At 62.4% G+C, this 112,585-nt stretch carries 109 protein-coding genes, 2 tRNA genes, 1 pseudogene and 2 riboswitches (1 of these 114 cut by a window edge); of the genes and pseudogenes, 72 read left to right on the forward strand and 40 right to left on the reverse strand.

What is annotated here, in order from left to right; genetic code table 11:
• Positions 1 to 134 precede the first annotated feature (134 nt).
• From hflC to AC0L16_RS03275, 3 genes are all read left to right on the forward strand, one after another.
• Positions 135 to 1,100, forward strand: coding sequence for a protease modulator HflC (gene hflC / locus AC0L16_RS03265; RefSeq protein ID WP_473618960.1), 966 nt, complete (start codon positions 135 to 137; stop codon positions 1,098 to 1,100).
• Positions 1,101 to 1,106: 6 nt separating this feature from the next.
• On the forward strand, positions 1,107 to 1,295 hold the full coding sequence (locus AC0L16_RS03270) for a DUF2065 domain-containing protein (RefSeq protein ID WP_473618961.1): 189 nt from the start codon (positions 1,107 to 1,109) through the stop codon (positions 1,293 to 1,295).
• A 139-nt stretch (positions 1,296 to 1,434) separates the two neighbouring features.
• A complete protein-coding gene (locus tag AC0L16_RS03275) occupies positions 1,435 to 2,949 on the forward strand; it encodes a DegQ family serine endoprotease (protein ID WP_473618962.1) in 1,515 nt (504 codons plus the stop codon).
• A gap of 44 nt (positions 2,950 to 2,993) precedes the next feature.
• Here AC0L16_RS03275 and AC0L16_RS03280 read toward each other — a convergent pair whose 3' ends face one another.
• On the reverse strand, positions 2,994 to 3,566 hold the full coding sequence (locus tag AC0L16_RS03280) for a GNAT family N-acetyltransferase (RefSeq protein WP_473618964.1): 573 nt from the start codon (positions 3,564 to 3,566) through the stop codon (positions 2,994 to 2,996).
• On the reverse strand, positions 3,563 to 4,450 hold the full coding sequence (serB, locus tag AC0L16_RS03285) for a phosphoserine phosphatase SerB (RefSeq protein WP_473618965.1): 888 nt from the start codon (positions 4,448 to 4,450) through the stop codon (positions 3,563 to 3,565). The genes AC0L16_RS03280 and serB overlap by 4 nt, the downstream gene beginning before the upstream one ends.
• Here serB and miaA point away from each other — a divergent pair.
• From miaA to AC0L16_RS03305, 4 genes and pseudogenes are all read left to right on the forward strand, one after another.
• Entirely contained in the window at positions 4,440 to 5,408 is a 969-nt protein-coding gene (gene miaA, locus AC0L16_RS03290) for a tRNA (adenosine(37)-N6)-dimethylallyltransferase MiaA (RefSeq protein WP_473619144.1), read from the forward strand. The two genes, serB and miaA, sit on opposite strands and share 11 nt — an antisense overlap.
• Before the next feature lie 104 nt (positions 5,409 to 5,512).
• Entirely contained in the window at positions 5,513 to 6,304 is a 792-nt protein-coding gene (locus tag AC0L16_RS03295; protein WP_473618967.1) for a GGDEF domain-containing protein, read from the forward strand.
• A gap of 109 nt (positions 6,305 to 6,413) precedes the next feature.
• A complete protein-coding gene (locus AC0L16_RS03300; protein WP_473618968.1) occupies positions 6,414 to 6,680 on the forward strand; it encodes a type II toxin-antitoxin system ParD family antitoxin in 267 nt (88 codons plus the stop codon).
• A gap of 3 nt (positions 6,681 to 6,683) precedes the next feature.
• Positions 6,684 to 6,994, forward strand: a pseudogene (locus tag AC0L16_RS03305) (type II toxin-antitoxin system RelE/ParE family toxin).
• 52 nt (positions 6,995 to 7,046) lie between these two features.
• Here AC0L16_RS03305 and AC0L16_RS03310 read toward each other — a convergent pair.
• Together AC0L16_RS03310 and AC0L16_RS03315 are read right to left on the reverse strand one after the other, a co-directional pair.
• Positions 7,047 to 8,876, reverse strand: a complete 1,830-nt coding sequence (locus AC0L16_RS03310; RefSeq protein WP_473619145.1) for an ATP-binding protein — start codon at positions 8,874 to 8,876, stop codon at positions 7,047 to 7,049.
• Positions 8,877 to 9,039: 163 nt separating this feature from the next.
• Positions 9,040 to 10,842, reverse strand: a complete 1,803-nt coding sequence (locus AC0L16_RS03315; protein ID WP_473618969.1) for an NAD(P)-binding domain-containing protein — start codon at positions 10,840 to 10,842, stop codon at positions 9,040 to 9,042.
• 516 nt (positions 10,843 to 11,358) lie between these two features.
• Here AC0L16_RS03315 and AC0L16_RS03320 point away from each other — a divergent pair.
• From AC0L16_RS03320 to AC0L16_RS03350, 7 genes are all read left to right on the forward strand, one after another.
• On the forward strand, positions 11,359 to 13,110 hold the full coding sequence (locus AC0L16_RS03320; protein WP_473619147.1) for an acetolactate synthase 3 large subunit: 1,752 nt from the start codon (positions 11,359 to 11,361) through the stop codon (positions 13,108 to 13,110).
• 88 nt (positions 13,111 to 13,198) lie between these two features.
• Complete coding sequence (ilvN, locus tag AC0L16_RS03325; RefSeq protein ID WP_127316885.1) at positions 13,199 to 13,771, forward strand: acetolactate synthase small subunit; 573 nt, start codon at positions 13,199 to 13,201, stop codon at positions 13,769 to 13,771.
• 91 nt (positions 13,772 to 13,862) lie between these two features.
• Positions 13,863 to 14,459, forward strand: a complete 597-nt coding sequence (locus AC0L16_RS03330) for a LysE family translocator (RefSeq protein ID WP_473618971.1) — start codon at positions 13,863 to 13,865, stop codon at positions 14,457 to 14,459.
• Between the two features lie 274 nt (positions 14,460 to 14,733).
• On the forward strand, positions 14,734 to 15,333 hold the full coding sequence (nthA, locus tag AC0L16_RS03335) for a nitrile hydratase subunit alpha (protein WP_473618972.1): 600 nt from the start codon (positions 14,734 to 14,736) through the stop codon (positions 15,331 to 15,333).
• Complete coding sequence (gene nthB, locus AC0L16_RS03340; RefSeq protein WP_473618974.1) at positions 15,330 to 15,989, forward strand: nitrile hydratase subunit beta; 660 nt, start codon at positions 15,330 to 15,332, stop codon at positions 15,987 to 15,989. Before nthA ends, nthB begins: the two co-directional genes overlap by 4 nt.
• Positions 15,976 to 16,341 carry a nitrile hydratase accessory protein gene (locus AC0L16_RS03345; RefSeq protein WP_473618975.1) on the forward strand — a complete coding sequence of 122 codons (366 nt, stop codon included), beginning with the start codon at positions 15,976 to 15,978 and terminating at the stop codon, positions 16,339 to 16,341. Before nthB ends, AC0L16_RS03345 begins: the two co-directional genes overlap by 14 nt.
• 179 nt (positions 16,342 to 16,520) lie before the next feature.
• Positions 16,521 to 17,648: an ATP-dependent DNA helicase gene (locus tag AC0L16_RS03350; RefSeq protein ID WP_473618976.1), complete on the forward strand. Its 1,128-nt coding sequence runs from the start codon at positions 16,521 to 16,523 to the stop codon at positions 17,646 to 17,648.
• Between the two features lie 57 nt (positions 17,649 to 17,705).
• Here AC0L16_RS03350 and AC0L16_RS03355 read toward each other — a convergent pair whose 3' ends face one another.
• Positions 17,706 to 18,110: a SpoIIAA family protein gene (locus AC0L16_RS03355; RefSeq protein ID WP_473618978.1), complete on the reverse strand. Its 405-nt coding sequence runs from the start codon at positions 18,108 to 18,110 to the stop codon at positions 17,706 to 17,708.
• 111 nt (positions 18,111 to 18,221) lie between these two features.
• On the opposite strand from AC0L16_RS03355, the gene AC0L16_RS03360 reads away from it, so the two are divergent.
• Positions 18,222 to 18,962, forward strand: coding sequence for a pyridoxine 5'-phosphate synthase (locus tag AC0L16_RS03360; RefSeq protein ID WP_473618979.1), 741 nt, complete (start codon positions 18,222 to 18,224; stop codon positions 18,960 to 18,962).
• 103 nt (positions 18,963 to 19,065) lie between these two features.
• Entirely contained in the window at positions 19,066 to 20,979 is a 1,914-nt protein-coding gene (locus AC0L16_RS03365; protein WP_473618980.1) for a potassium transporter Kup, read from the forward strand.
• A 125-nt stretch (positions 20,980 to 21,104) separates the two neighbouring features.
• Here AC0L16_RS03365 and AC0L16_RS03370 read toward each other — a convergent pair whose 3' ends face one another.
• Positions 21,105 to 21,995, reverse strand: a complete 891-nt coding sequence (locus tag AC0L16_RS03370) for an SDR family oxidoreductase (RefSeq protein WP_473618981.1) — start codon at positions 21,993 to 21,995, stop codon at positions 21,105 to 21,107.
• Between the two features lie 136 nt (positions 21,996 to 22,131).
• Between AC0L16_RS03370 and AC0L16_RS03375 the strand changes: the two genes are divergently transcribed.
• Complete coding sequence (locus AC0L16_RS03375) at positions 22,132 to 22,542, forward strand: winged helix-turn-helix transcriptional regulator (RefSeq protein WP_473618982.1); 411 nt, start codon at positions 22,132 to 22,134, stop codon at positions 22,540 to 22,542.
• A gap of 54 nt (positions 22,543 to 22,596) precedes the next feature.
• On the opposite strand, the gene AC0L16_RS03380 is transcribed toward AC0L16_RS03375, so the two are convergent.
• Positions 22,597 to 23,307 (reverse strand): glutathione S-transferase family protein, encoded by a 711-nt coding sequence (locus AC0L16_RS03380; protein WP_473618984.1) that lies wholly within the window; start codon positions 23,305 to 23,307, stop codon positions 22,597 to 22,599.
• A gap of 1 nt (position 23,308) precedes the next feature.
• Entirely contained in the window at positions 23,309 to 23,614 is a 306-nt protein-coding gene (locus AC0L16_RS03385) for a Rieske (2Fe-2S) protein (RefSeq protein WP_473618985.1), read from the reverse strand.
• Positions 23,615 to 23,711: 97 nt separating this feature from the next.
• On the opposite strand from AC0L16_RS03385, the gene AC0L16_RS03390 reads away from it, so the two are divergent.
• The 4 genes from AC0L16_RS03390 to AC0L16_RS03405 all read left to right on the forward strand — a co-directional run bounded on the left by AC0L16_RS03390 (position 23,712) and on the right by AC0L16_RS03405 (position 27,485).
• Entirely contained in the window at positions 23,712 to 24,167 is a 456-nt protein-coding gene (locus AC0L16_RS03390) for a MarR family winged helix-turn-helix transcriptional regulator (RefSeq protein WP_473618986.1), read from the forward strand.
• Positions 24,168 to 24,442: 275 nt separating this feature from the next.
• Entirely contained in the window at positions 24,443 to 25,111 is a 669-nt protein-coding gene (locus AC0L16_RS03395) for a TetR/AcrR family transcriptional regulator (RefSeq protein WP_473619148.1), read from the forward strand.
• A 138-nt stretch (positions 25,112 to 25,249) separates the two neighbouring features.
• A complete protein-coding gene (gene ilvC, locus AC0L16_RS03400; RefSeq protein ID WP_287121627.1) occupies positions 25,250 to 26,269 on the forward strand; it encodes a ketol-acid reductoisomerase in 1,020 nt (339 codons plus the stop codon).
• A gap of 910 nt (positions 26,270 to 27,179) precedes the next feature.
• A complete protein-coding gene (locus AC0L16_RS03405; RefSeq protein WP_473618987.1) occupies positions 27,180 to 27,485 on the forward strand; it encodes a hypothetical protein in 306 nt (101 codons plus the stop codon).
• A gap of 577 nt (positions 27,486 to 28,062) precedes the next feature.
• Here the strand turns inward: AC0L16_RS03405 and AC0L16_RS03410 are convergent.
• Positions 28,063 to 28,365, reverse strand: a complete 303-nt coding sequence (locus tag AC0L16_RS03410) for a hypothetical protein (protein ID WP_143744785.1) — start codon at positions 28,363 to 28,365, stop codon at positions 28,063 to 28,065.
• 228 nt (positions 28,366 to 28,593) lie between these two features.
• Between AC0L16_RS03410 and AC0L16_RS03415 the strand changes: the two genes are divergently transcribed.
• The 11 genes from AC0L16_RS03415 (at position 28,594) to AC0L16_RS03465 (ending at position 41,084) form a co-directional block, all read left to right on the forward strand.
• The gene (locus tag AC0L16_RS03415; RefSeq protein WP_473618989.1) at positions 28,594 to 29,736 is read left to right on the forward strand and encodes a helix-turn-helix domain-containing protein; all 1,143 of its coding nucleotides are present in this window, start codon (positions 28,594 to 28,596) and stop codon (positions 29,734 to 29,736) included.
• A gap of 220 nt (positions 29,737 to 29,956) precedes the next feature.
• Entirely contained in the window at positions 29,957 to 31,774 is a 1,818-nt protein-coding gene (locus AC0L16_RS03420; RefSeq protein ID WP_473618990.1) for a putative bifunctional diguanylate cyclase/phosphodiesterase, read from the forward strand.
• Between the two features lie 154 nt (positions 31,775 to 31,928).
• Complete coding sequence (locus AC0L16_RS03425) at positions 31,929 to 32,471, forward strand: ubiquinone biosynthesis methyltransferase UbiE (protein WP_473618991.1); 543 nt, start codon at positions 31,929 to 31,931, stop codon at positions 32,469 to 32,471.
• A complete protein-coding gene (locus tag AC0L16_RS03430) occupies positions 32,468 to 33,646 on the forward strand; it encodes a methyltransferase domain-containing protein (protein WP_473618992.1) in 1,179 nt (392 codons plus the stop codon). The genes AC0L16_RS03425 and AC0L16_RS03430 overlap by 4 nt, the downstream gene beginning before the upstream one ends.
• Positions 33,643 to 36,027: a SpoIIE family protein phosphatase gene (locus AC0L16_RS03435; protein WP_473618994.1), complete on the forward strand. Its 2,385-nt coding sequence runs from the start codon at positions 33,643 to 33,645 to the stop codon at positions 36,025 to 36,027. The genes AC0L16_RS03430 and AC0L16_RS03435 overlap by 4 nt, the downstream gene beginning before the upstream one ends.
• Before the next feature lie 2 nt (positions 36,028 to 36,029).
• On the forward strand, positions 36,030 to 36,590 hold the full coding sequence (locus tag AC0L16_RS03440; protein ID WP_292548292.1) for a slr1658 superfamily regulator: 561 nt from the start codon (positions 36,030 to 36,032) through the stop codon (positions 36,588 to 36,590).
• 18 nt (positions 36,591 to 36,608) lie between these two features.
• Complete coding sequence (locus AC0L16_RS03445) at positions 36,609 to 36,947, forward strand: slr1659 superfamily regulator (RefSeq protein ID WP_077383364.1); 339 nt, start codon at positions 36,609 to 36,611, stop codon at positions 36,945 to 36,947.
• Between the two features lie 414 nt (positions 36,948 to 37,361).
• Positions 37,362 to 37,949, forward strand: a complete 588-nt coding sequence (locus AC0L16_RS03450) for an ATP-dependent DNA ligase (RefSeq protein WP_473618995.1) — start codon at positions 37,362 to 37,364, stop codon at positions 37,947 to 37,949.
• Between the two features lie 266 nt (positions 37,950 to 38,215).
• Positions 38,216 to 38,434 carry a DUF3072 domain-containing protein gene (locus AC0L16_RS03455; RefSeq protein WP_091591041.1) on the forward strand — a complete coding sequence of 73 codons (219 nt, stop codon included), beginning with the start codon at positions 38,216 to 38,218 and terminating at the stop codon, positions 38,432 to 38,434.
• 235 nt (positions 38,435 to 38,669) lie between these two features.
• Positions 38,670 to 40,130, forward strand: a complete 1,461-nt coding sequence (locus AC0L16_RS03460; protein ID WP_473618997.1) for a phospholipase D-like domain-containing protein — start codon at positions 38,670 to 38,672, stop codon at positions 40,128 to 40,130.
• Between the two features lie 153 nt (positions 40,131 to 40,283).
• Positions 40,284 to 41,084: an endonuclease/exonuclease/phosphatase family protein gene (locus AC0L16_RS03465; protein ID WP_473618998.1), complete on the forward strand. Its 801-nt coding sequence runs from the start codon at positions 40,284 to 40,286 to the stop codon at positions 41,082 to 41,084.
• 1,172 nt (positions 41,085 to 42,256) lie between these two features.
• On the opposite strand, the gene AC0L16_RS03470 is transcribed toward AC0L16_RS03465, so the two are convergent.
• Together AC0L16_RS03470 and AC0L16_RS03475 are read right to left on the reverse strand one after the other, a co-directional pair.
• Positions 42,257 to 42,541: a PilZ domain-containing protein gene (locus AC0L16_RS03470; RefSeq protein ID WP_123151893.1), complete on the reverse strand. Its 285-nt coding sequence runs from the start codon at positions 42,539 to 42,541 to the stop codon at positions 42,257 to 42,259.
• 196 nt (positions 42,542 to 42,737) lie between these two features.
• Entirely contained in the window at positions 42,738 to 43,292 is a 555-nt protein-coding gene (locus AC0L16_RS03475) for a BA14K family protein (protein ID WP_473618999.1), read from the reverse strand.
• Positions 43,293 to 43,526: 234 nt separating this feature from the next.
• Between AC0L16_RS03475 and AC0L16_RS03480 the strand changes: the two genes are divergently transcribed.
• Together AC0L16_RS03480 and AC0L16_RS03485 are read left to right on the forward strand one after the other, a co-directional pair.
• Positions 43,527 to 44,639 (forward strand): endonuclease/exonuclease/phosphatase family protein, encoded by a 1,113-nt coding sequence (locus AC0L16_RS03480; protein WP_473619000.1) that lies wholly within the window; start codon positions 43,527 to 43,529, stop codon positions 44,637 to 44,639.
• A gap of 12 nt (positions 44,640 to 44,651) precedes the next feature.
• Positions 44,652 to 45,368: a hypothetical protein gene (locus AC0L16_RS03485; RefSeq protein ID WP_473619001.1), complete on the forward strand. Its 717-nt coding sequence runs from the start codon at positions 44,652 to 44,654 to the stop codon at positions 45,366 to 45,368.
• A gap of 409 nt (positions 45,369 to 45,777) precedes the next feature.
• Here the strand turns inward: AC0L16_RS03485 and AC0L16_RS03490 are convergent, their stop codons facing one another.
• Genes AC0L16_RS03490 through AC0L16_RS03500 form a run of 3 tightly spaced genes read right to left on the reverse strand, consistent with a single transcriptional unit; the run spans position 45,778 to position 48,999 of the window.
• Entirely contained in the window at positions 45,778 to 46,995 is a 1,218-nt protein-coding gene (locus tag AC0L16_RS03490; RefSeq protein WP_473619003.1) for an ABC transporter permease, read from the reverse strand.
• A gap of 2 nt (positions 46,996 to 46,997) precedes the next feature.
• Complete coding sequence (locus AC0L16_RS03495) at positions 46,998 to 47,702, reverse strand: ABC transporter ATP-binding protein (protein ID WP_473619004.1); 705 nt, start codon at positions 47,700 to 47,702, stop codon at positions 46,998 to 47,000.
• Between the two features lie 4 nt (positions 47,703 to 47,706).
• Positions 47,707 to 48,999, reverse strand: a complete 1,293-nt coding sequence (locus AC0L16_RS03500) for an efflux RND transporter periplasmic adaptor subunit (RefSeq protein ID WP_473619005.1) — start codon at positions 48,997 to 48,999, stop codon at positions 47,707 to 47,709.
• A 127-nt stretch (positions 49,000 to 49,126) separates the two neighbouring features.
• On the opposite strand from AC0L16_RS03500, the gene AC0L16_RS03505 reads away from it, so the two are divergent.
• Positions 49,127 to 50,038: a PhzF family phenazine biosynthesis protein gene (locus AC0L16_RS03505; RefSeq protein ID WP_473619007.1), complete on the forward strand. Its 912-nt coding sequence runs from the start codon at positions 49,127 to 49,129 to the stop codon at positions 50,036 to 50,038.
• A gap of 105 nt (positions 50,039 to 50,143) precedes the next feature.
• Positions 50,144 to 50,219, forward strand: a tRNA-Lys gene (locus AC0L16_RS03510).
• A gap of 113 nt (positions 50,220 to 50,332) precedes the next feature.
• Here AC0L16_RS03510 and AC0L16_RS03515 read toward each other — a convergent pair.
• From AC0L16_RS03515 to cbiE, 8 genes are all read right to left on the reverse strand, one after another.
• Entirely contained in the window at positions 50,333 to 50,863 is a 531-nt protein-coding gene (locus AC0L16_RS03515) for an MgtC/SapB family protein (protein WP_473619009.1), read from the reverse strand.
• A gap of 105 nt (positions 50,864 to 50,968) precedes the next feature.
• Positions 50,969 to 51,979: a nicotinate-nucleotide--dimethylbenzimidazole phosphoribosyltransferase gene (gene cobT, locus AC0L16_RS03520; RefSeq protein WP_473619010.1), complete on the reverse strand. Its 1,011-nt coding sequence runs from the start codon at positions 51,977 to 51,979 to the stop codon at positions 50,969 to 50,971.
• A 24-nt stretch (positions 51,980 to 52,003) separates the two neighbouring features.
• Positions 52,004 to 52,783, reverse strand: a complete 780-nt coding sequence (cobS, locus tag AC0L16_RS03525) for an adenosylcobinamide-GDP ribazoletransferase (RefSeq protein ID WP_473619011.1) — start codon at positions 52,781 to 52,783, stop codon at positions 52,004 to 52,006.
• 41 nt (positions 52,784 to 52,824) lie between these two features.
• A complete protein-coding gene (locus tag AC0L16_RS03530; protein WP_473619013.1) occupies positions 52,825 to 54,135 on the reverse strand; it encodes a cobyrinate a,c-diamide synthase in 1,311 nt (436 codons plus the stop codon).
• Positions 54,132 to 54,950, reverse strand: a complete 819-nt coding sequence (cobA, locus tag AC0L16_RS03535) for a uroporphyrinogen-III C-methyltransferase (protein WP_473619014.1) — start codon at positions 54,948 to 54,950, stop codon at positions 54,132 to 54,134. The genes AC0L16_RS03530 and cobA overlap by 4 nt, the downstream gene beginning before the upstream one ends.
• Complete coding sequence (gene cobM, locus AC0L16_RS03540) at positions 54,947 to 55,711, reverse strand: precorrin-4 C(11)-methyltransferase (RefSeq protein WP_473619016.1); 765 nt, start codon at positions 55,709 to 55,711, stop codon at positions 54,947 to 54,949. Before cobM ends, cobA begins: the two co-directional genes overlap by 4 nt.
• Positions 55,708 to 56,217 (reverse strand): cobalamin biosynthesis protein, encoded by a 510-nt coding sequence (locus tag AC0L16_RS03545; protein ID WP_473619017.1) that lies wholly within the window; start codon positions 56,215 to 56,217, stop codon positions 55,708 to 55,710. The genes cobM and AC0L16_RS03545 overlap by 4 nt, the downstream gene beginning before the upstream one ends.
• The gene (gene cbiE, locus AC0L16_RS03550) at positions 56,214 to 57,443 is read right to left on the reverse strand and encodes a precorrin-6y C5,15-methyltransferase (decarboxylating) subunit CbiE (protein WP_473619018.1); all 1,230 of its coding nucleotides are present in this window, start codon (positions 57,441 to 57,443) and stop codon (positions 56,214 to 56,216) included. The genes AC0L16_RS03545 and cbiE overlap by 4 nt, the downstream gene beginning before the upstream one ends.
• Before the next feature lie 103 nt (positions 57,444 to 57,546).
• Here cbiE and AC0L16_RS03555 point away from each other — a divergent pair, with 103 nt between their 5' ends.
• Entirely contained in the window at positions 57,547 to 58,326 is a 780-nt protein-coding gene (locus AC0L16_RS03555) for a cobalt-precorrin-6A reductase (protein ID WP_473619020.1), read from the forward strand.
• On the opposite strand, the gene AC0L16_RS03560 is transcribed toward AC0L16_RS03555, so the two are convergent.
• From AC0L16_RS03560 to AC0L16_RS03595, 8 genes are all read right to left on the reverse strand, one after another.
• Positions 58,290 to 59,054 carry a precorrin-3B C(17)-methyltransferase gene (locus AC0L16_RS03560; protein ID WP_473619021.1) on the reverse strand — a complete coding sequence of 255 codons (765 nt, stop codon included), beginning with the start codon at positions 59,052 to 59,054 and terminating at the stop codon, positions 58,290 to 58,292. The genes AC0L16_RS03555 and AC0L16_RS03560 overlap by 37 nt on opposite strands.
• On the reverse strand, positions 59,051 to 59,809 hold the full coding sequence (locus AC0L16_RS03565) for a precorrin-2 C(20)-methyltransferase (protein WP_473619023.1): 759 nt from the start codon (positions 59,807 to 59,809) through the stop codon (positions 59,051 to 59,053). Before AC0L16_RS03565 ends, AC0L16_RS03560 begins: the two co-directional genes overlap by 4 nt.
• Positions 59,806 to 60,447: a precorrin-8X methylmutase gene (locus tag AC0L16_RS03570; RefSeq protein ID WP_473619024.1), complete on the reverse strand. Its 642-nt coding sequence runs from the start codon at positions 60,445 to 60,447 to the stop codon at positions 59,806 to 59,808. Before AC0L16_RS03570 ends, AC0L16_RS03565 begins: the two co-directional genes overlap by 4 nt.
• Positions 60,444 to 61,928: a precorrin-3B synthase gene (gene cobG, locus AC0L16_RS03575; protein ID WP_473619026.1), complete on the reverse strand. Its 1,485-nt coding sequence runs from the start codon at positions 61,926 to 61,928 to the stop codon at positions 60,444 to 60,446. The genes AC0L16_RS03570 and cobG overlap by 4 nt, the downstream gene beginning before the upstream one ends.
• Positions 61,925 to 65,563: a cobaltochelatase subunit CobN gene (locus tag AC0L16_RS03580; protein ID WP_473619027.1), complete on the reverse strand. Its 3,639-nt coding sequence runs from the start codon at positions 65,561 to 65,563 to the stop codon at positions 61,925 to 61,927. Before AC0L16_RS03580 ends, cobG begins: the two co-directional genes overlap by 4 nt.
• An 18-nt stretch (positions 65,564 to 65,581) precedes the next feature.
• Positions 65,582 to 66,634 carry a cobalamin biosynthesis protein CobW gene (gene cobW, locus AC0L16_RS03585; RefSeq protein WP_473619028.1) on the reverse strand — a complete coding sequence of 351 codons (1,053 nt, stop codon included), beginning with the start codon at positions 66,632 to 66,634 and terminating at the stop codon, positions 65,582 to 65,584.
• 2 nt (positions 66,635 to 66,636) lie between these two features.
• Positions 66,637 to 67,065, reverse strand: a complete 429-nt coding sequence (locus tag AC0L16_RS03590) for a DUF1636 family protein (RefSeq protein ID WP_473619030.1) — start codon at positions 67,063 to 67,065, stop codon at positions 66,637 to 66,639.
• 38 nt (positions 67,066 to 67,103) lie between these two features.
• A riboswitch (cobalamin riboswitch) is annotated at positions 67,104 to 67,307 on the reverse strand.
• Between the two features lie 29 nt (positions 67,308 to 67,336).
• Positions 67,337 to 68,548, reverse strand: a complete 1,212-nt coding sequence (locus tag AC0L16_RS03595; protein ID WP_473619031.1) for a winged helix-turn-helix domain-containing protein — start codon at positions 68,546 to 68,548, stop codon at positions 67,337 to 67,339.
• Positions 68,549 to 68,884: 336 nt separating this feature from the next.
• Between AC0L16_RS03595 and AC0L16_RS03600 the strand changes: the two genes are divergently transcribed.
• From AC0L16_RS03600 to AC0L16_RS03710, 23 genes are all read left to right on the forward strand, one after another.
• Positions 68,885 to 69,250 carry an NADH-quinone oxidoreductase subunit A gene (locus AC0L16_RS03600; RefSeq protein ID WP_128166995.1) on the forward strand — a complete coding sequence of 122 codons (366 nt, stop codon included), beginning with the start codon at positions 68,885 to 68,887 and terminating at the stop codon, positions 69,248 to 69,250.
• Complete coding sequence (locus AC0L16_RS03605; protein WP_027156092.1) at positions 69,241 to 69,822, forward strand: NuoB/complex I 20 kDa subunit family protein; 582 nt, start codon at positions 69,241 to 69,243, stop codon at positions 69,820 to 69,822. The genes AC0L16_RS03600 and AC0L16_RS03605 overlap by 10 nt, the downstream gene beginning before the upstream one ends.
• Before the next feature lie 8 nt (positions 69,823 to 69,830).
• A complete protein-coding gene (locus tag AC0L16_RS03610) occupies positions 69,831 to 70,430 on the forward strand; it encodes an NADH-quinone oxidoreductase subunit C (RefSeq protein WP_473619032.1) in 600 nt (199 codons plus the stop codon).
• Between the two features lie 9 nt (positions 70,431 to 70,439).
• A complete protein-coding gene (locus AC0L16_RS03615) occupies positions 70,440 to 71,630 on the forward strand; it encodes an NADH-quinone oxidoreductase subunit D (RefSeq protein ID WP_287247333.1) in 1,191 nt (396 codons plus the stop codon).
• A complete protein-coding gene (locus AC0L16_RS03620; RefSeq protein ID WP_473619034.1) occupies positions 71,631 to 72,947 on the forward strand; it encodes an NADH-quinone oxidoreductase subunit E in 1,317 nt (438 codons plus the stop codon).
• Between the two features lie 10 nt (positions 72,948 to 72,957).
• Positions 72,958 to 74,262: an NADH-quinone oxidoreductase subunit NuoF gene (gene nuoF, locus AC0L16_RS03625; protein WP_473619035.1), complete on the forward strand. Its 1,305-nt coding sequence runs from the start codon at positions 72,958 to 72,960 to the stop codon at positions 74,260 to 74,262.
• Between the two features lie 103 nt (positions 74,263 to 74,365).
• On the forward strand, positions 74,366 to 75,055 hold the full coding sequence (locus tag AC0L16_RS03630; RefSeq protein WP_473619037.1) for an NADH-ubiquinone dehydrogenase: 690 nt from the start codon (positions 74,366 to 74,368) through the stop codon (positions 75,053 to 75,055).
• 74 nt (positions 75,056 to 75,129) lie between these two features.
• Positions 75,130 to 77,211, forward strand: a complete 2,082-nt coding sequence (nuoG, locus tag AC0L16_RS03635) for an NADH-quinone oxidoreductase subunit NuoG (protein ID WP_473619038.1) — start codon at positions 75,130 to 75,132, stop codon at positions 77,209 to 77,211.
• 2 nt (positions 77,212 to 77,213) lie between these two features.
• Positions 77,214 to 78,257 (forward strand): NADH-quinone oxidoreductase subunit NuoH, encoded by a 1,044-nt coding sequence (nuoH, locus tag AC0L16_RS03640; protein ID WP_473619039.1) that lies wholly within the window; start codon positions 77,214 to 77,216, stop codon positions 78,255 to 78,257.
• Positions 78,257 to 78,508 (forward strand): hypothetical protein, encoded by a 252-nt coding sequence (locus AC0L16_RS03645; protein ID WP_473619040.1) that lies wholly within the window; start codon positions 78,257 to 78,259, stop codon positions 78,506 to 78,508. Before nuoH ends, AC0L16_RS03645 begins: the two co-directional genes overlap by 1 nt.
• Positions 78,509 to 79,000, forward strand: a complete 492-nt coding sequence (gene nuoI, locus AC0L16_RS03650; protein WP_287198832.1) for an NADH-quinone oxidoreductase subunit NuoI — start codon at positions 78,509 to 78,511, stop codon at positions 78,998 to 79,000.
• Positions 79,001 to 79,126: 126 nt separating this feature from the next.
• Positions 79,127 to 79,747 (forward strand): NADH-quinone oxidoreductase subunit J, encoded by a 621-nt coding sequence (locus tag AC0L16_RS03655; RefSeq protein WP_473619042.1) that lies wholly within the window; start codon positions 79,127 to 79,129, stop codon positions 79,745 to 79,747.
• A 1-nt stretch (position 79,748) separates the two neighbouring features.
• Positions 79,749 to 80,057, forward strand: coding sequence for an NADH-quinone oxidoreductase subunit NuoK (gene nuoK / locus AC0L16_RS03660; RefSeq protein WP_023798863.1), 309 nt, complete (start codon positions 79,749 to 79,751; stop codon positions 80,055 to 80,057).
• Between the two features lie 11 nt (positions 80,058 to 80,068).
• The gene (gene nuoL / locus AC0L16_RS03665) at positions 80,069 to 82,042 is read left to right on the forward strand and encodes an NADH-quinone oxidoreductase subunit L (RefSeq protein ID WP_473619043.1); all 1,974 of its coding nucleotides are present in this window, start codon (positions 80,069 to 80,071) and stop codon (positions 82,040 to 82,042) included.
• Complete coding sequence (locus AC0L16_RS03670) at positions 82,042 to 83,547, forward strand: NADH-quinone oxidoreductase subunit M (RefSeq protein WP_473619044.1); 1,506 nt, start codon at positions 82,042 to 82,044, stop codon at positions 83,545 to 83,547. Before nuoL ends, AC0L16_RS03670 begins: the two co-directional genes overlap by 1 nt.
• A gap of 19 nt (positions 83,548 to 83,566) precedes the next feature.
• Complete coding sequence (gene nuoN, locus AC0L16_RS03675; RefSeq protein WP_473619046.1) at positions 83,567 to 85,003, forward strand: NADH-quinone oxidoreductase subunit NuoN; 1,437 nt, start codon at positions 83,567 to 83,569, stop codon at positions 85,001 to 85,003.
• A gap of 4 nt (positions 85,004 to 85,007) precedes the next feature.
• On the forward strand, positions 85,008 to 85,847 hold the full coding sequence (locus AC0L16_RS03680; RefSeq protein WP_473619047.1) for a biotin--[acetyl-CoA-carboxylase] ligase: 840 nt from the start codon (positions 85,008 to 85,010) through the stop codon (positions 85,845 to 85,847).
• Positions 85,848 to 85,948: 101 nt separating this feature from the next.
• Positions 85,949 to 87,619, forward strand: coding sequence for a ribonuclease J (locus tag AC0L16_RS03685; RefSeq protein WP_473619048.1), 1,671 nt, complete (start codon positions 85,949 to 85,951; stop codon positions 87,617 to 87,619).
• Between the two features lie 89 nt (positions 87,620 to 87,708).
• On the forward strand, positions 87,709 to 88,113 hold the full coding sequence (gene mce / locus AC0L16_RS03690) for a methylmalonyl-CoA epimerase (protein ID WP_473619050.1): 405 nt from the start codon (positions 87,709 to 87,711) through the stop codon (positions 88,111 to 88,113).
• Entirely contained in the window at positions 88,110 to 88,394 is a 285-nt protein-coding gene (locus AC0L16_RS03695) for a DUF1467 family protein (protein WP_473619051.1), read from the forward strand. The genes mce and AC0L16_RS03695 overlap by 4 nt, the downstream gene beginning before the upstream one ends.
• Before the next feature lie 552 nt (positions 88,395 to 88,946).
• Positions 88,947 to 90,275 (forward strand): proline--tRNA ligase, encoded by a 1,329-nt coding sequence (gene proS / locus AC0L16_RS03700; protein ID WP_473619052.1) that lies wholly within the window; start codon positions 88,947 to 88,949, stop codon positions 90,273 to 90,275.
• A complete protein-coding gene (locus AC0L16_RS03705) occupies positions 90,272 to 91,555 on the forward strand; it encodes a lipoprotein-releasing ABC transporter permease subunit (protein WP_473619053.1) in 1,284 nt (427 codons plus the stop codon). The genes proS and AC0L16_RS03705 overlap by 4 nt, the downstream gene beginning before the upstream one ends.
• The gene (locus AC0L16_RS03710; RefSeq protein WP_174654574.1) at positions 91,552 to 92,235 is read left to right on the forward strand and encodes an ABC transporter ATP-binding protein; all 684 of its coding nucleotides are present in this window, start codon (positions 91,552 to 91,554) and stop codon (positions 92,233 to 92,235) included. Before AC0L16_RS03705 ends, AC0L16_RS03710 begins: the two co-directional genes overlap by 4 nt.
• A 381-nt stretch (positions 92,236 to 92,616) precedes the next feature.
• On the opposite strand, the gene lipB is transcribed toward AC0L16_RS03710, so the two are convergent.
• Entirely contained in the window at positions 92,617 to 93,453 is an 837-nt protein-coding gene (gene lipB, locus AC0L16_RS03715) for a lipoyl(octanoyl) transferase LipB (protein WP_473619054.1), read from the reverse strand.
• A gap of 305 nt (positions 93,454 to 93,758) precedes the next feature.
• Here lipB and AC0L16_RS03720 point away from each other — a divergent pair.
• Positions 93,759 to 93,843 (forward strand) — tRNA-Leu (locus AC0L16_RS03720).
• Positions 93,844 to 94,121: 278 nt separating this feature from the next.
• On the opposite strand, the gene AC0L16_RS03725 is transcribed toward AC0L16_RS03720, so the two are convergent.
• Together AC0L16_RS03725 and AC0L16_RS03730 are read right to left on the reverse strand one after the other, a co-directional pair.
• Positions 94,122 to 95,051, reverse strand: a complete 930-nt coding sequence (locus tag AC0L16_RS03725) for a dihydrodipicolinate synthase family protein (protein WP_473619055.1) — start codon at positions 95,049 to 95,051, stop codon at positions 94,122 to 94,124.
• Positions 95,052 to 95,073: 22 nt separating this feature from the next.
• A complete protein-coding gene (locus tag AC0L16_RS03730) occupies positions 95,074 to 95,427 on the reverse strand; it encodes a cupin domain-containing protein (RefSeq protein WP_473619056.1) in 354 nt (117 codons plus the stop codon).
• On the opposite strand from AC0L16_RS03730, the gene AC0L16_RS03735 reads away from it, so the two are divergent.
• On the forward strand, positions 95,426 to 96,445 hold the full coding sequence (locus AC0L16_RS03735) for a phosphatase PAP2 family protein (protein ID WP_473619058.1): 1,020 nt from the start codon (positions 95,426 to 95,428) through the stop codon (positions 96,443 to 96,445). The genes AC0L16_RS03730 and AC0L16_RS03735 overlap by 2 nt on opposite strands.
• A 332-nt stretch (positions 96,446 to 96,777) precedes the next feature.
• Entirely contained in the window at positions 96,778 to 98,490 is a 1,713-nt protein-coding gene (locus tag AC0L16_RS03740) for a GH32 C-terminal domain-containing protein (protein ID WP_473619059.1), read from the forward strand.
• A gap of 22 nt (positions 98,491 to 98,512) precedes the next feature.
• Here AC0L16_RS03740 and AC0L16_RS03745 read toward each other — a convergent pair whose 3' ends face one another.
• Both AC0L16_RS03745 and AC0L16_RS03750 read right to left on the reverse strand, forming a co-directional pair.
• Positions 98,513 to 99,286: an HAD-IIB family hydrolase gene (locus AC0L16_RS03745; RefSeq protein WP_473619060.1), complete on the reverse strand. Its 774-nt coding sequence runs from the start codon at positions 99,284 to 99,286 to the stop codon at positions 98,513 to 98,515.
• Positions 99,283 to 100,614 (reverse strand): glycosyltransferase, encoded by a 1,332-nt coding sequence (locus tag AC0L16_RS03750; RefSeq protein WP_473619062.1) that lies wholly within the window; start codon positions 100,612 to 100,614, stop codon positions 99,283 to 99,285. The genes AC0L16_RS03745 and AC0L16_RS03750 overlap by 4 nt, the downstream gene beginning before the upstream one ends.
• A 539-nt stretch (positions 100,615 to 101,153) precedes the next feature.
• Between AC0L16_RS03750 and mgtE the strand changes: the two genes are divergently transcribed.
• Positions 101,154 to 102,569 (forward strand): magnesium transporter, encoded by a 1,416-nt coding sequence (mgtE, locus tag AC0L16_RS03755; protein ID WP_473619063.1) that lies wholly within the window; start codon positions 101,154 to 101,156, stop codon positions 102,567 to 102,569.
• A 144-nt stretch (positions 102,570 to 102,713) separates the two neighbouring features.
• The gene (locus AC0L16_RS03760; RefSeq protein WP_023685221.1) at positions 102,714 to 103,100 is read left to right on the forward strand and encodes a MerR family transcriptional regulator; all 387 of its coding nucleotides are present in this window, start codon (positions 102,714 to 102,716) and stop codon (positions 103,098 to 103,100) included.
• A gap of 73 nt (positions 103,101 to 103,173) precedes the next feature.
• Here AC0L16_RS03760 and AC0L16_RS03765 read toward each other — a convergent pair whose 3' ends face one another.
• Both AC0L16_RS03765 and AC0L16_RS03770 read right to left on the reverse strand, forming a co-directional pair.
• Entirely contained in the window at positions 103,174 to 103,680 is a 507-nt protein-coding gene (locus AC0L16_RS03765; RefSeq protein ID WP_473619065.1) for a methyltransferase family protein, read from the reverse strand.
• The gene (locus AC0L16_RS03770) at positions 103,677 to 104,669 is read right to left on the reverse strand and encodes an acetyltransferase domain-containing protein (protein ID WP_473619066.1); all 993 of its coding nucleotides are present in this window, start codon (positions 104,667 to 104,669) and stop codon (positions 103,677 to 103,679) included. The genes AC0L16_RS03765 and AC0L16_RS03770 overlap by 4 nt, the downstream gene beginning before the upstream one ends.
• 143 nt (positions 104,670 to 104,812) lie before the next feature.
• A riboswitch (cobalamin riboswitch) is annotated at positions 104,813 to 105,008 on the forward strand.
• 37 nt (positions 105,009 to 105,045) lie between these two features.
• On the opposite strand from AC0L16_RS03770, the gene AC0L16_RS03775 reads away from it, so the two are divergent.
• Genes AC0L16_RS03775 through cobO form a run of 4 tightly spaced genes read left to right on the forward strand, consistent with a single transcriptional unit; the run spans position 105,046 to position 107,141 of the window.
• A complete protein-coding gene (locus AC0L16_RS03775; protein WP_023798882.1) occupies positions 105,046 to 105,225 on the forward strand; it encodes a CbtB domain-containing protein in 180 nt (59 codons plus the stop codon).
• 15 nt (positions 105,226 to 105,240) lie between these two features.
• Positions 105,241 to 106,005 carry a CbtA family protein gene (locus tag AC0L16_RS03780; protein ID WP_473619067.1) on the forward strand — a complete coding sequence of 255 codons (765 nt, stop codon included), beginning with the start codon at positions 105,241 to 105,243 and terminating at the stop codon, positions 106,003 to 106,005.
• A 22-nt stretch (positions 106,006 to 106,027) separates the two neighbouring features.
• Complete coding sequence (cobU, locus tag AC0L16_RS03785) at positions 106,028 to 106,525, forward strand: bifunctional adenosylcobinamide kinase/adenosylcobinamide-phosphate guanylyltransferase (RefSeq protein WP_473619150.1); 498 nt, start codon at positions 106,028 to 106,030, stop codon at positions 106,523 to 106,525.
• 1 nt (position 106,526) lies between these two features.
• Positions 106,527 to 107,141 (forward strand): cob(I)yrinic acid a,c-diamide adenosyltransferase, encoded by a 615-nt coding sequence (gene cobO, locus AC0L16_RS03790; protein WP_292401850.1) that lies wholly within the window; start codon positions 106,527 to 106,529, stop codon positions 107,139 to 107,141.
• 167 nt (positions 107,142 to 107,308) lie between these two features.
• Here cobO and cbiB read toward each other — a convergent pair whose 3' ends face one another.
• A complete protein-coding gene (gene cbiB, locus AC0L16_RS03795) occupies positions 107,309 to 108,277 on the reverse strand; it encodes an adenosylcobinamide-phosphate synthase CbiB (RefSeq protein ID WP_473619069.1) in 969 nt (322 codons plus the stop codon).
• Between cbiB and cobD the strand changes: the two genes are divergently transcribed.
• On the forward strand, positions 108,276 to 109,316 hold the full coding sequence (cobD, locus tag AC0L16_RS03800; RefSeq protein WP_473619070.1) for a threonine-phosphate decarboxylase CobD: 1,041 nt from the start codon (positions 108,276 to 108,278) through the stop codon (positions 109,314 to 109,316). The genes cbiB and cobD overlap by 2 nt on opposite strands.
• Positions 109,317 to 109,431: 115 nt before the next feature.
• The gene (locus AC0L16_RS03805) at positions 109,432 to 109,938 is read left to right on the forward strand and encodes a tyrosine phosphatase family protein (protein WP_473619071.1); all 507 of its coding nucleotides are present in this window, start codon (positions 109,432 to 109,434) and stop codon (positions 109,936 to 109,938) included.
• Between the two features lie 178 nt (positions 109,939 to 110,116).
• Here AC0L16_RS03805 and AC0L16_RS03810 read toward each other — a convergent pair whose 3' ends face one another.
• Together AC0L16_RS03810 and AC0L16_RS03815 are read right to left on the reverse strand one after the other, a co-directional pair.
• Entirely contained in the window at positions 110,117 to 110,920 is an 804-nt protein-coding gene (locus AC0L16_RS03810; protein ID WP_473619072.1) for a creatininase family protein, read from the reverse strand.
• Between the two features lie 213 nt (positions 110,921 to 111,133).
• Complete coding sequence (locus AC0L16_RS03815) at positions 111,134 to 111,517, reverse strand: RidA family protein (protein ID WP_254021900.1); 384 nt, start codon at positions 111,515 to 111,517, stop codon at positions 111,134 to 111,136.
• Positions 111,518 to 111,771: 254 nt separating this feature from the next.
• On the opposite strand from AC0L16_RS03815, the gene AC0L16_RS03820 reads away from it, so the two are divergent.
• Positions 111,772 to 112,585, forward strand: the 5' portion of a protein-coding gene (locus AC0L16_RS03820) for an ABC transporter substrate-binding protein (protein ID WP_473619073.1). It continues 191 nt past the right edge of the window; the window shows 814 of its 1,005 coding nt (coding positions 1-814); the start codon lies at positions 111,772 to 111,774; the stop codon falls past the right edge of the window.

Below are 112,585 nucleotides of genomic sequence, written 5' to 3' on the forward strand. Positions count from 1 at the left end.
TTTTTTTGGTTTTCCTGAATGTTATTTATCCCCAACGCCGGGGCCCCTGGGGGGGCCCCATTTCGGCCGGTGCGGGATTTGCTGCCGCCGGCGCGGGGGCGGGGGCGGGCGCCGGTGCTGGGAGGAAACCAGTGATGGCCAACCGTCTTCCCATCATCGCGGTCATCGCCGCGGTCGTCCTGTTCCTGCTCTATTCATCGGTCTTCGTTGTCAATGCGCGCCAGCAGGCACTGGTGCTCAGGTTCGGCGAGATCGTCGACGTCAAGAGCCAGCCGGGCATCTATTTCAAGGCGCCGTTCGCCTTCTTCGATGCCGACAGCGTGCAGTTGATCGAAAACAGGGTGCTGCGCTTCGACCTCGACAACATCCGGGTCCAGGTTTCGGGCGGCAAGTTCTATGAGGTCGACGCCTTCATCGCTTATCGGATTTCGGATCCGCGCGTGTTCCGCTCCGCGGTGTCCGGCCAGATCGAGCTGGCCGAGGCACGCTTGAGGACGCGTCTCGACGCCGCCTTGCGCCGTGTCTACGGTCTGCGCGACTTCGAGGCGGCGCTCTCGGAAGAGCGAGCCGTGATGATGCGCGAAGTGCGCGATCAGCTGAGGCCCGACGCCACGTCGCTCGGCCTGCAGATCGAGGATGTCCGCATTCGCCGGACCGATTTGACGGCGGAAGTCTCGCAACAGACATATGACCGCATGAAGGCTGAGCGTCTGGCCGAAGCCGAGCGGCTGCGGGCGCGCGGCAACGAGGCGGCGCAGCGCATCAGGGCGCGCGCCGACCGCGAAGTGGTGGAGATCGTCGCCGAGGCACGGAGAGAGTCTGAAATCCTGCGCGGTGAGGGCGAAGCTCAACGCAGCGCCACTTTCGCGAACGCCTACCAGCGCGATCCAGCCTTCTTCGACTTTTACCGGTCGATGAATGCCTACGGCACGGCGCTGGACAATACCGGGACGACGATGGTGCTGTCGCCGAATTCGGAGTTCTTCCGTTTCTTCCGCAATCCCGCCGGCGCGGAAACCCCGGCAGCAGCAGCGCCTGGTGCAGCAGCGGCGCCCCGTGCACCCGGTGCACCGACAGCGCAGCCAGGCACCGGCCAGTAACGGCCGGTGCAGGACTTTCTGGCGGCAATAGGCCTGGTTCTCGTCGTCGAGGGCCTGGTCTATGGCGGCTTTCCCGGCCTGGCCAAAAAACTTGCCGGCGAGGTTCTGTCGATGCCGGAGAATACGGTGCGGATCGCCGGGCTGATTGCAATCGCGGTTGGTGTCGGCGTGGTCTGGCTGGTGCGTGGTGGATGACGATGATTTCGGGATAACGGAGGATTTATCCTCCGCCGATAGCCATAGCCGCAAACGTGCCGTATTTCTTGCCAACATGGGCGCGACGCAGCGTCTTCGGCGAGCGCTTTTCTTCTCAGAGACACCGGGAGACTTCTCGATGACATCCAACAGCTTTTTGCGCGAGGCGAGGCGGACGTTCACCGCGGGTGCTGCAGCACTTCTTATCGGCGCCGCTAGCGTCCCGTCGCTGGTGACGCCCGCGGCCGCCGACGACGGCCCGGCTTCGGTCGCCGATCTTGCGCAGGGCCTGCTCGGCGCCGTGGTCAATATATCGACCTCACAGAGGGTGAAGGGCACGGAAGGCCCGGGCGCGGTGCCGATGCCGCAGCTTCCGGAGGGCTCGCCCTTCCAGGACTTCTTCGACGATTTCTTCAAGAACCGTCCCGGCGAACAGGGCAACCCCTCGCAAAAGGTGCAGTCGCTGGGCTCAGGCTTCGTGGTCGACGCGGAGCAAGGCATCGTGGTGACGAATAACCACGTGATCGCCGATGCCGACGACATCGAGGTGAATTTCTCCGACGGCGTGACGCTGAAGGCGACGCTGGTCGGCACCGACACGAAGACCGACGTGGCGGTGCTGAAGGTCGATCCGAAAGGGCACAAGCTGACGGCGGTGAAATTCGGCGATTCCAGCAAAATGCGCGTCGGTGACTGGGTGATGGCGATCGGCAATCCGTTCGGCCTCGGCGGCACCGTGACGGTCGGCATCGTCTCGGCCCGCAACCGCGACATCAATTCCGGCCCTTATGACGATTTCATCCAGACCGATGCCGCGATCAACCGCGGCAATTCCGGCGGGCCGCTGTTCAACAGCGCCGGCGAGGTGATCGGCATCAACACGGCGATCATATCGCCGTCCGGCGGCTCGATCGGCATCGGCTTTTCCATCCCCTCGCAGCTGGCGTTGGGAGTCGTCGACCAGCTCCGTCAGTTCGGCGAGACGCGGCGCGGCTGGCTCGGCGTGCGCATCCAGCCGGTGACGGACGACATTGCCGAGAGCCTCGGCATGGCGACCGCCAAGGGCGCGCTGGTCGCCGGCGTCATCAAGGGCGGGCCTGTCGACAACGGCACCATCCTGGCGGGCGACGTCATCATCAAGTTCGACGGCAGGGACGTCAATGAAATGCGCGACCTGCCGCGCGTCGTCGCGGAGAGCACGGTCGGCAAGGCTGTCGACGTGGTCATCGTGCGCAAGGGCGTCGAGCAGACCGTGAAGGTGACGCTTGGCCGGCTCGAAGATGGCGAAAAGCTTGCCAGCGGCGAGAATGGCAATACCGACAAGGACACTGGCGACGAGGCGCCTGCCGTTTCGACGGTGTCCGTGCTCGGCATGACCGTTGGCGACCTCAACGACGAGACGCGGACGAAATTTGGCATTGCCGCCGAAGTCTCCGGCGTCGTCATCACCGACGTCGCCAAGGATTCGGCCGCTGCCGAACGCGGCATCCAGGCCGGCGAGGTGATCACCGAGATCGCGCAGGAATCGGTCGCCACGCCCAAGGATGTCATGGACCGGATTGCTGCGTTGAAGGAGCAGGGACGCAAGAATGCCCTGCTAATGCTGGCGTCGAAGAGCGGCGAATTGCGGTTTGTGACGATCCGGATGGATTGAGTCCGGTAAAGGCGCAACACTTTGATTTTGAGGGAAAAGGGCGGCTAGCGAGCCGCCTTTTTTCTTGCTTGCCAATCCTTGCCTGTCAGCCGGTAGAAAACATGCCGCTTGAGCATGGCGTGGCTGTCCGGAATGCCGGGGTGGTCGAAATCGCTGGCCGGGTCGGCGGTCATGCCCAGGCGTTCCATGACGGCGGTGGACCGGCTATTGTCCTTCACGGCAAAGGATACGATTTCCTCGAGACCAAGGGTTTCGAAACCATAGGCGAGCCAGGCTTCGGCTGCCTCGGTGACATAGCCATGGCCCCAGAATTCGGGCGCCAGGCGCCAGCCGATCTCGACGGTGCCGGCCGGCAGGAAGGGCAAATGATCGGTGTCGAGGAGGCCGACGAAGCCGATGCATTGGCGCGTTTCAATTATCTCGGCGGCCGCGAAACCGTAGCCATCCTCGGCAATCCGGGCGCGGAACTCGTCCATCTTGGCGTCGGCCTGCGCGCGGTCGCGGCGAAACGGAAAGAATTCCATGACGCGCTCGTCGGAGTTGATGCGGTAGAAGAGGTCGCGGTCGCCATCCTCCCAGTTGCGCAGGATCAGGCGCTCGGTGCGGATCGGCGTCACTCCACGAACTCCTCCCGCCGGTAGCCCTGCAGATAGAGAAGCGCGGTCAGGTCGCCATGGTCGATGCGGAATTTTGCCTCCGCCGCCACGACCTGCTTGGCATGAAGCGCCACACCGGTTCCGGCAAGACGGATCATGTCGAGGTCGTTGGCGCCATCGCCGACAGCAATGGCGTCGGCGGTCGTCAGCCCGAGGCGCGCCGAAATCTCGAGCAGCGCATCGGCCTTGGCGGCACGCCCCAGGATCGGCTCGGCGACCAGCCCGGTGAAGCGGCCATCCTGCTCGATCAGGCGGTTGGCGCGGTTCTCCTGAAAGCCGAGCATGGCGGCGATGCGTGAGGTGAAGACGTTGAAGCCACCCGACACGAGTGCAGTCCACGCTCCATTGGCCCGCATGGTCTGGACAAGCGCGCGGCCACCGGAAGCCAGCGTCAGGCGATTGGCGATGATGCGGTCGACCACGGCAGTGTCGAGGCCTTTCAGCAGCGCGACCCGCTCGCGCAAGGCCGGCTCGAAAGCGATCTCGCCATTCATCGATCGCGCCGTGATGGCGGCGACGTAATCCTTGACGCCGATCTCGTCGGCGAGTTCGTCGATGCACTCCTGGTCGATAACAGTCGAATCCATATCGGCGATAAGGATTTTCTTCCGCCTTCCCTCGGGCCGCTGAACGATCACGTCAACCGGTTCGGGTGCAAGCACGGTGCGCAGGCTGGCGGTCGTTTCAGCGGCTCCGGCCGTCTCGGGCAGAGCGAATTCGCAGGCGATGCCTTCGGCCAGCCAGCGAACAGTGCTTGCGCCGACCGACCGTGACGCCATATTCGCAAGCGCCGGCGACAATGCGCGGCCGGCGGGATGGGATACAAGCGTGGCGATCAGCGGCATAAAAAATTCCGGCGGGCAGGCGGGCGAGGGCCGCGTTAAAAACGCGATCCTGATAGCCGGGCCGACCGCCAGCGGCAAGTCCGCCCTTGCGCTCGAACTCGCCGAGCGCAACGGCGGCGTCATCGTCAACACCGATTCCATGCAAGTCTATTCGGTGCTCGGCGTGCTGACGGCGCGGCCGACTGCTGCCGAACTCGCTCGCGTCCCGCATTTCCTCTACGGGCATGTCCATCCCTCCACCGCCTATTCCACCGGCGCCTGGCTGCGCGACGTGATGAAACTCATCGACGACGGTGCGTTCCTCGAAGGGCCGGTGATTTTCGTCGGCGGTACCGGGCTTTATTTCCGGGCGCTTGCGGAAGGCATTTCGGAAATGCCCGACATTCCGCAGTCGATCCGTGATCGCTGGCGCTACGAACTCCAGGAACTGGGCGCAGCCGAGCTGCACCGCATCCTGCTGCGTGAGGATTCTGCAGCCGGCATGATGCTGAAGCCGACCGACGGCCAGCGCATCGTGCGGGCGCTGGAGGTGCTCGACGCATCGGGCCGTTCCGTCCTGGAATGGCAGGCGGCGCGCGGCCGTCCTTTGATCGACAGGGCCAGCCCGCGCTTCTTTGTGATCGAGCCCGACCGAGCGGAACTGGTGAAGCGGATCGAGGCGCGGTTCGACCGCATGCTGGAGAACGGCGCTCTCGACGAGGTCAGGCGGCTGGCAGAGCTTGGCCTCGATCCCGACTTGCCGGCGATGAAAGCCATCGGCGTTCGCGACCTCCAGGCCGCAATGGCCGGCGAGTTGAGTTTTCCCGAAGCGATCGAGCGCGCGAAGATCGCGACGCGACAATATGCCAAGCGCCAGGCGACCTGGTTCAGGCATCAATTGGGTCCGGAATGGCTGAGATTGCGCCCTGGTGATCGTTTGGAATCCACGATCCTGGATACCTTTTCTAGTGCAACCTGAAAAGTTGACTTTAAGGGAAGACTTCCCGTTGAAGTTGTCCTAATTAACCCTCCGTAAGGCCGTCGATGCCATAAACGTCTTTGGGGTTTTGCAACGGCGAGCAGATGCGTTTTCACAAGGCGGAATCAGCCTTTTTCGTCTTCATCTTCGTGATCCTGGCCGCCGGCCTGGTGACGCTTCACGCCTATGGGCTTCTGCAGGCGCTCGCGGCGGAGATCACTACGCCTGCCGGGATTGAGAAGGTCGTTTATCTCAACAAGCTGTTGTTTGGGACCGGCGTTCTTTTGGCGACTGCCCTGTTCTTCGGTATTTTCTTCATCTACCCGCTGATCCGCAAGCAGGCGACGGAAGAAGGCAAGCTGCGCGCCATGACGGTTTCGCTCAGCGCCCGTTCGGAAACGCTGGAGCATGCGGCGCTGACCGACGGCCTGACCGGCATGCAGAACCGGCGCTATTTCGACGATGCACTGAAGGAATATCTCGAGGAATTTCGTCGCATCGACAAGCCGGTCGGGCTGATGATCCTTGATCTCGACCATTTCAAGCAGGTCAACGACACCCACGGTCATGACGTCGGTGACGAGGTGTTGCGGGCGGTCGCCAATTGTCTCAAGGACATCACGCGTTATCACGACGTGGTGGCGCGTCTAGGTGGTGAGGAGTTCGCGGTGGTCACCCCCAACATGGATGCCGAACTGCTGTCCAGGTTCGCTGAGCGCATCCGCAAGGCGATCGCCAACATGTCGATACTATCGGGCAATGTCCGGCTGAAGATCACCACCAGCGTCGGTCTTGCCATCTGGGATCGCAAGGAAACCGCCGAAGAATTCTATCGCCGCGCCGACCGCCAGCTCTACGAGGCCAAGAGGCAAGGCCGCAACCGCGTCTGCGCCTGAAATCCCAAAATTCCTCAGATGCCCCTTGGCGAAATCTCGAGCATTGTCAATAGTTGACATCTATTGCTATATTGTGCTGTCAACCTATTTATCTCGATAGGATGCCGCCATGCCAAATTACGCTCTGAATGATCACTACGAGAATTTCATCAGGAAGCAGCTCGAATCCGGCCGCTACAACAATGCCAGCGAGGTTGTGCGTGCGGGCCTGCGCATGCTCGAGGATTTCGAGGCGGAGCGCGAGAAGTGGCTCCGTGAGGAAATACCTTCCCGCTTGGCCGAGTTCCAGCAAGATCGGACGAAGGGCATCCCGGCCGACACGGTCTTTTCCAGATTGGAAGCGCGTCACCGCGCAAACCTGGCGAAATCCAAATAGGGGATGGACTATCAAATTGTCTTTCATCCCAGCGCGGAGGCAGAGCTACAAGGGCTCTATGACGATATCGCGGAACGAGCCTCGCCCACCATCGCCTGGAATTTCGTTGCCGGTGTCCGCGACCATTGCCTCGGGCTCTCGACGTTCCCGCAACGGGGCACCGAGCGGTTGGATTTCATGCCTGGTCTGCCCTTATCGGCTACCGGCGCACCGTCAGCATCGCTTTCGCCGTCGACGGCGAGCGGGTGCTGATTTTGGGCATTTTTTATCGCGGCCGGAACATTACACCGGAATTTTTCGAAGAACGTCTTTAGACGCCTGGCGCCGGCTTCCGAGCCCTTCTCGCCCTTTTTTGGACTGGCCGCTTCAATCGTTCTGCGGGCGCAGGCCGAAGGTTGTCGGCCTGAGGCCATAGCGCATGTCGAAATCGTCGTCGGGTTGGACGCGCGGGAGGGGCGGCTTGCGATAGTCGGGATCGCCGGCCTGCCGGCTCGAATCCACGACTTCGGCGAAGGCCATCGCCTGCTGCGGTTTTGGCACGTTACGCAGCCTTTCGACGATCGCCGCCAGATCGACATCATTGCCAAGCTCGGACGGCAAGGCTTCCTCGCGCTTGGCGGTGCCCGGGATCAGACCCTCGGACATTTTTTCGAATTTCATTCGCATGGTCGTCGCCACGCCTTCACCAAAGGCGATGGCTTCGCGCTGGCCCATCGAAGACAGGAATGCCAGTGTCGAGGCCGAGGAATCGGCGATCGCCGAGCGGATAATCGCCTGGTCCTGCTCGTTGGCGAGCCGCATCGCAAAAAAGGTCGAGCACTGCGACAGGATGGTGGGGTCGAGTTCGCCCGGGCGCTGGGTGACGATGCCGAGATAACAACCATATTTGCGGCCTTCCTTGGCGATGCGCGACAGCGCGTGCCGGGTCGGCGCGAAACCCAGGCGCGGATCGGCCGGCATGTAGCGGTGCGCTTCCTCGCACAGCAAAAGCAGCCGCAGCCGGCCTTCGCTCCACAGCGCCAGATCGAAGGCCAGACGCGCCAGCACCGAGCAGACGGAATTGACCACTTCCGAAGGCATGCCTGCCATCTCGAAGCAGGTCACCGGGCGGCCGTGATGCGGCACGCGGAAAATATTGCCGATCGTCTCGTGGATGGTGTCCTCGATCAGCCGCGAGTTGAACATGAAGCGGTAGCGCGGATCCGAGGCTGCCGATTCGATGCGCGTCTTCAGCGATTTGAGGGTGGGACGGTCGTTCTTGCTTTCCAGAAGTCCCATGCGCTCATCGATCTGCTTGATGAGATCGACAATGCGATAGGGCACCGGCGTGTCCGCGGTCAGCGCATCGCTGCCGCGCCTGAGATAAGTGCCCGAATTCGGGTTGCGATAAAGATTTTTGGCCGCGGGAATGAGATCGCGCAAGGCGTCCACCTCTTCCGGCACGGTCTCTCGACCGCGAAACAGCACTTCAGCAAACTCCTCGAGCCTGAACATCCAGAAAGGCAGGTCCAGGGTCGCCGAATTGACCCTGACGCAGTGCTCTGGCAAGGACGCGGCGAACTCGTTGTGCGGATCGAGGATGAGAACGCGCAGGTCGGGTCGAGCGGCGATCGACTTGCGCAAAAGCAGCGAGACGGCGGTGGATTTGCCGACGCCGGTGGTGCCGACAATGGCGAAATGGCGCGCCAGCGTGTCGTCGATAGCTATGTTGGCGTCGATCGCCTCATCCTGTGACAATGTGCCGATGGTGATCGAGTGACGCCCGGCGAGGTCATAGACCGCCTGCAGGTCGCGGCTGCGGATGCGGTGGGCGATGGCGCCGATATGCGGATAGGTGGTGATGCCGCGGTCGAAAATCGGTTTGGCGCCGGGCTCGGCGCCGTCGCGCACCTCGCCGATGAGCTCGATACTGACCTCGATCGGGTTCTGGCCCTCATCGTGCCAGGCGCGATCCGACTTGCCGACCGCGTAGACCAGCCCGACGGTCCGCGTGTTGCCAAGGTTGATGGAGATCATCTTGCCGACGCTCCAATGGCCGGTGACCGTGCCTACGATATCGGCGGCATGGGCGCTGATGGTGGCGCGCGCGCCGTCGCACTGGACGACATTGCCCAGAACGCGCTTGTCGCTCTGCTCCGCCTTGCGGCGCTCCTGCAATGTCGGCTCTCCAACGGAGGCGTCGCGGTCGACGAACATGGACAGGCTGTTCCCCATTTCCCTTTCCCATTTTCCCCAAGGCGATCGACCTTACGGCGACTGGGTTAAGGTGGGGTGAGGTCGGATGGTGTAGGGACCATTAAGCTGGTCGCGAAAATTGAACCGATCGGCATCGGCCAGTCCCGGTGACAGCCTCGAATCTCTATCCCGCGTGATGCACCTCCTGCAGCCCATAGACCGGCGTCGCGATGCCCTCGTGCCGGGCTTTCAACTGCAGCGACAGGAATTGTGAATAGTGGCGTGACTGGTGCAGATTGCCGCCATGGAACCAGAGCGCTTCCTGTTGAGTCGGCTTCCACATGTTGCGCTGCTCGCCTTCCCAGGGACCGGGATCCTTGGTGGTGTTCGAGCCGAGGCCCCAGCACTTGCCGACATTGTCGGCGACCTCTTTCGAGATCAGCTCCGCCGCCCAGCCGTTCATCGAACCGTAGCCGGTGGCATAGACGACGACGTCGGCCGGCAGCTCGGTGCCGTCGCTGAGCAGGATCGAATGTTCCTTGATCTCGGTCACGTCGACGCCGCTCTTCAGCTTGATGGCGCCGTCGATGATCAGCTGGGAGGCGCCGATATCGATATAGTAGCCGGAACCGCGCCTGAGGTACTTCATGAACAGGCCCGAGCCGTCGTCACCCCAGTCGAGCATGAAGCCAGCTCTTTCCAGGCCCTCGTAGAAGGCGGCATCACGCTCCTTCATCTTCTCGTAAAGCGGAATCTGGAATTCGTGCAGGATCTTGTAGGGCAGCGAGGCGAAGATGAGATCGGCCTTGGCCGTGGTCATGCCGTTTTGCACGGCCTGCTCCGAATAGAGCGCGCCGAGCCCGATATCCATCAGCGTGTCGGATTTGACGATGTGCGTGGTCGAGCGCTGCACCATGGTGACGTCGACGCCGGCTTCCCAGAGTGCGGCGCAGATATCATGCGCGGAATTGTTCGACCCGATGACGACGACTTTCTTGCCAACGTAGCTGTCTGGACCGGGATGTTTCGAGGAATGGTGCTGATCGCCCTTGAAATTCTCCATGCCTTTGAACTGCGGGATGTTGGGGCGGCCCGACATGCCGGTGGCCAGTACCAGCTGCTTCGGCTTCAGCGTGATGTCCTTGCCGTCGCGATGGACGACGACCGTCCATTCCTTCTTCGGATCGTCATAGGTGGCGCTCTTGGCCTCAGTGGAGGACCAATAGTTCAGCTCCATGACCTTGGTGTACATTTCCAGCCAGTCGCCGATCTTGTCCTTGGGCGAGAACACCGGCCAGTTCCGAGGAAAGTCGATATAGGGTAGATGGTCGTACCAGACCGGATCATGCAGGCAGAGCGACTTGTAACGCTTGCGCCATGAATCGCCGGCACGCTGGTTCTTCTCGACGATGATGGTCGGCACGCCGAGCTGCCGCAGCCGGGCACCGAGCGCGATGCCGCCCTGGCCGCCGCCGATGATCAGCGTGTTGGGCTGACTGACAAAGCCGAGGTCGGCGGCTTCTTTTTCACGCTCCTCCTTCCAGGTCGGCCGGTTTTTGCCGTGACCGTGCTTGGCGCCCAACGGCCGGGCGAAGCCGGCGGGTTCCTCATGACCCTTCAGCTCGACCATGGTGGTGAGCAGCGTCCAGATCTTGCTGTTCTTCAGCCTGATATGGCCGAAGCCGCGCGCAACCTCGGTTTCGAAACTGATCCAACCTTCGAGCAGCCCGTCGCTCTCTGTGGCGTCTTCGCCCTTCGCAAGCGCCCAATTCGATGGCTTTATCTTCGCCAACTGGCTCATCAGCATATCGCGCACCTGGTCGCGACCTTCCATGGTCTTGATGTTCCAGGTGAAGGTCACCAGATCGCGCCAGTAGCAGTCTTCCTGAAAGCACCCGACCGCCTTGCCGACGTCGCCGGCGGCGAGCGCTGCACTGAATTGGTCGAGCACGTCGGATAGTTTCTTGGCTGGGGCCTTGTCGAGCATCAAATTCCTCCCGTGAAGTGCTGGTCGTCCTCGCGGCTTGCCGGACCCTCCCAGGCCGGTCGACCGGAGTATCGCGGCAAACTGTGTGCCGCGTCACGTCGTCAAATAGTTTGGCGCGGTTTCAATGGCTTATCGGGATCACTGCGGAAACTGATCCGGCTGGTGGTCATACGGAACGGTGGTTCAACGCGATGGGTGGCAACCGAGCTGCCTGGCCCCGTCAACTGGCCCGAACCGTCCGGCGTCTTTCATATTCGCCGTTGACAGCGGCGCAAAACCAATTCTATTGTCCGCCACCATGAAAACGGCACTCATTCTCGTAGTAGGAAAGCGTGTGGGCAAGGCGGTGTAACCGCCGGGCGAAAACCCCCCATGCGCAGACACAGGCTCCCTCGGGGGCCTTTTTTATTGCCCGAACAACGACTAAACGATCAGCAATCGCCCGATGGCGGACAGTACGGGACCAGACCGATGAGCAGTGGACAAAACGAGCGGCGCGAGATGCCAAGAGCCGAAATGACCGGCGCCGAAATGGTGGTGCAGGCGCTGAAGGACAACGGCGTCAAGCATGTTTTCGGCTATCCGGGCGGCGCGGTTCTCCCGATCTATGATGAAATCTTCCAACAGGTCGAGGTCGAGCACATTCTCGTCCGTCACGAGCAAGGCGCCGGTCATGCGGCGGAGGGCTATGCGCGCTCGACCGGCAAGGCCGGCGTCATGCTGGTGACATCGGGGCCGGGCGCCACCAACGCGGTCACGCCGCTGCAGGATGCGCTGATGGATTCGATCCCGCTGGTCTGCCTGACCGGTCAGGTGCCGACCTCGCTGATCGGCTCGGATGCGTTCCAGGAGTGCGACACGATCGGCATCACGCGGCCCTGCACCAAGCACAATTGGCTGGTGAAGGATGTCAACGAGCTCGCGGCGATCATCCATGAGGCTTTTCACGTCGCGACGACAGGACGCCCCGGTCCGGTCGTCGTCGATATCCCGAAGGACGTGCAGTTCGCCAAGGGCATCTATGTGCCGCCACAGACGGCGCCGCGCACGAGCTATCAGCCTAAGGTCCAGGGCGACCTGGACAAGATCAAGGCGGCGGTCGAGCTGATGGCCAACGCGAAAAGGCCGATCCTCTATACCGGCGGCGGTGTCATCAATTCCGGCCCGGAAGCCAGCCACTTGCTGCGCGAACTGGTCGATCTGACCGGCTTTCCCATTACGTCGACGCTGATGGGCCTTGGCGCCTATCCGGCTTCGGGCAAGAACTGGATGGGCATGCTCGGCATGCACGGCACCTATGAAGCCAACATGGCGATGCATGATTGCGACGTCATGGTCTGCATCGGCGCGCGCTTCGACGACCGCATCACCGGCCGGCTCACCGCATTCTCGCCGAACTCGAAAAAAATCCATATCGACATCGATCCGTCATCGATCAACAAGAACGTCCACACCGATGTGCCCATTATCGGCGATGTCGGCCGGGTGCTGGAGGATCTGGTGCGGCTGTGGCGGGCGACCGCCAGGGCCGACAAGAAGGCGCTGCACCCGTGGTGGGAGCAAATCGCGAAATGGCGGGCTCGGGATTCGCTCGCCTACAAGATGAACCACGACGTCATCATGCCGCAATATGCCGTGCAGCGGCTCTATGCGCTGACCAAGGACATGGACACCTACATCACCACCGAGGTCGGCCAGCACCAGATGTGGGCGGCGCAGCACTATCATTTCGAGAAGCCGAACCGCTGGATGACCTCCGGCGGGCTCGGCACGATGGGCTACGGCCTGCCGGCGGCGTTCGGCGTGCAGATTGCGCACCCGGATGCGCTGGTCATCGACATTGCCGGCGACGCCTCGGTGCAGATGACGATGCAGGAGATGAGCGCCGCGGTGCAACACGAGGCGCCAATCAAGATCTTCATCCTCAACAATCAGTACATGGGCATGGTGCGGCAGTGGCAGCAGCTTCTGCACGGCAACCGGCTGTCGCATTCCTACACCGAGGCGATGCCGGATTTCGTCAAGCTTGCCGAAGCCTATGGCGGCCATGGCATCCGCTGCGAGAAGCCGGACGAGCTGGACGACGCCATCAAGGAGATGATCTCGGTGAAAAAGCCGGTGATCTTCGACTGTCGGGTCGCCACACTTGCCAACTGCTTCCCGATGATCCCGTCGGGCAAGGCGCATAACGAGATGCTGCTGCCGGACGAGGCGACCGACGAGGCGGTGGCCAACGCCATCGACGCCAAGGGCAGGGAACTGGTGTAGGCCTAACGCCCGAGCCGAGGCAGGGCTGTCGGAAGAAGCCGTGCGGAAACAGAAAAACAGCTCAAAGTTTGAAATCGAGAACCATGTCATGAACGCGCAGCTTCAACCGACCGGCTCGGCCTACTTCATCGCCAAGGAAACTGAAAAGCCGGAGACTCACACGCTGTCCGTGCTGGTCGACAATGAACCGGGCGTGCTTGCCCGGGTCATCGGCCTGTTTTCCGGACGCGGCTACAATATCGAGAGCCTGACCGTTTCCGAAACCGAGCATGAGAAGCATCTGTCACGCATCACCATCGTGACGCGCGGCACGCCGCATGTGCTGGAGCAGATCAAGCACCAGCTCGAGCGCATCGTGCCGGTGCACCGTGTCGTCGACCTCACCGTGCGCTCGCATGAACTCGGCCAGGAACGGCCGCTGGAGCGGGAACTCGCGCTGGTGAAAGTGGCCGGCACCGGCGAGGGCCGCGTCGAGGCGCTGAGGCTGGCCGATGCCTTCCGCGCCAGCGTTATCGACGCCAACACCGAGCATTTCATTTTCGAGATCACCGGCAAGGGCTCCAAGATCGACCAGTTCATCGCCATCATGAAGCCGCTCGGCCTGGTCGAGATATGCCGCACCGGCGTGGCGGCGATGAATCGCGGCCCGCAAGGAATGTAAGCAGCGTCAAACGTGTCGCATATGTGTTGCTGGCGATCCTGATCGTCAGCACCTCATGCCGGAACGTGTTGCGTCGACTGGAAGGAAGCCAATGTCTTTCGATGCATTCCTTGCCCTGCTGGTCTATGCCTTCGTGACTTCGATCACGCCGGGTCCGAACAACTTCATGCTTCTGGCTTCCGGCGTGAATTTCGGTTTTGCCAAAACCATTCCGCACATGCTGGGCATCAGCATCGGCTTCCTCGTGCTGTTGCTAGCCGTCGGCTTCGGCCTTGGCGCGGTGCTGACTGCGTTTCCGGTTCTCCACACCGCATTGAAGATCGCTGGCGGCGTCTATCTGCTCTATCTCGCCTGGAAGATCACCATGTCGCGTTCGCTCAGCAGCAAGGGCGAGACCAAGGCGCGACCGATGCGCTTCATCGATGCGGCAGCGTTCCAGTGGGTCAATCCCAAGGCGTGGGTGATGGCGATCTCCGCCATGGCAGTCTATGCCGTTCCGGAGCATCCGTTTCTGTCGGTGGCGCTGGTTTCGATAGCCTTTACCGTCGTCAACCTGCCGAGCGTTTCGGTGTGGGCAGGTTTCGGCACGGCGCTGCGCGGTTTTCTGTCGGACCCGGTGCGGCTGAAATGGTTCAACATCGCAATGGGCGTGCTGCTGGCAGCGACACTGTGGCCGATGCTGCGGTAGGTTTATTGATGTTCAGGTCATGCCGGCCTGCAAATGCGCTTCCGGTAGCCAACTATTCGCTCCGTTCCGTTTCTCGGAAACCATCATTTTGGTCGCTTGCCGCCTGTCTTCGACTCCGACTCGGCCTGACCTGCAGCTCAACACACCTTAAGGAAAAATTGCTGGACGAACCACAGAAGGCGGCCGCGGAATAAGCCGCCGCGAGGTCGTCGGTTTCGCCTATGCTCAAGCCGTCGCGCTTGCGGCCGGAGCGGTGCGGTCGTAATCTGACGCCATGTCCCACGACCACGACAACGAGCTTAATCCTTTTGCCGCCCGGGTGCGCGCGCTGGAGACGATCCTCACCCAGAAAGGGCTGATCGATCCGGCCGCGATCGACGTGATTGTCGACACCTATGAGACAAAGATCGGCCCGCGCAACGGCGCCAAGGTGGTGGCGAAGGCGTGGGTCGAGCCGGACTTCGCCGTTTTGCTGAAACGCGACGCGACGGCGGCGATCGGTTCGCTCGGCTACACCGGCCGGCAGGGCGAGCACATGCAGGCCGTCTTCAACACGGCGGACAAGCACAACCTCATCGTCTGCACGCTGTGCTCCTGCTACCCGTGGTCGGTGCTCGGCCTGCCGCCGGTCTGGTACAAGGCGCCGCCCTATCGTTCGCGCGTGGTCGTCGACCCGCGCGGCGTGCTCGAGGAATTCGGGCTGACCTTGCCGGCAACGACAGAGATCCGGGTATGGGATTCGACCGCCGAGCTGCGCTACCTGGTCGTGCCGATGCGGCCGAAGGGCACCGATGGCTGGAGCGAGGAGCGGCTGGCGGATCTGGTGACGCGCGACGCGATGATCGGCACCGGACTGGCGCGGGAGCCGGCATGAACGGGCCGCAGGATCTCGGCGGGCAGATGGGGTTCGGGCCGGTCGCGCCCGAAAAGGACGAGCCCTATTTCCATGCCGACTGGGAAAGGCGGGCGCTTGGCGTGACCTTGTGCGCCGGCGCCATGGGCGCCTGGACCATCGACGAGAGCCGGCATGCGCGGGAATCGCTGCATCCCGCCGACTATTATGGCTCGAGCTATTATGAGATCTGGATCAAGGCGCTCGAAACCTTGCTGAAGCGGCACGGCTTCGTCAGCGACCGCGATCTGGCCGCGGGCAAGGCGGTCGACCCTGCCGCGATGCCAAAGCGGGTGCTGAAGGCCGAAAACGTGCCTGATGTGTTGGCCAAGGGCGGCCCTTGCGACCGGGCGATCGCCACGCCGGCGCGGTTCAAGGCGGGCGATCTGGTGCGCACGAAGAATTTCCATCCGACCGGCCACACAAGGCTGCCACGCTACGCACGCGGCAAGCAAGGCGCCGTCGAGGCGGTGCGCGCTGGTTTTGTCTTCCCCGACACCAATGCACATGGCCAAGGCGAAAACCCGCAATGGGTCTATACGGTGGTCTTTGACGGCGCGGAGATCTGGGGCGAGGGCGCCGACCCGACGCTGACCGTGTCGATTGATGCCTGGGAGAGCTATCTTGAGCCGGCGTGAGGCGAAGTCAGCCACCGCCGTGCTGCCGGCCGGCGTCGAGGCGCCGGTATTTGCCGAGCCATGGCAAGCAGAAGCCTTCGCCATGACGGTCGCGCTGCACGACAACGGCCTGTTCTCCTGGAGCGAATGGGCGGACGCCTTGTCCGCCGAGGTCAAGCAGCCTGGTGCCGCAAGCGATGGCCACGATTATTACGAGCACTGGCTGGCGGCGCTGGAGAATTTGCTGTCGACAAAAGGGGTCGCCGGCAAGGGCGAAATCCATGCGCTCGCTGCCGCCTGGAAACGCGCCGCGCATGCAACGCCGCACGGCATGCCGATCCTGCTCGAGAACGATCCCGGCCCGACCAGCTAGGTCGTGGCCAGCCCGACCGAAGGTCGTGGCGCCCCGGCCGGCTAGACCGTCTCGAACCATGCTCGTTCTCTTTACGTTCTGATTTCTGCCTGATAAATTGCGTTATTGGAGGCGGTGCGGCCCGCCGCCGATGATCGGTGCTCCTTGTCTTTCCCTCGCGAATCCGGTCTCTCGCGCTGATGGAATTCTCTCCTCAACAGGACGATGCGCTGAAGGCGGTCGCCACCTGGCTCAAGTCCGGAAAGCCGCAGCTGTTCCGGCTGTTCGGCTATGCCGGCACCGGCAAGACGACGCTGGCGCGCTATTTCGCCGAACATGTCGACGGCCAGGTGCAGTTCGCAGCCTTCACCGGCAAGGCGGCGCAGGTGCTGCGTTCCAAGGGCGCGGTCAATGCCCGCACCATCCATTCGCTGATCTACCGGCCGAAGGGCGAGGAATCGGTAGCAGACGAGGTGACCGGCAAGACTTCGATGTCGCCGACCTTTTCGCTCAACCGGCAAAGCCCGATCTCGCGGGCCAAGCTCGTCGTCATCGACGAATGTTCGATGGTCGACGAGCAGCTTGGCCGCGACCTCTTGAGTTTCGGCACGCCAATCCTGGTTCTCGGCGACCCCGGCCAGTTGCCGCCGATCTCGGGCGGCGGCTTCTTCACCGAGCATGAACCGGATATTCTGCTCACCGAGATCCACCGGCAGGCGCGCGACAACCCGATCATCCGGCTGGCGCTCGACGTGCGCGAGGGCCGCGAATTCATGCGCGGCGACTATGGCGCGGCGCAGGTGATCGGCAAGGAAGACGTTACCCAGGAACTGGTGCTGAAGGCGGACCAGGTGCTGGTCGGCACCAACAGGACGCGGCGTCGCTATAATCAGCGGCTGCGCGAGCTGAAGGGGTTCAATGCCGACTATCCACAGGCCGGCGACAAGCTCGTCTGCCTGCGCAACGACCCAGCCAAGGGACTGCTCAACGGCTCGCTGTGGAAGGTGATGACCTCGTCGCGCGAGACGGTGAAACCCGGCATCAATCTGCTGGTCTCCCCGGAAGAGGACGATCCGGACCGCGGCGTCGCCAAGATCAAGCTGCTCAAGGCGGCGTTCGAGGACCCGGACGCCGACATTCCCTGGCAGCAGAAAAAACGCTTCGACGATTTCGACTATGGCTACGCGCTGACCGTGCACAAGGCGCAAGGCTCGCAGTGGAACGAGATCGTGCTTTTCGACGAAAGCTGGGCGTTCAAGGAAACCCGCCAGCGCTGGCTCTACACGGCAATCACGCGCGCGGCGGAACGGCTGACGATTGTCAGATAGGCCGGTCGAGCAGCCCCCTGGAGCTCGGAACCTGGGACTGCACGGGGTCGACCTGCGTCAGCGTGGGGCCAGCGGTCTGGCGTCGAGCCATTCCCAGGCGGATGCTTCGTCCTTTGCCTCGAAATGCCTGAGCTCGACAGGCGAGGAAGCAGGCAGCACGCTCTGTGCGTTGGGTACCCAGTTCGGCTCGCCGACCGCAGCGCAGCGGCCGACATGCTCCACGGCATGGGCCGTGCCCTGTTCAAGCGTTTCGTCCGACAGATCGGCCCAATCGACGCCTTCATGGTCGATCAGGCGCACCAGCACATCGATTTTCGGGTGCAGCGCGTAGGCCGCCTCCAGCAATCCGAACAGGTTTTCCGCGTCGGCAGCCGTGACATGGCCGACGACGTCGATGGCGAACAGGTCGTCGCGGTCGGTGTCGATGCGGCGAACCGCCGGCACGTCTTCAAGATAATTCACGGGTCTTCCTCTTGCTGGATATTATACCTCCCCCTGGAACACCGGAAACCCCCTGTCTGTTCCCGCCAAAGGCGGTATAGATGCCGCGATTATATCCGGACCCGAGAAGCCATGCCTGCAAAACTCTCCGTCAATCTCAATGCCATCGCCATGCTGCGCAACCGGCGCGACCTGCCGTGGCCAAGCCTCATCGGGCTCGGGCGCCTGGCGCTGGCCGCGGGCGCGCATGGCCTGACCGTCCACCCGCGGCCCGACGAGCGGCACACCAGGCTTTCCGACCTGCCGGAGATCAGGGCGCTGATCGACGACGAATTCCCCAAGGCAGAGTTCAACATCGAGGGCTATCCGAGCGAGGATTTCCTGGCGCTTGTGGAAAGGCACCAGCCGGAGCAGGTGACGCTGGTGCCCGACGACCCAGCCCAGGCCACCTCCGACCATGGCTGGAACTTCGCCGCCGAGGCGGCGTTCCTGACACCGATCGTCAAACGCCTGAAAAAGGCGGGCTTTCGCGTGTCGTTGTTTTCCGACCCGGATCCGGCAGGCATGAAGGCCGCGCGCGATACCGGCGCCGACAGGATCGAGCTCTATACGGGTCCATATGGCAGCTATCATTCCGATTCGGAAAAAGCGGCAAAGGAGCTGGATAGATTGGGAAAAACCGCGGATGCCGCGCTTGCCGCCGGGCTTGAGGTCAATGCCGGGCACGACCTGGTGGTGAACAACCTGCCGGCATTGGCAAAGCGCATCCCGGCATTGGCTGAAGTGTCGATCGGACATGGGTTGACAGCCGATGCGTTGGAGTATGGCATGGCCGGCACGGTCAAAAGATTCCTGAAGGCCTGTGGGTGGTAGAGATGGAAGCCTCGCTTTGCGGACATGGCAGCCATCACGTTGGGGCACTTGATATTGCATCGCAGCAAGCGTAGAGCACCGCGCGCTTATCGGAGTGTCGTCCATGGCCCTTACCAACAGTGGTAGTGAGGCAGAACCAGTCGAACAATCCAGCCATCCTGAGGTCGAAAAGCACAGCACCAAGGTTTTGATGCTGGGCGCTCTCGGCGTGGTCTATGGCGATATCGGCACCAGTCCTATCTATGCGCTTCGTGAAGCACTGCATGCTTCGTCCGGCGCCGATCCGCGCAGTGCCGTTCTGGGCATTCTGTCGCTGATCGTCTGGGCACTGACGATTATCGTGACCATAAAGTATGTCGCCTTCGTGCTTCGGGCGGATAACAAGGGTGAAGGCGGTACCCTGTCGCTTATGGCGCTGGCCCGGAAAGCCTATCCGGCTGGTTCCGGCATCATTCTTGTCATCGGTCTCTGCGGAGCCGCGCTGTTTTTCGGCGACGCGATCATAACGCCGGCCATTTCGGTGCTTTCGGCGGTGGAAGGGCTGAGCGTCGTGACCCCGGCGTTCGATCCATACGTGGTTCCCATTACATTGGTGATTCTTGCCGTCTTGTTTGCCGTGCAGCGCTTCGGGACCGGCAGAGTGGCCTCCGTTTTCGGGCCGGTGACGGCGCTCTGGTTTCTGGCGATCGGCAGTGCCGGATTGGTGCATATCCTCGACGATGTCTCCGTCCTTCTGGCAATCAATCCCTATTATGCGGTGGCCTACCTTGCCGAGGCCAAAGCGGGCGCGTTTCTCACCGTCGGCGCGGTTTTTCTGGCGGTTACCGGTGCCGAAGCGCTTTACGTCGATCTCGGACATTTCGGTCGCCGTCCAATCGTGCTGGCCTGGTTCTGGATCGTCTTCCCCTGCTTGCTGCTCAGCTATTTTGGGCAAGGCGCTTTCGTTCTTGCTCATGGGGGCGTGCCCGACAATCCGTTCTTCCAGATGCTGCCGGATTGGGCCCTGATACCGATGGTCGGACTCGCAACAGCAGCGACCGTCATCGCCAGTCAAGCCGTTATCTCCGGGGCGTTTTCGCTGACCAGGCAAGCGGTGCAGCTCAATCTTCTGCCCAGAATCGAAGTTCAGCATACTTCCGAGATGCAGCTCGGCCAGATTTACATGCCACGCGTGAACCTCATTCTCGCGCTCGGCGTGATGCTGCTGGTCGTCGGCTTTGGCAGTTCGAGTTCGCTCGCTTCCGCCTATGGGATTTCGGTGACAGGCGAGATGCTGATGACGACGATTTTGCTGTTTGTGGTGATGCGGTGGCAATGGAAATGGCAGACCGCGCTCGCTGCGGCGCTGGCGCTGCTGTTTGGCACGATAGACACCGGCTTCTTCCTGGCGAATATCGTGAAATTCGTGGAAGGCGGATGGGTTTCAATCGCCGTGGCCTGCATCATGGGGCTGATCATGGGGACCTGGATACGCGGCAGTCGCTATCTGTTCGACAAGACGCGCAGGAACGAGATTCCGCTCGATTTCCTTGCCGCCAATCTGTTGAAGAAGAAACCGCAGCTGGTGTCCGGCACGGCCGTGTTCCTGACCAGCGATCCGGTCAGCGCGCCGACCGCGCTGATGCACAGCCTGAAGCACTACAAGGTGCTGCACGAACAGAACGTCATCCTCTCGGTGGTGACGGCGCAGCAGCCTGTCGTGCCCGACAGTGACCGGGTCAAGATGGAAACGATCAACGATCTATTCATGCGGGTGACACTGACCTTCGGCTACATGGAACAGCCCAACATTCCGCGTGCGCTGGCGATCTGCCGCAAGCAGGGCTGGAAGTTCGACATCATGACGACCTCCTTCTTCCTGTCGCGGCGCTCGCTCAAGGCGTCACCCAATTCCGGCATGCCGGTGTGGCAGGACAAGCTGTTCATCGGCTTGGCGCGCACGGCAGCCGATGCGACCGAGTATTTCCAGATCCCGACCGGACGTGTGGTTGAGATCGGAACGCAGGTGGCTATCTAGGGCATGCCGATATTCAGGTGAGGCGGGCTCACGTACCCGAAAGTACGCTCCGCTCCGGTTCTCGGAACCCACCATTCTCGACTCGACCTGACCCGAATCTCGACATGCCCTGACCACGGCCGACTTCAGCCGGCTAGAGCTGCCTTGTTCGCTTCAAGAAACTGCTTCAGCGATTGCGGCTTCCTGCCTGAAAGCGTCTCGATCGCGTCGGTCACCATGCCGATGCGGCCGGTGCGCGTGTTGGTGTCGAAGGAAGTGACGATTGGGGCAAAGCCCTCGGGAACGCCGGCAGCCTTCAGGCCCTCGGTCAACGCCTCGTCCGAAAGCTGGACGACCTCGATCGGCTTGCCGGTGACGTCGGTCACCAGGGCCGCGATCTCGGCGACGGTATGGGCCTGCGGACCGGTCAGCGTGTATGTCGTGCTTTCGGTGGCGCCCGAGGCAAGGCCGGCAGCGATCGCCGCGGCCATGTCGTCGCGAGCGCCATGGGCGATGCGGCCGTCGGCCGCGGATGTATACCAGTGCCCCGAGGCAATGGCGTGCGGCAGCGACAAGAACAGGTTCTCCTGATACCAGCCGTTGCGGAATATCGTGTAGGGGATGCCGCTCGCCTTGATCGCCTGCTCGGTCCCGTAGTGATCGCCCGCAAACAGCACCGGCGATCCCGGCTCAGGATTGGGCATCGAGGTGTAGAGCAGATGCGAAACGCCGGCCTGCCTGGCGGCTGCGACGGCATTCTCATGCTGCTTGAGCCGCTTGCCCCGAAGATCGATCTCGCCGGTTGAGACGATCAGGATCCTGTCGGCGCCCTTGAACGCTTCGACCAGCGACGCGGTGTCGTCGAAATCGGCTTGCCTGATGATGACGCCGCGCGCCCCCAAGTCGGCGAGGTTTTCCGGATTGCGCGTGGTGGCGATGATGTGTGCTGGCGGCACCTTGAGCGTTTCCAGCAGATGATCGACGACTCCGCGGCCGAGCTGGCCGGAGGCGCCGGTGACGAGAAGGGTATTGGTCATGGGAAGTCCTGTCGTTGCGCCGGAGCGGCGGGTGCTTATATAAGTCTCAAAAAGAGACCAGCACTAAAATAGGAATTGACCGACCCTCGTAAAGAAGGCAGTTTTGCGGGAGGTAGGCAGGCGCAGGGAACCAGCGATGGACAGCAAAGTCGTCAGTCTGAAGTCGAAGCTCGAGATTTACAAAGCGTGCAGCGGCGGGGGCAACATTGCCGACTGTCCGGTGCGCGACGTGATCCAGGGCATCAGCAACAAATGGAGTTCGCTGCTGATGATGGCGCTGGCCGAAAAGCCGTATCGGTTCGGCGAATTGCGGCGGCTGGTGCCCGACATTTCACAGCGCATGCTGACCCAGACGCTGCACGATTTGCAGCGCGACGGTTATGTCCATCGCGAGGTCTTCCCGACCAAGCCGCCGAGCGTCGAATACAGTCTGACCGATCTCGGACGCTCGATGTTCGGGCCCCTGCATCAGCTGCTCCAATGGGCCGAGCTCAATCATGGCGCGGTGCGCGCCGCGCGCACCGCTTTTGACGCTGCCGACGCTTAACCAACTCCCAGAAGGATGGACGGTGGCTGGAACCGTGGTCGATCCGCTCAGGTGTCAAGGAAGCGCAGTGGCCGCCTCGTTGCAGCGGATGAGTTTCGAAAGGTGCGAACCCTTCGCTTGCAGGAATGCATGAAGGCGCTGTGGATAGTCCGGGGTGACAGCCTCCTTCACCGACTTGCGTTCGTGCAATCGCTTTCGCCACGCCTCGACATGCGGCCTTCCGCTCAGGATGCCGAAAGCGCCGATCCGATCGAAGGCGTCGAAATAGCGGAAGACTGGCCCATAGACAGCATCGACCAGTGAAAAGCGCTCGCCGGCAAACCAAGGCCCAGCTCGCCGAGCCGCCAGTTCCGCTTCGAGACGATCGAACATTGCCACCAGAGCTTCGCTTTCGGCAAGAAAGGCGGCCTCGGTGGGTGCGGAATAGAATCGACCAATGGCGTTGAGGATGGCCGAGCCGAACTCGATCCAGGCGCGATGCCGGGCGCGAGCCAGCGGGTCGGCAGGATGGAGTGGGTTGGCCAGCGTTTCCTCAAGAAATTCGAGGATGACCGCCGATTCGAAGATCACCGTTGCCTCGCCATTCTGCGGCACGCGCAGCAGCGGCACCTTGCCGAGCGGCGATATCGCTTTGAACCAACCCGGTTTTTTGGCGAGATCGACGGTGAGGCGTTCGAACGGCGCGCCCTTTTCGGCGAGCGAGATCGCCGCGCGCTGCACATAGGGACAAAGGTGGTGGCTGACGAGAACGAGCTTGTCGGTCATTTCATTCTCCCCAGACGTAATTCAACGCGCCGTCCTCGATGCGGGTGGAGAGGAACATGAGACGTGAGCCTTTGGACGCCGGGCCTTCGATCCGCTCCCCGCTCGCCATGTCGAACGAGGCGCCATGCCACTGGCAGACGAGCTTGCCGTCCTTGCAGTCGAGGGGCCCACCGAAATGCAGGCAGACATTGGCGGCGGCGCGGATACGCTCGCCGCTGCGGTAGACATGGACTTCGCGGCCGAAGAATGGAGCGATCAGGCTGCCCGTCTCCGGGATGTCGGCGATCTTGCAGATTTCATGTTTCATGGCAATGCTCCGATATCAATGCAATTGCATTTATATAGATGCATTTGCATCGACGGTCAAGCTTGATGCAATTGCATCTATCGCTTATGCTGCAATCATGACGAAGAAAGCCGACCCTTCGCCGGCGGCCATCAAGGCCTGGGCGCGCCTGATGCGCGTTTCGCGCCAGCTGCTGGAAAGAGCCGAAGACGTGCTGAAGGACGCTGGCTTGCCGCCGCTTGCCTGGTACGACGTGCTGCATGAGCTTGCCGAAGCCGGCGAGGGCGGCTTGCGGCCGTTCCAGCTGATCGAGCGCACGCTGTTTGCGCAGTACAACGTCTCGCGGCTGCTGGCGCGGCTCGAAGCGGACGGGCTGGTCGAGAAGCTCAGGGTTGCCGATGACGGTCGCGGACAGACCATCCGCATTACTGAGAAAGGGCGTGAGACGCGCCGCAGGATGTGGGCCGTCTACGGACGATCGATCGCCGAGCTGGTCGGCGCCAGGCTCTCCAATGATGACCTGGAAACCTTGTCGGCTCTGCTCGGGCGGCTGCGTCATCCCATGCCGGAGTGATGTGGTCCGGCTGGCGCTGAAGGTCGATTGCAGCCGTCAGGCCCAGAGGAATGCCAGTGCCGCCAGCACGCCAAGCAGGACGCGAACCAGATGCAGATTGCCCCATTTGATAATCAACGCCCGGGCCTGCGGATTGGTGGCCGGCCATTCCGGCCTGGGAGCGTCAAAAAGCGGAGATAGGGCTTGCACCGGGTCCGACAATACGGCATAGACACCGCCGAACCGTAACGTACGGTACTGCCTTGGCCACCGCCATTATCGAGCAGGAAAAGAGTGTGTTGCAGGCAAGCGTCGACAACGACACCAGCGAAGCGCTGACCGAGCGGCAGAAAGCCGTGCTCGACGCCGCGCTTCGCCTGCTGGTCGAGGAGGGCGATCAGTTGACCATGACCGCCGTGGCGCGGCGGGCGAGCTGTTCCAAGGAAACGCTCTACAAATGGTTCGGCGATCGCGACGGGCTGTTGACGGCAATTGTGCAATGGCAGGCCTCCAAGGTGCGGGTGGTGCCGGTCGACGGCAAGGGGCTTACCCTGGCTTCGCTGACGGTGAGCCTCGCACGCTTCGCTTCGGACTGGCTCAAGGTGATTTCGAGCGACACCTCGCTCGCGCTGAACCGCGTCGCCATTGGCCGTGCTGGCCCAATCCGGCGCAAGGACGGGAATGACGATCTCGGCGCCATCGTGCTGGAGAACGGCCGCTTCGCGCTGGCCCGGCGCCTGAAGCCGGTGCTGGAGGCCGGTCGGCAGGCCGGGCTTCTCGAGTTCTCGGATGCCGAAGCGGCGTTCCGCACCTTTTTCGGGCTGGTCGCCCGCGACGTGCAGATCCGCCTGCTGCTCGGCGACCGGCTAAAATTGACTGATGCGGCGATTGGCGGCGATGCCGTCCGGGCGACGCAACAGTTTCTCGCTCTTTACGGAGCAAAAACCGGGCCGCAAGGCCTCTAGAGCCGGATGATTTCAGGTCAAGTCGACCTGAAATCCGAATCCGGCTCCAAATCAAAGAGATAGAGCATGATGTCGTCCGAAAACCGCTTCACACTTGTCGGCATCATGCTCTGAATTCAAAAACGGGAAGGAAGAAAAATGCGTGTCTATTACGATCGCGACGCCGATCTCAACCTGATCAAGGGCAAGAAGGTCGCCATCATCGGCTATGGCAGCCAGGGCCGGGCGCATGCGCTCAACCTCAAGGATTCCGGCGTTAGGGAAATCGCCATCGGCCTCAAGGCCGGATCGGCGACCGCCCAGAAAGTCGAGGCCGACGGGCTCAAGGTGATGAGCGTGGCGGACGCCGCCAAATGGGCCGACCTGATGATGATGGCGACGCCGGACGAGCTGCAGGCCGACATCTACAAATCCGAAATCGCGCCGAACATCCGCGATGGCGCGGCGATCGCCTTTGCCCACGGCCTCAACGTGCATTTCGGCCTGATCGAGCCGAAGGCCTCGGTCGACGTCGTCATGATCGCGCCGAAGGGACCCGGCCACACGGTGCGCGGCGAATACCAGAAGGGCGGCGGCGTGCCCTGCCTGGTCGCGGTCAACCAGGACGCTTCGGGCAATGCGCTTGATCTTGCTCTGTCCTATGCCTGCGGCGTCGGCGGTGGCCGTTCGGGCATCATCGAGACCAATTTCCGCGAGGAATGCGAGACCGACCTGTTCGGTGAGCAGGTGGTGCTGTGCGGCGGTCTGGTCGAGCTGATCCGCGCTGGCTTCGAGACGCTGGTGGAAGCCGGCTACGCGCCGGAAATGGCCTATTTCGAGTGCCTCCACGAGGTCAAGCTGATCGTCGACCTGATCTATGAAGGCGGCATCGCCAACATGAACTACTCGATCTCGAACACCGCCGAATGGGGCGAATATGTTTCGGGCCCGCGCATCATCACCGCCGAGACCAAGGCCGAGATGAAGCGCGTGCTGAAGGATATCCAGACCGGCAAGTTCACCTCGGAATGGATGCAGGAATACCGCGCCGGCATGTCGCGCTTCAAGGGCATCCGCCGCAACAATGACAGCCATCAGATCGAGGAAGTCGGCGCCAAGCTGCGCGCGATGATGCCGTGGATTTCGAAGAACAAATTGGTCGACAAGGCCAAGAATTAATTCACGATTTTATCAATGCCGAGAAAAACCGGCGGAGCGCTCCGCCGGTTTTTTCACATCAATGGCCGTGTGATTTCGCCGGTGTTTGAACAGACGCGGTATTCTCGCTGTCGTGGCAGCATGCGCAGGCATGCGTTGCCGATGGGCAGATTTGGATCTCAAACTTCTGTTGGTCGGGTTCGCCTGCGTGATCGACGGCATGCTGAGCGTTGCTACGCTGTTGAAGTGGAGAGAGGTGAGGCGGTCAGCCGGTGGTTTCCGACCCCTGGAAAGATCGTCTCGTCACGAGTGGAGGCTCGCGAGGTGACCAGTTCGGGATCCGGCTCGCAACGCAGAGGTTCAACCGAGACGCGAAGCTTCCCGGCGATCACCTTCGAGTACAAGGTCGGCGGGGAACATTCCGCAGTAGCCGCTAGAGCGTGCAGGAGAATGTCGCTTGCGACCGGCGTCTGGTTCTCTGGAGATCTCTTAGAAAAGCGATGTCAGGCACGCGGGCGCAGAAGCGTCCGAGCCCGACGGGCTCAGCGTTCGCGGATGACCCGTCCGATGCGGTACGACGCGCGAAGCACGGCAGCGAAACCAGCGAGGCCCCATCGCGGCCTTGTCGCGTTTTCGAAAATGCTCATGGTCCATTTCTTCGTGTAGGTTGCGATTGTTGGCCGGATCGGGGACCGGATGTCATCCAAATCCATCCATGCGAGTCCGGTCGCCACCAGGTGCCGCAGATCCGCGGATCAGAGCCGCGCCTCGAGGATCAAGTTGAACGGCGTCGCGAAAACGCGGCGGAAGCGGCTGAAGCCGGCTTTTCCTTTGCCCAGAAAACGCCATACAAGGGGAAGGCCGGCGCCGCTTGGGGGGCGTTGGGGTAGAATGCCTGCAGGGCGCCGGCCTCGCGGATTGGGGTCCGCCATTGGATAGTATCAAATTTGGCGATTCGAGTAATTGCGTGATCGCGGAATGTGAGGAGGCGGTCGACGACGTACAGTCCTTGCATCATCACCGTCTTGCACAGAGCCATCGTTTTTATCTGCCGGGCTTTCTAACCGGCCAGTTGCCGGTCGGCCATTTCTTTAGCGAGGCTCACCAGGGCATCGACCCTTTTGCATCTGGTCCGCGTCACCGCTATTGGCAACGCGTTTCCGGATCGTCTTATCGCAATGTCCCTTGGGCGGCTAATAGCCTGTACTTTTCGAAGATCGCCAGCTTCTGCGGATAGGTGATCCGTACCTTGGCGTTGCACCCGTCGCATCTGAAATGCGCGATCGTTCTTAGCGCAGAGCCCTTCCTTACCGCCGGATGCAAGCAATTCGGACAATCGAATGTGAGCGCAACATCAGACAAATCTTGGGCTAGACCCATTTCCATCTCCTTCGCAAGCGCTGTGGCTACAACTCTGGCGGGCCTCAATGGGGCAATGCAGACGCCAATCCGGCTGCGCCAACGCGGGACAATTCGCCTCGGAACGCCGCCAAGCTAGTGCGCCTTCTCTGCGCCCCTCGAAAGACGAAGAGACCTAACTTCATCCAGCAGTTCGCGCTCCTTGGTAGTAATGTTTCGGAAGATTGCGACAATCGCCACCGCTAAGGCCTCGGCATCCCGGCTTGAAGAGTCGATGTGTTCATCTGCGCAAACCTGATCGAACACGCGTTCGCAAAGAGCCAGATCATGAGGGCTGAGGCAGGTGCGATTGGAACGCCGACGCAGCATCTGTGCGAACCTTTCAGGGCCCGTTGCCCATGTTTGCGGCGGGCTTTTTTTGCCGATGAACCGCTGAGGCGTGTATTGGAATAGGTTTACTCGCTGACCGACGATGGGCCTTTCAATAGTCCCAAAATCAGCGCGCACTCGCGAGCTCTATACTGTCCAGCAATCATAAGTTGTCGGTAATCTCGCAGTTTTTGTTCTGGGACATGAAATCCTCGCCGAAATTCCGCCGCCTCTTTCGGAGTTCGAGTGCAACCGAGTTTACTGGCGGTGACTTTCAAACTCGCCAGTGAGCATCCGACCTTGGCTGCAATATCTTTCAAAGGTTCGTTATTAAAATATCCATCAAGAATTATCTTGCGACGAGCTTCAGATTTGAGCTTTGCGTTCATTCGTTGTCTCCTCAACTACGCTTTCACCGTGCCAGACTCTATACGCGCCAGGTTGAAGAGTGTCGTTATCGTCGCATCCAGAAACTTATCTCGGAATGCATTTCTTGCTGTAACCCAGCGTGATGGCGCTCTGTGGACTCGCGTTCCGCTGGTCTTGCCAGATGCCTGTGATACACCACATGATTGAGGTGGAGATGGGCATACCGGAATCGGATACGGCACTACACGATGGACGCTAAGAGGCAGGACAAGGCGCTTGCGAGGCAGGCGACTGAGCGCGATCGACGTCGTTGGCCGCGCGAAGCTCAACCTTACAATGAGGCTGCCCCGTCACTTGCGCCGGCGCTCGAACCTTTGCACTTTTCGACGCTCGAACTGGCGCCAGAGGATCAATTTGTCGCCTGGCAGGCGCATATGGCTCCGCTTGTCGAGATCAAGTTGCCGGATGACAAATCGCTCGACGATGGCTTTCCCGCCGACCACACGGCTTGGAACCTCGGCGGCATGCTGATCGTTCAACAGCGCGCACCGGCACATAGTTATATGCGTTCTGCTGCGAAGCTTCGATCCAGCTCGATCGATCACTGGTATATCGCTGTGCCGTATACTGGCCGGTCGTGGACGGAGGTCGATCGTCGCGTAGCGGAAAACCAGCCGGGCAAATTGGAGATTAGATCGCTTGGCTACCCGTTTCGCGGGAGGGCAACGGAATCCCAAAGTCTCTTTCTCTATTTGCCGCGTGATTTGTTCGCCGATGCGGCGGCGACCCTGGACGCAAAGAATAATTCAATTCTGTCCGGCAACTTTGCCGACCTTTTGCTCGACTACCTCAACAACATCGAAGCAAGACTGCGCAGTCTCACGGCTGACGATCTGCCCCGCATCGTGCACGCAACACGCAGCATGATCATTGCCTGCCTCTCGCCCCCGGCAGAACATGCCGCGGCCACTGAACAATTGGTGAGTGTCGCGCTGATGGAGCGAGCCCGTCGATATGTCCACAACAATCTGGATGCGGCTCATCTGACGCCGGATTCAATGTGCCGGGCGCTCGGCGTCTCGCGCACTCGTCTTTATCAGTTGTTCGAACCGAGCGGTGGTGTTCTCCACTACATACAAAGTCGCCGACTTCTGGCAGCCCATGTTGCGCTTAGCGATCCGGCGGACAGCCGGCGCATTGTCAATATTGCCGAAGCCGTCGGGTTTAGTTCAGCGGCTAATTTCAGCCGAGCTTTTAGCAAGGAATTCGGCTACAGCCCCCGCGAAGTCCGAAGCTCCGTGGTGTTGCCGCGCCCCGCCCACTCTGTTTCGCATGCCGGACACGAAGAGGCCTCTTCCTTTGAACATTGGCTCAAAGCGCTCGGAAGCTGAGTACAAGATCGGGGATGGTTGAAGTGGGGCGGGCTTAAAACAGGGCGGGGAAGATCAGCCGCCTCATGGACCAGAATATTTTCGTGTCGCGTTCACCGCGCCATCAATTATAGCCAATCCCCGATTTATTAACCGACTGTTCATCGATGTCGCCGCCCATCACAGCGGAGCATACATTGCAACTACGCAGCATAAGACACTTGTTGAGACTGCGAGTCGTATGTTTGCCAAGCTTGGCGGTTATGCTATTTCTGGGCTGGGGGACGTGGATTCTCACCGGCTATGGAGGTGGCTATTGCACCCGGAGGCATCAGCCGTCGGCACGGAGAGTGAGGGGCCTTCCTCAAGCGATGCACCACATCCCGGCGAAGCGCTGCTCGCTGACCTTTTGGCGAACACGACCGAACTTTTGTCGTTCTATGATCGCGACTTCTGTCTGACGCACTACGCAACCAAGCTCAAAGCCGTATATGGAGGCGCGGTGGTGCCAGGTGCCGCCGTTTGGGAGATCTACCCGAGCTTCCTCGATGCGAGGTATCGCGACGAATTTCTTCGTGTGTTCCACGGCGGCTCACCGGCAAGCATCGATTTGCCGCGATCATCGGGCGAAGCGCCGCGGTCCGCTTTCGTTTTCGCGACCTCAAATGGTGTGGGAATCATTGAATCACGGGGGCGCGATGGCCGGAGCGTAGTGGAGGAGCAAGAGCATGTAATTCTGCTCCATCAGGCGACGCACGACGTGCTGACCGGACTGCAGAATCGGCGGCGATTCGGCGAGCGGCTGCAGCAAGCAATGGCGGCCCTCGGCGGATCAAAGCCGAAAGCCGCCCTTCTGCAAATCGACCTTGACGATTTCAAAGCGGTCAACGACACGCTCGGCCATGGAGCAGGCGACACTCTTCTTCAACTCGCGGCGGGTCGTATTCGCGACGCGCTGCAGGACGGCGAATCCGCATACCGGTATGCCGGCGATGAGTTCGCTGTCATCCAATTGGGAAAGGAGCAGCCGGCAGAGGCTGAGCGCCTCGCCGGATCGCTGGTCGACGCGTTCAAGAAACCGTTCGTCATTAACGGCATTCCCGTCTTCGTCGGCTCGAGTATCGGAATTGCTTTCGGGCCGGAGCACGGGACCGATGGCGAACAGTTGATGAAAGCCGCTGACATTGCACTTTATGCGGCCAAGACAGATGGACGCGGCTGCGCTCGAACATTCAACCGTTCGATGCTGCTTTTGCTCGAGCAACGCGAGAATCTGAGGCGCAGCCTTCGAACCGCGCTGGAGCGGGGCGAGCTTTATCTGGAGTATCAGCCGCTCATCCGGCCTCCCTCGTCGGTGATGGGTTTCGAAGCGCTGCTGCGGTGGCGGCACCCCGAGGTTGGAACCATTCCACCCAACGTGTTCATACCGATCGCCGAAGCCGACGGTCTGATGGACGAGATTGGGCGATGGGTGCTCGAGGAAGCCTGTCGCCAGGCATTGACCTGGCCTTCCTCGCTGACAGTCGCAGTGAACCTGTCGCCGGCTCAGTTCCTTAGCGGTTCGCTGACGGACACGGTCGCTCAGATCATCGACGCAGTTGGAATCGAAGCCGACAGACTTGAACTCGAAATAACCGAGACGGTCCTGCTTGAAAAGACGATCGACAATATCGACACGTTGAACACTCTGAACGTTTTGGGAATACGAATCTCGCTCGACGATTTTGGGACGTACTATTCATCGCTAAGCTACCTTAAAAACTTTCCTTTCGATACTTTGAAGATAGATCGGTACTTTATTGCGGACCTGGAGACCGATCTCAAAAGCCAAACGATCGTGCGATCGATCATGGCTCTGGCGCACGGCCTGGGGATAAATGTCACTGCCGAGGGGGTCGAGACGTCGGCACAGGCACGGTGGCTGATCAAGGAGAATTGCGATTGCCTGCAAGGCAACTTCCTGGGAAAGCCGCTTGGAGCCGAGGCGATCAGCGATTTCATCAGGCGGTCCCCGCTGAGGGTGGTACGGGCGATGGAGCAATCAAATCGGGCGCACTAGCGCCTTTCACCCTTTGTTAACGATAAAGTGGAGATTTGTAGAACGATCGAGGCAGATACCGCGCAATTCTTCGAGTCGGTGCGAGACTGACTCATCACGGGCGCGGTGAAATTTTTCGTCGCGGAGGCCATCACCCCGCGAGGGCTCAATACTGATGGAACAAGTGAGGATGCCGATGGGAACTGTTCATCATGACCTGGCTGGCGAGCCGACTTTTGAGCCGATGATTCAGATCGACATAGAAATCAAAGCTTTTGTCTCCGCTTGGAAACATTGCGATTATATCTCGACATACATGGCCCGGATGATCAGTCAAAACAGGTCAGACTCGGTCCATCATTCAAATCTCTTTTCCTCTGCCTTCAACGAATTGCTGGAAGTCGCCTTTCGTACGCGCCATGCCGACGGCGAACTGGCATGCAGGGTGTCACGCCATGGCGCGACGGATAGGATCGAGTTGACACTTCCTTGCGTGCCGGAGGAGCGCCAATTCTACGAAGAAGCCGTGGCGCAAGTCGCAGGAACAGAAACCAGAGAGCGATACCTCAATTCGGTGTCTGGGGATCTCGCGCCCAGCCGCGAGGTCGTACTCCTGGAACTGGCTGTCGACTACAACGCGACACTCCGGATCGAGGAAGCCGACGGCGATGCAATCAAGCTTGTCGTCGATCTTCCGCTCGAGGGTTTGCAAAATTGAGCCCTTACGACCTTCTCCCGCGCTTCAGGGCGCAATACGACGCCAACAGCCAGGAGTTCTCCTTATCGGGAGTGGTCCGCCCTCAGGCGATCGATGAGCTTGGGCCCAGCATAGCATTGCTTCGTGATGCGATCGGCCGTGTGCGCGGCGTTCTCTACGTCAATGTCAGGCGCCTGACGCAGATGAACAATGCTGCGTTTCACAGCTTTTCGAGGATTATCATTGACGCTTGTCGCGCTCGACCCGATCTCAAATTCGTCGTCATCACGTCAAGCGTCGTCGGATGGACCTCGCGAAAATTCGGTCGCCTGAGCGGAATCGAACCGAACATCATCGTCGAGGAGTATGACAGCGAATTCTATCCGGGGCAGGGCTTCCTCGAGGAAGGCGGATTCGTACCGATCCTGCGCACTCAGACAAAGATGACATGGCGCCATGAGCGCGCAATCCTGCCGCGGCACGGCATGAGGCCTGGGATCGTCATGGCCGACATCTGCTGCGGCATAGGTGATTTCGCCGTACTCGTGCAGAAGGAGTTCCAGCCATCGCGGATCGTCGCCCTCGACCACTCCAGGTCGAGCCTCGCCTATGCGCGAAACGTGGCTGCGGAGTTCGATATCAAGGGCATCGAGTACACTTATGGCGATGCATCAGAAATGCTGCTCGAGGAAAATCAGTTCGACCTCGTCACGTGCCGCCATTCGCTGCAGGTGTTCAACAAGCCCGAACTGATCCTCAGGGAACTGTTTCGCATCTGCAAGCCGGGCGGACGTGTCTACATCACCAATGAAAAAAATTCGCACTGCCTGGGCGAACCACGCGCCGACAGCATCCAATGGACCTATAACGAGGTCGCCAAGCTGTGGGCGCACTTCCAGATGGATATTGAGCTCGGCCCGAAGAGCAAACGCTACCTGACCGAAGCGGGGCTCGAAGACATTCGGGTCGAGTCCTTCATGGTCACCAACCACGACGGCGATCCACAGGACTTCGCGGACGTCATAGCGGCATGGGAGAATGTTTATGCAGGCGAGATGGCTACCAAGCGAGGTGACACACCGGCGTTTATCAGGCGGTTCCGACAGGGCTTCCAGGACCACATCTTCGCTGCGCTCCACCCCAAGGGTTATGCCGGCTGGCCGATCTGGGTTGCATCGGGACGCAAGCCGCTATGACCGATTTGGATGCAACACCGTCCAGACCCTGGCCTGTCCTCCGGCTTAACAGCTTCCGCGCTAAATTCTTGATCGTTGTGGGTGGGGCGGTGCTGTTCGACCTCCTCGTCGGCGGCGGCGTCGCGCTGTGGAATGTGAACCGGCTTTCTCGGGACGCCACGCACCAGATCGAGAGCGGCCTCACCAAGGCAAGCCAGGAATACCTCCAGAACTATATCGAGACGACGGCGCTGCGCGCCGATCTCCTGTTCGGCAGCATGCACTCCGAGGTGACCGCGCTTGCAGCCTCCATGCAGAGACTAATAGATTATCCAGCAGCAAAAGATGCGATCGGCAAGGCGTTGGCGAACAACCCCTATTTCAATGCGCCGCTTGCATATGACGCCACGGGAAACTGGTTACAGACCCGGCAAGGGTCAACTTCTGTCATGAGTGTCTGGGGATACCTCCTCGCCGCTGATCATCAACCGAAGCCCGAAATTCTCCGCGACATTCAGGAGAGTGCGATCTTCGATATTTTTGGCACAAGCCAGATGTCAACTGGCACCAAGAAGCTGCAGGTCTACTACGTAGGGCCGAAGTCAGGGCCGATCATGCGCACAATTCCTTATTCCGATCAGGCGCAGACCTTCGACAAGCTTTATCCAGGCCACGACAAAGCGAATTTCTGGGATTTCTTCTTTCCTGGCGTCTATGAAGGCTGGGAAGGCTGGCTCAGGGAGCCCGATTCGCGCCCCGTAAAGGGCGATGACATCACTGCGACTGCTCCTTATATCGACGCGATTACCGGCAAGCTCATAGTGAGCTTCTTCCACCCACTCTGGACGAAAGACCGCAGCAATGTCGCCGGCATGGTCGCTGCCGACGTTACGCTCGATCAACTCGCTGACATCGTCGAAAGCGTGAAGGTCGCCGATACGGGCTTCGGTTTTCTCACCATGTCGAACGGCAATGTGCTTGCGATCAAGCCTGAAGGCGAGAAAATGCTCGGGCTCAAGATCGCAAGTGGTGCGGCAGGTCAAGGCGTTACCGGCCTCGATCGCTCGCTCAAAAAGAGTACGCACGCGACTGTCGCAGCGCTCGAACTTCCCGCCGACGACAAGACAGTCATCAAGCACATTTCAATTGAGGAAAACCGCAAAGCCGAACCGTACATCGTCGCACTTCGCCGACTAGACCCAGTCAATCTCTGGAATAGCACGGGGTCCATCACGGCCGAAACTCTGATGCTTGGCTTCGTCGTCCCCGAACGGGAAATTTATGCTTCCCTCCTTGCAGCGCAGCAGAGCATTTCCAGCGCAACCAACCGGATCCTGATCACCCAGGTCATCGCAGTTATCGTTTCGCTCCTGATCGTCTTTGCGGCTGTCTTCGGAATTTCAAAGCGGATCACTGCAGGCCTCAGTGCGCTTGCCGGGGCCGCCAAGCGGTTGCAGGCGAAAGACTATTCAGTCCGGGTAAGCATTCCGACGCGCGACGAGGTTGGAGCGGTGGGGGTCGCTTTCAACCGGATGGCTGAGCAGATCAGCTTTCACACGGAAAACCTCGAGCAGCTCGTCGACGAACGAACCAGGGAGCTCGGGGACGCCAACCAGGAGATTTCGGCGCTCAACGAAAAGCTGCGAGACGAGAACGTACGCCTCGGTGCCGAGCTCGCGGTTGCCAGGCAGATCCAGATGATGGTCCTGCCGAAACAATTCGAACTCGAAGCGATTCCTGGGCTGGAGATCGCAGCCTACATGCGTCCGGCTGACGAGGTTGGCGGCGACTACTATGACGTCCTGCAGAACGGGTCAAGGGTCAAGATCGGCATCGGCGACGTGACCGGTCATGGTCTTGAGAGCGGCGTGCTGATGCTGATGGTCCAATCCGTTGCACGCGCGCTGCAGGAGACCGACGAAGCGAATCCGCACCAGTTTCTGGATCGGCTGAACAGAGCGATCTACAAGAACATCGAGCGGACGAACACCGACAAGCATCTCTCGCTGGCCTTTCTTGACTTCGAAGATGAGCGGGTAACGCTATCCGGCCAGCATGAGGACGTTCTTGTCGTGCGTGCGGATGGGGAAGTCGAACGTATCGATACGATTGATCTGGGTCTGCCGGTTGGCCTGGAGAATGACATCTCGAAGTTCATTGCCACGCGTGACATCCTGTTTGGAAGCGGCGACGTGATCGTGCTGCACACCGACGGTGTGACCGAGGCGGAAAACCACGAAAGAAAGTTGTTCGGGTTCGAGCGCCTCAGCCAGAGCGTACAAAGACGTCACGGCAGCAGCGCCGAGGACATCAAGACTGGGATCATCGACGATCTGATGGCCCATATCGGGATCCAGAAGATCCACGATGACATCACCCTCGTGATCATAAGGCACACATAGCAATGACAACGCTGTTCGGTACGCCTGACATTGCAATCGGGATCAAGGAGAGCGTCAGTCGCGTACGACTGTTCGACGGACCTCTCGATTTGAGTTGGCGTCATTGTGCCACGACCTCGGACTTCATCGCCGATGTTTTCGCGTTGCGCTTCCGGTCGTCCCGCAATGATTACATGGAAGTGCGGCACAGCATCGGATATCTGGTCAACGAACTCATCGAAAATGCCGTCAAGTTTCGTGCACCGGGCGAGATCCTGATCGAGGCGTCGATGGATTCGGAGTGCTTCAAGCTCAAGGTGTCGAATGACGTCGACGGTAAAATTGCGTCTGGGTTCCAAAACCTCCTGGCGGACATCACGGCTGGCGACCCAGTGGACCTGCTGATACAGCGAATTGAGCTGAATGCCGCGAACCCCGAGGTGACAGGCTCCGGACTCGGATTGCTGACGTTGATGAGCGACTACGGCGCACGCCTGGCTTGGATATTCAGCGCCGCCGACGAAAGCGATCGGATTTGCGTGGAGACATATGCCTCTATTCCGATCTCGCAAATTCACAACTAAATGAAGCGAAGCCAGGCTATGGAAATCAAGACAGACGACTACCGCGTGTGGACTGAAGGAAGCGAAATTTTCTTCGACGGTGCAATGCGGCTTGCCAGTTCCGACGCCGGTGCGCCTATCACGGCGTTGGCGGCCAGTGTTCTTGCCTCGAATCCCGCTTCCATTACGCTCAATCTGAAGGACCTTCACTTTCTGAACTCTTCCGGCATCAACCTGCTGGCGAAATTTACCATTGAGGTGCGCAAGCATCCCGATGTTCGACTCGTCGTGCGTGGAACGCCCGACATACCCTGGCAGTCGAAATCATTGCCGAATCTGAAGAAGCTGCATCCCGCCGTGGTGCTTTTGTTGGACTGACCAAGGTAGTCCGCAATCAGTGCAATTCTAGGAAAAGTGCGAACGGTTTTTCGTCCGGAATTGCAGTCAAGAAATGAAGAGATAGAGCGGTTCTGCGGTTCCGTGAAATGACGAACCGCTCTAGCCCGGATATCTCACTTCACTAGCCAAGGGCTGCGTAGGCTGGCGGCAATCCCAGACAGCAATAAGCCGGTCGGGAACGAAGAGCGCCGCGCCGAGCAAGATATGTACGCCGGGATAAGTATTAGGACGCAAAGCTAACGACAGATTCGCCTCGTGCGTAGATGCTTGCAATGGCTTGGCGGGGGCTCGGCGGCTTGGCGGGGGCTCGGCACAGGTGGCAGGCATCATGTTGGGGTGATGTCGTGCTGCCTGTGCCGATTAGCCGCCGCTGCGCGGTCAAAGGTGGCGTCATTGAGTAAGCGTGCCAAGGTCAATGGCGGCCGGCTGGAGTTTCTTCCGCCGCAGATCCCGACTCGGGTCGAGCGGCCGCCTGAAGATGAAGGCTGGGTCCACGAGGCCAATCTCGACGGCTATCGAACCCAGATCATCATCGATAATGGTGGCGTGCGTCTTTACAGCAAGAACGGCCGCGACTGGACCACGAAATACTGGCCCATCGCACTAGCCGTCGATCTGCCATGCCGGACTGCCATTGTCGACGGCGAGGTCATTGTTCCCGGCGGGCAGGGCGCTTCAGATTGCCCTGCGCTGGAAGCCGCGATCTGGAACGAGCCGAGCCGGCTGGTGTTCGTCGCTTTCGATATCCTCCATCTCGACGGCCGCGATCTAGGCTCCTTGCCGCTGCTGCAGCGCAAGCACGCGCTATGGCAACTGGTTGAGTCTGGCCTCGGCAAGATCCAATACAGTGAGCACTTCGAGGGCAGTGCGCTGGCGCTCTTCCGCACCGTCGAGAAGATCCGGCTCAATGGAATTATCTCGAAGCGCGCCGACAGCCGCTACAGGAGTGGACTGTCGAACACATGGCTGAAGGCCAAATAATTCGAAGAAGCCGACTCCCGAGTAGGGGGTCGTTTATGAGCCAGTTACGGCTCCAAATGGCCCTGATCGCTGCTCACGGGGCGTCCTCACCGATTTGAGGATCGGGCAAGATTACCACTATATGTATCCACGCTATGAAATAGCCAAGAAGAGATTCGCTCCGCTTGCGCGTAACCGGCCCGCGCGGGCGGACGCGACACGCATACCAATCTGGCGGAACAAATCATGATCATTCTCATTGTGGTGATCATCAAGGGAGATTGATCATGGGCGACCGGCACAACCCAAAAATCGAGGCACCGGCAAATGTCGAAAAGGACCCGGAAGATTGGATCAGCGGAGATGACCCCATGACCCCCGCACAAGCCTCCTATTTGAAAACTTTGGCCGAACAGGCCGACGACCCTGACGCCTATGCTGACGGCCTCAGCAAGGCGGAAGCCTCTAAACGCATTGATGCACTCCGGGAGAAGTTGGGCCTGTAGTGCCCGCTCGTGGCTTTTGGTCTCCAGCGACGGGGAGCCGTTCCATCGAACTAGGCAGTGGCTCTGTCCAGTTTGTTACCGTGGTCTGGGGGCTTGCGGTGCTCTGTATTACGAATTGGGTGACTGCGGCGCAAGCGTGGCGACGCCGAGGGAGATCAGCCCTAAGAGCGGTCGCGGCAGCCGCCGGGAATGAGCTGCATTGCGTTCTGCAACCGCTCGCTGGATAGTCCTGGCGATGTTGCAGACCTTAATGTCTCATTGGCCCCAGGTCCTCGCGGTCATTTCGGTGGTGATGGCGGCCATCGGCATCGTCCACGCCATAATGACGAAGGAAGACGTCCGCGCCGCCACAGGTTGGGTCGGCGTGATGTTCCTGTCGCCATTCCTTGGCGCGATCATCTACGCCGTTGCCGGCATAAACCGCATCCGTCGTGCAACGATCAGCGCCATGCGGCCCCTTTCCAGCGAGGCGGCTTCCGCAAAACATGAGCGCAACATTGCCGCCGAGGAATTGATTGCCGAGCGGTACGGCCAACGCTTCACCGGCCTGAAGACATTGGGCGACAGGGTGGCCCGGCGTGCCCTGACCTCGGGAAACGCGATTGCGATATTGGAGACAGGTGACGAGGCCTATGCCGCAATGTGCCGAGCGATTGATGGCGCTCAACGCACTGTCCTTCTCGAGACCTACATCTTCGACAATGACGATGTCGGGCGGCTTTTCGTGGAATCTCTCGCCGGAGCCGTCCAGCGGGGTGTCAGCGTTCGCGTGCTGATCGATGCCGTCGGGGCGCGTTACTCCGTCCCCAGCATTCTTGGGCGTCTGCGAGAGGCAGGAATCACAGCAGACCTCTTCAACGGCAACATTGTCATGGGCCTGCGTCTTCCCTACGCCAACCTCAGAACGCACCGGAAGATCCTGGTCGTCGATGGCACGATTGCGTTCACCGGCGGGATGAACATCCGAAAGGGATTCTCAGCCGAGTTCGCCGGCTCCTCCAGCGCGAGGGACACGCATTTTCAGGTCACCGGGCCGGTCGTGGCCGACCTTTTTTCGGTTGCCGCCGAAGATTGGCGCTTCGTGAGCGGCGAGCTCCTGAAAGGCGACACCTGGCAAGTGGCCACGCTTCCCGCGGCTCCCGGTCAACCGATGCTGGCGCGGGCGGTTGCATCCGGGCCGGATGCCAGCATCGAAACGAACCACAACTTGCTGATCGGGGCATTTTCCGTCGCCCGCAAATCGATCCGCATCATGTCGCCCTATTTCCTGCCGGATCGGGAACTGATTAGCGCGCTGACGACCGCGGCCAGGCGAGGCGTCGAGATCGACATCGTGGTACCGGCGATGAACAATCTCTTCCTTGTCGACCGGGCGATGACGGCGCAATTCGATCAGGTCCTGAAGCACTATTGCCGCGTATGGCGCACGGAGGGCTCGTTCGATCATTCGAAGCTGCTGTCGGTCGATGGAGTTTGGGCTTTTATAGGATCCTCCAATCTTGATGCCCGGTCCCTGCGGCTGAATTTTGAGATTGATGTAGAGGTTCTTGATGCAGGCTTTGCCGCGGAGATTGAAGCGCGGATCGGATCGGCAATCGCCTCCGCCGCGTCTGTAACGATCGAAACCTTGAGAGCCCGGCCATTCATCGTCCGCCTGTTCGACCGAGTGTTGTGGCTGGGATCGCCCTACCTTTAGAGGCTTTCTCGTTCTGCCGGGGGCAATTCGGGTGACGCAGCCATCGCTCTTTTTGAGCGCCGCATCTCGTCAGGGCAGGAAGCAGCGATTGCAGATCCTGTTTGAGTGAGACAAAGCTAAGTCTTGAAGGTAGTGAGGACGAGCAGCAGACTCATGCAAAGAACTGGACATAGCTTTCCTGCAAGTGTGCTCAAATCCATTCGCGACAGAAAAAAGCAGAAGGCGAAGGCTGCGCCGCCCGAAGGGACACGCCCCGCGGAGACTCTGGTCGCATCTTACAACGTTCACAAATGCGTGGGCGTCGACAGAAAGTTCGATCCCGAACGAATCGGTCGCGTCATCCGGGAAATCGGCCCGGATGTCATTGCGTTGCAGGAAGCAGACAATCGCTTTGGAGATCGTGCCGGCCTTCTGGATCTGCTGCGTCTCGAATTGGAAACAGGCCTGGTGCCGGTGCCGGTGTCCGGAAACGGCAAAGGGCACGGCTGGCACGGCAACGTTCTGCTTTTCAAACGGGGCATCGTTCGCAATGTCCATCAGATAAAGCTCCCGGGGCTGGAGCCGCGCGGAGCCCTGGTTGCCGAAATCGATCTGGACGACAAACGAACTCTGCGCATTATCGCAGCCCATCTCGGCTTGCTGCGCCGATCGCGCTCCGAACAGGCCCGTGTCGTGCTCGAAATCATGAACAGACCGGACGAAAAACCAACACTGCTGCTCGGCGATCTGAACGAATGGCGACTCGGAAACCGTTCCGCGCTGAATACGCTGCACACGACTTTCGGTCCCGCGCCACCGGCGGTCCCCACCTTTCCATCGAGTCTGCCGCTGCTGTCGCTCGACCGGATCATGGCAAATCGACACGGAATGATCTCAAGCGTCGAAGCCCATGACACGCCGCTTTCGCGGGTCGCCTCCGACCATCTACCGCTTATAGGATTCGTTCGCCTATGATGTAGCTGCCCAGCCCCATGGATGGAGATCGGTTCAAAGGGAAGTTCTAGTCCAGACTAAGACTAGCGGAGCGGGGGCGGCCCAGCGGCTTTGGTTGCGGGGGGAGGCCGCTGGGCCTGACCAGCGAGCCTTCGGGGGGCGTGCTCACGTGGCTGGTGAATACGTGAGTTAAAGCTAATGCAATCGAAACATGCGAACGAAGTACGTGTCGGTAATTCCGCTGCGCAGAAGCCATAAGGTGTCCCGCAATGGGTCAATAAGTCTGGCACGGCAGTTGCGTGGTCAGGTATGGGGGAATGGGGCGGAGGCCCGTCGCTTCGCAAATGTAGCGGCGGGTCTTCTGCATAGAGGTCGCGTCCCAGCTACGGTCAGCGCGGTAGCCCCGTACCCGGGCCGCCCAAGGTCAGTGTCCGAAACTCAGGCCTACTTGATCTCCCAGGACGCCTTATGGTTGACCACGCGTCCGATTCGACCGCCAACCGTTTCGTGTAAGCTGAACCGGGGTGTAGGGGGCCTTTCCAGTAATTCCTTTGTACTTTCCTGTGCCCCCGACGATGTAGTGGTTCTGGTTATCGAACGTTGTGAAGACGTTGTCGCCGTCCTTGTCGGTTTCGACACAACTGCCATCGAAGTTAAAATCATCCTTGATCATCGTCCAGTGCCCAAGGCAGTGCACCGACATGTCATGGAACGGGCCATCCCCTTTGACGTTACGCGTGAGACCGGTGAATTCGTCTATTCCCCCTGTGCCAACGCCGCTGTAAAGAGAGCCACTAGCGATGTAATTTTCATGGTAACCCTCCACCGTAGAGCCGGGCTGCCACCCCGGCTGCGTGCCGGGGCAGGCTCGCCAAACATCCAGTATAAGTCCGCGAAACACGTCTAAGCAACATGTCCGCCCGTGTATTCGGGCGTCGAATTCGCGAATTGCGGATCCTGTGGCATGACCGAACGATGCGTTGGGTCGGCTTGGCCGTTGCGCAAAGGGCAGGTTTGGAGAAGCGACGCGAATGACAGGTTATGGCGCTGCCTGTGCGTTCCGATCGGCGACACGGAAGGCAGAAAACCACCTTGAGCTGCCCTACGCGTCGGGTACCAAGCGTTAGGCTTTCACCATTAGGAGATTCTCTCTCCTAACTTCGTCAACTGCTCAGAGGGCGCCATTCAGGGATTTAGCCGTAGTGCCAGTGGGGCTTTGGCTCGGTGCCGGTGAACATGATGCCGATGCGGTCCTCGCGGCGCCAGCGGACCACTGCCTTGTAGGCGATGCCGTCGGTCGGCACGTAGAGCAGGAATTCGTCGGGCACGCGAGCATCGATCGAGACCTTCAGTTCGGCGCCGCCGTCATGCATGTTGCGCACCGTGCACGTGACCTCGGACCTGGTCATGCCGGTCAGGATCGTCGCGCCCTTGAAGACGCGCTGCCTGCGTTTGTCCCGGTGTTCGTCTTCAGCCATCGCGCGCCAATCCCCGGCGATCGTCGCATTTCATGTGGTGCGATCGGCAAGATAACTAGGCCTGCCGGATAAACATAGCGTTATCGTCGGCGGCGAAACGATTTCGCGGTGCCCTGGCCGGACAAAGAACAGTTCAGAAGAAGGCTGAGCCAGACGGAAACGGCGCCGCGAGGGGCGGCGCCGTTGCATCAGTCGATCACCTATAGGGCGACCAGCATTGCCGGCGAGGGCCGTTATAGGGTTGGAACGTGTTGTCCCAGGTGCGATACGACCGGTATCGATTGTAGCACCAGCGGACATGGGAGCTCGAATAGTAACCGTTGTTGTAGTAGCCCCGGTTGTAGTAGCCCTGGTTGTAGTAGCCCTGGTTGTAGTAGCCCTGGTACAGGCTGCCAAGGCCGAACCCAAGGCCCAAACCGAGAAGCGCGGCGGCGCCGTCGTCGTAGTCGTCGTCGTAGTAACGGCCGTAATAGCCGCCACCGTAGTAACGGCCGTAATTGCCGCCACCGTAGTACCGGCCACGATTCTGGCGCCAGTGCCGCCCACCGTTCCAATTGCCACGGTTCCAGTTGCGACGATTCCAGTTGCCACCGTTCCAATTGCGACGGTTCCAGTTCCGGGCTCCTGAGAAATTACGGCCACGCATCCAGACGTTATTATTGCCGCCAGCCCAGCCTTCGCGCACCGGCACGATTTCGCGTGCCGCGGCAGCAGTTGGGAGCGGGACGTCAGGCTGAATGGGCCCAGCCATGGAAGGCGCCGAGAGGCCGGAAACAAGACCCAAGGCCAACATGCCCGATCGAATGGTAGTCATAAAGAGCGGTTTCATTTCACTCTCCGAAGATTCAGGCCCCACGCTCAGGATTACCCTAATCATGGACCTTTGCGTCTGAACGGAAGATGAACGGAAAGGTTCCATTTACCATGAATGGACATCGCCCAGCCCCCTTGTTTTCGGCTGCGCTTGTGGGCAAAGGTCACCGCCATGTCGCTGCGCCTCGCCACCTTCAATGTCGAAAACCTGATGAACAGGTTCGATTTTTCCGGATACCGCAACCAGCTCAACGAGGATCGCACGCTGGCGCTCTTCGACATCCAGAGCGAGGCCGAATACAAGATGCTTGAGCAGGCGCGGGCGATCGCGCAATCCGACGATACGCGGCAGTTGACGGCATTGGCCATCGCCGCCACCCGCGCCGACATCATCTGCATGCAGGAGGTCGACAATATCGAGGCGCTGAAGGCTTTCGAATACGGCTATCTGTTCAAGATGGTCGGGCATGGCTACCGCCAGAAATACACCACCGCCGGCAATGATTCGCGCGGCATCGACGTCGCCGTGATGATGCGCAACGAGACCGCGCAGGGCCAGCCGATCGAATTCGTGCGCATGACAAGCCATGCCTATGTCACGTTCGAGCGGTTCGGCCTGCACACGCCGGAACTGGCAGCGTTTGGGCATCAGGCCAACCAGCGCATCTTCCGGCGCGACTGCCTGGAAATCGACCTGACCGTCGGCAACGTGCCGCTGACGCTCTATCTGGTGCATTTCAAGTCGATGGGCTCGCCTCGCAACGGTCTAGACGGACGCCAGGCGACGATGCCGCTGCGCATCGCCGAGGCGCAAGCGGTGCGCCGGATCATCGAGGAGCGTTTCGGTGGGGATCACGCCGCCGAAAAATACTGGGCGATCTGCGGCGACATGAACGACTATCGGCAACGCGTAAAAATCTCCGGCGATGCCTTTGACGGCTACCGCTTCGAGGTGATCGACGAGAGCCTGTCCTGCCTCAACGTGCTCACCGCCGGCGGCTTTTGCGAGAATGCGGTCGAGCGGCGCCCGGAAATGGACCGGTGGACCTTGTACCATACGCGCGGGCCGCAGGAGCGGCATCTATGCCAGCTCGACTACATCCTGTTGTCGAAGGCACTGGCGGCCAAGAACGCGACCGCCGTTCCCGACATCATCCGCAACGGCCAGCCCTGGCGCACGATATTTCCGGCAGGCCAGGAGGTGGACCGGTTTCCGCGTTGCGGCTGGGACCGTCCGAAAGCGTCGGACCATTGTCCGGTGGCGATCACCCTTGAAACGGCCTGAGGATCGTTTTCGTTGAGCTTCGACCTGCCGCGCAACATCATCCTGCCGGTCGACGCCGTCGACGTCAGGCTCGACCCCGGCCCGCATCCGTTCGAACGCGATAATGCGCAAGCGATCGCCAAGAATTGGCGACGCGAAACCGCAGTCAACCCGGCGTTGTTCGACGGCACCGTGGTGCTGCTTTCGGCGCTCCGCTATCGCGACAGCAGCCTCGTCGGCCGCTGCCATGCGGTGCGCTACTCGACCTTCATGCTTTGGCGCGGCAATCGCCAGGTGGCCGGGGCCGAGCACGCCTATGCCCATGCCATGCTGGTCGCCGGCGACAATGCGCTGGTGGCGATCCGCATGGCGTCGCACACGGTCAATGCCGGTCGCGTCTATTTCGCCGCCGGCTCGTTCGAGCCAACCGATTTCCGCGACGGCCTTGTCGATGTCGACTTCAACATGATCCGCGAGGTGCGAGAAGAAACCGGCCTCGACCTTGCCGGCGCGGCACGCGGCAGGCGCTACTATGCCCTGTCGACGGCAATGGGCACGGTGATCTTTCGCCGCTATCGCGAGACTGCATCCGCCGACGAGGTGGCGCGGCGCATCAGTGCCTTTGTCGCCGCCGAGGCAGAGCCGGAAATCGACGGGCCTGTCATCATCCGCAGTGCCGATGACCTGCCGGACGGGCTGATGCCGCATATGAAGCCACTGATCGAGTGGCATTTTGCCGGCAAGGGATAGTTTGCCGGCAAGAGATAGTTTGCCGACTGGGGATAGTTTGCCGACAAGGGTTAACGACGCATTGTTCTCGATGGTTTTGCGATCCTTGCGGGCAGCGACGAAAAACAGCACGACGCCGACACCCAGCGCTGCACCCATCGCCGTTCCCATCGTCTGGCCGACTACCTGCTGGAAATCGGCGGTGACATGATCGGGGTTGGCCATGCCCTCGCTGGCCAGATACCACCAGAGCCCCGCCAACGCGGCCTCGATGATCACCGTCACCAAAATCACTCGTTCTTTCTTGCTCATTCCGCTGTTCCCCACGCCCCCAAGGCAAATTGCTATCACCGCGGATTGTACGGCGACAGAGGGCAGGATGCGGACAAGGCGAGAATTATGGGTCGGAAGGCGACGCACGCTCCGCGCGCTATTCATGCCTCAGAGCGTCGATCGGATCGAGCCGTGCGCCGCGCAGCGCCGGGAAGAAACCGAACACCATGCCGATCAGCGCCGAGAAGCCGACGGCGAGCAGGATCACCGCCGAGCTTGGCGCAAACGGGATGGCCAGCGTCAGCGAGGCGAGGCCGGCCAGCGCCAGGCCGATCAGGATGCCGATGATGCCGCCGAGCAGCGACAGCACGGTCGCCTCGACGAGGAACTGGATGAGGATGTGCTTTTCATGCGCGCCGATGGCCAGCCTTATGCCGATCTCGCGGGTGCGCTCGGTGACCGACACCAGCATGATGTTCATGATGCCGATGCCGCCGACCAACAGGCTGACGCCGGCGACCGCACCCAACATGCCGGTCATCGTCGTGGTGGCGCTCGCCATGGCGTCGGCGATCTGGGTCATGTCGCGTATCGAGAAGTCGTCTTCGCGGTCTGGCGGGATGCGGCGTGCATCGCGCAAAATGTCCTCGACGCGCGGCAGCAGCTCGGTGGTCGGCGTCCGGTCGTCGGCGGCGACGTAGATCGAGTCGATGTCGCGGTTGCCGGCGATGCGGCGCTGGTAGGCGGCGAGCGGCATCAGCACGACATTGTCCTGGTCCTGGCCGAAGCCGGTATAGCCCTTCGGCTCGAGCAGGCCGATGATCTTGCACGAGGTGCGGTTGACGCGAATGATCTCGCCTTCGGGGTCGCCGGCGCCGAAGAACTGCTGGCGCACGGTTTCGCCGATCAGGCAGACGCCGGTGCCCGAGCGGATTTCCGAATCGCTGAACGGGCGGCCCGAGACCAGCTTCCAGTCGCGCGCATCGAGATAGGCGCTGTCGGTGCCGGTGACACCCGACGTCAGGCTTTCGGTGCCGAAGATGACGCGGACCTGCTTTTGCGAAGCGGGCGAGATGGCGCGGGCGCCGCTCAAATGGGCGACAAGCGCGGCAAGTTCCTTGCTGCCGAGCGGACGTGTGGCCTGGTCGAGTCCTCCCGGTCCGCCGGGCCCAGCCGGGCGGCCGGGGCGGACAACGAGCAAATTGCTGCCGAGCTTGGAAATGTCGGCCTTTACCTTTTCGGTGGTGCCCGAGCCGATGGTGAGCATGGCGATGACGGCGGCAACGCCGATGACGATGCCGAGCAGCGTCAGAAACGAGCGCAGCACGTTGCGGCGGACCGAAAGCAGCGAGAGGCGGACGGTTTCCCAGATCACGGCTACACCACCTCAAGGTTCATGGCATCGGAGGCGACGTGGCCGTCGAGGAAGCGGATCGTGCGCTCGGCATAAGCAGCGACATCGGCTTCGTGGGTGACCATGGCGATGGTCAGGCCAAGCTCGGTGTTCAGCCGCGTCAGGAGCTCCATGATCTCGTGCGTGCGGGCGGTGTCGAGATTGCCGGTCGGTTCGTCGGCGACGAGCAGCGTCGGCCTGGTGACGATGGCGCGCGCGATCGCCACGCGCTGCTGCTGGCCGCCGGAGAGCTCGGCCGGCGTGTGGTGCTCGCGGCCGACAAGGCCGACCTCGGCCAGCGCTTTCATGGCGAGGTCATGACGCTCGCGGGCGGCGACGCCGCGATAGATCAGCGGCAGTTCGACATTTTCCACCGCGGTGGTGCGCGGCAGGAGATTGTAGCCCTGGAAGACGAAGCCGACATAGAGATTGCGCAACATGGCACGGCGGTTGCGGTCGAGGCGGCCGGCGTCGATGCCCATGAAGCTGTAGGTTCCGGCCGTCGGCGTGTCGAGGCAGCCGATGATGTTCATCGCCGTCGACTTGCCCGAGCCGGACGGACCCATGATGGCGACGAATTCACCGCTGCGGATGGCAAGATCGACGCCAGCCAGCGCATGGACCGTGGCCTCGCCCTGGCCATAGCTTTTCCAGAGCTTGTCGAAACTGATGAGCAGCGAGCCTGACATGATTTCAGCTCCGCTGCTGCGCCGCGGTGATAATTTGCGCACCTTCTGCGAGACCGGAGGTGATCTCGGTCAGTTCGCCATCGGTGGAGCCGACTTTGACGTTGACCGGCCGAGGCTGGCCATTCTCCAGCACGTAGAGCGTGCGCGAGCCGTCGGTGGGCTGCGCCGTCGCCTGGCGCTGGCGGTTGCCGCGTGGACGGCCCATACGGCCCGTGAACAGGTCGCTCAGGCTCCACGCTCGGGCAGTAGATGCCGCCGGCCGGTAACGGAAAGCTGTCGACGGCACAGTGAGCACGCCCTTGGCCTCTCTGGTGACGACCGAAACGGTGGCCGTCATGCCGGGCCGCAACAGAAGCTCGTTGTTGTCGACCGCGAACCGCGCGTCGTAGGTGACGACGCCGTCGGTGGTGATCGAGGCATAGGAAATGTCGCGGATCTCGGCATCGAACGGCCGCTCCGGAAAGGCATCGACGGTAAAGCGGGCATGCTGGCCGGGCTTGACCGCGCCGATGTCGGCCTCATCGACCGCTGCCTTCAACTCCATGTTCCTGAGGTCGGCGGCGATGACGAACAGCACCGGCGCTTGCAGCGAGGAGGCAACCGTCTGGCCGGGATCGACCGAGCGCGTCAGAACGATGCCGTCGATCGGTGCATAGATGGTGCTCTTGGCGAAGTCCGTCTGCTGCGCCTTGAGATCGGCATTGGCGATGGCAAGACTGGCTTTGGCGCTGTCGAGCGCTGCCTTGGAGCGGTCGCGCGTCGCGGTCGCCGCTTCAAGCGACTGGTCCGTCGCCATGCCGCGCTTGGTGAGCGCCGCCGCGCGCACAAAAGCCCTTTCGTTTTCGGTGAGGGTTACGGTCGCGGTCTCGACATTGGCGGCCGCCGCCTTGGCGGAAGCCTCGGCGCGCTCGATCTGCACCTCCAGCTTGGCCGTATCGAGCGCCGCCAGCACATCGCCCTTCTTCACCTGCTGGTTCTCGTTGACCGCGACCGAGCGGACGACGCCGGACAGTTCGCTCGAAATGTCGACCTGGGTGAGCGGCTGCAGCGTGCCGGTCGCCGATACTTCGACCGTGAGATCGGCGACAGCGGCCGGCACAGTGGTATAGTCGATCCTGGCGGGAGACGCCGCATACCATTGGTAGCCGGCGAGGCTTGCGGCGGCGGCGACCAGCACAAGCAGGCCATAAAGCCAGCCGCGACGCCGTTTCTTCTTCAGACCCAGGCGGTCGAGCCCGAGTGCCGTTTCTATATCGGAAGTGGATTCCGTCTTTGGCAGATTGACAATCTGGTCCACGCCGGACCCCTATAATACCAGTGATGTCCCAATCGGTGCCACTGATCAGGCCGAATGGTTCAAATATCAAATTAAATTTCGCCCATGTTTGGGCCCTGTTGGGATTTGAGGCAGAAGGCTTTCTACAATGCTGACCCGGAATTACTTGCTTTACGACGTGTTCACCACCGAGCGGCTGGCCGGCAATCCGCTTGCCGTCGTGCTCGACAGCAAAGGGCTGGACACCGGAGCGATGCAGGCAATCGCTCGCGAGTTCAACTTGTCGGAAACCGTTTTCGTGCTGCCGCCCGACAATCCCAAGCACCGCGCCCGCATCCGCATCTTCACGCCCGACTATGAGATGCCGTTCGCCGGCCATCCGACGGTGGGCGCTGCGATCGCGCTTACCGAAATGGCTGACGATGGCGACACCGCCGGCATCTTCGTCCTGGAAGAAAACATCGGCCCGGTGCGCTGCGCCATCAGCAAGCATGCTGGCGCCAGCTTTGCCGAGTTCGACCTGGCCAAACTGCCGGAGCAGCTTGAATTGTCCGCCGACCCGGAGGCGATCGGGGTGGCACTTGGCCTCGGGCCGCACGAAATCGGCTTCGAAAACCACCGCGTCTCGTTCTGGTCGGCCGGCGTGCCCTACGTGACCATTCCGGTCGCCGATCTGGAGGCGGCGGCCCGGATAAAGCTGGACAACCAGGCGTGGTCGGAACTGGCGCCTCGCAAGAGCGACTGGGCCCTCGCCAGCCCGTATGTCTATTGCCGCGAGACCGTGAACCATGACAGCGCTTTCCATGTCCGCATGATCGTGCCGGGCAATCCATCCTATGAAGATCCGGCGACCGGTTCGGCGGCCGCCGCCTTCGCCGGCGCGATCATGCATTTCGACGGCCCGAGAGAGGGTGTTTCCCAGCGTTGGATCGAACAAGGGCTGGAGATGGGGCGGCCTTCACGCATCCGCCTCGAACTGAACGTCGAAGGCGGTAAACTCGCCGCCGCCCGCATCGGCGGCCATGCCGTCAAGGTGGCGGAAGGCAAGCTGTTCGTCTGACGACGTGCGGCACTTCAGCGATTTGTCGGGAAATGAATCCGGCAGGGCTGGACATGGCGGATGGCGGCGGCTATATGCCCGCCGACGCTGGTTTTACCGGCGAGTGGGTGCGTAGCTCAGTTGGTAGAGCAGCTGACTCTTAATCAGCGGGTCACAGGTTCGATCCCTGTCGCACCCACCATTTATTCCGTTGATATAGCCCGCTTTTTCGCTCCTTGGAAAGAGTGTTGCGAACATGGCGGTTTCCAATCCTGTCGGTTGGATTCCAATTCGCGTTCGGTTCCAGTTGCAGCCTCAGCCTTTGGGCGGCTTGGACACATCCTCTTTCGACATCGGCTTATCTTGTCCCTCGCCAATACCGGATTTGGCGGCAAAACTGTAGAGAAGGCCTGCCACGACAAGCACCAAAAGCGTGCCGAGTGCCGCCACTTGCCACAGACCGAGCCCGCAGGCCACGCCAATTGCCCCGGACAGCCACATGCCTGCACCGGTGGTCAGCCCGTGAACCTCGCCTTTCGAAAACAAAATCGTTCCGGCAGCAAGGAACGCGACGCCGGCGGTAACCGCTTCGACAAGGCGAATCGGATCGACCCTCACGGAATCCTGCTGAAACATGGGCGCGTGAATGATTTCAATCGTCAGAATACCGAAGGTCGCCGCTGCCACGCAGACCAGGATATGGGTGCGAAGCCCGGCAGGCCGATGTCGCCATTCGCGTTCGAACCCGATTGCCGCACCGAAGATCGACGCCAGTAGAAGCCTCGCCGCAATCACGGGAAACGGGACGTATGTCGGATGGCCGAATTCCTGGAAAAGCTGTTGCATGCGTAACCCGGGCTGACCGGCCACAACGTGCTCGGGCCGGCCGGGTTCCCAGGGACGCCGTGATCCATTAAGCAATCGGCCGAGACTTGATTCAGGTTAAGGAGATTACTTCTCCGAAACACCCGCCTCGGCAAAGCTTGCCATGCGGACATGGCATTCGAGCGCCGAGCGAACGATGTTGACGGCGAGGCAGGCGCCGGAGCCTTCGCCGAGCCGCATGCCGAGGTCGAGCAGCGGCGGCAGGCCGAGCGCCTCGAGCAGCCGGCGATGGCCGGATTCGGCCGACACATGGGCGGCAAGCGTGTGGGCGAGGCCGGCGGGGTGCAATCTTGCCAGCGGCGCGGCGGCGGCGGTGCAGACGAAGCCGTCGAGCAGTACCGGCACGGCTAAATGGCGCGCCGCCAGCGTCGCGCCAAGGATGGCGGCGAGTTCGCGCCCGCCAAGGGCTGCCGCGATCCCCAGCGGGTCGGCAAGGGCCACGGCGTGGCGCTTGAGGCCGGCCTCGATGGCGGTGATCTTGCGCACCAGGCCGGCATCGTCGACGCCGGTGCCGCGCCCGGTCCATTTTTCTGCGCCGCCGCCGAACAAAGCGGCCGAGATGGCTGCCGCCGGCGTGGTGTTGCCGATGCCCATTTCGCCGAAACAGACGAGGTCGAGCTCTTTCGTCACCGCGCCGTAGCCGGTCGAGACGGCGGCGAGGAAGGCCTCGTCATCCATTGCCGGCACTTGCGTGAAATCGCCGGTCGGAAAATGGAGGTCGAGCGGAATGACGTCGAGCTCCGCACCGGCGATGCGGGCAAGCTGGTTGATGGCGGCGCCGCCGCCGGCGAAATTCGCCACCATCTGCACGGTGACCTCCGACGGGAAGGCCGAAACGCCCTGTGCGGTGACGCCGTGGTTGCCGGCAAAAACCAGGACTTTTACGCGATCGAGCTTCGGCATGTCGCGGCCCTGCCAGCGGGCAAGCCAGGCCGCTATGGCTTCCAATCGGCCAAGGCTGCCTTGCGGCTTGGTCAGCGTGTCCTGGCGGCGGGCGACAGCATCTGCCGCGGCGTCGCTGCCGGCAGGCAGATCGAGGCAGGCCGCGCGCAATTCATCAAGCGATTTGAAAGACATGGGGGAAAAATCTCCGAAACAGAGTCAGGAAAGGCAAACGGAAGCAACGAGCAGGATTGCGATCTCGCCAGACTGCTGCAGCGCGCCGACCGTGTCGCCGGTCTGGCCGCCGATCTGGTTGCGACACAGCTCGCGGAAGGCGGCAAACAACAGGCCGAGCAGGACAAGCGCGGCGACCGCGCCACCGAACCCTAGCGCCAGCAGCGCCACGGCGCCGAGCACGGCGCCGGCAATGGCGGTTTCGGCCGACACGGGGCCTGCATCGGCCGAGAGGCCGTCGCTGCGCGCCGCCGGCAAAAAATGCATGAAAGCGCCGAACAAGCCGCGCGAGGCGGCATGCGCGGCAATCAGAGCCCAGAACATCTGAGCCGGGCCGGCGAATTCCGAAAGCACGCTCCAGCGGATAAGCAGCGACAATGCGAGCGCGCAGGCGCCATAGGCGCCGATGCGGCTGTCGCGCATGATCTCCAGTTTTTTCTCGCCTGTCCTGCCGCCGCCAAAGCCGTCGGCGACATCCGAAAGCCCGTCTTCATGCATGCAACCGGTGGCGAGCAAGGTCGCGGCAAGGGCAAGTGCTGCTGCCGGGCCGGCGGCAAGGCCGAGCCAGGTCCCGACTGCGTAAACCAAGCCGCCGATCAGAGCGACGGCAAGGCCAGCGAGAGGCGCCGCCCAGATCGCGGCAGCAAGGCTGCGGTCGCGAAAATCGACGGCCGGCAGCGGCAGCCGGGTGAAGAAGACGACGCAGAGCGCGATGTCATCGATGATTTGCCGAGTCGAGAGTGTCATGTTCTGCAGTTTGAGCATGATCTATTCCGAAAACCGGTCCCACTTTTCGGGATCATGCTCTAGCCTCTCGCAATGGCGTGGAAGAACGTGCCGCTGACGTGGCCGCGCCGGTAACCGGAGGCGCCGAGCGGATTGCCTTTGCCGTCGGCGAGGTCGGCCAAGGGTTGGTCACTGCCGGTGGCAGTCATCTGCGCGTAGTGGAATTCGTGGCCGCGGATCAGCGCGCCTTGAGCTCCCAGCGGACAATCGGCGCGCAGCCGCGCCTCGCGGTAGCCGAGATTCATCTTTCGCTTGGCAAAGCTGGTCGAGTGACCGAGCAGGCCGAGCATCGCGTGCGTCTCGCCCGATGCGTCCTCCAGCGCTTCGCCGAGCACCATGAAGCCGCCGCACTCGCCATGCACCGGCCGTGTTGCCGAAAACGCCTCGATGCCGGCCTTGAACTTCGCAGCCGCCGCAAGGCGGCCGGCGTGAAGCTCGGGATAGCCGCCAGGCAGCCAGCAGACATCGCAATTTTCGCCGGGCGCTTCGTCGGCAAGCGGCGAGAAGGCGACGATTTCCGCGCCGGCCTTGCGCCAATGCGCGGCGACATGCGGATAGAGGAAGGTGAAGGCGGCGTCCTGCGCCAATGCGATGCGCTGGCCGGGCGGTGGCAGCGCGTCGTCGAAACTGCCGGACGCGGGTGCGAATGGCGCCGCCAGCGCCATGATTGCGTCGAGGTCGAGCGAGCGTTCGACCATGTCGGCCAGCCGGTCGAGATGCGCCATCAAATTCTCATATTCGCCGGCTTGGACGAGGCCGAGATGGCGCTCCGGCAGGTTGAGCGATGGATCGCGCAGGATCGCGCCGACCACCGGCAGGCCGATCGCCTCGATGGCGTCGCCGCAGAGACGGCGATGGCGTTCGCTGCCCAGCCGGTTGAGCACGACGCCGGCCATGCGCACATCGGGGTCATATGTAGCAAAACCCTTGGCGACGGCCGCCGCTGTGGTCGACTGGCCGGACACGTCGAGCACCAGCAGCACCGGCAGGCCGTAGAGGCGTGCGAGATCGGCCGCCGAGCCGGTGCGGCCCGGAGCAGCCGGAATCCCGTCGAACAGGCCCATGGCGCTTTCGAGGAAGATGAAATCGGCATCGTCAGTTGCGTCGCCGGCCAGCGCGTTGAGCAAAGCAGGCGGCATCGCCCAGCTGTCGAGATTGACGCCTGAAAGGCCTGTCGCGGCGGTGTGGAAGCCGGGATCAATATAGTCGGGACCGGACTTGGCGCCGCGCACTTTGAGGCCGCGCCGGGCGAGGGCGCGCAAAATACCGATGGTGACGCTGGTCTTGCCCGAGCCAGAGCGCGGCGCGCCGATGATGATCGCGCGGGTCATGGCTCGCCCGCCAATGCCGCGCGCATCGCGACGATGCCGCCGACGACGATCAGCGCCGGCGCGGTCAACCCGGCGGCGGCCGCCTCATCGGCGATGGTGGCGAGGGTGGCGACGACGATGCGCTCCTGTGGCGTCGTCGCGGCGACGATCACCGCAGCAGGCGTGGAAGGCGGCAGGCCGCCCTCCAACAGCGAGGCTGATATCAGCGGCAGATTGGCCATGCCCATATAGACGACGATCGGCTGGCCGGTGCGGGCGATTGCCGCCCAATCAAGGTCATCATCGGTGCCGGCGGCGTGGCCGGTCGCCAGGATCACCGCCTTGTTGATGCCGCGCATGGTGGCCGGGATGCCGGCTCCGGCAAGCGCGCTGAGGCCCGAAGTCAGGCCGGACAGGACGCGGAACGGGATGTTTTCGCGCGCCAGCGCCAGTGCCTCTTCGCCGCCGCGGCCGAAAATATAGGGGTCGCCGCCTTTCAGCCTGATGACACGGCGGCCCTCGCGCGCCAGCCGCACCAGCAAGGCGGTGATGTCGTCCTGCTTCATCGACGGCTGGCCGCCGCGCTTGCCGGCATAAAAAAGCTCGGCGCCCGACGCCACTGCCACGACATCGGGAGAGACCAGCGCGTCGTAGACGAGGGCGTCGCACTGCCCAAGCGCCGCCAGCACCTCTAGCGTCAGGCTGCCGGGATCGCCGGGGCCGGCGCCGGCCAGCCAGACATGGCCCGGCTCAAGCTGGCGCGGCTTGAAGTTCAGCCTGGCCAAAGCCTGTTCAATCGTGGCGTTTCCACCTCTGTTTCCGGTGCCGTCGTTCACAGTCCGTCCCGTCCGCGAAAACGCCGCTGATAGTGGGCGTTGTAAAGTGAGCTCTCGCCAAAGCCTTCCGCCGCCAGTGAGCGGCCGACGAAGATGATCGCCGTGCGCTCCATCGGATCGGCGGCCAATTGCGCCTCGATCGTCGCCAGCGTGCTGATCAGCACGCGCTCGTCCGGCCAGGAGGCACGGAAGACGACCGCTACCGGGCAATCGGCGCCATAGAATGGCGTCAGCTCGGCGACGATGCGGTCGATGGCGTGGATGGCAAGGTGGATGGCCAGCGTCGCGCCGGTGCGGCCGAAGCCGGCCAGGGTTTCGCCGGGCGGCATTTTGGACGCGCGGCCGGAGATGCGGGTCAGCACCAGGCTTTGCGCGACTTCGGGAATGGTCAGCTCGCGGCGCAGCGCTGCCGCAGCAGCCGCGAAGGAGGGCACGCCCGGCGTCAGCGTATAGGCGATGCCGTGCTTTTCCAGCCGCCGGATCTGCTCGGCGACAGCGCTCCACACCGACAGGTCGCCGGAATGCAGGCGGGAGACATCGTGGCCGGCCTGGTGGGCCGCCACATATTCCGCTTCGATCTCGTCGAGCGACATCGGCGCGGTGTCGATCAGCTTCGTGCCGGGCGCGCAGTGCTGCAACAATTCCGGGGCGACGATCGAGCCGGCATAGAGGCAGACCGGGCAGCTTGCCAGCAATCGGCTGCCGCGCAAGGTGATGAGGTCGGCCGCGCCCGGTCCGGCGCCGATGAAGTGGACGGTCATGCCACGTCTCCGCTGATGGCGATGGCGCAGGTGACCCGGCCAAGCACGGTGCGCGGCCCGAGCAGTTTTGCGCCTTTGCCGGCGGCAGCAAGCGCCGACGCTTCGGAAACCGACGGCGTGCCGGCACGCGCCTGCGACAGATCGGAACGGCTGAGCAAAGCGGCCCCCTCATCCGGCCCTTCGGGCCACCTTCTCCCCGCTGGGGAGAAGAGACTGGCGCCAGCGTGCGTGATCTCCTCTCCCCTCGGGGAGAGGTCGGCCGAGCGAAGCGGAGGCCGGGTGAGGGGGGGCGACGGTTCAGAGCCAGCAACATCCACCACTACGACCGGGAGATCGAGTTTACGGCCGGCAGCAAAAATGGCCTCTTCGCTGCGTTTGAATTCGGTCGTCGCCAGGGCAGACAGTGCCGTCATCGCCAGCCCATGAACTTCCAGCGCGGTTTCTATCGCCGCAAGAACATCTTGCACATTCACGCCTTTGCGGCTGCCGATGCCCGCGACCATCATGGCTTGACCCAGCTCCACTGGGTGACCGGCATGGCCGGCCGCCAGGCCTGCATCGAGCCAACCGGCGAAGCGCGGGATAGTGCGATGTGGGTGAGATCGCCGCCGAGCGCGGCGTGACGGGCGAGAAGCAGCGCCTCCATCTCCAGCGTCACCGCATTGGCCACCAGCCGGCCGCCGGCGCGCAGGGCGTCGATGGCCGTTTCCAGCACGCCGGTATCGCTGCCGCCACCGCCGATGAAGACCGCGTCCGGCGTCTCCAATCCGGCGAGCGCCTGCGGCGCCGAACCGTCGACGACGGCAAGACCGGGCACGCCGCAGGCGGAACCGTTGCGGCGGATGCGGGCGGCGCGGGTTGGATCGGCCTCGATGGCAATGGCGCGCATCGTGGGATGGGCGAGCATCCATTCGATGCCGATCGAGCCGGAGCCGGCGCCGATGTCCCACAGCAATTCCCCGCGCCTGGGGGCGAGGGCGGACAGGGTAATGGCACGCACTTCGCGCTTGGTGATCTGGCCGTCATGCTCGAACAAATGATCGGCAAGGCCCGATGTCAGCGGCAGGATGCGTGCTTCCGACGTTGAGTCAACTTCGACCGCCAGTACGTTGAGTGGGTTGATCTTTTCGAGGTCGAAGGCGTCCGCCTGCGCCGAGCGCAGCCTTTCGTTCGGGCCGCCCAGCGCCTCAAGAATCGTCAGCTGCGAGACGCCGAAGCCGAGTTCGGTCAACAAGCGCGCAATCGCCGCCGGCGCATCGCCGTCCGAGGTCAGCGCAAGGATGCGGCTGCCCGGATGCAGCAGCGGCCGGATCAGGTCGAGCGGGCGGCCGTGCAGCGAAATGGTCTCGATATCCTGCAGCGCCCAGCCGAGGCGGGCGGCGGCCAGCGAGAAGGCAGAAGCGGCGGGAATCACCTGCATCTGCTGGGGAGGAATTTTGCGAGCAAGGGTGACGCCGACACCGTGGAAGAACGGATCGCCTGAAGCCAGCACGCAGACGCGCCTGCCGGAAAACGCGAGCACGTCGCGCATCTCGGCATCGAAAGGGGTCGGCCAGGCACGTGCCTCGCCTTTGGCGAGCGATGCGACGAGGGCAAGGTGGCGCGTGCCTCCGAAGACGAATTCGGCCTCGGCGATCAGCCGCTTGGCGTCGTCGCCGAGACCCGCTACACCGTCCTCGCCGATGCCGACGATTGTGAGCCATTTGGGTGTTGGCTGTTTATTGTTTGACATGCCGCGCCGCCCCTCATCCGCCTGCCGGCACCTTCTCCCCGTATAGTGACGGGGAGAAGGGAACTGGGTGAGGGGCTGCTCGGCGTGGCCTGACGTGGTGCCAATGAAGCGAATTCTGATCCTCGGCGGAACCACCGAAGCCCGGCAACTGGCGGGCAAGCTTGTTGCGCGCGATGATCTTGAGGTCACGTTGTCGCTGGCCGGCCGCACCGAAAGCCCAGTTGCGCAAGGCGTTCCGATTCGCACTGGCGGTTTCGGCGGCGCCGACGGGCTGGCTGCGTTTCTCCGCGAGACCCGTATCGAGCTGCTGGTCGACGCCACGCATCCCTATGCGGCGCAGATTTCGGCCAATGCCGCGGCAGCGGCGGATGAGGCCGGTGTGCCGATCGTCGCGCTCAGGCGCCCAGGCTGGGAGCCGGCCGAAGATGATCGCTGGACGCTGGTCGACAGCGTTGCCGGCGCGGTGACGGCGCTGGGATCGGCGTCGCGCCGCGTTTTCCTGGCGCTTGGCCGGCAGGAGGTCGCCGCCTTCGAGGCCGCGCCCCAGCATCACTATCTCATCCGCAGCGTCGATCCGGTCGAGCCAAGGCTCGCTGTGCCCCACGCGACCTATCTCTTGGCGCGCGGGCCGTTCCGGGAAGCCGACGAACAGGCACTGCTTCGGGAACACCGCATCGATGTCGTCGTGTCCAAGAACAGCGGCGGCGAGGCGACCTACGGCAAGATCGCCGCAGCGCGGGGGCTCGGCATCGAGGTGGTGATGATCCGCAGGCCGACGCTGCCGGACGTTGCTTCGGCTGAAACCGTCGAAGCGCTTGCCGCGATGGTCGATCATCTTCTGGTCGGTCATTTTCTTGGGCCCGCCGCCGAACGCGGCGTATAGACCAGCGCCGGTCTTTCGCCGCGCTTGATGATCCTGGTTTCCGGCGAGCCGATGATGATGCAGGTCGCCATGTCGGCCTTTTCCGCGTCGGCGTCGGCCAGCAAAAACACCTCGATGCGCTCGTCGGGACGGCCGGCGGCGCGGCCGAAGACGACCGGCGTGGTCCCCGGAAGGATCGCTGTGAGGCATTCGAAGGCGCGGCCAAGCTGCCAGGGGCGCGCCTTGCTGATTGGATTGTAGAGCGCGATGACGAAGCCGGCGCCGGCCGCCGCCAGCAGCCGCAATTCGATGAGGTCCCAGGGTTTTAGATTGTCGGACAACGAGATGGCGCAGAAATCATGGCCGAGTGGTGCGCCGATCCGGGCAGCGACGGCGAGCATGGCGGTGATGCCGGGCAGCATCGCAACGTCAACGGCACGCCATTCGGCCGGGCCGGCCTCGATCGCCTCGCAGACGGCTGCCGCCATGGCAAAGACGCCGGGGTCGCCGCCCGAGACGACGGCGACATCGTGGCCCTGCGCAGCCATGGCCAGCGCGTCCTTGGCGCGGGACAACTCCTCGCGATTGTCGGAGGCGACGCGGGTCTGGTCCGGGCGCAGGTCGAGCCGGTCGAGATACGGCTTGTAGCCGTAGAAGAATCTTGCCTCGGCGACGGCGCGGCTCGCCTCCGGCGTCACCTGGTCGGCATTGCCGGGTCCGAGGCCGACAACGGTCAGGCGGCCACTCATGCTTCGGCTCCCAATGCGGCAGCCCGGCCGGACCAGCCGGCGACCAGTACGATGGCGAAGTAGGGTGCGTTGTCGTCCTGCTTGTCGGCCAGCCGCATCGAAACGCCGCCCGGCATGGTGCCGCGCTCGACATAGACGGCACGCGCCAGCTTGTCGGTCGCCGCCAGCGCGCGCCTGATCTTGGGCAGGTTGCGGCCAACCTTCATGATGACAGCGGCATCGGTGTCGGCGAGGCGGCGGGTCAGCTCGAATTCGCTCATCGTGCCCGGCAGCACGGTCAATACATCGTCGCCCTGGACGATCGGCGTTCCGGTCGCCGACCAGCAGCCGGACATCGCGGTGACGCCGGGAATGACCTCTGTTGGAAAGCGATGCGCCAGCCTGACATGCAGGTGCATGTAAGAGCCGTAGAACAGCGGGTCGCCCTCCGAGAGCACCGCGACCATCCTGCCGGCGCTGAGATGCTCGGCGACCTTTTCGGCCGACTCTTCGTAGAAATCCGCTATCTGCGACCGGTAATCGCTGTGATCCTTGTCGATTTCGGTGGTTACGGGATAGAGCAGCGGCAACTCGATCAAATCAGGACGAAAATGCGCGCCGACGATTGCGCGCGCATTGCTGTTGTTGCCGCGCTTGGCGAAATGCGCCACCACGTCTGCCTCGGCCAGCGCGCGCACGGCCTTGAGCGTCAGCAGATCGGGGTCGCCGGGACCGGTGCCGACGCCAACAAGCCTGCCTTTTACAATCGCGTTCACAGGCCCGGCCTCGCCAAAGCGTTGAGGGCAGCCGCGGTCATGGCGCTGCCGCCCAGCCTGCCGCGCACGATCGTGTAGGGAACGCCATAGGAATTCTCGGCCAGCGCCTCCTTCGATTCGGCAGCACCGACGAAACCGACCGGCATGCCGATGATAACAGCCGGTTTCGGCGCACCGTCGCGCAGTTTTTCCAGCAGGTAGAAAAGTGCGGTCGGCGCATTGCCGATGGCGACGACCGAACCGGCCATGCGCTCGCCCCACAGGTCGATGGCTGCGGCCGAACGAGTGTTGCCGATTTTTTTCGCTATGTCGGACGTCCGCGGGTCGCGCAGCGTGCAGATCACCTCGTTAGCGGCCGGCAACCGGGCGCGGGTGACGCCGTGCGAGACCATCTCGGCATCGCAGAAGATCGGCGCGCCGGCCGCCAGTGCCGCGCGAGCGGCGGCAACAAAAGCTTGCGAAAAAACAAAGTTCTGCGCGGCCTCGACCTGGCCGCAGGCATGGATCATGCGGATGGCGACATCGGCTTCGGCATCGGAAAAGCGCGACAGGTCGGCCTCGGCGCGAATGATGGCGAAGGAGCGCTCATAGATCGCCGTGCCGTCATGGATGTAGTCGTAGGGGGCTGGCATGTTCATTCCTGTCGGTAGAGTTCGGTGACACCGGCCGCGCCAAGCCTTGTCAGGAAGGCGGCGCTGGTCTCGCCTCGAAATCGTGCTTCGCGGATCGCTGCGGCAATGCGGCCAACGCCGCGCGCGGCGTCATAGCCTGGCCTGTATCCGGCAGGAAGGGCCTTTGCCGTCCCGTCCACGACAAGTCCGGCTCCGTTTTCGCCGCCGACCAGTGTCAGCGCCGCCCGGCCTGGATGGGCGCAGCCCTTGGCACAGCCGGAGATGTGGAGGGTGACGGAGGCATCGAGAAGGTCGCGGTTCTCGGCGGCGATGGTCTCGGCGATGTCGCGCGTGGCGATCCGGCCGGAGGCGCAGGCCGGCGCACCGGGGCAAGCGGCGATTTTCGTGCGCGGGTCGGCAGCGTCGGTAACGAAGCCGAGGGTGGCGGCCGCCTGCTGGAGCGAGTGGCAGGCGGTCGGAGAGAGGCCGATGAAAAGCAGCGCGCGGTGGGGGGCAAGGCGGATTTCGGTTGCGCCGAGGGTGAGGGTGTGTTGCGTGAGGCCGATGAGTTTTTGCGCCGGCATGCTGCCGAAGGGCAGGCCGATGCCGAGAGCGCACCCATCTGTCAGATCGAAAACGCCAATGGGGAAGCGAGCCGGCAAAGGAAGGCGCTCCACGGCGCCCCCCTCTGTCCTGCCGGACATCTCCCCCACTTGGGGGGAGATCGGCAGCTTCGCCGGCGGCTCCCCCTTAGCACCTCCAGCGATTGGCGAAAGCGGAGACGAGGGCGAAATCTCCCCCCTCGTGGGGGAGATGTCCGGCAGGACAGAGGGGGGCGCCGTGGAATGCCAACTTGCGAGAGATATTAACTGCCTCTCCGTCAAATCCCGTGCATGGGCTTCGCGCCCTTTTTCGGCAACCATCCTCAGAATTGCGACGGCGATATCGCAGGCAGCATCTTCCTCGACCATAGCGAGCGGCGCCGCATTTTCCCTGTCGCCAGCAACAGCTAACAGCCAAGCGACGGCCGCGTCGGTTCTGACCGCAGCCAGTCGCACATCGGCCGTCACCACATCCATAGCCAGCTGTCCGCCGCCGTCGACAATGACAGAAACCTTCGGGCCAAGACGCGGCGTTAGCCCGGCTTCTTCGATCGCCGCCCGAATGCGTTCGGCTAATGGGCGCGGGTCAGCAACTTCTTCTGGATCCAGCCCCGCCAGCGGTCCAATCTCCACCGGCACGCCGGTGCGCACGGCGATGCCGAGCGCGTCGACCTCCATTGCCAGCAGCCGGGCGCTGGCCGGCGTCAAGCCGCGGATCTGCAGGCTGCCGCGCGCGGTCACTTCGATGATGCCGTTGCCGTGCCGCAAGGCGGATTCACCGAGACCGATCAAGGACTTCGGCAAGAGTCCTCCAGCGACCGGGTTGAGCCGCACCAGAAGCCCGTCGCCGGTCTGCATCGGCGCGGACAAAGCGGGGCAGGCGCCGCGTCGGGAGAAGACGTTCATGCGGCCACCCCTAGCGCCTGCGCCTCGGCGATCAGTGCGGCGAGATCGTCATCGATGGAATTGCGCAGCGGATGCCAGAGACCGCGCCGCCGCGCCGACAGAAACCGCTCGGCAATCGCCTTCGCGGCCGCCGGATTTTCGCGCAGGATGAAGGCGCGCACCTCGAGATCGCCGAGATAGGCGTCATGCACGGCCTCGATCAGCCTGCCAGGTATGGCATGGGTGGTCTCGGCGAAACCGACGAGACGGTCGACTGTCTCGGCGAATTCCGAGGCACCGCGCGGCCCGTGCCGCATCTGGCCGGCGATGAAGCGCGGGTTGACCGCGCGGGCGCGAACGACCCGAGATACGGCTTCTCCAACCGAGCGCGGCTTCGGCTTTTGCGGATCCGTGGTGTCGAGCACGATGACGTCGGCGTTCTTGCCGAGTGCCGCAAGCGCCGCTGAAAAACCGCCGATGAAGGCGACATCGGCGGAGCCTTCCAAAATATCGCGGCCGGGATCGTCTCCCGTATGGACGAGAAGGTCGGCCTCGGCGACACGGTCCTCAAAAGCGCCTGGCGCTGAAATCCCTTCCCCGTCGGCGCCGCCATAGGCATGCGAGGTGGCGTCGAGATAGGCGCGGCCGATCTCTTCGCGCGCGGCCCAGTCGCCGCTCGACAATAAATCCTCGACGCCGGCGCCGTAGGTGCCGGGCGAGGTGCCGAAAATGCGCGGGCTGACCTTGCCATCCGCGCGGGTTTTTGCAGCGAGCGGGTTTTCCGATGCATCCTCGTCGCGGGCGGCAACGGCGTTGGCGGCCGCATCGATCAGGGCGATCTGGGTCGGGAACATGTCGCGGAACAGGCCTGAAATGCGCCAGGTGACATCGACGCGCGGGCGGCCAAGGGTGGCCGGCGGCAGCACCTCGATGCCGGTGACGCGGCCGGTGGCGGAATCCCATTGCGGCCGGCAGCCCATCAGCGCCAGGCCTTGCGCGATCTCTTCGCCGCCGGTGCGCAGCGAGACCGAGCCCCAGAGGTCGATGACCAGCGAGCGCGGCCAGTCGCCATGCGATTGCATGTAGCTGCGCAAGACCTCGTCGGAGGCCGCCCTGCCGAGATCGAAGGATGTCGGCGTCGGCATGGTGCGTGAATCTGATGTGAACAGGTTGCGGCCGGTCGGCAGCACATCGCGCCGGCCACGCGCCGGCGCGCCGGCAGGACCGGCAGCGACATGGTGGCCGTCGAGGGCGGCGATGAATGCTGACTTCTCGGCCGCCGCACTCTGCTCGTGCAGCGGATCGGTCTCGCCCTCGGCTGAGCGGCCAAAGATGTGAAGGCCGTCCTTGATGGCGAAATCCTTCAGGTCGCAGAGCCAGGCGTCGATGCGGCGCAGCGCTTCGTCGGGCGCGTCGGTTCCGGCGACGCCGGCCTCGGCGGCGAGACCGGTCTTTTCCGCGGTTTCGACGATCAGCCTCGCCAGGCGATCGCGGCGGCGGCGGTCGAGCCCGTCAGCCTGGGCATATTCGTCGACCAGCCGCTCGAGCTGCTGCTGGTTTTCGTCGAGCCCGGCGCCGGTCAGCGGCGGCGGCAAATGGCCGAGGGTGACGGCGGCAATGCGCCGCTTGGCCTGCGCTGCCTCTCCCGGGTTGGAGACGATGAATGGGTAGATGACGGGCAGGGGACCGGTGACGATCTCGGGAAAACAGGTTTCGCTGAGCGCCACGGTCTTGCCGGGCAGCCATTCCAGCGTGCCATGGGCGCCGACATGGACGAGGGCATGGACATCGAGCGCCTTGCGCAGCCACAGGCCAAAGGCGATCAGCGCATGGCGCGGCGGCAAGGTCGGGTCGTGATAGTCGGCGCGGCGGTCGACCGAGCGCCCGCGATCGGGGGCGATCGCCACTGTGATGTTGCCGAAGGTGGCGGCGCGGAAGGGGAAATTTGCCGCGGTAGGCGCTTGAACACCCCCCTCTGTCCTGCCGGACATCTCCCCCTCAAGGGGGGAGATCGGCAGTTCTACCGACGGCTCTTCCTTAACATCCTCGGTAATTGGCGAAAGCAGCGACGACAGCGCAATCTCCCCCCTTGAGGGGGAGATGTCCGGCAGGACAGAGGGGGGTGCCTCGCACCAACCTGTCTCATCTGCCGCATTCCCCCATGCGGCCGTCACGGCAGCGATGGCCGCCGGCGGCAATTCCTTCGAGAAAGTCAGATACTCCTTCAAGGCTAATCCTTGATCGGCCGACTCCAGCATCTCCAGCAACGCGCGCGGGGTTTGCGGAATCCCTTCAACGGCGTAGCCCTGTTCGCTCAGGTCGTGCAGCATCGCCAGCACGCTGGACGGCACGTCGAGGCCGACGGCGTAGCCGGTGCGGCCGGGGGCGCTCGGATAGTCGGGGATCAGGATGGCGAGCTTGCGTTTTTCGCGCGGCGTGCGCTGCAGGCGGATGAAAGCTTCGACACGGTTCGCCACCTGCGCGACGCGGTCCGGCTCCGGTCGGTTGGAGAACGCGCGGAAAGCCAATGCCGGATCGACCTCGCTTTCGCCCTTGAAGGAAACGGCGCCGGCAAGGATGCGGCCGTCGAGTTCAGGCAGGACGACATGCATGGCAAGATCGGCGGGCGCCAGGCCGCGCTGGTTGTCTTGCCAGATGTCACGGGGTGTCGTCGCGACGATGACCTGGAAGACAGGAACGCCGGCGCGGTCGAACAGGGTTTCGACGCCGGACTCGGCGCCCGAGGCGAACGCCGTGGCGGTGATGATGGCGGCCGGCTTCAGCGTGGCAAGCGCGGTTTCGACAAAGGCGAGCGAGGCCGGGTCCTTGAGGCTGGAGACGAAGATCGGCACGGGGGCCATGCCGCGCTGCCGCAGCGCTTCAAACAGCGCATCGATCGGAGCGATATCGGCGGCGAGCAGCATCGAACGGTAGAAGAGAATGGGCACGACGTCCCCCTCCCCCTCGAGGGGAGGGTGGCCCGCAGGGCCGGGTGGGGTCGTTGCGGCAGTGCTCGACGTTTTTTGCTGTTGGCGCACTTCACAGGCGACCCCACCCCCGGCCTGCGGCCGGACCCTCCCCTCGAGGGGGAGGGAGACGTCGCCGCGTCCGGGTTCATAAAAGCCCGCCTTCGGCACGACAACCGGCTCCACGACCGCCGCGTCCTGTCCCGCCAGCCGCGCCAGCCTCTGCACCAGCGCCGTCATATTTGCCGGGCCGCCTTCACGAAAATAGCCCAGCAGAGCGTCGAGCTCTTCGCGCGGCAGCGTCGAGTATTCGATCAGCCGCAAATCCTCGTCGTGACTCTCGCCGGGCAGCAGCGCCAGTTTTATGCCGTGCGCGCGGGCGGCCGAGGCGAGTTGGTCGCAGCCGTAGCGCCACCAGTCGTAGCCGCCGAGGATGCGAACCAGAATAACCCTGGCGTGCCGGGCGACGCTGTCGATCCAGAGATCGACGGACATCGGGTGGCGCAGATCGCGCAAAGCCGCCAGCCGCATCGAGGGCAGGCGATCCGCATCTGCCTGCCACGCCGCCGCCAGCCCGGCCAGATCGCTGTCGGTGAAGGACAGCGCCACGACATCCGCAGGCGTCTGCCTGAGATCGACAGGCTCGGCGAGATCGTCGAGCGAGGCGGATGTGGTGGTGAGGATGTGCATCGCGGCTCGTGCCTGAGGTCAGCCGGCGAGGATACGCTCGATGGCCGGGCGGTTCAGCCCTTTCAGACCGATGACGACGAGGCGCGAGCGGCGGTCGTCTTCATCAGTCCAGGCGCGGTCGTAATAGTGATTGACGCGCGGCCCGACAGCCTGCAGCAACAGCCGCATCGGCTTGCCGCCGACCTCGACGAAGCCTTTTACGCGCAGCACGTTTTCGTCCTCCGCCGCCGTGGCGACACGCAAGGCCAGTTCATCGGGATTGGCGATCGAGGGAATATCGATGACGAACGAGTCGAAATCGTCATGCTCGTGATCGAGCTCGTCGTCGTGGTGGGTCTTGCGGTTCTCGATGTCGTCCTCGACGGCAAGGCCGAGGCCGAGCAGCACGGACGGATCGACCTTGCCCTGTGAGGCCGGCACGATCGTGACCGCGCGGGCGGCGTGTTTGCCGATGACGGCATTGGCGCGGGCCGAGCCGGCGGCGTCCATCAGGTCGCTCTTCGACAATATGATCAGGTCGGCGCAGGCGAGCTGGTCCTCGAACACCTCCTCGACCGGATCGTCGTGGTCGAGCGTCTCGTCCTGCGCGCGCTGCGCCTGCAGGGCGTCCATGTCGTTGGCAACACGGCCTTCGGCCAGCGCCGGTCCGTCGACCACGGCAATGACGCCGTCGACCGTCACCCGGCTCTTCACCGTCGGCCACTGGAAGGCCTGGACCAGCGGCTTGGGCAGGGCCAGCCCGGAGGTTTCGATCAGGATATGGTCGACCCTCGGCGTCAGCGACAGGATCTGGTCGAGCGCCGGGACAAAATCGTCGGCGACGGTGCAGCAGATGCAGCCATTGGCCAGTTCGACGATGTTTTCCTCAGGGCAGGTGTCGATGCCGCATCCCTTCAGAATCTCGCCGTCGATGCCGATGTCGCCGAACTCGTTGACGATGATGGCCAGCCGCTTGCCGCCGGCGTTTTCGAGCAGATGGCGGATCAGCGTCGTCTTGCCGGCGCCGAGGAAGCCGGTGACGACGGTGCAGGGCACGCGCGAGAAATTAGCGGACGACTCTGGAGCGGTCATTTCTAATCCTTCAAAAGGTCGAGGGGAGGGATGCGGGCAACGAGGCCGCGCTTCAGGCAATCGGGGCGGCCGCGCCATGGGATGAGGCCGTCGGTCGAAGTGGCGAAGAGTTTTGCGCCGGTGATGAGATCGGCGCCGCTGGTCGTGGTCAGGTCGCCAAAGACATAGCTCCAGCAGCCGTCGCGCAGGATAGCGGCGCTGAGGCGGCGCTTGCAGTTGCCAAGGCATTCGACGGTGCGGATACGGATGTTTTCGCCAGAGGCGGCGCGGCGCGTGTCTTCGGCCAACAATTCGCCGGCGCGAGGATGGCCGTCGGAGCCGGTCTCGTCACGGCAGGAGGCGCAGACGACCACGGTGACACCGGCCAAAGCGTCATTATCGCGGGATAATAAATCCGCTGTCTCAGCCAAAAAACTGCTGTCGCGTTCCAAATCAGGCTCCTTGCCCGGAAAACCCGCCAGGCGATCGGATTCTTATGTCCTAGACGGCAGGTCTCCTGGCTCGCGGATCATCGCCTTGGTGCCGCCTTCCCGGGATTTTCCCAGTGGTTTTCGGCCTTGGCTCGTCGCTTACAGTTGCGGGGACAGCCGCGGATTTGAAATCGAGATTTCGCACCGCATTCCCTCTTGGCTCCTCCCTTTGCCGAGAGGAGACCGTCTGAAGCGGATTTAGGCTTGTGGAGGCAGTCGTGTCAACGCACGTCTACGACGCGGCAATGTCGGCAAGCGGTTGGCCCAAATCCCCCGCAGGCGTCACCTCGAGGCATTCGAGGCCGAGCCAACCCTGCATCAGCTTCAATTCCTCAAAAAGTTCGGCGGCGGTTTGCGGCGGCGCGCCGGGCTCGGCATAGGCGGCATGGACGCGCAGCACGCCGGCGGGGCGGTCAGCCCTAAGGTCGATGCGCGCCACGATCTTTTCGCCGAGCAGGAACGGCAGCACATAATAGCCGTATTGGCGCTTTTCGGCAGGGGTGTAGATCTCGATGCGATAGCGGAAGTCGAACAGTCTTTCCGTGCGCGCCCGCTCGAAGACGACGGGATCGAACGGAGCGAGCAAGGCGCGCGCCTCGATCTTGCGCGGAAAACGGGCGTCCTTGTGAAGATAGGCCGGCTTGCCCAAGCCTTCGACGGTCACCGGCAAAAGATCACCGGCGTCGACCAGTTCCTCGATGCGGCCCTTGATATCAGCGGGAGAGAGGCGGAAATAGTCGCGCAGGTCGCCTGCTGTCGCGACGCCGTGGGCGCGGGCTGAGATGCGCAGCAATTCGCGGTGCGCATCCTCAGGCGAGGGCACCGGCAGGGCAAGTATCGCCGGCGGCAGCACGCGCTCCGGTAGATCATAGAGCCGCTCGAAGCCGCGACGCGACGCCGTGGTGATGCGGCCGGCCCAGAACAGCCATTCGAAAGCGTGCTTGGCGTCGCTCCAGCCCCACCAGCCGCCCGAGCCTTTCTGGTCTCCTTTCTGGCCTCCCAGGGCGGAAGCGGCGATCGGACCGCGTTCGACGACCTCGCGATAAATGTCTTCAATATAGGCGGCGCGCTCGCGGCCCCACTTGGCCAGCCCGTTATACATTTCCTCGCCGCGCTCGGCCCGTTGCATGCGCCAGCGCATCAGCGGATAGGTTTCGACCGGCAGAAAGGAGGCTTCGTGCGCCCAATACTCGAAGACTTTGCGCTTTCGCGTCACGGCGGCGTTGTCGAGCAGGGCGAGCGGGTAGGGGCCAAGCCGCGAATAGAGCGGCATGTAATGGGCACGCACCACCGCGCTGACGGAATCGATCTGCAGCAGGCCGGTGCGGCCAAGCACACGGGCCAGATGACGGCGGTCAGGCGTGCTGCTGGGGCGAGGATCGGCAAACCCCTGTGCGGCAAGCGCGATGCGCCGGGCCATGGCGAGCGAGATTTTTTCCTTCATGCAGACGGCACTCTGTCGGCGTTCGACCAAAGGTGGGAGCGATGATTCCGCACCATGCTAGCAGGGTTTTGGCGGCATCTATGTCAGGAGAGAAAAGTGGAGTAAAAAGCGAAGGAAATCAAACAGGAGCGGATCGGACCAGTTTATCCGGATATGCCGTCCGGCACCCATGTTTTGAACAAGGTTTGACTTGCTTCGCCGAAAGCCCTGCGCTAACCCTCGCCGCCTTGCAGCATAGAGCCTCCTAAAACGGTTCAGTGGTTAAACTGTCACGCTTCCGCAAGTGGGTCCGGTGCTGTAATCAGAGTGGATTGGCCGCCAACGGAAAGCTGCAGCATGAACGCATTGTTGAGTTCGTACCTGCCCATCGTCCTGTTTATCGGCGTGGCGCTTGTCGTCGGCCTGGCGCTGCTTGCCGCACCCTTTCTGGTGGCCTACCGCAATCCCGATCCGGAAAAGCTTTCCGCCTATGAATGCGGCTTCAACTCGTTCGATGATGCCCGCATGAAGTTCGACATCCGCTTCTACCTGGTGTCGATCCTGTTTATCATCTTCGATCTGGAAGTGGCTTTCCTGTTTCCGTGGGCAGTGTCCTTCGGCCAGATCGGCATGCTCGGTTTCTGGTCGATGATGGTGTTTTTGGCGGTGCTGACCATCGGCTTTGCCTATGAATGGAAGAAAGGAGCGCTGGAATGGGATTGAGCGACAATTCCGGCACGCTCGTCGCGCCGAAGCCAAAAGGCATTCTCGACCCCAGCACCGGAAAACCGGTGGGGGCGAATGATCCCTTCTTCCTCGAGATCAACAACGAGCTTGCCGACAAGGGCTTTCTCGTCACCTCGACCGAGGCGCTGATCACCTGGGCGCGCAGCGGCTCGCTGATGTTCATGACCTTCGGTCTTGCCTGCTGCGCGGTCGAGATGATCCACACCTCGATGCCGCGCTATGACTCGGAGAGGTTCGGTGTCGCGCCTCGCGCGTCGCCGCGCCAGTCGGACATCATGATCGTCGCCGGCACGCTGACCAACAAGATGGCGCCGGCGCTGCGCAAGGTTTATGACCAGATGCCGGAGCCGCGCTACGTCATCTCGATGGGCTCCTGCGCCAATGGCGGCGGCTATTACCACTATTCCTATTCGGTGGTGCGCGGCTGCGATCGCGTCGTGCCGGTCGACATCTATGTGCCTGGCTGTCCGCCAAGTGCGGAAGCGCTGCTCTACGGCATCCTTCTGTTGCAAAAGAAGATCCGCCGCACCGGCACGATCGAGCGGTGAGCGGGATGATGAGCCTGAATGAACTCTCGACCCACCTCGGCGAGAAGCTGAGCGGCCGGATCGGAGATGCGGTGTTTGCCTATGGCGAACTCACCATCTCGGTCGAGCCGCAGGATCTGATCGAGGTGGTGAGCTTCCTGCGCGACGATCCAAAATGCCAGTTCATCTCGATCATCGACGTCTGCGGCGCCGATTATCCATCGCGGGCCAAGCGCTTCGACGTTGTCTATCACCTGCTGTCGCCGAAGCAGAATGTTCGCATCCGGCTCAAGGTGCAGGCGGACGAAGAGACGGTGGTGCCATCGATCACCAGTGTGTTTCCGGGCGCTGACTGGTTCGAACGCGAAACCTACGATCTCTATGGCGTGCTGTTCTCGGGTCATCCCGATCTCAGGCGGATTCTGACCGATTACGGCTTCGAGGGTCATCCGCTGCGCAAGGATTTCCCGCTGACCGGTTTCGTCGAGGTGCGCTACGACGACGAGGCCAAGCGGGTCATCTACGAGCCGGTCGAGCTCAAGCAGGAATTCCGCAATTTCGATTTTCTCAGCCCTTGGGAGGGGACGGATTACGTCCTTCCAGGCGACGAAAAAGCCAAGACGAATTGAGACGCCAGAATGGCTGAAACTTCCGTCCGCAACTTCAATATCAACTTTGGGCCTCAGCACCCTGCTGCCCATGGCGTTTTGCGTCTTGTGCTAGAACTCGATGGCGAAGTCGTCGATCGCGTCGATCCGCATATCGGGCTGTTGCATCGCGGCACCGAGAAGCTGATAGAAGCCAAGACCTATCTGCAGGCCGTGCCCTATCTCGATCGGCTCGACTATTGCGCGCCGATGAACCAGGAGCATGCCTTTGCGCTTGCCGCAGAGCGGCTGCTCGGCATCGAGGTGCCGAAGCGCGGCCAGCTGATCCGCGTGCTCTATTGCGAGATCGGCCGCATCATGTCGCACATCCTCAATGTGACGACGCAGGCGATGGATGTCGGAGCGCTGACGCCGCCTCTCTGGGGTTTTGTCGAGCGCGAAAAGCTCATGGTGTTCTATGAGCGGGCCAGCGGCTCGCGCATGCATGCAGCCTATTTTCGGCCCGGCGGCGTTCACCAGGACCTGCCGCAGCAGCTGGTCGAGGATATCGGCAACTGGATCGATCCGTTCCTGAAATCGCTCGACGACCTCGACGCACTGCTGACCGGCAACCGCATCTTCAAGCAGCGCAATGTCGACATCGGCACCGTGTCGCTGGCCGACGCCTGGGCCTGGGGTTTTTCGGGCGTCATGGTGCGTGGCTCCGGCGTCGCCTGGGACCTGCGCAAGTCGCAGCCTTATGAATGCTATGCCGAGATGGATTTCGACATTCCGATCGGCAAGAACGGCGACTGCTACGACCGTTATCTCGTGCGCATGGAAGAGATGCGCCAGTCGGCGAAAATAATGCGCCAGTGCATCGACCTGCTGCTCGGCAAGGAAGGCAGCGGGCCGGTGTCGAACCTCGACGGCAAGGTGGTGCCGCCGAAGCGCGCGGCGATGAAGCGCTCGATGGAAGCACTGATCCATCACTTCAAGCTCTACACCGAGGGCTACCGCGTGCCGGCGGGCGAGGTCTATGCGGCGGTCGAAGCGCCAAAGGGCGAGTTCGGCGTCTATCTGGTCTCGGACGGCACCAACAAACCCTATCGCTGCAAGCTGCGCGCGCCCGGCTTCGCGCATCTGCAAGCCATGGATTTTTTGTGCCGCGGCCACATGCTGGCCGACGTCACCGCCGTTCTCGGCTCCCTCGACATCGTGTTTGGTGAGGTCGATCGCTAAATGTCAGTCCGCCGTCTCGCAGAAGCCAGCCTCCAGCCAGCCTCCTTCGCCTTCAACCGGGCGAATGCGGCAGCGGCCAAGCAATGGATCAAGAAGTATCCGAAGGGCCGCGAGCAGTCGGCGATCATCCCGTTGCTGATGCTGGCGCAGGAGCAGGAAGGCTGGGTGACCAAGGCGGCGATCGAGACGATCTCCGACATGCTCGGCATGCCCTATATCAGGGGGCTCGAAGTTGCGACTTTTTACACGCAGTACCAGCTCAATCCGGTCGGCACCCGCGCGCATATCCAGGTCTGCGGCACCACGCCCTGCATGCTGCGCGGCTCGGAAGCGCTGATGGATGTATGCCGCTCGAAAATCCATCACGACCAGTTCCACACCAACGACAAGGGCACGCTGTCGTGGGAAGAGGTTGAATGCCTTGGCGCCTGCGTCAACGCGCCGATGGTGATGATTTTCAAGGACACTTTCGAGGATCTGACGCCGGAGCGGCTTGCCGAGATCATCGACCTCTATGATGCCGGCAAGGGCGCCTCGGTGACGCCGGGGCCGCAGAACGGCCGCATCACCTCCGAGCCAATTACCGGCCTGACGACGCTGAAGAGCGAAAAGGCAATCCTGAAGACGACCCGCGATAGGGAAGCCAAGGCGGCTGCCAAGGCCGCCAGGGCGGCTGCACCAGCGGCAATTGTCGCGACGCCGGCGGCTCCGGCCGCACAGGCACCGGCGGCCCCGGTCGCGCCGTCGAAAGCCAGCAAGCCGAAGACCGATGCGCCCGAAACCAGCCCGGCGCTGGAGACGCCTTCTCCGGCAAAGGTCGCACCAGAGACGGAAAAGGCGGCGAGCGTCAGAGCACCGCGGCATTCGGCCGCCAATGCCAACAAGGCCGCGCCGGAAGTCGAAAAGGTTTTGAAACAGCGCAGCGGTCCGATAGTCAAGGCTGAGCCAGCGGCTGCTTTCAAGGCGCCGGAGTTGAAGGAAGCGCCGATCGGCGCTGCCGGCAAAAAGGTCATCAAGCCAGCCAAGCCTTCGCTTGAGGACAAGAACCGCCCGGCCGGCATCGCGAGGCCGGCACTGGTCGACGATCTCAAGCTGATCTCGGGCGTCGGCCCGAAAATCGAAGGCATCCTGCATTCACTTGGTATCTTCACCTACGCGCAAGTCGCGTCATGGAAGAAGGCCGAGCGCGAGTGGGTCGATGGCTATCTCAGTTTCCACGGCCGCATCGAGCGCGAAGACTGGGTCAAGCAGGCCAAGGCGCTGGCCAAGGGCGGGGTCGCCGAATATATCCGCGTCTTCGGCAAGAAACCGGTCTGAGGGACGAACAATGCTTCAGGACAAAGACCGCATCTTCAACAACATCTACGGCCGCTTCGACAAGTCGCTGGCCGGTGCGATGGCGCGCGGCGCTTGGGACAACACGCCCGGCATCATCGCCAAGGGACGCGACTGGATCGTCAACGAGATGAAGGCATCAGGCCTGCGCGGCCGCGGCGGCGCCGGCTTCCCGACCGGGCTAAAATGGTCGTTCATGCCCAAGCAGAGTGACGGCCGGCCGAGCTATCTCGTCGTCAACGCCGACGAATCCGAGCCCGGCACCTGCAAGGACCGCGACATATTGCGACATGACCCGCACACGCTGGTCGAGGGCTGCCTGATCGCCGGCTTCGCCATGGGCGCGATGGCCGCCTACATCTATGTGCGCGGCGAGTTCATCCGCGAGCGCGAGGCGCTGCAGCGCGCTATCGACGAGGCCTATGCGGCCAAGCTGATCGGCAAGAACAATACCTCCGGATACGATTTCGACATCTACATGCATCATGGCGCCGGCGCCTATATCTGCGGCGAGGAAACGGCGCTGCTCGAAAGCCTCGAAGGCAAGAAGGGCCAACCGCGGCTGAAGCCGCCGTTTCCGGCCAATGTCGGCCTCTATGGCTGCCCGACAACGGTCAACAATGTCGAGTCGATCGCGGTGGCGCCGACCATTTTGCGCCGCGGCGCCGCCTGGTTCTCGTCCTTCGGCCGGCCCAACAACGTCGGCACCAAGCTGTTCTGCGTTTCGGGCCACGTCAACACTCCGTGCACCGTCGAAGAGGCGATGTCGATCCCGTTCCGCGAGCTGATCGAAACGCATTGCGGCGGCATTCGCGGCGGCTGGGACAATCTGCTGGCGGTCATTCCTGGCGGCGCTTCGGTGCCGCTGGTGCCGGCGGAGCAGATCATCGACGCGCCGATGGATTTTGATGCGCTGCGCGACCTGAAATCGGGTCTCGGCACGGCGGCTGTCATCGTCATGGACAAATCGACCGATATCGTGAAGGCGATTGCCCGGCTTTCCTACTTCTACAAGCACGAGAGCTGCGGCCAGTGCACGCCGTGCCGCGAAGGCACCGGCTGGATGTGGCGGGTGATGGAGCGGCTGGTGCGCGGCGAGGCGCAGAAGCGCGAGATCGACATGCTGCTCGACGTGACCAAACAGGTCGAAGGCCACACGATCTGCGCGCTGGGTGATGCGGCGGCCTGGCCGATCCAGGGCCTGATGCGGCATTTCCGCGGCGAAGTAGAGCGGCGTATCGACGAGTTTTCGCGCAATGCGCACCGGGCAGAGCCGGTGATGGTGGCGGCGGAATAGAGACGAATTGGAAGCGGGCAAGTGCCCGATTTGAGATACGGGCAAGAGCCCGATTTGAGGAAACAGGCCGGGGCATACGGAAGAAACGACCAGGAGACCACCTATGTCGCTGAATTCGAGACTCGATCATTTGATGCCAGATTTGGACCCGTTCGAAAAAATGAACCAGGACCTGACCAGGATGATGCCGAAGGAGATGGCCAGCGCCGTCAATCTCCTGGCGCACCCTGTCGCGGGTGCGGCAGCGATGTCGGCGCTTGGCATCGGGCTTGCCAATCACGCCTTTGGGGTGTGGATGGGCGTGCTCTCGGGTGCCGCCGAGGCCTCGCAGCGGCTCTTCCAGCCGATGGTCGACGATTTCGATGCCAGGATCGAACGCTTTTCGGAATCAGGGACAAGCTCCTCGACCAAGGCGCGCGCGGCGACGAAAACCTTGATCGCCGAGGCGAAGTCCTTCGCCAGGGACGTGAATGACATAGCGGCGAACAGCGTGGATGATGCACGCAGCGTGGTGGATGCGGCTGCCGCCCCGGCCGCGTTGATGCCCGAGGATTTCAAGCAGCCCAAGGCCATGGATCGCCCGGAAAATCCGGCCGACCTCAAGGCGATATCGGGCATCGGGCCGAAGCTGGAACAGGTGCTGAACGGCTTGAGCATCTGGACTTACGGCCAGATCGCGGCATGGACGCCGGAAGAGACCGCCTGGGTCGACGATTATCTGTCGTTCAAGGGCCGCATCGGTCGCGACAATTGGCTTGGCCAGGCGGCGGTGCTGGCCGCGGCCAAACATTGAATTCAATGCCTGGCGCGGTTTCGGCTGCGCCCGGAAAGAAAGATTGCGGAATGTCCGCAGGGGTTTGAGACGACATGGCAAAGCTCAAGGTCGACGGGAAAGAGATTACTGTACCCGACCACTACACGCTGCTGCAGGCAGCCGAGGACGCCGGCGCGGAAGTGCCGCGCTTCTGCTTCCATGAGCGGCTGTCGATCGCCGGCAATTGCCGCATGTGCCTGATCGAGGTGAAAGGCGGGCCACCCAAGCCGCAGGCGTCCTGTGCCATGGGCGTGCGCGATCTGCGCCCCGGCCCGAATGGCGAAACGCCGGAAATTTTTACCAACACGCCGATGGTCAAGAAGGCCCGGGAAGGCGTGATGGAATTCCTGCTGATCAACCATCCGCTCGATTGCCCGATCTGCGACCAGGGCGGCGAGTGCGACCTGCAGGACCAGGCGATGGCGTTCGGCGTCGATTCCTCGCGCTATCACGAGAACAAGCGGGCGGTCGAAGACAAGTATATCGGGCCGCTGGTCAAGACGATCATGAACCGCTGCATCCATTGCACGCGCTGCGTCCGCTTCACCACCGAAATTGCCGGCATTTCCGAGCTCGGCCTGATCGGCCGCGGTGAGGACGCCGAAATCACCACCTATCTCGAAAGCGCGATGACCTCGGAACTGCAGGGCAACGTCATCGACCTTTGCCCGGTCGGTGCGCTGACCTCAAAACCCTACGCTTTCCAGGCGCGGCCGTGGGAACTGACCAAGACCGAATCCATCGATGTCATGGATGCCGTCGGCTCGGCGATCCGCGTCGATTCCAGAGGCCGCGAGGTGATGCGCATCCTGCCGCGCACCAACGAGGCGGTGAACGAGGAGTGGATTTCCGACAAGACCCGCTTCATCTGGGACGGTCTGCGCACCCAGCGCCTCGACCGGCCATATGTCCGCAAGAACGGCAAGCTGGCCCCGGCAAGCTGGGCCGAGGCTTTTTCCGCGATCAAGCAAGCGGTGTCGAGCACCGCGCCCGACAAGATCGGCGCCATATCAGGCGATCTCGCCGCCGTCGAGGAGATCTATGCGCTGAAGCTGCTGATGGCCTCGCTCGGTTCGAAGAACACCGACTGCCGCCAGGATGGCGCCGCGCTCGATCCGTCGCTTGGCCGGGCAAGCTATATCTTCAACCCGACCATCGAGGGCATCGAGCAGGCCGACGCGGTGCTGATCATCGGCGCCAATCCGCGCTTCGAGGCGTCCTTACTCAACGCCCGCATCCGCAAGCGCTGGCGGATCGGCAACCTGCCGGTCGGCGTCATCGGCGATGTCGGCGATACGCGCTACGACTATGAGCAGCTCGGCGCCGGAACGGAATCGCTGAAGGATTTGGCCGACGGCAACGGCAAATTCTTCCAGGTGTTGAAGAATGCGACGCATCCGCTTGTGATCGTCGGTCAGGGCGCGCTGTCGCGCTCGGACGGCGCGGCCGTGCTCGGCCAGGCGGCGAAGCTCAGCCTGGCCGTCAATGCTGCGAGAGCCGACTGGAACGGCTTTGCCGTGCTGCACACTGCGGCCGCGCGTGTCGGCGGTCTCGATGTCGGCTTCGTGCCGGGCGAGGGCGGCAAGAGCGTCGCCGGCATGCTGGGCGATATGGACGTTTTGTTTCTGCTCGGCGCCGACGAGATCGACATGGCCAGGACCGGCGGCGCCTTCGTCATTTATATCGGCACGCATGGCGACCACGGCGCGCATCGCGCCGACGTCATCCTGCCGGGCGCCGCCTATACCGAAAAATCGGGCACCTACGTCAACACCGAGGGCCGGGTTCAGCAGACCAACCGTGCCGGCTTTGCGCCGGGCGATGCGCGCGAGGACTGGGCGATCCTGCGGGCGCTGTCGGATGTGCTGGGCAAGAGATTGGCGTTCGATTCGCTGCCGCAGCTGCGCGCGAAACTCTATGGCGAATACCCGCATCTTGCCCGCATCGACCAGGTGGCGGCCGGCAACGCTGACGATGTCGCCAGGGTGGCGAAGCTCGGCGGGCGGCTTGGCAAGGGCGCCTTCACCTCGCCGGTCAAGGATTTCTACCTGACCAACCCGATCGCGCGGGCTTCCGCGGTGATGGCGGAATGCTCGGCGCTGGCGAAAAACGGTTTTCAGCAGGCGGCGGAATAAACATGGACACCTTCGTCTCCTTCTACGTGCTGCCGGCGCTGCTCATCCTGTTGAAGTCGGTCGTGCTGATCGTCGTGCTGTTGATCTTCGTCGCCTATATCCTGTACGCGGACCGCAAGATCTGGGCGGCGGTGCAGTTGCGCCGCGGCCCGAACGTCGTCGGCCCATGGGGCACGCTGCAGGCTTTCGCCGACCTTCTGAAGTTCGTGTTCAAGGAGCCGGTGATTCCGTCCGGCGCCAACAAGGGCGTTTTTCTGCTGGCGCCTTTGGTTTCGGCGGTTTTGGCGATCTCGGCCTGGGCGGTGATCCCGGTCAACGACGGCTGGGCGATCGCCAACGTCAATGTCGGCATCCTCTATGTCTTCGCCATCTCCTCGCTCGAGGTCTATGGCGTGATCATGGGCGGCTGGGCGTCCAACTCGAAATATCCGTTCCTCGGCGCGCTGCGCTCGGCGGCGCAGATGGTGTCCTACGAGGTCTCGATCGGCTTCGTCATCGTCACCGTGCTGCTTTGCGTCGGCTCGCTCAACCTGTCCGACATCGTGCTGTCGCAGCAGGACGGTCTGGGCACAAGGGTTGGCCTGCCCAACACTTTCCTCGACTGGCATTGGCTGTCGCTGTTCCCGATGTTCGTCATATTCTTCATCTCGGCGCTGGCCGAAACCAACCGCCCGCCTTTCGACCTGGTGGAAGCCGAATCGGAACTCGTCGCCGGCCACATGGTCGAATATTCGTCGACGCCGTTCCTGCTGTTCTTCCTCGGCGAGTATGTCGCTATCGTGCTGATGTGCGCGCTGGCCACCATCCTGTTTCTCGGCGGCTGGCTGCCGCCCTTCGATTTCGCTCCCTTCACCTGGGTGCCGGGGCTGATCTGGTTCGTGCTCAAGGTCTGCCTGGTGTTCTTCATGATCTCGATGGTGAAGGCTTTCGTGCCGCGATACCGCTACGACCAGCTGATGCGGCTCGGCTGGAAGGTCTTCCTGCCGATCTCGCTGGCGATGGTGGTGATTGTCGCCGCGTTCCTCAAGATCACGGGGTTTGCGTGATGGGCAATCTGACCGTTGGTTTTCTGGGGACAGTTATCGGTGTGCTTGTTGCGCTCTTTGGCAACGTCGTTGTGCTGCCCTACGTTTTGCGGCAACAGGACCAAAGGTTGGCAGCAAACTACCGAGTGCTGGTGTTTGGCTGGGACAAGCAGGTTTTGGGGTCTGTTACGAGACTTGCATACCGTTTCCTGATGCCTGTCTTTTTCGGATTTCTCGGCGCAGTCGCTGCAACAGATTTTTGGGGGTGCTGAATGAGCACGCTGTCTCAAGCCGCAAAATCGCTGCTGCTGCAGGATTTCGTCAGCGCCTTCTTCCTGTCGATGCGCCAGTTCTTCGCGCCGAAGGAGACGATCAACTACCCGCACGAAAAGGGGCCGACCAGCCCGCGCTTTCGCGGCGAGCATGCGCTGCGCCGCTATCCGAACGGCGAGGAACGCTGCATCGCCTGCAAATTGTGCGAGGCGATCTGCCCGGCGCAGGCGATCACCATCGAGGCCGGCCCGCGCCGCAACGACGGCACCCGCCGCACGGTCCGCTACGACATCGATATGGTGAAGTGCATCTATTGCGGCTTCTGCCAGGAGGCCTGCCCGGTCGACGCCATCGTCGAGGGGCCGAATTTCGAGTTCGCGACCGAGACGCGCGAGGAACTTTATTACGACAAGGACAAGCTCTTGGCCAATGGCGACCGCTGGGAGCGCGAACTGGCGCGCAACATCTCGCTGGACGCGCCGTACCGCTGACATTTGACGCATGGACGAGGCGAAGGGCCTCGTTTAAGGAACACGCGGCTTCGGCACCGGAGGCGGAACCAAGCCACACATCGAACAGGACGAACGTCCTGTTCGGACAGGAACCCGGGGGAACCCATGCTGAATGGACTAGAGGCGGCCTTTTTCTACCTCTTCGCCTTTGTCGCGGTGGCGTCGGCGTTCATGGTCATTTCGGCGCGCAATCCCGTGCATTCGGTGCTGTACCTGATCCTGACCTTCTTCAATGCCGCGGGCCTGTTCATGCTGACCGGCGCCGAGTTCCTGGCGATGATCCTGCTGGTCGTCTATGTCGGCGCGGTCATGGTGCTGTTCCTGTTCGTCGTCATGATGCTCGACGTCGATTTCGCCGAAATGAAGGAAGGCGCCCTGCAATACGCGCCGATCGGCGCGCTGGTCGGGCTGATCCTGGCGGCTGAGCTGATTGTCGTGCTCGGTGGCTATACGTTCGCGCCGCAACTGGCGGCGACGGTTGCAAAACCCATTCCGGACCTTGCCACGCGCTCGAACACCGCAGCGCTCGGCGACATCCTCTATACCGACTACCTCTACTATTTCCAGATTGCCGGCCTTGTGCTGCTGGTCGCCATGATCGGCGCCATCGTGCTGACGCTGCGCCACAAGCCGGGCATCAAGCGGCAGTCAATCGCCGCCCAGGTCGGCCGCACGCCGGCAACGGGAATGGAAATCCGCAAGGTCAAGACGGGCGAAGGAATCTGAGATGGTCGTCGGCATCGCACATTATCTGACCGTATCGGCTATCCTGTTCACGCTCGGCGTGTTCGGCATTTTCCTCAACCGCAGGAACATCATCGTCATCCTGATGTCGATCGAGCTGATCCTGCTCGCGGTCAACATCAATTTCGTCGCCTTCTCGGCAGCGCTCGGCGATCTCGTCGGACAGGTGTTCGCGCTGTTCGTGCTGACGGTCGCAGCGGCTGAAGCGGCGATCGGCCTCGCCATTCTCGTCGTCTTCTTCCGCAACCGCGGCTCGATCGCGGTCGAAGACGTGAACATGATGAAGGGTTGACGGAAACCACCATGTATCAGGCCATCGTCTTCCTTCCTCTGCTCGGCTTCCTGATCGTCGGCCTGTTCGGCACTTCGCTCGGCGCCAAGGCGTCCGAATACATCACCTCCGGCTTCCTGGTGATATCAGCCGTGCTGTCGTGGGTCGCCTTCTTCGCCGTCGGCTTCGGCGAGGGCGAGGTGTTCACCGTGCCGGTGCTGCGCTGGATCCAGTCGGGCGGGTTGGACGCCGCATGGGCGCTGCGCATCGACACGCTGACGGTGGTGATGCTGGTCGTCGTCAACACGGTGTCGGCGCTGGTCCATATCTACTCGATCGGCTACATGCATCACGACCCGAACCGGCCGCGCTTCTTCGCCTATCTGTCGCTGTTCACCTTCGCCATGCTGATGCTGGTGACGGCAGACAACCTCGTGCAGATGTTCTTCGGCTGGGAAGGCGTCGGCCTCGCCTCCTATTTGCTGATCGGCTTCTGGTACAAGAAACCGTCGGCCAATGCCGCCGCGATCAAGGCCTTCGTCGTCAACCGCGTCGGCGATTTCGGTTTCGCGCTCGGCATCTTCGGCGTGTTCGTGCTGTTCGGCTCGGTCAATCTCGGCACCATCTTCGCCAATGCGGCGACGTTCATCCCGGCCGAAGGCGGCTCCGAGGGCGCTGCCGTGCTGACCTTCCTCGGCTATGCGCTCGACAAGCAGGCTGCGATGACCGTCGTCTGTCTCTTGCTGTTCATGGGCGCCATGGGCAAGTCGGCCCAGGTGCCGCTGCACACCTGGCTGCCGGACGCCATGGAAGGCCCGACGCCGGTCTCGGCGCTCATCCATGCCGCTACCATGGTGACGGCCGGCGTGTTCATGCTCGCGCGGCTGTCGCCGCTGTTCGAACTGTCGCATTCGGCGCTGATCGTGGTCACCTTCATCGGCGCCTTCACCGCCTTCTTCGCGGCGACTGTCGGCCTTGTCCAGAACGACATCAAGCGCGTCATCGCCTATTCGACCTGCTCGCAGCTCGGCTACATGTTCGTGGCGCTCGGCGTCGGCGCCTATGGCGCGGCGATCTTCCATCTGTTCACGCATGCCTTCTTCAAGGCGCTGCTGTTCCTCGGCTCGGGCTCGGTGATCCACGCCGTCTCGGATGAACAGGACATGCGCAAGATGGGCGGCCTCAGGACGCTTATTCCGAAGACCTACTGGATGATGGTGATCGGAACGCTGGCGCTGACCGGTGTCGGCATTCCGGTGACGGTCATCGGCACCGCCGGCTTCTTCTCCAAGGACGCGATCATCGAAAGCGCCTTTGCCGCGCACAATCCGGTCGCCGGCCTTGCCTTCGTGCTGCTCGTCGTCGCCGCCTGCTTCACCAGCTTCTATTCCTGGCGGCTGATTTTCATGACCTTCCACGGCCAGCCGCGGGCGAGCCACGAGGTCATGCACCACGTCCATGAATCGCCGCCGGTCATGCTGGTGCCGCTGTACATCCTGGCGGCGGGCGCGCTGTTGGCCGGCGTGATCTTCCATGGAGCCTTCATCGGCGAGGGCTATGCCGAGTTCTGGAAGGCGTCGCTGTTCACGCTGCCGGAAAACCACATCCTGCACGACATTCATGAAGTGCCGTTTTGGGTGAAGCTGTCGCCGTTCGTCGCCATGCTGATCGGCTTTGCGATTGCCTGGCAATTCTACATCCGCGCGCCGGAGATGCCGAAGGACCTCGCGGCGCAGCATCGCGGGCTGTACGCCTTCCTGCTCAACAAGTGGTATTTCGACGAACTCTTCGATTTCCTGTTCGTGCGGCCGGCAAAACGCCTCGGCCACTTTCTGTGGAAGACCGGCGACGGCACCGTGATCGACGGACTTGGTCCGGACGGGGTTTCGGCGCGCGTCGTCGACGTCACCAACCGGGTTGTCAAACTGCAGACCGGCTACCTCTACCACTATGCCTTCGCCATGCTGATCGGCGTCGCCGCATTCGTCACCTGGATGATGCTCTGATGACCGCCTGGCCGATCCTCTCGCTGGTCACCTTCCTGCCGCTGGTTGGTGTGCTGTTCATCCTGCTGATCAATGACGACAGCGAGAATGCCCGCCGCAACATCCGTGCCATCGCGTTGTGGACGACGAGCATCACCTTCATCATCTCGCTGTTCATCTGGACCGGCTTCGACAATGCGGAGCCCGGCTTCCAGTTCGTCGAGAAGTTTGCCTGGCTGGATTCCGGCATCTCCTACCATATGGGCGTCGACGGCATCTCCATGCTGTTCGTCATCCTGACCACCTTCCTGATGCCGCTCTGCATCCTGGCTTCGTGGGAATCGATCGAGAAGCGCGTTAAGGCCTACATGATCGCTTTCCTGCTGCTGGAGACGCTGATGATCGGCGTGTTCTGCGCGCTCGACATCGTCTTGTTCTACGTCTTCTTCGAGGCCGGCCTGATCCCGATGTTCATCATCATTGGCGTGTGGGGCGGCAAGCGGCGCGTCTATGCCTCGTTCAAGTTCTTCCTCTACACGCTGGCCGGCTCGGTGCTGATGCTGCTCGCCATCATGGCGATGTTCTTCCAGTCCGGCACCACCGACATTCCGACGCTTCTGACGCACAACTTCCCGGCCACCATGCAGACCTGGCTATGGCTCGCCTTCTTTGCCTCCTTTGCCGTGAAGATGCCGATGTGGCCTGTGCACACCTGGCTGCCGGACGCGCATGTCGAGGCGCCGACGGCCGGTTCTGTGATCCTGGCCGCCATCCTGCTCAAGATGGGCGGATACGGCTTCCTGCGCTTTTCGCTGCCGATGTTCCCGATCGCCTCGGAGATGTTCGCGCCGCTGGTCTTCGCGCTCTCCGTCGTCGCTATCATCTACACCTCGCTGGTGGCGCTGATGCAGGAGGACATGAAAAAGCTGATCGCCTATTCGTCGGTCGCCCATATGGGCTTCGTCACCATGGGCATCTTCGCGATGAACCAGGAAGGCGTCCAGGGGGCGATCTTCCAGATGCTGTCGCACGGCCTCGTCTCCGGCGCGCTGTTCCTGTGCGTCGGCGTCATCTACGACCGCATGCACACGCGCGACATCGACGCCTATGGCGGGCTGGTCAACAACATGCCGAAATACGCCACCGTGTTCATGATCTTCACCATGGCCAATGTCGGCCTGCCCGGCACCAGCGGCTTCGTCGGCGAGTTCCTGACCATGCTCGGCGTGTTCCGGGTCAACACCTGGGTGGCGTTCTTCGCCGCCACCGGCGTCATCCTGTCGGCGGCCTATGCGCTTTGGCTGTATCGCCGGGTGATCTTCGGCGCGCTGACCAAGGACAGCCTGAAAGGCCTGCTCGACCTGTCGACGCGCGAGAAGGTGATCATCTACCCGCTGGCCGCGCTGGTCATCTTTTTCGGCGTCTACCCGGCGCCGGTCTTCGACGCGACCGCCGCGTCGGTCAAGGCGCTCGTCACCAATGTTACCGCATCCATCGACACCGCGCAGACCGCGGCGGCGAACTGACCCGAGAGGTTTGCGAACCATGACGCCGGACCTTCTCTCCAGCCTGTCGCTGTCGACACCAGAGCTGATCCTCGCCGTCGGCGCCCTGGCGCTGCTGATGCTCGGCGCCTATTCGCGCGCCAACACCACCACCACGGTGAGCGGCCTTGCCGTCGCCGTCCTGGTGGTTGCCGGCGTCTGGACGATCTTTTCCACCGGGCAGGGCAACGCTTACGGCGAAGCCTTCGTCCAGGATCCCTTCGCCCGCTTCATGAAGGTGCTGGCGCTGATCGGGTCGGCGGTGACGCTGGTCATGTCGATGCGCTTCGCCAAGGCGGAGCATTTCGACAAGTTCGAGTATCCGGTGCTGATCCTGCTGTGCACGCTTGGCATGATGCTGATGATCTCGGCCAACGGCATGATCGGGCTTTATCTCGGCCTCGAACTGCAGTCGCTGGCAATCTACGTGCTGGCGGCGATCAACCGGGACAATCTGCGCTCGACCGAGGCGGGACTCAAGTACTTCGTACTTGGGGCGCTGTCGTCGGGCATGCTGCTTTACGGCATCAGCCTCGTCTACGGCTACACCGGCAACACCGGTTTCCAGGAGATCGCCGCAGCACTTGGCGGCGGCGAGCGGCAGCTTGGCCTAGTCTTCGGCCTGGTCTTCGTGCTGGCCGGCCTCGCCTTCAAGATATCGGCAGTGCCGTTCCACATGTGGACGCCCGACGTCTATGAAGGCGCGCCGACGCCGGTGACCGCCTTCCTCGCGGCGGCGCCGAAGATGGCGGCGATGGCGCTGATCGTGCGCGTCACCATGGACGCCTTCCAGCCGATCGCCGCCGACTGGCAGCAGATCATCATCTTCATCTCGATCGCCTCGATGCTGCTCGGTGCCTTTGCGGCGATCGGCCAGACCAACATCAAGCGGCTGATGGCCTATTCCTCGATCGGCCATATGGGCTACGCCCTGGTCGGCCTCGCCGCCAACAGCCAGGCCGGCGTGCGCGGCGTCGCCATCTACATGTTGATCTATCTGGTGATGACGCTCGGCACCTTCGCCTTCATCCTCGCCATGCGGCGCAAGGAAGGCAATGTCGAACAGATCAGCGATCTCGCCGGCCTGTCATCGACCAATCCGATCATGGCGACGATCCTGACCATCCTGATGTTCTCGCTGGCCGGCATTCCGCCGCTCGCCGGCTTCTGGGGGAAGTGGTACGTGTTCCTTGCCGCCATCAACGCCAACCTCTACGCGCTGGCGATCATCGGCGTGCTGGCCTCGGTGGTGGGCGCCTATTATTATCTGCGGATCATCAAGATCATGTGGTTCGACGAACCGGTCGGCGGCTTCGTGCCGATGGCGACCGAGCTTCGCGTCGTGCTTGGTGTCTGCGGCGCCTTCGTGCTGTTCTATGTGCTGATCGGCGGGCCGATCGGCACCTATGCCGAAGCCGCCGCCAAGACATTCTTCTGACGGGATGGCATTTCGGCTGGCTCCAACAGCGGCCTCGGAAGGGTTCCGGCTCGAGGCACATGACACCGTCGGTTCCACCAATGCGCTGGCGCTCGACCGTGCGCGGGCGGGAGATCCGGGCAAGCTCTGGGTCGTTTCGAAAAAACAGGAAAGCGGGCGTGGCCGGCGCGGCCGGGTCTGGGCGACGCCCGAGGGCAATCTGGCGGCGACGCTGCTGGTGGTCACTAATGCCGAGCTTCGCCTGGCCGCGACGCTCGGCTTCGTCGCCGGGCTGGCGCTGGCCGATGCACTCGACGCCGTCGTGCCGAAGGGCAGGATCGCAATCGGCCTCGACGGCGGCAGCGATGGAAAAAACCGTTTCGAGCTGAAATGGCCGAACGATGTGCTCGCCTCCGGCGCCAAGCTTGCCGGCATCCTGCTGGAATCGGCGATACTCGAAGGCGATCGCTTTGCGGTGGCGGTGGGCATCGGCGTCAATGTTGTGGCATACCCCAAGGATTTGCCTTATCCGGCGACATCGCTTAGCGCGCTGGGCGCTGCTTGCGATGCCGAGACATTGTTTCTGGCGCTGTCGGATGCCTGGAGCGAGAATGCGCGGCTGTGGAACGATGGGCGCGGGCTGTCCGCCGTCAGGCGGCGCTGGCTGGCGCGCGCGGCAGGGCTTGGCGGGCAGGTTGCTGTCAGAATTGACGGTAATGTGGTGCGCGGCACGTTCGAGACCATTGACGAGGACTGCCGTTTCGTGATCCGCGACGATGAGGGTTCGGTTCTGACGATCGCCGCCGGCGACGTGCATTTCGGTGCGGTCGCGTCGGCCCCCGGTTTGACAGGCCAAGGTTTTTGACAGGCCAAGGTTTTTGACGGGCTCAGGTTTGACTGGCCCCAGGTTTTGACGGCCCCCTGGTTTTGAAGGGCTGGGGTTGACCGGCCAGGAAAGGAATGATCATGGCGACAGCGGAAAACGCCGAACTCGTCTTCGTGCCGCTTGGCGGCGTCGGCGAGATCGGCATGAACTTCGCCCTCTATGGCTACGGGCCGGCCAATGCGCGCGAATGGATCGTCGTCGATGTCGGCGTCACCTTTCCCGATGCCAGCCTGCCCGGCGTCGACCTGGTGCTGCCAGACACGCGCTTCATCGAGGAGAACATCGCCAATCTGCGCGGCATCGTCATCACGCACGCGCATGAGGACCATTACGGCGCGCTGCTCGACACATGGCCGAAGCTCAAGGCGCCGGTCTGGATGACGCCCTTCGGCGCTGGATTGCTGGAAGCCAAGCGGCAGGGCGTGCAAGGTGCACCGAAAATCCCGTTGACGATCTACCGCGCCGGCGAAAAATTCAGCGTCGGCCCGTTCGAGATCGAGGCCATCCCGGTCGCGCATTCGATCCCCGAACCGATGTCGCTGGCGATCACCTCGCCGGCCGGCACCGTCATCCATACCGGCGACTGGAAGATCGATCCGGCGCCGACGATCGGGCGGATGACCGACGAGGCCCGCTTCCGCGCCTATGGCGACAACGGCGTGCTGGCGCTGATCTGCGATTCCACAAATGCGCTGCGGGAAGGGGAATCGCCATCGGAAGTGGCGGTTGGCGAGGGCCTCAAGGGCGTCATCCAGAGCGCCAAGGGCCGGGTCGCGGTCACCACTTTTTCCTCCAATGTCGGGCGTATCGTCTCCATTTCCAAGGCGGCACGCGATGCTGGCCGGCAGTGCCTGGTGCTCGGCCGCTCGTTGAAGCGCGTCATCGATGTTGCCGGCGAGCTCGGCTATATGGACGGGCTGCCCGAATTCATCGCCGAGGAGGACTTTGGCTTCATCCCGCGCGAAAACCTCGTCATCATCTGCACCGGCAGCCAGGGCGAGCCGCTTGCGGCCTTGGCAAAACTGTCGCGCGACGAGATGAAATCGGTGTCGCTTACGGCAGGCGACACGGTGGTGTTTTCCTCGCGCACCATCCCCGGCAACGAGAAGGGCATCCTTGAGATCAAGAACCGGCTGATCGATCTCGGCATCAAGATCATCGAGGACGGCGATGCGCTGGTGCATGTCTCCGGACATCCGCGTCGCAGCGAATTGCGCAAGATGTATCAATGGGTGCGCCCGCAGATCGGCGTTCCCGTGCATGGCGAGGCGGCGCATCTGGTGGCGCAGGGGTCGCTGATGTCGGTGTCCGGCATCGGCCAGGTGGCGCAGGTCCGCGACGGCGACATGCTGCGGCTCTATCCCGGTGCGGCGGCGATCATCGACCAGGTGCCGTTCGGCCGCATCTACAAGGACGGCAGGCTGATCGGCACCGACCAGGCGATGGGCATTCGCGACCGGCGCAAGCTGTCTTTCGCCGGCCATGTCGCGGTCAATGTCGTGCTCGACGACAAGTATGAGCTCGCCGGCGATCCCGATCTGGTCGCCATCGGCGTCGCCGAGGCCGATGCCCGCGGCGAGAGCCTGGAAGACCTGATGATAGATGCGGCAATCGGCGCCGTGGACTCCATCCCGCGTCAGCGCCGAAGAGACCTCGACCTCGTACAGGAGGCAGTGCGCCGCGCCGTCCGCGGCGCCGCCAATGAAGCCTGGGGCAAGAAGCCACTGGTGACGGTGTTCGTCACAAGATAGGGGAGTAGCGCAGTACGGCAGTAGGGGGAGAAAGTAGTTTTTCCCTACTCCCCTACTCCCCTACTCCCCTACTGCCCTGAGGAAAGCTTATGCTTAAACGCCTGAACCATGTCGCGCTTGCCGTGCCGGATCTGGCTGCGGCGACGGCGGCCTATCGCGACACGCTCGGCGCTCGGGTGAGCGCGCCGCAGGCGCTGCCGGAGCATGGCGTGACGGCGGTGTTCATCGATGTCGGCAATACCAAGATCGAATTGCTGGAGCCGCTTGGTGAGGGTTCGCCGATCGCGGCATTCCTTGAGAAGAACCCCTCGGGCGGAATGCATCATCTGTGCTATGAGGTCGACGACATTCTTGCCGCGCGTGATCAACTCATCGCCAACGGCGCCCGCGTCCTGGGCGACGGCAACCCGAAGACCGGCGCGCACGGCAAGCCGGTGCTGTTCCTGCATCCCAAGGATTTCTTCGGCACGCTGGTCGAACTGGAGCAAGCATGAGCTGGGTTTCGTTTCTCGCCCTGTTCTTCATCACATGGTGGGTGGTGCTGTTCGCCATCCTGCCGTTCAGTCTGAGGACGCAGGACGAGGATGAGGACGTGACGTTGGGCACGGTACCCAGCGCGCCGCGCGGACCGCATATGCTGCGCGCGGTGCTGCGGACGACGATCGTCACGCTGGTTCTGCTTGGCATCTTTTATGGCCTTACGCGGGGGCTCGGCCTCGGCATCGACGACATCCCGCGCATCGTGCCGGATTTCAGCCGGAGTCCGGAAAACTAGACCGCCGGGTACAGCTGGCCACATCTTGCATGGGAGCACCAATCCGGGCTGGAAGCCGATGCGGGTTCCGAACCGGCTGTGCTGGCGCTAGGTAAAGTGGTTTAGCAATTTGTCGTGCTAATCAAATGATTGCACAAAAAAAATGCAAGGCACGAGGCCTTGCAATTTAAACGCGTCCGATCTGTTTCCGTTGTCCGGCGGCAGCGAGTAACCGCGCCTAGATCGCATCCTCCCAAGACTTTGACCGCGTAGGAGAGCAGATTTCTTTCCGCCCTCTCGTTTATCGGCGCACATTAGACCAAGCCGGGTGAAAATGTCACGCAGAATTTTGCCCGGAAATAAGCAATCTCGTGCTGCACTGCACAATAGTATGGCAGGCGTTGCTTGCGAAACGACCAGCAAGGCGAACGCGGCACTAAGGCGCCTTTGCAACGCCCAGTGGGCGCGGGGGGCGGGTTTCCATTCCGTCATGAAATGGCTATGAAGCCGGGGCAAGCAAGCCTGCGCTGCGCCGATTCCGGTGCGGCAATCCTCTCTCTGACGGACCAGTCCATGCGTTTGTCGCGCTATTTCCTGCCTATCCTTAAAGAAAATCCGCGCGAGGCCGAAATCGTCTCGCACCGGCTGATGCTGCGCGCCGGCATGATCCGCCAGCAGGGGCAAGGCAGTTTTTCCTGGCTGCCGCTCGGCAAGAGGGTGCTGGACAAGGTCTGCCGGATCGTTCGCGAGGAGCAGGACCGGGCCGGCGCGCTCGAGATCCTGATGCCGACCATCCAGTCCGCTGAGCTGTGGCGCGAAAGCGGCCGCTATGAGGACTATGGCAAGGAGATGCTGCGCATCAAGGACCGGCAGGATCGGGACATGCTCTATGGGCCGACCAACGAGGAGGTGGTCACCGAGATTTTCCGCGCCTATGTGAAGTCCTACAAGGATCTGCCGCTCAATCTCTATCACATCCAGTGGAAATTCCGCGACGAGGTGCGGCCGCGCTTCGGCGTCATGCGCAGCAGAGAGTTCCTGATGAAGGACGCCTATTCCTTCGATCTCGACTTCGAAAGCGCCAGGGCGGCCTATAACAGGATGTTCGTGTCCTACCTCAGGACGTTCACGCGCATGGGGCTGCAGGCAATCCCGATGCGTGCCGATACCGGGCCGATCGGCGGCGACCTCAGCCACGAATTTATCATCCTGGCCGACACCGGCGAGAGCCAGGTCTATTGCCATCGCGACTATCTCGCACTTGACGTGCCGGGGGCGGACACGGACTTCTCCAACGATGCCGAGATCGGCGACATCGTCAAGAAATGGACGACGCCCTATGCGGCGACCGACGAGATGCACGACGAGGCGGCGTGGGAGAAGGTCGCGACAAGCGACCGGGTCTCGGCGCGCGGCATCGAGGTCGGCCACATCTTCCATTTCGGCGACAAATATTCGAAGCCGATGGGCGCCAAGGTGACCGGGCCCGACGGCAAGGATCATTTTGCCTCCGGGGGTTCCTACGGCATCGGCCCGACGCGGCTGGTCGCGGCGATCATCGAGGCCAGCCACGACGACAACGGCATCATCTGGCCGGAGGCGGTGGCGCCTTTCGACATCGGCCTGATCAATATGAAAGCCGGCGACGCCGACTGCGACCGCGTCTGCGATGAACTCTATGCGGCGTTTGTCGCCGTCGGCAAGGACGTGCTCTACGACGACACCGATCAGCGGCCGGGCGGCAAGTTCGCCACAGCCGACCTGATCGGACTGCCGTGGCAGGTGATCGTCGGGCCGCGCGGCGTCGCCGCCGGCGAGGTCGAGATCAAGAATCGCAGGACCGGCGAGCGTGAGACGCTGCCGATCGTGGACATGAAGAAACGCTTCGGTTTTGCCGCATGAGCGAAGCCGCAGCGAAAACCCCGGCCGCCGGACCTTTTTCCGTGTTCGAACGCATGGTCGCGTGGCGCTATCTGCGCTCGCGCCGCAAGGAGACGGTGATCTCCGTCATCGCCTCGATCTCCTTCCTCGGCATCATGCTGGGCGTCGCCACGCTGATCGTCGTGATGGCTGTCATGAACGGGTTTCGCGCCGAGCTCCTGACGCGCATCCTCGGTGTTAACGGTCATCTGATCGTGCAGCCGCTCGACATGCCGCTGGAGGACTATGCGCAGGTTGCCGGCCGCATCAACGGCGTGCCCGGCGTCCAATACGCCATTCCTCTGATCGACGGGCAGGTGCTGGCGCAAGGCAATATCGGCGGCGGGTCGGGGGCGCTGGTGCGCGGCATACGCGGCGAGGATCTGGCCAAGATTTCGATCGTCGCCAACAATATCAAGCAGGGCTCGATCGCCGGCTTCGACACAGGCGAGGGCGTCGCTATCGGCAGCCGCATGGCCGACAATCTCGGTCTTGTGCTCGGCGACACCATCACGCTTATCGCCCCCGACGGCGATGTGACGCCGCTCGGCACGACACCGCGCATGAAAGGCTATCCGGTCACGGCGATCTTCGAGGTCGGCATGTCAGAATATGACAGCTCTATCGTCTACATGCCGTTCTCGGAAGCGCAGCTTTATTTCAACATGGATGGCCGGGCTCAGGCGATCGAGATCTATGTCGACAATCCCGACAATGTCGACGCGCTGAAGCCGAAGGTCGAGGAGGTGTCGCAACGGCCGATCACCATGGTCGACTGGCGAGAACGCAACAGGACTTTCTTCGATGCGCTGCAAGTGGAGCGCAACGTCATGTTCATGATCCTGACGCTGATCGTGCTGGTGGCGGCGCTCAACATCATCTCGGGCCTGATCATGCTGGTCAAGGACAAGGGCCACGACATCGCCATCCTGCGCACCATGGGCGCCACGCGCGGCGCGATCCTGCGCATCTTCCTGATGACGGGGGCGGCGATCGGCGTGGTGGGCACCCTTGCCGGCGTCCTCCTCGGGGTCATTATCTGCCTGAACGTCGAGCGCATTCGCCAGTTCTTCTCCTGGCTGGCCGGCGAAAGGCTGTTCAATCCCGAGCTCTATTTCCTGAGCCAGTTGCCTGCCCGCATGGACGCCAGCGAGACGATCTCGGTGGTGCTGATGGCGCTGGTGCTGTCGTTCCTGGCGACTCTGTTTCCGGCATGGCGCGCGGCCAGGCTCGATCCGGTCGAAGCGCTGAGGTACGAATGATGGCCGAGGCCATTATCGAGCTGAAGAGCGTCGAGCGGCATTATGTCCAGGGGCCGCGCAAGCTGACCATCCTCAACGGCGCCGATTTTTCGCTGAAGCGCGGTGAGATCGTGGCGCTGGTGGCGCCTTCGGGCACCGGCAAATCGACGCTGTTGCATACCGCCGGACTGCTGGAGCGGCCCGACGCCGGCGATGTCATTCTGGCCGGCCGCGCCTGCGGGCGGCTTTCCGACGACGAGCGCACGGCGATCCGCCGTAACGATGTCGGCTTCGTCTATCAGTTCCATCACCTGCTGCCGGAGTTCACGGCGCTGGAAAACATCATGATGCCGCAACTGATAAAAGGGCTGACGCGCAAGGAGGCTGCCGAGCGGTCGGCGCAGCTGCTCGACTACATGCAGATCGGCAAACGCGCGCAGCACCGGCCGTCCGAACTGTCCGGCGGTGAGCAACAGCGCGTCGCCATCGCGCGCGCCGTCGCCAATGCGCCGCTGGTGCTGCTTGCGGACGAGCCGACCGGCAACCTCGACCCGGTCACCGCCTCCTATGTGTTCGAGGCACTGGGGGCGCTGGTCCGGCAGTCGGGCCTGGCGGCGCTGATCGCCACCCACAATCACGAGCTTGCCTCGCGCATGGACCGTCGCGTCACGCTCGCCGACGGCAAGGTTGTTCCGCTTTAGGTGTATCGATAGTCAGCCGGCCTGCGAGCGGCTGATACCTGCGCTTCCGGTGCTCACGTACCCAACAGTACGCTCCGTTCCGGTTCACGGAACTCACCGTTCTCGGCGCGGGACCCGAATCTCGCCACACCTAACGGGCTGAACCTCAGCGTGCCGTCTTGCCATTTCCCACACGCTGCCTGCGTGGAAGCGGTGGAAATCCGCCTGTCAATCTTTCCTTAACCCTGCCGAACTGATGCCGGAATTTCGCGGCTTGCCTCGAGTTGCGGTCGTTGACATCCGAACAGAATTAGAACAAATTGCGAACATAATGAAAACAGGAGAGCGTTATGGCCGGTCTTGTTCAGGATGTCGTGTCACTGGTGTGCATGAGCACTTTTCTCATTTCCATGGCGATCTGGATCGGAGCGATGTGAGGAAGCGCGCCCCGTTCTTGACGGGCTGCGTCGGAGCTCGGTGGTTCAGCGCCGCTTTGTCAGCCGGCTTGCGGGCCAACTCGACAAGCATAGGTGCCGCGGGTCCGAAGACATCCTCGAAGGCGGATTTCAGCGCGAGATCGAGATCGGCCATTCCCAGGGGAAGGCCGAGGTCGACGAGGCTGGTGACGCCGTGGTCCTGCACGCCGCACGGCACGATGCCGCTGAAGTGGCTGAGATCCGGCTCGACATTGATGGCGATGCCGTGAAAGCTCACCCAGCGCCTCAGCCTGATGCCGATGGCGGCGATCTTGTCCTCGGCGAGCGATCCGTCGGGCAGGGCGGGGCGATCCGGCCGCACCACCCAGACGCCGACGCGGTTCTCGCGCCGTTCGCCGCGCACGTTGAAGGCGGCGAGCGTGCCGATGATCCATTGTTCAAGTGCCGCGACGAAGGCGCGGACATCCTCGCGCCGCCGCTTCAGGTCGAGCATCACATAAGCGACCCGCTGGCCTGGCCCATGATAGGTGTATTCGCCGCCGCGCCCGGCTGCGAACACCGGGAAACGGTCGGGCTCGATCAGGTCCTCGATGCGGGCGCTGGTGCCGGCGGTGTAGAGCGGCGGGTGCTCTACCAGCCAGACCATCTCGCCGGCGGCGCCGCCTCTGATCGCTTCGGCACGCGCCTCCATCAAGGCAAGCGCATCCGGATAGGCGGTGAGGCCGGGTTCGATCCGCCATTCGACCGGCGCCGAACCGGGCAGGGGCAGGAACGACGTGGCGATCTGGCTGCGTTCTGTCATGGCATGTCTCGTCTAAAGCGCGCCGCGTTTGAAGGGAACCGTGGGCACGCCCTAGATTTTTGTTTTGGGCATGTTGCCCCCAAAACCGCTGCGCACCCTCGGTTCAAGCCCGAGGGCATGTTTTTGGGCGACATGCATTCGCCTCACATATGGCGGCAATCGGCTGAAACGTCCAGTTGCCAGCGCGTTTCAGCTCTTTGGTGGGTTATGCCGAAGCCCGGGCAATTATTGCGCGACGCGCCCTTGTTTCGCCGGAAACGATTTGCTACACGCCGCGAGCCGGTTCGTTCCGGCTCCTACCACGTGCGGTCGTGGCGGAATTGGTAGACGCGCAGCGTTGAGGTCGCTGTGGGGCAACCCGTGGAAGTTCGAGTCTTCTCGACCGCACCAGCTTGATCCAATAAGCTGTTACTTTTATTGTGCGATTTTCTGTTTCCCTGCAGTTCTTCCAAGACTGTTTGTGCAAACTGAAACCTGCACGAACCCGCTGCTGGTTGGGTGCGGATGCCGCGCACTAACCGCGTGGTTTGAGCCGCCATCATATGCCAGCTGCGTCAAAGACCGAACCGTGCCGCGAAACGGACACTTGGGAATGCTCGGCGAAAAATGCGCTCCACGCAAGCGGCTATATATTGATGTGATTGCGCGGCAAATAGCCCGCTAGTGCGTTAGCTCAAAGCTTGTTTGCGGACACGACTTTCCAGCCGCATGAGCAAATAGTCGACCTCTTGTCTGGCCGCCGCCGACAACGCACTGCTCGGCTTGCGCTGGGCGTCCGACGCGATGGCGCCACGCTTCATCATCACATATTTGCGTATCGCAAGTCCCACTCCTGGTTGCTGCTCATAGCGCAGATAGGGCAGGTGGGCGTCAAAAAGATCGTGCGCCTTGTCGCGCTCGCCGGCGGCAGACAGTTTCACCAATTCAACCAGCATATCGGGGAAGGCATAGCCTGTCATCGCGCCGTCGGCGCCGCGCTCCATCTCGAAGTCGAGAAAGAGGCCGCCATTACCGGTGAGGATTGACAGCGGCCGCAGCAAGCCGTCCTTTTGGAAGCCGCGCAGCGCGCTGATCTTCTCCAGGCCCGGCCAGTCCTCGTGCTTTAGCATGAAGCAGGCCGGGTTGTCGGTGACGATGCGGCGGATGACGGCCGGCGTCATGATGACCGAGAGGGTCAGCGGATAATCCTGCAGGACGAAAGGAACATCCTCGCCGACCGCTTCGGATGCGTTGCGAAAATAGGTGACGATCTGGTCGTCGGTGCGCAGCGCCGGCGGCGGCGCGATCATCACGCCCTGCGCGCCAACCTCCATCGAGGCGCGCGCGAGGCTGCGCATGGCGGCGAAGCCAGGGGCAGAGACGCCGACGATGACCGGCAGCCCGGTGCGCGCCACGATACGTTTGACGATCTCGAGCGATTCGCCGGCGTCGAGCTTCGGGGCCTCACCCATGATGCCGAGGATTGTCATTCCATCGACGCCGCAGCGCTCGTAGAAATCGACCATCGAATCAAGGGATTCCCAGTCGATCTTGCCATCCGCCTCGAACGGCGTCGGGGCAATGGTGTAGACAGCTTTGGTGTCAGGACCGATGGCCATGAACTCCTCCTAAATCCAGCTTTCAGTCATAACGCAGGACCGACGGTCCGATCCAACCCAGCAGTCGGTCCGGACGGGCGGGCGCGAAGATTTTGTAATAGACGCAGCCTTCGGGTCCCGTGCCGATCGCGCAATGGCGGAGGCCGGCGGGAAAGAAAAGAAGGTCGCCCGGATGTGCGTCGAAGATCTTGCCGTCAATGCTGAGCTTACACATGCCCGATACCATGACAAGGATCTGCTCGTTGTCGCGCCAGTGCGGAACGGAGCCATCTTTTGAGTGACAGCCAGGCGTTGAAGTAACCGCATGGTAAGCTTGCTTCGCTATCACATACATAATGCCACCGATGTCGGCATTTGAACCTTGGTAAATTAGCATGATCTCAATTGCGGAGGCGGGGGACTACAGTCCATCGACAAAATGGTCATTGCGCCTTGCGTTCTTTTTAGCAATCTACGTGGCGTGCGCGTCTGCAATAAGTCCGCAGTCTTTCTTCCACCTAACACTGGTTTATGTCCAGAAGTTCGTCGCCGGTATTCCGATCTTATTTGTTGCTGGTGTCTGTTCCGCTGCGCTTATTTATGGTCGAGGACAACCAACTCGCTACGCCGTCGATTTGGTCCGAGCGCGCTGGCGTGGCTGTTTGCTGGTGCTGCTGTTCTTCTTCGCCAGCTTGACCGCGTTCTCTACCTACAAGATGGCCATCCCGTCCGTCGTTCCATTCTATGCGGACAACTGGTTAGCCGATCTGGATGAATGGTTGCACGGGGCAGCGCCGTGGGAACTCACGCACAAGCTCGACAGCAACATTTGGTCGATCGTCGTCTTCAACAGCTATGAGGTCATTTGGTTTTTCCAGTGGTTCGGCACCATGCTTTTCGTGTCTCTCTGGTCGGACAAGATTGGCCGCGTCCGCTACCTCTGGGCAGCAGCGCTGACGTTATCCATCCTCGGCACTATCCTGGCCCTGGCGCTGGCATCGGTCGGGCCGATCTACTACCACCAGTTTGTTGGCGAGGACCGCTTCAGCGGACTCGACGCCGCCATGGACGGTCTCGACTATAGCCACATGGTGCGGGAGCCCGCCGCATATCTTCTGACGGCTTACCAGAGCGGCCGGCCAGACCTTGGCGGCGGCATTTCGGCCATGCCTAGCATGCACGTCGCCTTTGCCACACTGAATGCGTATCTGCTTTCTTCCCTCAATCGCTGGCTCGGTATTCTCGGTTGGGTGTTTGCAGCCCTGATAATGTACGGTTCGGTGTATACCGGATGGCACTACGCAGTTGACGGCTACGTCTCTATTGTCGTGGTGTCGGTGATCTGGTGGGCGACCGGACGCCAGCCAGCGCAGATCAAGACACAGTTTGCAATACGCCAACCCATAGAAGGTTAGGTGCCTGGCAATGTCAGCCACGGGCAACAGCGCTGGTTAACTGGGCGTCGCCTCTGCTTAAGAGACGACAAATCCGCGAAGTCGAAGCTCGCGGAAAAGAGAAGGTCTAGCGCCGTCGGACAATGCAGTCATGCTCTGCGAGCCGTCAACCTTCTTCGGCCGCGAGTTCAGCAGCTGCAGCCGGCGATCTGTGCGGCGATTGACGTCAAGGGCTGTCGATCCTGGGGAATGACTTTGCCAAAGTGAAAATCCAGCTTTAACCTTCCGCAATGCATTCCAGGTCGAGCATCCGGTTTTTGCCTGGGAAAGCCGCACGCAACGGAGCCATATTTATGAGTGACAGCCAGGTAAGGATTGCGGCCGGGAACACCATTCGAAGCCTGCATGCCGATCTGCCAGTCAACGCCACCTTCCATATCTGGCTCAAGGCGACCAGGCCGGACGTTCCGGGCTCGCTGTCGTTTTCCAATGTCCGTGGCAAGTTCGGCGAGGTGAGCGTCACGAACGCCGAAGAGCATGAATTCAGAATTTTTCACGTCTTCGGCGGCGGCAGTGTCGAACTGGATTACGACGCGGATCGAACCTCGGTTTCGGTTGCCTACTGGTTCGCATTGGCCGACGTGCTGGAGACAGGCATTACAGTTCTCCACACCAATCCGGGAAATGCCCCGCCGAACATACCTGACAGCTATCATTTTCGTCCGCCGTTCGGCTGGATGAACGATCCGAACGGATTTGGCCGGTTTGGAGGCCGCCCGCATCTGTTCTATCAGCATTATTCGCATGGGCTTCGGTGGAACACGATGCATTGGGGGCACGCCGTATCTTCCGATTATTTGCGGTGGCGTCACATGCCAATCTTCCTGTTTCCGTCGGAAGATCTCACCGCCAGGCCTGACAAACGGGGCGGCGCCTATTCCGGCTCGGCCATCCCGCTTGCCGATGGCCCGGGCATTCGCGTCTTTTTCACCGAGCAGGTACAGGACCGCATCCCGGAACAGCAGATCCAACTCACGGCCACTTCCAGCGACCTCATCATGGCGGGAGATGCGTACGTCATTCTGCCATACCGCCCGCTTGACCAGGGATTGACAGCGGATTTTCGGGACCCATACGTATTCAAGGGACCGGATGGCCTTTGGAAAATGCTGCTGGGCAGCCAGAGCGATGAAGGCGGCGTTGTCCTGCTCTACGAAACCCGTGACCATACGGCCGCCACCGGATGGACGTATATTGGCAAGCTTCTGGTCGAGAAACACTATCGGACGACGGCGATCGAATGTCCCTGTCTGCTGCCGCTCGACGGGCCTGCGACCGATCCTGCGACGCGCTGGGTTCTGATTCTCGGACTGATGAACAGTGAAGACCAGTCGACCCGGCGCAAGAACCTGACGATGGCCATTGTCGGCTGGTTCGATGGTCGGACCTTTGCCAAGGAATTCGAACAGGAACTGGACTTCGGGACGGATAACTACGCCTTCCAGGCCTTCGTCGACGGTGATGCCATTGTCGGCATAGGCTGGCTTGCCAACTGGGCCGACACCGGACCGGCGATCGATTTCCCCACAGCCATGACGTTGCCTCGCAACATCCATCTGACTGCAGGCGAGTTGCACACCCCGCCCATCGGCGCTGCCGAGAGCCTGCGGAGCCATATTCTGGACCGGACACGCCTCGCAGCCGGAGAGCAGGTAAGCTTCATCAACGGCGCTGTCGAAATCCTGTTCGAGCTGGAGAAGCCCGGTGCCCATTTCCACTTGAAGCTGCAACATCCAACTGTCCGGCTCGAGGTTGTCGTCGACGACGAGGGACTTGCCATTTGTCATGGAGACGACGCTGCGGCATCCCCTCACTATATTGCCAAGGGAGCCCGTCCGAAACGGCTGCGGATATTCCTCGACTACGGATCGATCGAGGTTTTTGCGGATCGCGGTCGTTGGGCTGGCACGAAACGGATCAGCGGGTTTGATCCGGTGCAATCGGCACGTCTCATCGCCGAAACGGGCGCCATTCTACACGCGACGGTATGGGCCCTCAAACCGTGACAACGAGATAAATATTTCCAGTTCAGGATCGGGCGTCCGCAAACACCGACCAATGAACGAGGCCTTCGACGACGCCAAGGGCGAACGGCTTTTTCGCGCTGTAGATCAGCGGGTTGTCCCGCGCCATGTCAAGCAGTTCGGGAAGGGCATTGGCGACGACAATCCCGCGCGCCCCCGGCAGCTCGAACATGCTGCGATCATTGTTGGTATCGCCGGCGACGACCACCTCATCCAGGCCGATGCCGAGCTCATTGCAGAGCCAGGCCAGCGCCTGGCCCTTGTCTGCTGAGCGCGGCAGGATGTCGAGATCGCGTCCGCTCGAATAAACCATCGTCACCGACAGGCCGGCCTCGGCCAAAGCGCGCTCGATGCTGGCAAGGGCTTCCGGACTTGCGTCGAGCAGGTACCAGCTCGATTTGAAGGCGTGTTGATAACCGTCGGGCTGGCGGATGGTGTCTTCGAGCGATCCGAGCACCGCATCGACCTTTTCAAGCGACCAGCCTTCCGAAAATCTTTGGGTAAAATGCCCCAAATCAGTAAAGTGTGCAGGGCGCGAGGTGTGCCGCGGACCGGCGAGCATCGTGCCGACACCGCCGATCACGTAGTCCGGCGCTGGCAGGCCAACTTCGTCGACGAAGTTCAAGATATCGTCGGCCAGGCGACCGCTGTTGTAGACGAGAACCGGCCGGTGCTCGGGATCGAGCGCTTCCCATTTCAACCGAAAGCGTGACGTCGCCGGCGCATCGCCTGCCAGGGTCCCGTCGAGATCACTCGACAAAAGCGCGATCGGTTTCAATCGCCGTCGTTCCACGGCTCGTCCCAGTCATGATCGTCGACCGCCTTCAGCACCGGACGTCCTTCGACAAGGCTGACCAGCTGCTGCGCGATGCCTGTCCAGGTGAACAGGCTGCGCGCCTTGTGCGCGCCCATGCGGCCCAGACGACCGTAGAGGCGCTGGTGCTTCATCGGCTTGACGATGGTGATGCCGAGATCTTCCTTGTCGAACGGATCGCCAAAAAGCGCGTGCCGGCCATAGCTGATCCCGCGATAGAGGCCGCCATGGATCGTGACCACGGTCGGCGTTCCGCAGGCCATTGCCTCAATCGCAGTCATGCCGAACGGCTCGTAGCGGCTCGACAGGACGAACATGTCCGCCGCCCGATAGGTGTCGGCCAGGTCCTCGTCGGCAACATAGCCGGAGAAGACGACACGATCCTGCAAGCCTAGCTGTTCGACCTGTTGCTTGAGCTGGTTCAGGATCTTCTGTTCCTGCTCGTCCATGTTCTCGCCGCCGACAGCAAGCCTCAGGACCGCATCCGGCACGCGCGGCGCCACCACGGAAAACGCATCGATCAGCAGGTCGTAGCCCTTGTTGGTGGCGAGCCGGCCGAGCGCCAGGACCGTTCGCCCCTCGAAGCCGAGCCGATGGCGGATCAACCGGCGAGACGCCTCGCTGACGGGGAAGAACCGGTTGTCGTCGTAACCGGGCGGGATCATGTGCACGCGGTCGCGCTCGAGGCTGTAGTCCTCGACCAGCATGTCGACCTGCGGCGGCGTCGTGGCGATCACCATGGCGCAGCTTCGATAGATGATCGTCTCGTGCTTTATGCGCTCGGTGAAATTGAACTCGGCCTCGAACGTATCGGCCTTGTCAGGGTAGTCCGTCTTCATCTGGCGCTGCTTCCAGATGCCAAGCGAATGCGGCGTATGGATGTGCGGGATATTGAGCGCTTCCGACAGTCGCTGCCCCGCCACGCCCGCATCCCAGTAGTGAGAGTTGATGAAGTCGTAGGAGAGGGTTTCGCGGCGAATCAGGCGCAGCGCGTTTTCACACCACTCGAGAAGGTGGCGATGGAGATATTCCTTCGGAATAAAATCGGGTCCGCCACAGGCGACACGCAGCACTCGAACCCCGTCGGCCACGTCATCGACAGGAGGCTGGTCTTCAAATCGTCGCGTCCAGATATCGACGGCATAACCCAACTGGGCCAGTTTTTTGGCAAGTTCCAGGACATAGACTACCTGTCCGCCGGTATCGGCCGCGCCGAGTGGCGGGTTGGCTGCTACGTAGCCGTGGGTTGAAATGAGAGCAATTCGAGGTATCGCCGCATCCGAGTCCGGCATCTGTATCCTTCTCTACGATTGATCGTTGCACGCCGCGGCATGCACAAGTTCGATTATATAAGGTTTCCAGCTGCCATCCGCAAATGTCGAAGCGCCAGGTGGCCGCCAAGGCTGGTGGCACGTCGGTGAGAATATTGACTCCGCCCGCAATGGTAGCGTTACCCAGCTAGCGCCTCCCGGCAGCCAGCGTTTGCAAGCGCCTCTCTGTTCCTCCAGATGGTCTACGCAAACCGGTAGCGGGACCGGCTCGAACCGGTTCTCCAGCGGGTCGTCGCCGCGGACGGCGATCTGCGCCTGACCCCCAAAGCCGCCGACAGGGAACATACCGAGGGACCTCGGCGCGACGATTGTGGGAGCCGGACAAGACATTGTGCGATTGGTCGATGATAGCGCCCGCGGACATCGACTTCGAAATCTGACGGACGCTGTAGCAATTTAACGCTGCTCATGATCCTTTCTGGAAATCGATTCCGATTTTCATGGTCATGCGCTAGACCTGACACGCACCTTTTCCGGAATTCTGATGGCGGGAGGCGCTTGTGGAAGGCCAGGACGAACAGACGACCGGCGCCAGGACCGCTGAGGACAGCGCCGACATCTATGGCGAGGACGGCGCCATTCTGTCGTCGTTCCTTGCCCAAATCGGCGCCGCGATCGCCGATCGCGACACGCTGACGCTGAAGCGTGAAGTCGATGACCTGCACCAATCGGAACTCGGCGACCTGCTGGAGGCGCTCCATCCCGAACAGCGCCGCGCGCTGGTCGAATTGTTGGGCGCCGACTTCGACTTTTCCGCGCTGACCGAGGTCGACGAGGCGATCCGCCGCGACATCGTCGACAGCCTGCCCAACGCACAGATTGCCCAGGGGGTGCAGGACCTCGATTCCGACGACGCGGTCTACATTCTCGAGGATCTCGAAAAGGAAGACCAGGACGAAATCCTGTCGCAACTGCCGTTCACCGAGCGGATCAGGCTGCGCCGTTCGCTCGACTATCCCGAAGAGACCGCCGGCCGCCGCATGCAGACCGAGTTCGTCGCGGTGCCGCCATTCTGGACGATCGGCCAGACCATCGACTACATGCGCGAGGACAACAACCTCCCCGATCGCTTCAGCCAGATTTTCGTCATCGATCCGAGCTTCAAGCTGCTCGGCGCCATCGATCTCGACCAGATCCTGCGCACCAAGCGCTCCATCAAGGTCGAAGAGGTGATGCATGAGACCAGGCACGCCATTCCGGCGACGATGGACCAGGAGGAGGCGGCGCGCGAATTCGAACAATACGACCTTCTCTCCGCTGCCGTCGTCGACGAGAACGAGCGACTGGTCGGCGTGCTGACCATCGACGACGTGGTCGACGTCATCCAGCAGGAAGCCGAGGAGGATCTGCTGCGCATGGGCGGTGTCGGCGACGAAGAACTGTCGGACAGCATCCTTTCGACCTCGCGCTCGCGCGTTCCGTGGCTGCTCGTCAACCTTTTGACGGCGTTCCTAGCGGCCTCGGTGATCGGCCTGTTCGACCGCACGATCGAGCACATCGTGGCACTGGCCGTGCTGATGCCGATCGTCGCCGGCATGGGCGGCAATGCCGGCTCGCAGACCATGACGGTTACGGTGCGGGCGCTGGCGACCAGGGACCTCGACATCTATAATGCCGGCCGTATCATCCGCCGCGAGATGGGGGTGGGCTTCATCAACGGCATCATCTTCGCCATCCTGATCGGCATCGTCGCGGCCGCCTGGTTCCGCGATCCCAATCTGGGCGGCATCATCGCCGCGGCGATGATCATCAACATGTTCGTGGCCGCACTGGCCGGCATCCTGATCCCGCTGCTGCTCGATCGGTTCAAGATCGACCCGGCCGTGGCTTCGGCGGTCTTCGTCACGACGGTCACCGACGTCGTCGGCTTCTTTGCCTTTCTCGGCCTCGCTACCTGGTGGTTCGGCGTCCGCTGAGCGAACGCGTGGTTACGCCTCAATTGACTTTTACGTAAATGCCATGCGAGATTTTGGAGCAGCCTCTGGCCGATTCTGACACGCGTGCGAATAGCGAGGCCGCATGGTTGGAACCCGTAGCGCGGCCGGGCATTTGGAGTGATGATGCGGGAATATTATTCGATCACCGAACTGACCCGCGAATTCGATGTTTCGACGCGGACGCTGCGCTTCTACGAGGACGAGGGGCTGGTGCAGCCGGTGCGGCGCGGCCGCACGCGGCTGTTTCGCCCATCGGACCGGCACCTCATCCGCCAGATCATGCGCGGCAAGAGGCTCGGCTTTTCGATCAACGAGATCCGCGAAATCATCCAGATGTACAAGGAGCCGCCCGGCGAGGTCGGTCAGCTCAACCTGATGATCAAGCGCATCGAGGAAAAGCGCGAGGATCTGCGCCAGAAGCGCCGCGACCTCGAAGAGACCCTGGCTGAGCTCGACCAAGCCGAAGAATCCTGCGTCGAGCGGCTGGTGGAGCTCGGCGTCAACACCTGATCGGCCTTTTTGATAATTCTACTCTGGCGGCCAGCTAGCGTGGATTTCTGCGCTTCCGGTGCTCACGTACGCCTCAAATCCAGCGCCGCACCTTTTTCGCGTAATCCCGGTATTTCTTGCCGAATTTCGTTGCCAGAACTTTTTCCTCGCCCTCGATCGCCATTTTTTGCGTTGCGAAGGCGGCGATGATCGCCAGCGGCAGGAACCATACGTTCCCCGAGATAAGGGCGATACCGATCATCAGCAGCGTGTTGGCCAGATAGATCGGATTGCGGCTGACGGCGAATGGGCCCGTCGTCACCAGATGGTCCGGCACGGCGTTCGGGTGGAGCGTCGTCTTTGCCCGGATCATGGTGCGGATCGCCGTGAACCAGAGTGCGACGACGCCGAACAATGCCACCCAGCCGGCCGCGAACAGGATGTCGCCCAAAAGGCCGCCGATCCATGGCAGCGGATAAAGCAAGCCAAGCGCGATGCTGACGGCGATGGCCGCGACATAGATCAGCGGCGGCCACGGTATAAACCCCGGTTTTTGCTGTCCCGGTTTCTGTTGGCCCGGTTTCTGCTGATGGTCGGTCATTGTGCTCCTCCCTCCATCAAAGTGCTGTCGGCTTTGGCAGTGCAGGCGCCGGCGAGCTCATCGAGATGCGCCTTCCATTCCGCAGCCTGGTCATTGCGGTAGAGCCGATCAAGCGTGGCTTCGCCCTCGAGCGTATCGAGCATGCACACACAATAGCTGGTGCAGAACTCCGTGTCGCGCGATTGCTCGCATGAGGCCTGGCACTCTTTCAGGAAGGCGACCGGCTTGGTCTCGACCGCTGCCGGCATGACTTGCGAAAACAGCCAGACCGAGCCGATCAGCACCGGCTGGTGGATCAGATAGAAGGCGAGGCTGTGCCGGCCGATAAAGACCAGCGGATTGGTCCAGCGGCCGGGCGTCAGGCCCGCCAGCCGCGTCAGCACGCCGGAGGCGAAGGCGAGCTTTGCCGCTGCGATGCCGACAAGCACGGCACCGAACCATGGAAACAGCGGGACATAATCGTTGGAGCGCGGGTTGGTTGCCGACAGGCCAACCCACCACAGGGCCGGATGATCGAAGATCTCGGACCTGAGATAGAGCGGCGCGGTGATGACGAAAGCTGCGACAACCAGCGTCAGCAGCGCCGGCAGCCGCAGAAACGCCAGGCCGAGCAGGCTGGCGACCGCGATCTCGTGCAGGATGCCGAAGAAGATGAAGCTGTCGGGCGTGAAAAACCTTGTGGCGGCCGATATGGCGAGCGCAGCCCCGGCGACCATGGCGAAGCGTTTCCAAAAACCGTTCCAGCGGATTTGTTTGCCATGGGCGAGGAACAGGCTGACACCGACCAGGAACAGGAAGGTCGAAGCGATGCAGCGCGCGTAGAATTTCCACCAGCCAAAGGCAGTCAGGCCGGGATCGGTGTAGCCGAAGAATTCGAGATCCCAGGTGAAATGGTAGCTCGCCATGGCAAGCAAAGCGATGCCGCGGGCGACGTCGATGGCGATGATGCGCCTGGATCGGTCCTGAACAGCCGGCGTATGAATGGTCATGGTCTCGCAATTCTGATTCAGTGCTGCAAGACGATTATCATGGTTGCCCCGGACAAAAGAAGACAGAGCCAAATCCCGTTGAGACGCCGCATTCGCGCTGGTAGCTGGCGGAATTTGGTTTGCCGGGCGCGGCGATTCTGCCTATAGTCGCACCAGTCGTCGGTTCCGTTTTGGAGCCAAGAGGGAATGCGGTGAGGGCAAAAATTTGCCCGATGCCGTGGCTGCCCCCGCAACTGTGTGCGGTAGTCCTCTCCATATGCCACTGAAGAGCTTCTTCGGGAAGGTGGGGAAGGGCGCTGATCCGCGAGCCAGGAGACCTGCCGGCGACAGGAGAACTGACTTCTATGCCCTCGGGTGGAGGGCGAAAGGACAAGACATGAATACCGCTTCCGTCTCGCTCGGCGCTTCCGTCTCCTCGCAGTCGCGCTTCGTGCAGTTGGCGCTTGCTGCATTTCTCGGCGTTTTCGTCATGGGATTTGTCGGCTTCTCGCATATCGATGCGGTCCACAATGCCGCCCACGACTATCGCCATTCGATGGGCTTTCCCTGCCACTGACGAGGGGCTGACACCATGACACTGTTTCGCAACGTCGTGTTCATCGCGGCGATCGCAGGGCTTGTGGCCGGCGTCGTTCTCGCCTGCATGCAGGCCTACGCCACGGTGCCGCTCATCCTCAAGGCGGAAGTCTACGAACAGGCCGGCGGTGGCCACACGCATGACCATGGTTTGGCCCCGGCCGCGCCAGGCAGCAATGCCATGAGCAGCGCCGTGCCGGCTGAAGCAGCCACCGCCGAAGAGGAAGGCTGGACGCCGGCCGACGGTTTCGAGCGCTTCGCCTTCAACGTCGTTGCCAACGTCGTCACCGGCATTGGCTTTGCGCTGATCCTGGTCGCCGTTTCGGAGTTCGCCGGCGGCATCGGCAATTGGCGACAGGGCGTGTTCTGGGGCTTTGCCGGCTTCGCCGTGTTCACGCTGGCTCCGAACCTTGGCCTGCCGCCCGAACTGCCGGCGATGCCGACGGCCGATCTCGCCCAGCGCCAGATCTGGTGGACGGCGACGGTGGTGGCGACCGCGACCGGTCTCGGGCTGCTCGCCTTTCGCAAATCGCTGCCACTGGCACTTCTTGCCGTGGTGTTGATCGTGGCGCCGCATATTGTCGGCGCGCCGCCGCCCGACAGTTTCGAATCGCCGATCCCGGAAGGCCTGCACCACCAGTTCGTGGTGGCGGTGACGCTGACCAATCTAGTGTTCTGGCTGGTGCTCGGCGCTCTCGTCGGCTTGGTGCGCGGCCGCTTGACCGGCGCCGCAACCGGCCTGCGCGAAAACCTTGCCTGATCGCGCTGCTCCAGGCAGCAAGCTGACCCTGGTCATCGGCGGTGCACGCTCGGGCAAGAGCGCGCATGCCGAAAGCCTGGTGACGGCCTGCCCGGCGCCGTGGGCCTATATCGCCACGGCGCAAGCCTATGACGACGAGATGCGCGAACGCATCGCGCTGCATCGGTCGCGGCGCGGCGACGGCTGGACGACCGTCGACGCGCCGCTCGATCTCGTCGGCGCGATCGGGGCGCTGCCTGACGGCCGACCCGTCCTGATCGACTGCCTGACGCTGTGGCTGTCCAACCATATGCTGGCCGAACGCGACATTGAGGCCGAATGCCGAGGGCTGGCGGATGTGCTGTCGCGGCCGCGCGGGCCGTGGTTCGTGGTTTCCAACGAGGTCGGCCAGGGCATCGTGCCCGACAATGCGCTTGCCCGCCGGTTTCGCGATGCCGCCGGCCGGCTCAACCAACAGGTCGCTGCCGTCGCCGGCACGGTGCTGCTGATGGTGGCGGGACTGCCGCTCAAGGTGAAGTGATATGACCGATATCGACGACAGGGACGAGGAACGCCACCGCGCCAAGATGGCCAAGCGCAAGGCGGTGCAGGACGCCGAGGTCGCGGCAAAGACGGTCGAGAAGGGACTGCTGATCGTCAACACCGGCCCTGGCAAGGGCAAGACCACTGCCGCCTTCGGGCTGGCGCTGAGGATGCTCGGCTACGGCAGGCGTGTCGGCGTCGTCCAGTTCATCAAGGGCAAATGGCATACTGGCGAGAAGGACGCCTTTGCCGCTTTCGGCGACCGGGTCGTCTGGCACACGATGGGCGAGGGCTTCACCTGGGAGACGCAGGATCTCAAGCGCGACATCGCCGCCGCCGAGGCTGCCTGGGCCAAGGTGCTCGAGCTGATGGCCGATCCATCGATCAGCCTTCTGGTGCTCGACGAATTGAACATCGCGCTGCGCTACGACTATCTCGATCTCGACAAGGTGGTGGCGGCGCTGAAAGGCCGGCGCGAAAACCTGCATATCGTCGTTACCGGTCGCAACGCCAAGCCGGCGCTGGTCGATGCCGCCGATCTGGTCACCGAGATGGGCGTGACCAAGCATCACTTTTCCGCCGGCGTGAAGGCGCAGCAAGGCATAGAGTTCTGAGGTTTTGCCCGCCTCTTCTTCCTTCTCCCCTTGTGGGAGAAGGTGGATTGGCGCGCAGCGCCAAGACGGAAGAGGGGTGTTGGCCGAAGCGCGGTTGGTGCCAAGCTGGAACACCCCTCATCCGGCCGCTTCGCGGCCACCTTCTCCCACAAGGGGAGAAGGGGAAGTCACGCAGCGATGACGATCACCGACAGCAAGCCGAACAGTGCCATCAGCAGAAAGTCGGCAACCCGATAGAGTCTTAGCGCTCGCCTGATGTCCATGCTCTCGACATCGCGGCGGCCGCCTTCGCCCATGAACGCGTCGTCGACCATGACGCCGTCGTAGGATCGTGGCCCGGCCAGCGCCAGGCCGAGCGCGCCGGCCATCGCTGCCTCCGGCCAGCCGGCATTCGGCGAGCGGTGCTTTTTTGCGTCGCGCTGCACGGTGCGCCAGGCGTTGCCGGCATCGGCGTCTTTGACGAAGAAGGCGGCCAGCACGATAAGCAGTGCGGTCAGCCGCGACGCCGGCAGGTTGATCAGATCGTCGAAGCGCGCCGCCGCCCGGCCAAAAGCCTCGTGGCGCGGCGTGCGGTGGCCGATCATCGAATCGGCGGTGTTGGCGGCCTTGTAGGCGACGCCGCCGGCCAGCCCGCCGACGCCGATCCAGAAGACCGGCGCGACGACGCCGTCGGAAAAATTCTCGGCAAGGCTTTCGATCGCCGCGCGGCAGACGCCGGCTCTGTCGAGCTTTTCCGGATCGCGGCCGACGATCTGCGAGACGGCAACACGGCCGATGTCGAGTCCGCCATTGTCGAGTCCGTCGGCCACCGCCTCGACATGCTCGGCCAGGCTCTTCTGCGACAGCAGCGATGTCGCCAGGAGCGCGGTGAGGATCAATCCGGCTGGAATGCCCGCAAGCATGCTTTCCACCGCGAAAGCGATGGTGGCCGGCACCAGCACGATGATCAGCAGCGCATGAACACCGCGCCGGCGACGCAGGGCGTCGGAATCAGCATCGCGGTTGAGCCTGCGGTCGAGAAAGGATATCAGCCTGCCGAACCAGGTGGCGGGATGGCCGATGGCGCCGAGCAGCCAGCTGGGATAGCCGACAGCGAATTCAACAAGCAGTGACAGGAAAGCGATCAGGATCGACATGAAGTCTCTTGATGGAGCGGCGGCAGTGGTGGATCACGGCGGAAGCCTTGGCCGGGCGAGGGCGCTTTTTCCGCATGCGCCGCAGCCCTTCGTCGACCTCTCGACCGGTATCAATCCGCACTCCTATCCGTTTTTCGAGCTGCCCGCTACCGCTCTATCGAGATTGCCGGAAGCCGCGCGCGTCCGTGAACTGGCCGACGCCGCGGCAAGCGCCTATGGCGCGCCGTCGGCAGCCAATGTGGTGGCAGCGCCGGGCACGCAGATCCTGTTGCCGCGTGTCGCTTCGCTGGCGAGCCCCGGCAAGGCGCTGGTGCTCGGGCCGACCTATGCCGAGCATCAGCGGGCAGCGGCAATCGCCGGCCATGCGGTGATGGAGGTCGATGATTTCGAGGCCCTGGCAGGAGCCGATCTTGCCATCGTCGTCAACCCCAACAATCCGGACGGGCGCATCGTCGAACGCAAGAAGCTGCTTGAGCTTGCCGAAAAACTGCGCGCCAGAGGCGGGTTGCTGGTCGTCGACGAGGCGTTCATGGATGTCGGCCCGCCTGGCGAAAGCCTGGCCGGCGATGTCGAGCATGGCGGCTTCGTCGTGCTGCGCTCCTTCGGCAAGTTTTTTGGCCTTGCCGGCCTGCGGCTCGGCTTTGCATTGGCCGATGTGCTGACGGTCGAACGGCTGGAGGCGCAGTTCGGGCCGTGGGCGGTTGCCGGTCCGGCGCTCGAATATGGCATCCGTGCGCTTGCCGACAGCGGCTGGCAGGCCGAGATGCGGCGCCGTCTGGCCAGGGATGCAGCCCGGCTCGATACGCTGTTTGGCCGCTTCGGCGCCCCGGTCGCCGGCGGCACCACGCTGTTTCGCTATATCAGGCTGAGGGACGCCGCCGGTCTGTTTTTGGCGCTTGGCGAGCGCGGCATCCTGCTTCGGCATTTTTCCGGCCGGCCGGAGGTGCTGCGCGCCGGGCTGCCGGGCGAGGGCGAGGAATGGCAGCGGCTCGAATCGGCTCTTGCCGACTGGTCGCAACAACGCGACGATGACGCCTAAAGCGCGTCGCAATTGAACGGATTCATGCGACGCGCTTTAAGCACTTGTTTTTATGCATGTCGTTATCGCAAAACCGCTGCGCACTTTTGCGCGACATGCATTGGGAGATCAAGCAATGATCCATGTCTGTTCGCTTTCAAAAGTCGAGGAAACCGTCGCGAAGACCGGGGCCGAGCGGTTGCTTTCGCTGCTGGCCGCCGGCACCGAGGTGACGCGGCCGGCTTCGATCGCCCGGGAGAACCATCTGCACCTGGTCATGCACGATATCGCGGTGGCGCAGGAGGGCATGACCATGCCGGGTGAGGAGCATGTCCGCAACCTGCTCGATTTCGCGCGCCGATGGGATCGTGCAAGGCCGCTGGTCGTGCATTGCTATGCCGGTATCAGCCGGTCGACGGCCTCGGCCTACATCATCGCGGCGGCATTGGCGCCGCAGCGCTGCGAGGTCGAGTTGGCCGAGACGCTGCGTGCGCTGTCGCCGACGGCGACACCCAACCCGCGGCTGATCTCGGTCGCCGATGCGTTGCTCGATCGCAACGGCCGCATGACCCGTGCGATCCAGGCGATCGGGCGCGGCGCCGAGGCCTTCGAAGGCACGCCTTTCGAGTTGAAGATCGGTTGACGTCGGCGCTGCCCTCATCGCCCTGCCGGGCACTTCTCCCCGTATAGGTGACGGGGAGAAGGGGCTGGCCGCAGCGCTGGTGCCCTTTTTGCAACGCCGGCGATTGGCGAAATCATTGGTGAGGGCGCCCCTCGCCGGCAGGCAGGCGAGGGGCGGCGCGGCGCTGGCGAAAAACCTCCTATGCCAACCAGTCGGCCAGCTTGGCCTTGCGCACGTCCTTCAACAGGCTGATGAAACCGTCGGCTTGATGGCTGGCGGTCAGCCGGCCCTTTTCGGCCGTTGCAGTACTGGCGTCGCCGACCACGCCGTTCGGGTTGAGGTCGGTGGCGATCCAGGCGAAGGCGTGCGTTCCGGTGTGGCGCAGCAGCGAAAACTCCTTTTCGGCGCCGGCGACGTTGGACACGAAATTGCCGGCCTTTGCCATGTCGACGAGGTCCGGCCGGAAATGCAGCATCAGCGAGGTCTCGACATCGCCGCCATGGATGCCGTGGCGATCCTCAAGCTCGGTATACATGCCGGCCGGCCGGCCAAAGCGCTGCCAGCTCGTCTTCACCGCCAGCATCTTTGCTCGCACGCGCAATTCGCGGGTGATGATGCCCATGATCTCCTCGTTGCCGCCATGCGAGTTGACGACGATCAGCTTCCTTAACCCGGCCCGGGCGATCGACAGGCCGAGCTCGGTCCAGGCCTCGATCAAGGTCGCCGCCGGCAGCGTGAGGGTTCCCGGCGCATGCAGGTGCTCGTTCGACTTGCCCACCGCCTGGACCGGCAGGATGCGGATGTCGAGATCGCCGGGCAGGCGCTCGATCACCGTTTCGAGCATGCCGTTCATGATCGAGCTGTCAGTCGAGACCGGCAGATGCGGCCCGTGCTGTTCGATCGCCGCCACCGGCAGGACGGCGATCGTCGCCTCCGGGTCGATGGTGGCGTATTCTGTGGTCCGGTAATCGCCCCACCACACGCGTCTTTTTGTTCCGGCCATTTTGAACCTCGAAGAGAGACTGGCGGCGTCGGCGCTGCCCCTCACCCGTACCCTCTCCCCGTATAGAGACGGGGAGAGGGGGTCGCCAGCGTTGGAGCGCTTCCCTTCTCCCCGTCACTATACGGGGAGAAGGTGCCGGCAGGCGGATGAGGGGCAGCACCAGCCTTTGTCGTGTAACTGGAGATCAACGGCCTGTCGATTCCAGCCGGCTCCTCACCCTGCCGCAATGACCTCGATCTCGACCTTGAATTCCGGCCGTGCGAAACCGGATACGATCATCAGCGTCGAAGCCGGCGCCGGGCTGGTGAACAGGCGGTCGCGAACGTCCATATAGGGCTTCAGGAAGGCGCGGTCGGTGACATAGGCGTTGATGCGGACGATGTCGGAAAGTCCAAGCCCGGCGTCGCCGAGAATCGCCGCGATGTTTTGAAAACAGAGCTCGGCCTGCGCGCCGGCATCCTCCGGGATCTGATCGTCCGGCGTGATGGCGACCTGGCCAGAACACAGCACCAGCCGCTTGCCGGGCGGCACCTCGACGCCATGGCTGTAGCGGGCAAAGGGCGGCTTGATCGACTTCGGCGTCAGGAATTTGAACATGAAAATCTCCAGTCAACTGCCAGCGTAAAGCCGGATCAGGCGAGCCTTCAAGATGCAGTGCATACTATCAGGGCGATTATGGACAGGCGTTCAAAAAATAGGCACGATGCCCCGGTACGGCATGACCCGTCCGGCCTTCGCGCGCCACTGTTGCGCAAGGCGGTCGGTCCGGGTGATGGCATGTGTCTTGCTTCTTGAATCGATGGTGTCGAGCCCGGCGCGCGGCGCGCCGGAGTCAACTGAGGGTGGTGTGGATGGACGGAAAACTCAAGATTTCGGCTTGCGCGATCGTGCTGCTTGCCGCAAGCACGCTGCACGCGGCAGCAAACGAGAAGATCACCTTCGGCACCAACTGGCTCGCCCAGGCCGAGCACGGTGGCTATTATCAGGCGGTCGCTGATGGCACTTATGCCGCTTGCGGGCTCGACGTGACGATCATGCAAGGTGGCCCGCAGGTCAGCGGCCGGCCGCTGCTGCTCGCCGGCAAGATCGACTTCTACATGGGCGGCAACATGCTGCAGGCCTTCGACGCCGTTCAGCAGGAGATTCCGCTGCGCGTGGTCGCCGCCTCGTTCCAGAAAGAGCCGCAGGTGATCATGAGCCATCCGGGTCAGGGGCTCGACAGATGGGAGGATCTGAAGAACGCGGACCAGTACATTATCGGCGACGAAGGTGCACAGAGCTACTTCCAGTGGATGATCACGGAGTTCGGCTTCGATCCGGCCAAGCGCGTGCCCTATACGTTCAACCCCGCACCTTTCATCGCCAATCCGAAGTCGATCCAGCAGGGTTACGTGACCTCGGAGCCCTTCGCCGTCGCCAAGGAAGGCGGCTTCCAGCCCAATCTGTTCCTGCTCGCCGACTACGGCTTCGACACCTATGCGACGACGATCGAGACCATGCAGGCGACGATCGACAAGCGGCCGGAGGTGGTTCAGTGCTTCGTCGATGGCTCGGCCAAGGGTTGGTACAACTATCTCTACGGCGACAACGCTGCCGCCAACGCGGCGATCAAGAAGGATAACCCCGACATCAGCGACGAGCAGATCGCGTTTTCGATCGAGCAGA

This window comes from Mesorhizobium sp. WSM4848, assembly GCF_055811375.1.

Excerpts from the sequence above, each read along its gene's own strand:
- cobO (WP_292401850.1), top strand. The coding sequence starts at position 106,527 with ATGACCGATATCGACGACAGGGACGAGGAACGCCACCGCGCCAAGATG.
- nuoH (WP_473619039.1), top strand. The coding sequence starts at position 77,214 with ATGGACACCTTCGTCTCCTTCTACGTGCTGCCGGCGCTGCTCATCCTG.
- AC0L16_RS03815 (WP_254021900.1), bottom strand. The coding sequence starts at position 111,517 with ATGTTCAAATTCCTGACGCCGAAGTCGATCAAGCCGCCCTTTGCCCGC.
- AC0L16_RS03455 (WP_091591041.1), top strand. The coding sequence starts at position 38,216 with ATGGGCGACCGGCACAACCCAAAAATCGAGGCACCGGCAAATGTCGAA.
- AC0L16_RS03780 (WP_473619067.1), top strand. The coding sequence starts at position 105,241 with ATGACACTGTTTCGCAACGTCGTGTTCATCGCGGCGATCGCAGGGCTT.
- AC0L16_RS03435 (WP_473618994.1), top strand. The coding sequence starts at position 33,643 with ATGACCGATTTGGATGCAACACCGTCCAGACCCTGGCCTGTCCTCCGG.
- AC0L16_RS03350 (WP_473618976.1), top strand. The coding sequence starts at position 16,521 with ATGGAATTCTCTCCTCAACAGGACGATGCGCTGAAGGCGGTCGCCACC.
- AC0L16_RS03670 (WP_473619044.1), top strand. The coding sequence starts at position 82,042 with ATGACCGCCTGGCCGATCCTCTCGCTGGTCACCTTCCTGCCGCTGGTT.
- nuoF (WP_473619035.1), top strand. The coding sequence starts at position 72,958 with ATGCTTCAGGACAAAGACCGCATCTTCAACAACATCTACGGCCGCTTC.
- AC0L16_RS03770 (WP_473619066.1), bottom strand. The coding sequence starts at position 104,669 with ATGACCATTCATACGCCGGCTGTTCAGGACCGATCCAGGCGCATCATC.
- AC0L16_RS03545 (WP_473619017.1), bottom strand. The coding sequence starts at position 56,217 with ATGATGGTCGCGGGCATCGGCAGCCGCAAAGGCGTGAATGTGCAAGAT.
- AC0L16_RS03735 (WP_473619058.1), top strand. The coding sequence starts at position 95,426 with ATGATCTCAATTGCGGAGGCGGGGGACTACAGTCCATCGACAAAATGG.
- AC0L16_RS03375 (WP_473618982.1), top strand. The coding sequence starts at position 22,132 with ATGGACAGCAAAGTCGTCAGTCTGAAGTCGAAGCTCGAGATTTACAAA.
- AC0L16_RS03620 (WP_473619034.1), top strand. The coding sequence starts at position 71,631 with ATGTCAGTCCGCCGTCTCGCAGAAGCCAGCCTCCAGCCAGCCTCCTTC.
- AC0L16_RS03685 (WP_473619048.1), top strand. The coding sequence starts at position 85,949 with ATGGCGACAGCGGAAAACGCCGAACTCGTCTTCGTGCCGCTTGGCGGC.
- AC0L16_RS03555 (WP_473619020.1), top strand. The coding sequence starts at position 57,547 with ATGAAGCGAATTCTGATCCTCGGCGGAACCACCGAAGCCCGGCAACTG.
- AC0L16_RS03810 (WP_473619072.1), bottom strand. The coding sequence starts at position 110,920 with ATGGCCGGAACAAAAAGACGCGTGTGGTGGGGCGATTACCGGACCACA.
- AC0L16_RS03320 (WP_473619147.1), top strand. The coding sequence starts at position 11,359 with ATGACCGGCGCCGAAATGGTGGTGCAGGCGCTGAAGGACAACGGCGTC.
- serB (WP_473618965.1), bottom strand. The coding sequence starts at position 4,450 with ATGCCGCTGATCGCCACGCTTGTATCCCATCCCGCCGGCCGCGCATTG.
- AC0L16_RS03420 (WP_473618990.1), top strand. The coding sequence starts at position 29,957 with ATGTTTGCCAAGCTTGGCGGTTATGCTATTTCTGGGCTGGGGGACGTG.
- AC0L16_RS03330 (WP_473618971.1), top strand. The coding sequence starts at position 13,863 with ATGTCTTTCGATGCATTCCTTGCCCTGCTGGTCTATGCCTTCGTGACT.
- AC0L16_RS03705 (WP_473619053.1), top strand. The coding sequence starts at position 90,272 with ATGAGCGAAGCCGCAGCGAAAACCCCGGCCGCCGGACCTTTTTCCGTG.
- AC0L16_RS03370 (WP_473618981.1), bottom strand. The coding sequence starts at position 21,995 with ATGACCAATACCCTTCTCGTCACCGGCGCCTCCGGCCAGCTCGGCCGC.
- AC0L16_RS03390 (WP_473618986.1), top strand. The coding sequence starts at position 23,712 with ATGACGAAGAAAGCCGACCCTTCGCCGGCGGCCATCAAGGCCTGGGCG.
- AC0L16_RS03630 (WP_473619037.1), top strand. The coding sequence starts at position 74,366 with ATGTCGCTGAATTCGAGACTCGATCATTTGATGCCAGATTTGGACCCG.
- ilvC (WP_287121627.1), top strand. The coding sequence starts at position 25,250 with ATGCGTGTCTATTACGATCGCGACGCCGATCTCAACCTGATCAAGGGC.
- AC0L16_RS03495 (WP_473619004.1), bottom strand. The coding sequence starts at position 47,702 with ATGTCAGGCTCGCTGCTCATCAGTTTCGACAAGCTCTGGAAAAGCTAT.
- AC0L16_RS03530 (WP_473619013.1), bottom strand. The coding sequence starts at position 54,135 with ATGACCCGCGCGATCATCATCGGCGCGCCGCGCTCTGGCTCGGGCAAG.
- cobM (WP_473619016.1), bottom strand. The coding sequence starts at position 55,711 with ATGACCGTCCACTTCATCGGCGCCGGACCGGGCGCGGCCGACCTCATC.
- nuoL (WP_473619043.1), top strand. The coding sequence starts at position 80,069 with ATGTATCAGGCCATCGTCTTCCTTCCTCTGCTCGGCTTCCTGATCGTC.
- AC0L16_RS03680 (WP_473619047.1), top strand. The coding sequence starts at position 85,008 with ATGGCATTTCGGCTGGCTCCAACAGCGGCCTCGGAAGGGTTCCGGCTC.
- AC0L16_RS03380 (WP_473618984.1), bottom strand. The coding sequence starts at position 23,307 with ATGACCGACAAGCTCGTTCTCGTCAGCCACCACCTTTGTCCCTATGTG.
- AC0L16_RS03645 (WP_473619040.1), top strand. The coding sequence starts at position 78,257 with ATGGGCAATCTGACCGTTGGTTTTCTGGGGACAGTTATCGGTGTGCTT.
- AC0L16_RS03595 (WP_473619031.1), bottom strand. The coding sequence starts at position 68,548 with ATGAAGGAAAAAATCTCGCTCGCCATGGCCCGGCGCATCGCGCTTGCC.
- AC0L16_RS03805 (WP_473619071.1), top strand. The coding sequence starts at position 109,432 with ATGATCCATGTCTGTTCGCTTTCAAAAGTCGAGGAAACCGTCGCGAAG.
- AC0L16_RS03505 (WP_473619007.1), top strand. The coding sequence starts at position 49,127 with ATGCTGACCCGGAATTACTTGCTTTACGACGTGTTCACCACCGAGCGG.
- AC0L16_RS03655 (WP_473619042.1), top strand. The coding sequence starts at position 79,127 with ATGCTGAATGGACTAGAGGCGGCCTTTTTCTACCTCTTCGCCTTTGTC.
- AC0L16_RS03480 (WP_473619000.1), top strand. The coding sequence starts at position 43,527 with ATGTCGCTGCGCCTCGCCACCTTCAATGTCGAAAACCTGATGAACAGG.
- AC0L16_RS03385 (WP_473618985.1), bottom strand. The coding sequence starts at position 23,614 with ATGAAACATGAAATCTGCAAGATCGCCGACATCCCGGAGACGGGCAGC.
- AC0L16_RS03605 (WP_027156092.1), top strand. The coding sequence starts at position 69,241 with ATGGGATTGAGCGACAATTCCGGCACGCTCGTCGCGCCGAAGCCAAAA.
- AC0L16_RS03730 (WP_473619056.1), bottom strand. The coding sequence starts at position 95,427 with ATGCTAATTTACCAAGGTTCAAATGCCGACATCGGTGGCATTATGTAT.
- AC0L16_RS03610 (WP_473619032.1), top strand. The coding sequence starts at position 69,831 with ATGAGCCTGAATGAACTCTCGACCCACCTCGGCGAGAAGCTGAGCGGC.
- AC0L16_RS03315 (WP_473618969.1), bottom strand. The coding sequence starts at position 10,842 with ATGCTCGACAAGGCCCCAGCCAAGAAACTATCCGACGTGCTCGACCAA.
- AC0L16_RS03360 (WP_473618979.1), top strand. The coding sequence starts at position 18,222 with ATGCCTGCAAAACTCTCCGTCAATCTCAATGCCATCGCCATGCTGCGC.
- AC0L16_RS03465 (WP_473618998.1), top strand. The coding sequence starts at position 40,284 with ATGCAAAGAACTGGACATAGCTTTCCTGCAAGTGTGCTCAAATCCATT.
- AC0L16_RS03760 (WP_023685221.1), top strand. The coding sequence starts at position 102,714 with ATGCGGGAATATTATTCGATCACCGAACTGACCCGCGAATTCGATGTT.
- AC0L16_RS03310 (WP_473619145.1), bottom strand. The coding sequence starts at position 8,876 with ATGTTCGTCGACCGCGACGCCTCCGTTGGAGAGCCGACATTGCAGGAG.
- cobD (WP_473619070.1), top strand. The coding sequence starts at position 108,276 with ATGAAGTCTCTTGATGGAGCGGCGGCAGTGGTGGATCACGGCGGAAGC.
- AC0L16_RS03710 (WP_174654574.1), top strand. The coding sequence starts at position 91,552 with ATGATGGCCGAGGCCATTATCGAGCTGAAGAGCGTCGAGCGGCATTAT.
- AC0L16_RS03600 (WP_128166995.1), top strand. The coding sequence starts at position 68,885 with ATGAACGCATTGTTGAGTTCGTACCTGCCCATCGTCCTGTTTATCGGC.
- nthB (WP_473618974.1), top strand. The coding sequence starts at position 15,330 with ATGAACGGGCCGCAGGATCTCGGCGGGCAGATGGGGTTCGGGCCGGTC.
- AC0L16_RS03445 (WP_077383364.1), top strand. The coding sequence starts at position 36,609 with ATGGAAATCAAGACAGACGACTACCGCGTGTGGACTGAAGGAAGCGAA.
- cobG (WP_473619026.1), bottom strand. The coding sequence starts at position 61,928 with ATGAACGTCTTCTCCCGACGCGGCGCCTGCCCCGCTTTGTCCGCGCCG.
- AC0L16_RS03460 (WP_473618997.1), top strand. The coding sequence starts at position 38,670 with ATGTTGCAGACCTTAATGTCTCATTGGCCCCAGGTCCTCGCGGTCATT.
- AC0L16_RS03580 (WP_473619027.1), bottom strand. The coding sequence starts at position 65,563 with ATGCACATCCTCACCACCACATCCGCCTCGCTCGACGATCTCGCCGAG.
- nuoN (WP_473619046.1), top strand. The coding sequence starts at position 83,567 with ATGACGCCGGACCTTCTCTCCAGCCTGTCGCTGTCGACACCAGAGCTG.
- AC0L16_RS03695 (WP_473619051.1), top strand. The coding sequence starts at position 88,110 with ATGAGCTGGGTTTCGTTTCTCGCCCTGTTCTTCATCACATGGTGGGTG.
- lipB (WP_473619054.1), bottom strand. The coding sequence starts at position 93,453 with ATGACAGAACGCAGCCAGATCGCCACGTCGTTCCTGCCCCTGCCCGGT.
- AC0L16_RS03470 (WP_123151893.1), bottom strand. The coding sequence starts at position 42,541 with ATGGCTGAAGACGAACACCGGGACAAACGCAGGCAGCGCGTCTTCAAG.
- nuoG (WP_473619038.1), top strand. The coding sequence starts at position 75,130 with ATGGCAAAGCTCAAGGTCGACGGGAAAGAGATTACTGTACCCGACCAC.
- nthA (WP_473618972.1), top strand. The coding sequence starts at position 14,734 with ATGTCCCACGACCACGACAACGAGCTTAATCCTTTTGCCGCCCGGGTG.
- AC0L16_RS03275 (WP_473618962.1), top strand. The coding sequence starts at position 1,435 with ATGACATCCAACAGCTTTTTGCGCGAGGCGAGGCGGACGTTCACCGCG.
- AC0L16_RS03615 (WP_287247333.1), top strand. The coding sequence starts at position 70,440 with ATGGCTGAAACTTCCGTCCGCAACTTCAATATCAACTTTGGGCCTCAG.
- cobS (WP_473619011.1), bottom strand. The coding sequence starts at position 52,783 with ATGCTCAAACTGCAGAACATGACACTCTCGACTCGGCAAATCATCGAT.
- AC0L16_RS03300 (WP_473618968.1), top strand. The coding sequence starts at position 6,414 with ATGCCAAATTACGCTCTGAATGATCACTACGAGAATTTCATCAGGAAG.
- AC0L16_RS03415 (WP_473618989.1), top strand. The coding sequence starts at position 28,594 with ATGGACGCTAAGAGGCAGGACAAGGCGCTTGCGAGGCAGGCGACTGAG.
- AC0L16_RS03475 (WP_473618999.1), bottom strand. The coding sequence starts at position 43,292 with ATGGCTGGGCCCATTCAGCCTGACGTCCCGCTCCCAACTGCTGCCGCG.
- cobT (WP_473619010.1), bottom strand. The coding sequence starts at position 51,979 with ATGTCTTTCAAATCGCTTGATGAATTGCGCGCGGCCTGCCTCGATCTG.
- AC0L16_RS03440 (WP_292548292.1), top strand. The coding sequence starts at position 36,030 with ATGACAACGCTGTTCGGTACGCCTGACATTGCAATCGGGATCAAGGAG.
- cbiE (WP_473619018.1), bottom strand. The coding sequence starts at position 57,443 with ATGTCAAACAATAAACAGCCAACACCCAAATGGCTCACAATCGTCGGC.
- AC0L16_RS03515 (WP_473619009.1), bottom strand. The coding sequence starts at position 50,863 with ATGCAACAGCTTTTCCAGGAATTCGGCCATCCGACATACGTCCCGTTT.
- AC0L16_RS03765 (WP_473619065.1), bottom strand. The coding sequence starts at position 103,680 with ATGACCGACCATCAGCAGAAACCGGGCCAACAGAAACCGGGACAGCAA.
- ilvN (WP_127316885.1), top strand. The coding sequence starts at position 13,199 with ATGAACGCGCAGCTTCAACCGACCGGCTCGGCCTACTTCATCGCCAAG.
- nuoK (WP_023798863.1), top strand. The coding sequence starts at position 79,749 with ATGGTCGTCGGCATCGCACATTATCTGACCGTATCGGCTATCCTGTTC.
- AC0L16_RS03750 (WP_473619062.1), bottom strand. The coding sequence starts at position 100,614 with ATGCCGGACTCGGATGCGGCGATACCTCGAATTGCTCTCATTTCAACC.
- AC0L16_RS03740 (WP_473619059.1), top strand. The coding sequence starts at position 96,778 with ATGAGTGACAGCCAGGTAAGGATTGCGGCCGGGAACACCATTCGAAGC.
- AC0L16_RS03725 (WP_473619055.1), bottom strand. The coding sequence starts at position 95,051 with ATGGCCATCGGTCCTGACACCAAAGCTGTCTACACCATTGCCCCGACG.
- AC0L16_RS03295 (WP_473618967.1), top strand. The coding sequence starts at position 5,513 with ATGCGTTTTCACAAGGCGGAATCAGCCTTTTTCGTCTTCATCTTCGTG.
- AC0L16_RS03775 (WP_023798882.1), top strand. The coding sequence starts at position 105,046 with ATGAATACCGCTTCCGTCTCGCTCGGCGCTTCCGTCTCCTCGCAGTCG.
- AC0L16_RS03425 (WP_473618991.1), top strand. The coding sequence starts at position 31,929 with ATGGAACAAGTGAGGATGCCGATGGGAACTGTTCATCATGACCTGGCT.
- AC0L16_RS03410 (WP_143744785.1), bottom strand. The coding sequence starts at position 28,365 with ATGAACGCAAAGCTCAAATCTGAAGCTCGTCGCAAGATAATTCTTGAT.
- cbiB (WP_473619069.1), bottom strand. The coding sequence starts at position 108,277 with ATGTCGATCCTGATCGCTTTCCTGTCACTGCTTGTTGAATTCGCTGTC.
- AC0L16_RS03365 (WP_473618980.1), top strand. The coding sequence starts at position 19,066 with ATGGCCCTTACCAACAGTGGTAGTGAGGCAGAACCAGTCGAACAATCC.
- AC0L16_RS03570 (WP_473619024.1), bottom strand. The coding sequence starts at position 60,447 with ATGAACATGCCAGCCCCCTACGACTACATCCATGACGGCACGGCGATC.
- hflC (WP_473618960.1), top strand. The coding sequence starts at position 135 with ATGGCCAACCGTCTTCCCATCATCGCGGTCATCGCCGCGGTCGTCCTG.
- nuoI (WP_287198832.1), top strand. The coding sequence starts at position 78,509 with ATGAGCACGCTGTCTCAAGCCGCAAAATCGCTGCTGCTGCAGGATTTC.
- mce (WP_473619050.1), top strand. The coding sequence starts at position 87,709 with ATGCTTAAACGCCTGAACCATGTCGCGCTTGCCGTGCCGGATCTGGCT.
- cobW (WP_473619028.1), bottom strand. The coding sequence starts at position 66,634 with ATGACCGCTCCAGAGTCGTCCGCTAATTTCTCGCGCGTGCCCTGCACC.
- proS (WP_473619052.1), top strand. The coding sequence starts at position 88,947 with ATGCGTTTGTCGCGCTATTTCCTGCCTATCCTTAAAGAAAATCCGCGC.
- AC0L16_RS03560 (WP_473619021.1), bottom strand. The coding sequence starts at position 59,054 with ATGAGTGGCCGCCTGACCGTTGTCGGCCTCGGACCCGGCAATGCCGAC.